This window comes from Parasediminibacterium sp. HNIBRBA5674 (assembly GCF_056745525.1).
Genome location: NZ_JBQWIE010000001.1, coordinates 115,343 through 230,685, shown reverse-complemented (window position 1 = coordinate 230,685; position 115,343 = coordinate 115,343). Strand labels below are relative to the sequence as shown.

The 115,343-nt window shown below is 35.8% G+C and carries 92 protein-coding genes and 1 riboswitch (2 of these 93 running past the window's edge); of the genes, 24 read left to right on the top strand and 68 right to left on the bottom strand.

Going from position 1 to position 115,343, the window contains the following annotated elements; all coding sequences use genetic code 11:
* From ACT9TX_RS00905 to ACT9TX_RS00870, 8 genes are all read right to left on the bottom strand, one after another.
* A protein-coding gene (locus tag ACT9TX_RS00905) for a hypothetical protein (RefSeq protein WP_481336211.1) crosses the window boundary here: on the bottom strand, positions 1 to 443 show its 5' portion. Its footprint begins 259 nt before the window's first position; the window shows 443 of its 702 coding nt (coding positions 1-443); the start codon lies at positions 441 to 443; its stop codon lies off the left edge, out of view.
* A 637-nt stretch (positions 444 to 1,080) separates the two neighbouring features.
* A complete protein-coding gene (locus ACT9TX_RS00900; RefSeq protein WP_481336210.1) occupies positions 1,081 to 2,241 on the bottom strand; it encodes a glycosyltransferase in 1,161 nt (386 codons plus the stop codon).
* 32 nt (positions 2,242 to 2,273) lie between these two features.
* Positions 2,274 to 2,855 carry a DedA family protein gene (locus ACT9TX_RS00895; protein WP_481336209.1) on the bottom strand — a complete coding sequence of 194 codons (582 nt, stop codon included), beginning with the start codon at positions 2,853 to 2,855 and terminating at the stop codon, positions 2,274 to 2,276.
* 113 nt (positions 2,856 to 2,968) lie between these two features.
* The gene (locus tag ACT9TX_RS00890; RefSeq protein WP_481336208.1) at positions 2,969 to 4,201 is read right to left on the bottom strand and encodes a hypothetical protein; all 1,233 of its coding nucleotides are present in this window, start codon (positions 4,199 to 4,201) and stop codon (positions 2,969 to 2,971) included.
* Positions 4,202 to 4,403: 202 nt separating this feature from the next.
* The gene (locus ACT9TX_RS00885; RefSeq protein ID WP_481336206.1) at positions 4,404 to 6,329 is read right to left on the bottom strand and encodes a TonB-dependent receptor plug domain-containing protein; all 1,926 of its coding nucleotides are present in this window, start codon (positions 6,327 to 6,329) and stop codon (positions 4,404 to 4,406) included.
* Between the two features lie 117 nt (positions 6,330 to 6,446).
* Positions 6,447 to 6,654: riboswitch (cobalamin riboswitch) on the bottom strand.
* Positions 6,655 to 6,943: 289 nt separating this feature from the next.
* Positions 6,944 to 7,402, bottom strand: a complete 459-nt coding sequence (locus ACT9TX_RS00880) for a DUF983 domain-containing protein (protein WP_481336205.1) — start codon at positions 7,400 to 7,402, stop codon at positions 6,944 to 6,946.
* Between the two features lie 74 nt (positions 7,403 to 7,476).
* The gene (locus tag ACT9TX_RS00875; RefSeq protein WP_481336203.1) at positions 7,477 to 8,754 is read right to left on the bottom strand and encodes a UDP-N-acetylmuramoyl-tripeptide--D-alanyl-D-alanine ligase; all 1,278 of its coding nucleotides are present in this window, start codon (positions 8,752 to 8,754) and stop codon (positions 7,477 to 7,479) included.
* 129 nt (positions 8,755 to 8,883) lie between these two features.
* Positions 8,884 to 10,437, bottom strand: coding sequence for an SUMF1/EgtB/PvdO family nonheme iron enzyme (locus ACT9TX_RS00870; RefSeq protein ID WP_481336201.1), 1,554 nt, complete (start codon positions 10,435 to 10,437; stop codon positions 8,884 to 8,886).
* A 176-nt stretch (positions 10,438 to 10,613) separates the two neighbouring features.
* Between ACT9TX_RS00870 and porU the strand changes: the two genes are divergently transcribed.
* The 4 genes from porU (at position 10,614) to ACT9TX_RS00850 (ending at position 16,829) form a co-directional block, all read left to right on the top strand.
* On the top strand, positions 10,614 to 14,042 hold the full coding sequence (porU, locus tag ACT9TX_RS00865) for a type IX secretion system sortase PorU (RefSeq protein WP_481336200.1): 3,429 nt from the start codon (positions 10,614 to 10,616) through the stop codon (positions 14,040 to 14,042).
* A gap of 107 nt (positions 14,043 to 14,149) precedes the next feature.
* A complete protein-coding gene (gene porV / locus ACT9TX_RS00860; RefSeq protein WP_481336198.1) occupies positions 14,150 to 15,313 on the top strand; it encodes a type IX secretion system outer membrane channel protein PorV in 1,164 nt (387 codons plus the stop codon).
* Between the two features lie 87 nt (positions 15,314 to 15,400).
* Positions 15,401 to 15,874, top strand: coding sequence for a 2-C-methyl-D-erythritol 2,4-cyclodiphosphate synthase (ispF, locus tag ACT9TX_RS00855; RefSeq protein ID WP_481336197.1), 474 nt, complete (start codon positions 15,401 to 15,403; stop codon positions 15,872 to 15,874).
* A 229-nt stretch (positions 15,875 to 16,103) separates the two neighbouring features.
* Positions 16,104 to 16,829: a sugar transferase gene (locus ACT9TX_RS00850; RefSeq protein ID WP_481336195.1), complete on the top strand. Its 726-nt coding sequence runs from the start codon at positions 16,104 to 16,106 to the stop codon at positions 16,827 to 16,829.
* Here the strand turns inward: ACT9TX_RS00850 and ACT9TX_RS00845 are convergent.
* Positions 16,826 to 17,236 (bottom strand): hypothetical protein, encoded by a 411-nt coding sequence (locus ACT9TX_RS00845; protein ID WP_481336193.1) that lies wholly within the window; start codon positions 17,234 to 17,236, stop codon positions 16,826 to 16,828. The two genes, ACT9TX_RS00850 and ACT9TX_RS00845, sit on opposite strands and share 4 nt — an antisense overlap.
* The gene (locus ACT9TX_RS00840; protein ID WP_481336192.1) at positions 17,223 to 17,804 is read right to left on the bottom strand and encodes an archaeosortase/exosortase family protein; all 582 of its coding nucleotides are present in this window, start codon (positions 17,802 to 17,804) and stop codon (positions 17,223 to 17,225) included. Before ACT9TX_RS00840 ends, ACT9TX_RS00845 begins: the two co-directional genes overlap by 14 nt.
* Positions 17,805 to 17,862: 58 nt before the next feature.
* Here ACT9TX_RS00840 and dut point away from each other — a divergent pair, with 58 nt between their 5' ends.
* The 3 genes from dut to ACT9TX_RS00825 all read left to right on the top strand — a co-directional run bounded on the left by dut (position 17,863) and on the right by ACT9TX_RS00825 (position 20,565).
* Positions 17,863 to 18,303 (top strand): dUTP diphosphatase, encoded by a 441-nt coding sequence (gene dut, locus ACT9TX_RS00835; RefSeq protein WP_481336190.1) that lies wholly within the window; start codon positions 17,863 to 17,865, stop codon positions 18,301 to 18,303.
* Positions 18,304 to 18,312: 9 nt separating this feature from the next.
* The gene (gene lolB1, locus ACT9TX_RS00830) at positions 18,313 to 19,131 is read left to right on the top strand and encodes a lipoprotein insertase outer membrane protein LolB1 (protein WP_481336188.1); all 819 of its coding nucleotides are present in this window, start codon (positions 18,313 to 18,315) and stop codon (positions 19,129 to 19,131) included.
* Between the two features lie 63 nt (positions 19,132 to 19,194).
* Positions 19,195 to 20,565: a murein hydrolase activator EnvC family protein gene (locus ACT9TX_RS00825; protein ID WP_481336186.1), complete on the top strand. Its 1,371-nt coding sequence runs from the start codon at positions 19,195 to 19,197 to the stop codon at positions 20,563 to 20,565.
* Positions 20,566 to 20,638: 73 nt separating this feature from the next.
* Here the strand turns inward: ACT9TX_RS00825 and ACT9TX_RS00820 are convergent, their stop codons facing one another.
* A complete protein-coding gene (locus tag ACT9TX_RS00820; protein WP_481336185.1) occupies positions 20,639 to 21,538 on the bottom strand; it encodes a nucleotidyltransferase family protein in 900 nt (299 codons plus the stop codon).
* A gap of 162 nt (positions 21,539 to 21,700) precedes the next feature.
* Here ACT9TX_RS00820 and ACT9TX_RS00815 point away from each other — a divergent pair, with 162 nt between their 5' ends.
* On the top strand, positions 21,701 to 22,597 hold the full coding sequence (locus tag ACT9TX_RS00815) for a 1-aminocyclopropane-1-carboxylate deaminase/D-cysteine desulfhydrase (protein ID WP_481336183.1): 897 nt from the start codon (positions 21,701 to 21,703) through the stop codon (positions 22,595 to 22,597).
* Positions 22,598 to 22,622: 25 nt separating this feature from the next.
* The gene (locus ACT9TX_RS00810) at positions 22,623 to 23,447 is read left to right on the top strand and encodes a hypothetical protein (RefSeq protein WP_481336181.1); all 825 of its coding nucleotides are present in this window, start codon (positions 22,623 to 22,625) and stop codon (positions 23,445 to 23,447) included.
* Positions 23,448 to 23,518: 71 nt separating this feature from the next.
* On the opposite strand, the gene ACT9TX_RS00805 is transcribed toward ACT9TX_RS00810, so the two are convergent.
* Positions 23,519 to 24,724: a class I SAM-dependent rRNA methyltransferase gene (locus ACT9TX_RS00805; protein ID WP_481336179.1), complete on the bottom strand. Its 1,206-nt coding sequence runs from the start codon at positions 24,722 to 24,724 to the stop codon at positions 23,519 to 23,521.
* A gap of 520 nt (positions 24,725 to 25,244) precedes the next feature.
* On the opposite strand from ACT9TX_RS00805, the gene yidC reads away from it, so the two are divergent.
* On the top strand, positions 25,245 to 27,101 hold the full coding sequence (yidC, locus tag ACT9TX_RS00800) for a membrane protein insertase YidC (protein WP_481336177.1): 1,857 nt from the start codon (positions 25,245 to 25,247) through the stop codon (positions 27,099 to 27,101).
* A gap of 124 nt (positions 27,102 to 27,225) precedes the next feature.
* Positions 27,226 to 29,436: a B12-binding domain-containing radical SAM protein gene (locus tag ACT9TX_RS00795; protein WP_481336176.1), complete on the top strand. Its 2,211-nt coding sequence runs from the start codon at positions 27,226 to 27,228 to the stop codon at positions 29,434 to 29,436.
* Positions 29,437 to 29,502: 66 nt separating this feature from the next.
* On the opposite strand, the gene chrA is transcribed toward ACT9TX_RS00795, so the two are convergent.
* Positions 29,503 to 30,771 carry a chromate efflux transporter gene (chrA, locus tag ACT9TX_RS00790; RefSeq protein ID WP_481336174.1) on the bottom strand — a complete coding sequence of 423 codons (1,269 nt, stop codon included), beginning with the start codon at positions 30,769 to 30,771 and terminating at the stop codon, positions 29,503 to 29,505.
* Between the two features lie 180 nt (positions 30,772 to 30,951).
* On the opposite strand from chrA, the gene radA reads away from it, so the two are divergent.
* Complete coding sequence (gene radA / locus ACT9TX_RS00785; protein WP_481336173.1) at positions 30,952 to 32,322, top strand: DNA repair protein RadA; 1,371 nt, start codon at positions 30,952 to 30,954, stop codon at positions 32,320 to 32,322.
* 260 nt (positions 32,323 to 32,582) lie between these two features.
* A complete protein-coding gene (locus ACT9TX_RS00780; protein WP_481336172.1) occupies positions 32,583 to 33,272 on the top strand; it encodes a hypothetical protein in 690 nt (229 codons plus the stop codon).
* A gap of 199 nt (positions 33,273 to 33,471) precedes the next feature.
* Here the strand turns inward: ACT9TX_RS00780 and accC are convergent, their stop codons facing one another.
* The 4 genes from accC to efp all read right to left on the bottom strand — a co-directional run bounded on the left by accC (position 33,472) and on the right by efp (position 36,624).
* The gene (gene accC, locus ACT9TX_RS00775; protein WP_481336171.1) at positions 33,472 to 34,812 is read right to left on the bottom strand and encodes an acetyl-CoA carboxylase biotin carboxylase subunit; all 1,341 of its coding nucleotides are present in this window, start codon (positions 34,810 to 34,812) and stop codon (positions 33,472 to 33,474) included.
* 111 nt (positions 34,813 to 34,923) lie between these two features.
* Complete coding sequence (locus ACT9TX_RS00770) at positions 34,924 to 35,262, bottom strand: four helix bundle protein (RefSeq protein ID WP_481336169.1); 339 nt, start codon at positions 35,260 to 35,262, stop codon at positions 34,924 to 34,926.
* A 72-nt stretch (positions 35,263 to 35,334) separates the two neighbouring features.
* Positions 35,335 to 35,817: an acetyl-CoA carboxylase biotin carboxyl carrier protein gene (accB, locus tag ACT9TX_RS00765; RefSeq protein WP_481336167.1), complete on the bottom strand. Its 483-nt coding sequence runs from the start codon at positions 35,815 to 35,817 to the stop codon at positions 35,335 to 35,337.
* 240 nt (positions 35,818 to 36,057) lie between these two features.
* Positions 36,058 to 36,624 (bottom strand): elongation factor P, encoded by a 567-nt coding sequence (efp, locus tag ACT9TX_RS00760; RefSeq protein ID WP_481336166.1) that lies wholly within the window; start codon positions 36,622 to 36,624, stop codon positions 36,058 to 36,060.
* Between the two features lie 192 nt (positions 36,625 to 36,816).
* Between efp and ACT9TX_RS00755 the strand changes: the two genes are divergently transcribed.
* The gene (locus ACT9TX_RS00755; RefSeq protein WP_481336164.1) at positions 36,817 to 37,170 is read left to right on the top strand and encodes a hypothetical protein; all 354 of its coding nucleotides are present in this window, start codon (positions 36,817 to 36,819) and stop codon (positions 37,168 to 37,170) included.
* 4 nt (positions 37,171 to 37,174) lie between these two features.
* On the opposite strand, the gene ACT9TX_RS00750 is transcribed toward ACT9TX_RS00755, so the two are convergent.
* From ACT9TX_RS00750 to ACT9TX_RS00685, 14 genes are all read right to left on the bottom strand, one after another.
* Positions 37,175 to 37,813, bottom strand: a complete 639-nt coding sequence (locus tag ACT9TX_RS00750) for a hypothetical protein (protein ID WP_481336163.1) — start codon at positions 37,811 to 37,813, stop codon at positions 37,175 to 37,177.
* A 74-nt stretch (positions 37,814 to 37,887) separates the two neighbouring features.
* Positions 37,888 to 38,301: a hypothetical protein gene (locus tag ACT9TX_RS00745; protein ID WP_481336161.1), complete on the bottom strand. Its 414-nt coding sequence runs from the start codon at positions 38,299 to 38,301 to the stop codon at positions 37,888 to 37,890.
* Positions 38,302 to 38,348: 47 nt separating this feature from the next.
* Entirely contained in the window at positions 38,349 to 39,407 is a 1,059-nt protein-coding gene (locus tag ACT9TX_RS00740) for an NAD(P)/FAD-dependent oxidoreductase (protein WP_481336160.1), read from the bottom strand.
* Between the two features lie 529 nt (positions 39,408 to 39,936).
* Positions 39,937 to 46,329 carry an alpha-2-macroglobulin family protein gene (locus ACT9TX_RS00735; protein ID WP_481336158.1) on the bottom strand — a complete coding sequence of 2,131 codons (6,393 nt, stop codon included), beginning with the start codon at positions 46,327 to 46,329 and terminating at the stop codon, positions 39,937 to 39,939.
* A gap of 353 nt (positions 46,330 to 46,682) precedes the next feature.
* Positions 46,683 to 47,819, bottom strand: a complete 1,137-nt coding sequence (gene porN / locus ACT9TX_RS00730) for a type IX secretion system ring subunit PorN/GldN (protein ID WP_481336156.1) — start codon at positions 47,817 to 47,819, stop codon at positions 46,683 to 46,685.
* Positions 47,820 to 47,830: 11 nt separating this feature from the next.
* Complete coding sequence (gene porM, locus ACT9TX_RS00725; protein WP_481336154.1) at positions 47,831 to 49,375, bottom strand: type IX secretion system motor protein PorM/GldM; 1,545 nt, start codon at positions 49,373 to 49,375, stop codon at positions 47,831 to 47,833.
* Positions 49,376 to 49,428: 53 nt separating this feature from the next.
* Positions 49,429 to 50,178, bottom strand: a complete 750-nt coding sequence (porL, locus tag ACT9TX_RS00720) for a type IX secretion system motor protein PorL/GldL (RefSeq protein ID WP_481336152.1) — start codon at positions 50,176 to 50,178, stop codon at positions 49,429 to 49,431.
* 136 nt (positions 50,179 to 50,314) lie between these two features.
* Positions 50,315 to 51,610: a T9SS ring complex lipoprotein PorK/GldK gene (gene porK / locus ACT9TX_RS00715; protein WP_481336150.1), complete on the bottom strand. Its 1,296-nt coding sequence runs from the start codon at positions 51,608 to 51,610 to the stop codon at positions 50,315 to 50,317.
* 218 nt (positions 51,611 to 51,828) lie between these two features.
* A complete protein-coding gene (locus ACT9TX_RS00710) occupies positions 51,829 to 53,877 on the bottom strand; it encodes a thioredoxin domain-containing protein (RefSeq protein ID WP_481336148.1) in 2,049 nt (682 codons plus the stop codon).
* Between the two features lie 254 nt (positions 53,878 to 54,131).
* Complete coding sequence (gene rpsP, locus ACT9TX_RS00705; RefSeq protein WP_481336146.1) at positions 54,132 to 54,581, bottom strand: 30S ribosomal protein S16; 450 nt, start codon at positions 54,579 to 54,581, stop codon at positions 54,132 to 54,134.
* A 285-nt stretch (positions 54,582 to 54,866) separates the two neighbouring features.
* Positions 54,867 to 56,498: an amidohydrolase gene (locus ACT9TX_RS00700; RefSeq protein ID WP_481336144.1), complete on the bottom strand. Its 1,632-nt coding sequence runs from the start codon at positions 56,496 to 56,498 to the stop codon at positions 54,867 to 54,869.
* A gap of 76 nt (positions 56,499 to 56,574) precedes the next feature.
* Positions 56,575 to 57,495: a helix-turn-helix domain-containing protein gene (locus tag ACT9TX_RS00695; protein WP_481336142.1), complete on the bottom strand. Its 921-nt coding sequence runs from the start codon at positions 57,493 to 57,495 to the stop codon at positions 56,575 to 56,577.
* A gap of 121 nt (positions 57,496 to 57,616) precedes the next feature.
* Positions 57,617 to 59,059 (bottom strand): amidohydrolase, encoded by a 1,443-nt coding sequence (locus tag ACT9TX_RS00690; RefSeq protein WP_481336141.1) that lies wholly within the window; start codon positions 59,057 to 59,059, stop codon positions 57,617 to 57,619.
* A 23-nt stretch (positions 59,060 to 59,082) separates the two neighbouring features.
* Positions 59,083 to 59,556, bottom strand: a complete 474-nt coding sequence (locus ACT9TX_RS00685; protein ID WP_481336139.1) for a YcxB family protein — start codon at positions 59,554 to 59,556, stop codon at positions 59,083 to 59,085.
* A gap of 170 nt (positions 59,557 to 59,726) precedes the next feature.
* Between ACT9TX_RS00685 and ACT9TX_RS00680 the strand changes: the two genes are divergently transcribed.
* Positions 59,727 to 60,764 (top strand): hypothetical protein, encoded by a 1,038-nt coding sequence (locus tag ACT9TX_RS00680; RefSeq protein WP_481336137.1) that lies wholly within the window; start codon positions 59,727 to 59,729, stop codon positions 60,762 to 60,764.
* Here the strand turns inward: ACT9TX_RS00680 and ACT9TX_RS00675 are convergent.
* Positions 60,761 to 61,498, bottom strand: coding sequence for a helix-turn-helix transcriptional regulator (locus ACT9TX_RS00675; protein WP_481336136.1), 738 nt, complete (start codon positions 61,496 to 61,498; stop codon positions 60,761 to 60,763). The two genes, ACT9TX_RS00680 and ACT9TX_RS00675, sit on opposite strands and share 4 nt — an antisense overlap.
* 431 nt (positions 61,499 to 61,929) lie before the next feature.
* Positions 61,930 to 65,283 carry a vitamin B12-dependent ribonucleotide reductase gene (locus ACT9TX_RS00670; RefSeq protein WP_481336135.1) on the bottom strand — a complete coding sequence of 1,118 codons (3,354 nt, stop codon included), beginning with the start codon at positions 65,281 to 65,283 and terminating at the stop codon, positions 61,930 to 61,932.
* 400 nt (positions 65,284 to 65,683) lie between these two features.
* On the opposite strand from ACT9TX_RS00670, the gene ACT9TX_RS00665 reads away from it, so the two are divergent.
* Positions 65,684 to 66,439 carry a phosphoglycerol geranylgeranyltransferase gene (locus ACT9TX_RS00665; RefSeq protein ID WP_481336134.1) on the top strand — a complete coding sequence of 252 codons (756 nt, stop codon included), beginning with the start codon at positions 65,684 to 65,686 and terminating at the stop codon, positions 66,437 to 66,439.
* Positions 66,440 to 66,511: 72 nt separating this feature from the next.
* Here the strand turns inward: ACT9TX_RS00665 and ACT9TX_RS00660 are convergent, their stop codons facing one another.
* From ACT9TX_RS00660 to ACT9TX_RS00595, 14 genes are all read right to left on the bottom strand, one after another.
* Positions 66,512 to 67,096, bottom strand: a complete 585-nt coding sequence (locus tag ACT9TX_RS00660) for a DUF420 domain-containing protein (RefSeq protein WP_481336132.1) — start codon at positions 67,094 to 67,096, stop codon at positions 66,512 to 66,514.
* Between the two features lie 49 nt (positions 67,097 to 67,145).
* Entirely contained in the window at positions 67,146 to 67,958 is an 813-nt protein-coding gene (locus tag ACT9TX_RS00655) for an SCO family protein (protein WP_481336130.1), read from the bottom strand.
* A 115-nt stretch (positions 67,959 to 68,073) separates the two neighbouring features.
* Positions 68,074 to 68,505 (bottom strand): cytochrome C oxidase subunit IV family protein, encoded by a 432-nt coding sequence (locus ACT9TX_RS00650; protein ID WP_481336129.1) that lies wholly within the window; start codon positions 68,503 to 68,505, stop codon positions 68,074 to 68,076.
* 43 nt (positions 68,506 to 68,548) lie between these two features.
* Positions 68,549 to 69,223 (bottom strand): cytochrome c oxidase subunit 3, encoded by a 675-nt coding sequence (locus tag ACT9TX_RS00645; protein ID WP_481336127.1) that lies wholly within the window; start codon positions 69,221 to 69,223, stop codon positions 68,549 to 68,551.
* 77 nt (positions 69,224 to 69,300) lie between these two features.
* Complete coding sequence (locus tag ACT9TX_RS00640) at positions 69,301 to 69,879, bottom strand: cytochrome c oxidase subunit 3 (protein ID WP_481336125.1); 579 nt, start codon at positions 69,877 to 69,879, stop codon at positions 69,301 to 69,303.
* 107 nt (positions 69,880 to 69,986) lie between these two features.
* Positions 69,987 to 70,898: a heme o synthase gene (gene cyoE / locus ACT9TX_RS00635; RefSeq protein ID WP_481336123.1), complete on the bottom strand. Its 912-nt coding sequence runs from the start codon at positions 70,896 to 70,898 to the stop codon at positions 69,987 to 69,989.
* Between the two features lie 152 nt (positions 70,899 to 71,050).
* A complete protein-coding gene (locus tag ACT9TX_RS00630) occupies positions 71,051 to 72,862 on the bottom strand; it encodes a cytochrome c oxidase subunit I (RefSeq protein ID WP_481336122.1) in 1,812 nt (603 codons plus the stop codon).
* 31 nt (positions 72,863 to 72,893) lie between these two features.
* Entirely contained in the window at positions 72,894 to 73,973 is a 1,080-nt protein-coding gene (locus ACT9TX_RS00625) for a cytochrome c oxidase subunit II (RefSeq protein WP_481336120.1), read from the bottom strand.
* Positions 73,974 to 74,045: 72 nt separating this feature from the next.
* Positions 74,046 to 75,272: a quinol:cytochrome C oxidoreductase gene (locus ACT9TX_RS00620; RefSeq protein ID WP_481336119.1), complete on the bottom strand. Its 1,227-nt coding sequence runs from the start codon at positions 75,270 to 75,272 to the stop codon at positions 74,046 to 74,048.
* A gap of 51 nt (positions 75,273 to 75,323) precedes the next feature.
* Positions 75,324 to 75,956 (bottom strand): c-type cytochrome, encoded by a 633-nt coding sequence (locus ACT9TX_RS00615; protein WP_481336117.1) that lies wholly within the window; start codon positions 75,954 to 75,956, stop codon positions 75,324 to 75,326.
* Between the two features lie 9 nt (positions 75,957 to 75,965).
* Positions 75,966 to 76,556, bottom strand: coding sequence for a DUF3341 domain-containing protein (locus tag ACT9TX_RS00610; RefSeq protein WP_481336116.1), 591 nt, complete (start codon positions 76,554 to 76,556; stop codon positions 75,966 to 75,968).
* Between the two features lie 105 nt (positions 76,557 to 76,661).
* Positions 76,662 to 78,101, bottom strand: coding sequence for an NrfD/PsrC family molybdoenzyme membrane anchor subunit (gene nrfD / locus ACT9TX_RS00605; RefSeq protein ID WP_481336115.1), 1,440 nt, complete (start codon positions 78,099 to 78,101; stop codon positions 76,662 to 76,664).
* Positions 78,102 to 78,238: 137 nt separating this feature from the next.
* Positions 78,239 to 81,403, bottom strand: coding sequence for a TAT-variant-translocated molybdopterin oxidoreductase (locus ACT9TX_RS00600; protein ID WP_481336113.1), 3,165 nt, complete (start codon positions 81,401 to 81,403; stop codon positions 78,239 to 78,241).
* Between the two features lie 125 nt (positions 81,404 to 81,528).
* Positions 81,529 to 82,785 carry a c-type cytochrome gene (locus ACT9TX_RS00595; protein ID WP_481336112.1) on the bottom strand — a complete coding sequence of 419 codons (1,257 nt, stop codon included), beginning with the start codon at positions 82,783 to 82,785 and terminating at the stop codon, positions 81,529 to 81,531.
* 241 nt (positions 82,786 to 83,026) lie between these two features.
* Here ACT9TX_RS00595 and purN point away from each other — a divergent pair, with 241 nt between their 5' ends.
* Positions 83,027 to 83,884, top strand: a complete 858-nt coding sequence (gene purN / locus ACT9TX_RS00590) for a phosphoribosylglycinamide formyltransferase (RefSeq protein WP_481336110.1) — start codon at positions 83,027 to 83,029, stop codon at positions 83,882 to 83,884.
* 264 nt (positions 83,885 to 84,148) lie between these two features.
* Here the strand turns inward: purN and ACT9TX_RS00585 are convergent, their stop codons facing one another.
* From ACT9TX_RS00585 to ACT9TX_RS00540, 10 genes are all read right to left on the bottom strand, one after another.
* Positions 84,149 to 85,336, bottom strand: a complete 1,188-nt coding sequence (locus ACT9TX_RS00585; RefSeq protein WP_481336109.1) for a lycopene cyclase family protein — start codon at positions 85,334 to 85,336, stop codon at positions 84,149 to 84,151.
* A 179-nt stretch (positions 85,337 to 85,515) separates the two neighbouring features.
* Positions 85,516 to 85,992, bottom strand: coding sequence for a sterol desaturase family protein (locus ACT9TX_RS00580; protein WP_481336107.1), 477 nt, complete (start codon positions 85,990 to 85,992; stop codon positions 85,516 to 85,518).
* Positions 85,992 to 86,681 carry a carotenoid biosynthesis protein gene (locus ACT9TX_RS00575; RefSeq protein WP_481336105.1) on the bottom strand — a complete coding sequence of 230 codons (690 nt, stop codon included), beginning with the start codon at positions 86,679 to 86,681 and terminating at the stop codon, positions 85,992 to 85,994. Before ACT9TX_RS00575 ends, ACT9TX_RS00580 begins: the two co-directional genes overlap by 1 nt.
* 52 nt (positions 86,682 to 86,733) lie before the next feature.
* Complete coding sequence (gene crtD, locus ACT9TX_RS00570; protein ID WP_481336104.1) at positions 86,734 to 88,230, bottom strand: 1-hydroxycarotenoid 3,4-desaturase CrtD; 1,497 nt, start codon at positions 88,228 to 88,230, stop codon at positions 86,734 to 86,736.
* Positions 88,231 to 88,287: 57 nt separating this feature from the next.
* Entirely contained in the window at positions 88,288 to 88,809 is a 522-nt protein-coding gene (idi, locus tag ACT9TX_RS00565; protein ID WP_481336103.1) for an isopentenyl-diphosphate Delta-isomerase, read from the bottom strand.
* An 85-nt stretch (positions 88,810 to 88,894) separates the two neighbouring features.
* Positions 88,895 to 89,737, bottom strand: coding sequence for a phytoene/squalene synthase family protein (locus ACT9TX_RS00560; protein WP_481336102.1), 843 nt, complete (start codon positions 89,735 to 89,737; stop codon positions 88,895 to 88,897).
* 147 nt (positions 89,738 to 89,884) lie between these two features.
* Positions 89,885 to 91,426, bottom strand: coding sequence for a phytoene desaturase family protein (locus tag ACT9TX_RS00555; protein WP_481336101.1), 1,542 nt, complete (start codon positions 91,424 to 91,426; stop codon positions 89,885 to 89,887).
* Positions 91,427 to 91,457: 31 nt separating this feature from the next.
* Positions 91,458 to 91,958, bottom strand: a complete 501-nt coding sequence (locus tag ACT9TX_RS00550) for an RNA polymerase sigma factor (RefSeq protein ID WP_481336100.1) — start codon at positions 91,956 to 91,958, stop codon at positions 91,458 to 91,460.
* 107 nt (positions 91,959 to 92,065) lie between these two features.
* Entirely contained in the window at positions 92,066 to 92,971 is a 906-nt protein-coding gene (gene meaB, locus ACT9TX_RS00545) for a methylmalonyl Co-A mutase-associated GTPase MeaB (protein WP_481336099.1), read from the bottom strand.
* A gap of 19 nt (positions 92,972 to 92,990) precedes the next feature.
* Positions 92,991 to 93,962: a class I SAM-dependent methyltransferase gene (locus ACT9TX_RS00540; RefSeq protein WP_481336097.1), complete on the bottom strand. Its 972-nt coding sequence runs from the start codon at positions 93,960 to 93,962 to the stop codon at positions 92,991 to 92,993.
* A gap of 121 nt (positions 93,963 to 94,083) precedes the next feature.
* Between ACT9TX_RS00540 and ACT9TX_RS00535 the strand changes: the two genes are divergently transcribed.
* Positions 94,084 to 95,073, top strand: coding sequence for a glycosyltransferase family 2 protein (locus tag ACT9TX_RS00535; protein WP_481336096.1), 990 nt, complete (start codon positions 94,084 to 94,086; stop codon positions 95,071 to 95,073).
* A gap of 2 nt (positions 95,074 to 95,075) precedes the next feature.
* Here ACT9TX_RS00535 and ACT9TX_RS00530 read toward each other — a convergent pair whose 3' ends face one another.
* Positions 95,076 to 95,912, bottom strand: coding sequence for a hypothetical protein (locus ACT9TX_RS00530; RefSeq protein WP_481336094.1), 837 nt, complete (start codon positions 95,910 to 95,912; stop codon positions 95,076 to 95,078).
* 25 nt (positions 95,913 to 95,937) lie between these two features.
* Positions 95,938 to 96,813: a glycosyltransferase family protein gene (locus ACT9TX_RS00525; RefSeq protein ID WP_481336092.1), complete on the bottom strand. Its 876-nt coding sequence runs from the start codon at positions 96,811 to 96,813 to the stop codon at positions 95,938 to 95,940.
* Between the two features lie 482 nt (positions 96,814 to 97,295).
* Here ACT9TX_RS00525 and ACT9TX_RS00520 point away from each other — a divergent pair, with 482 nt between their 5' ends.
* Both ACT9TX_RS00520 and ACT9TX_RS00515 read left to right on the top strand, forming a co-directional pair.
* Positions 97,296 to 99,119: an ABC transporter ATP-binding protein gene (locus ACT9TX_RS00520; protein WP_481336091.1), complete on the top strand. Its 1,824-nt coding sequence runs from the start codon at positions 97,296 to 97,298 to the stop codon at positions 99,117 to 99,119.
* Complete coding sequence (locus ACT9TX_RS00515) at positions 99,119 to 99,754, top strand: LON peptidase substrate-binding domain-containing protein (RefSeq protein WP_481336090.1); 636 nt, start codon at positions 99,119 to 99,121, stop codon at positions 99,752 to 99,754. The genes ACT9TX_RS00520 and ACT9TX_RS00515 overlap by 1 nt, the downstream gene beginning before the upstream one ends.
* Before the next feature lie 73 nt (positions 99,755 to 99,827).
* Here ACT9TX_RS00515 and ACT9TX_RS00510 read toward each other — a convergent pair whose 3' ends face one another.
* Together ACT9TX_RS00510 and ACT9TX_RS00505 are read right to left on the bottom strand one after the other, a co-directional pair.
* Entirely contained in the window at positions 99,828 to 100,256 is a 429-nt protein-coding gene (locus tag ACT9TX_RS00510; protein ID WP_481336089.1) for a Fur family transcriptional regulator, read from the bottom strand.
* A gap of 7 nt (positions 100,257 to 100,263) precedes the next feature.
* Positions 100,264 to 100,920: an SCO family protein gene (locus ACT9TX_RS00505; protein ID WP_481336087.1), complete on the bottom strand. Its 657-nt coding sequence runs from the start codon at positions 100,918 to 100,920 to the stop codon at positions 100,264 to 100,266.
* A gap of 111 nt (positions 100,921 to 101,031) precedes the next feature.
* On the opposite strand from ACT9TX_RS00505, the gene ACT9TX_RS00500 reads away from it, so the two are divergent.
* Together ACT9TX_RS00500 and ACT9TX_RS00495 are read left to right on the top strand one after the other, a co-directional pair.
* Entirely contained in the window at positions 101,032 to 101,424 is a 393-nt protein-coding gene (locus ACT9TX_RS00500; protein WP_481336086.1) for a MerC domain-containing protein, read from the top strand.
* Positions 101,425 to 101,579: 155 nt separating this feature from the next.
* Complete coding sequence (locus ACT9TX_RS00495; protein ID WP_481336085.1) at positions 101,580 to 102,047, top strand: GNAT family N-acetyltransferase; 468 nt, start codon at positions 101,580 to 101,582, stop codon at positions 102,045 to 102,047.
* Positions 102,048 to 102,590: 543 nt separating this feature from the next.
* Here the strand turns inward: ACT9TX_RS00495 and ACT9TX_RS00490 are convergent.
* The 7 genes from ACT9TX_RS00490 to ACT9TX_RS00460 all read right to left on the bottom strand — a co-directional run bounded on the left by ACT9TX_RS00490 (position 102,591) and on the right by ACT9TX_RS00460 (position 113,896).
* A complete protein-coding gene (locus tag ACT9TX_RS00490; RefSeq protein ID WP_481336084.1) occupies positions 102,591 to 103,808 on the bottom strand; it encodes an FtsX-like permease family protein in 1,218 nt (405 codons plus the stop codon).
* Between the two features lie 175 nt (positions 103,809 to 103,983).
* Positions 103,984 to 104,412, bottom strand: coding sequence for a ribosome-binding factor A (locus ACT9TX_RS00485; RefSeq protein WP_481336082.1), 429 nt, complete (start codon positions 104,410 to 104,412; stop codon positions 103,984 to 103,986).
* A gap of 413 nt (positions 104,413 to 104,825) precedes the next feature.
* Complete coding sequence (locus ACT9TX_RS00480; protein ID WP_481336081.1) at positions 104,826 to 106,211, bottom strand: MFS transporter; 1,386 nt, start codon at positions 106,209 to 106,211, stop codon at positions 104,826 to 104,828.
* A 30-nt stretch (positions 106,212 to 106,241) separates the two neighbouring features.
* On the bottom strand, positions 106,242 to 107,696 hold the full coding sequence (locus ACT9TX_RS00475; protein ID WP_481336079.1) for an SGNH/GDSL hydrolase family protein: 1,455 nt from the start codon (positions 107,694 to 107,696) through the stop codon (positions 106,242 to 106,244).
* The gene (locus ACT9TX_RS00470; protein WP_481336078.1) at positions 107,697 to 109,973 is read right to left on the bottom strand and encodes an FAD-dependent oxidoreductase; all 2,277 of its coding nucleotides are present in this window, start codon (positions 109,971 to 109,973) and stop codon (positions 107,697 to 107,699) included.
* 299 nt (positions 109,974 to 110,272) lie between these two features.
* Positions 110,273 to 112,270, bottom strand: coding sequence for a glycoside hydrolase family 2 protein (locus tag ACT9TX_RS00465; RefSeq protein ID WP_481336076.1), 1,998 nt, complete (start codon positions 112,268 to 112,270; stop codon positions 110,273 to 110,275).
* Between the two features lie 231 nt (positions 112,271 to 112,501).
* The gene (locus ACT9TX_RS00460) at positions 112,502 to 113,896 is read right to left on the bottom strand and encodes an alpha-L-fucosidase (protein ID WP_481336074.1); all 1,395 of its coding nucleotides are present in this window, start codon (positions 113,894 to 113,896) and stop codon (positions 112,502 to 112,504) included.
* A 23-nt stretch (positions 113,897 to 113,919) separates the two neighbouring features.
* On the opposite strand from ACT9TX_RS00460, the gene ACT9TX_RS00455 reads away from it, so the two are divergent.
* Positions 113,920 to 114,042, top strand: a complete 123-nt coding sequence (locus ACT9TX_RS00455) for a hypothetical protein (protein ID WP_481336073.1) — start codon at positions 113,920 to 113,922, stop codon at positions 114,040 to 114,042.
* A gap of 348 nt (positions 114,043 to 114,390) precedes the next feature.
* A protein-coding gene (locus ACT9TX_RS00450; RefSeq protein WP_481336071.1) for a sialate O-acetylesterase crosses the window boundary here: on the top strand, positions 114,391 to 115,343 show its 5' portion. Its footprint extends 541 nt past the window's final position; only the first 953 of its 1,494 coding nucleotides appear in the window; it begins with the start codon at positions 114,391 to 114,393; the stop codon falls past the right edge of the window.

Below are 115,343 nucleotides of genomic sequence, written 5' to 3'. Positions count from 1 at the left end.
AATACCACATCAATGGTGGGTTTTACGGTATTCATATCTACCTCAGCCGCTTCTGCACCAAATACGCCTAAGTCTTTTAAAATGGTTTCGGTAGCCTTAGGGTTGCTTTTTATACCACGCACTTGCAATATCAATCTACCAAAAATATCGCCTATTACAGGCCTGGTAAAAGTGGGTAATGCTGGCAGGGCAGGTAAGCTAGCAGCAATGGTTTCGCTACCATCACATAACTGGTTTTTGTAAGCCGTTACAGATTGCGAATACTTCTTAAAATTTTCTACACTGTTTACGGCTGCTTCGTAGTTGGCAGCATCTGCTTTGGCTTGGGTTACTACAGCGACAGGTATGCCCAACTCGGCTGCGTGTTTTTCTAGGTTAGCTGCATAATTTTTAAGAAATACCAATTTACTCAAATCGTCGGGTGGCAAATAATACCGTTTCATGTTTTTTAGATTTTAGATGACTAAAATAAAAAATATTATTTTATGTACTTTAGCAATGCTTATTAAAAAATTGTTAATTGATGCTACGCCAATTTGTAGCTTTTTGTAACCATCTACTAAGCCTGTTTTGGGTAATACAAGCACTCAAAAAGCTTTTTTAGCCAGTAATAATGCCCAAATAATGGGTATTTGCTATGCTAAAAGCTGTTTTTTGCCCCGAGTAGTGATTAATTGTGCCCTAGCAATCATTGCTTGGCTTGAGGCAATGGTTAAATATTCCTAGCAAGGGTTGCTCGGGTTGAAGCAGTGATTGCTCGGTGTGGTGGAATCGTTAAATGTATCCAAGCAATGATTAATTGTGTCCTAGCATTGATTGCTCGGCTTGGTGCAATGGTTAATTATTCCTAGCAATGGTTGCTCGGGCTGAAGCAGGCGTTGCTAGGCTTGAAGTAATGGTTAAATATTTTCTGCTAATGATTGCTGGTGCAGGGGCAGTCATTGCTTGGCTAGCCCCGTCAGGTTTTTAAAGCTGACGGGGCTTCGCTTTAGGTTTATTATTCAGTAGACAGCTAGGCTTGGGAAATAGCACCCAAAAATCATTTACGGCATAAAAAACATAGAAACGTTTCACCATTTACTACACAGCCTGCGCCAAATACAACTGCTCAAATGCGTTTAGCGTTGCATTAATATCATGCTTCTGAATGAGTTCTAAACTTCTATTGCGCATTTGCAAGTAAGCATCTTGGTTAGTACAAATGTTTGCTATGGCATTTACAATGGCAGGTATATCTCCCTCGTTGTACAAATAGCCATTGCCATCTATTAATTCTACCAAAGCACCTGCATTTACAGCAATAATAGGCAAGCCCGATGCCATGGCTTGTAGTGTTACTAGACTTAGTAATTCGGCTATGCTTGCAATAATAAAGCAGCGACTTAACTTGTATATAAACGGTAAATCTTCATCTGGCACAAAACCTGTGAAAATAACATGCTGTGCAATACCAAGCCTTACCGCCATTTGTTCTAGTTCGGCTTTTTTAGTGCCTTTGCCTACTACTACAAATGTGACATCAACCGTTTTAATAGCTACAGCAACCGCTTCTAAAATTTCGTCTATGCGTTTTTCAGGGTCAAGTCTGCCCACGTAAAGCAATACGGGTTTATCTGCGGGAATATCGTATTTCTCTAAAATGGGTTTTATATCACCATCGGGGTTAAACAAGCTTAAATCTATACCGCTAGAAATAGCAAGGGTTTTTACCTCAGGTTTAAGATGTGGTCGCATAATGCTTACGCCAGTTTCGGTAGGTGTGGTTACTAGTGGTACTTGGTTATACGCTTTAGAAAATTCACTCCACAACCATTTCTCTGTACGCTTTTTCAATGTATCACTTTTTACAAGCACCGATACATTTTCGGGCATAAAATGGTTAGTAGCAACTATAGGAACGCCTAAACTTTTATTCACTTCAATCACCGCTTTACTAATGGCAAAATGGTCTTGCAAGTGAATCACATCAGGCTTAAAATCTTCTATAATTTTTTTAATTCGAGCTTTCATTAATACAGGAAATGGCACACGAATTAATGGGTACAATACGGTAGATACTGATGGTAGGCCATACACATCTAGCTCATCTATCTTTTGCAAAGTAGGTGCTGTACTTGGCGAGGGGGCTATCACCGCTATTTGATGCCCTTTGTTTTGCAACATAGGCCCTACACGACAAACAAAATAATACACACCATTAATGTGAGGATAATACGTATCTGATACAAATAAAATTCTCATAGCTTATTTTTTAGAGAAATACCACCACCACTTTAAGGCATAGTAGCAGCATTTTTTTTAAGTTTAGATTTTGCAAACAGGAATAATATAATGGCCAATACACTTAAAATAATAATAGTGGCAGCAACATTGAGATAGCGACTGATTTGTAAATAAGCACTACCAAATAAAAAGCCGATAGTGAGATAAAAGATGTATTGTAAGGCTGATGTAGCAAGGCATACCACAATAAATTTCTTATACGGAATTCTTGCATTACCTGCTAAATAAATACCAGCCACACCTACACCTAAAGCAATTTTAGATAGAGATATGGTTTTAATAGGATTGGTATCGAAATAAGTTCTTACAACAGCAATTTTCTCTGGTTTAATGCCAAGTTTAATGGCAATAGTTTTTATAAATTTTGGCACTCCAAATCTGCCCAATAAATAACATAACGAATCGCCAGTAATATCTCCAGCTACAATAATGGGGTAAACAAATAAAATATTGAGTATTTGATTAGAACATAGCAATCCTGCTATTACGGCCACAATAGGCCCTTCTACTATTGCTAGCGGATATAGAATGAGGTATTTGTAATGCGACAGTAGATCTAAAATATTTTCCAAGCTAAAAAAAGTAATTGTATATCTCTAACTAGTTCTCAAGAAAAACAAACTGGTAGGCAGTGAAATAAACACATTGATATTACCTTACTGTTAACTTACGGTAAAGTACAGCCCTAAAATACTTCACCTAGATTACCAACATACCCTTTAGAACCACCAATACCTACACCATAATCGAAGGCGATATTAGTTTTAGAAAACTTGTTAAACTTTACGCGTAAGCCAATACCAAAACCAGGTATAAGCTTCTCAAATTGGTGACTTTCCATTTCTGAAACGGTAGTAGTATTGGCAAAAACAACCCCACCAAACAACCCATTTTTAGATAAACTAAAACGCCATTCTGCCTCTAGAGCTAGCATATTTTTACCAATAAAGCGCCCTTGTTGATAACCCCTACTCGTATTATTATAGCTATCTAGGCCAGCACCTGTAAGGTCTAAATAAGGTGGCTTGCCATCTAATGTAAATACACCAAAGCCCCACAGGGCAAGTAAACTATGCCATGGCATTTTAAGGTAGCGTCTTGCATCTAACGTAAGCGTTGTGTAATGGCTATTTGCGCCCAGCCAAGTAGCATTTTGTAGCAACTGTATACTTGCAAAACTGTTACCTGCTTCTGGGCTAATAGGATTTTTTCTATTATCGTACAATATGGTTGCTGTAATACCAGACGATGTAGATGTATTGGCAAAGCCATATTTCTGATAATCTGATACTGCACCAACTGCCAATCCTTTTTCTGTAATGTTCCAATGATAATCTAACTGATAACCAAGACCAGCATATAAGTTGGGGGCAGCTTGCCGTAATACTGTTTCGTAAAAACGAAAGTGTTTATAGTCAATAATATACTTGTTAGATAATTGCGTATAACCACCATACCCAAAAGCATCTTGCGGAAAGTCTAAATAGCGCCAATCGCCAATAATTACCCATTTGTTTGCGGCAAGCCAAATGGTAGATTGCAACGGTAGTAATAATTGCTTTTTGCTGGTATATTTTATGGCGCCTAAAAATGTAGACGTATTTGTTGGTAAACTTATGCTGGTATTAAAAGCAGCATTTGCATCTATGCCTAATACAAAGCTAGTTGCTTCTGCAAATTCTATTATTGGCGCTGGCGAAATATACAGTTTGTTGCTTTGCTTAGTGCTTGTATCGGTTCTATTAGTTGGATGCTTATGCAGTACATGGTTTACAATATCTATCAAATCTTTTTGAGGTACTGTAGAGGGTAACGTTGACTGTTTGAGACTATCTTGTGATGATGCTGTAATACAGGTGAATAGCGTGTAAATGATTAAAAGAATGATTGGGCTATGTAACGCTTTTTTTAAAAACATCGGGTTAGGTGTTTATATAAACTGCGTTAATGTATTATTAACAGCATTTACAACACTACTGCCTTTGTGTTACCTAATTATTATGCTTTCAATAGTATGCAAGTTTTAAACTTAAAAATGAATGAGAAGTATATTAAAGAAAAGGGTTTATGAGTATTGTTAGTACTCATAAACCCTTCGTTATTTTTTTTAATTAAAATAGTTACCAGTTTACTGTAACACCTACGTTAAACAATGCAGGTAAGGCATTGTAACCACGTACATCAAAAAACTGCTTGTTGGTAACATTCTGTGCATCGGCAAATACCTTTACAAGCTTATTTATTTCATATGATGCTGTTGCTGCCATTATAAAATAACCATCCAAGCCTACATCAGCTTTTGCGTAGCCACCAACATCTTTTCGGTCGCTTACATATTTACCCATAAGGCTTACATACAGCTTGGTTAAAGGTTGTACACCTACTGTTAAGTTGGCTACATGCTTTGGTCTACGTAGTAAATAATCATAAGTAACAGTGTCTTTATTGGTCACACGGTTTTGTGATGTTTCTTCACCTATTAGCAATGTGTAATTACCAGTAATAGTCAATTTTTCAACTGGCTTTACGGTTAGTTCGTACTCTAAACCATTTACTTGCTGCTTAATGTAATTAAAGTACTTAAACGTAATGTAGTTGTAGTCTATACCATTATCTATTTTACGATTAAAGTACACCAAACGTGTGTTTACATGTTTATTTTGGTATTGTACACCTGCCTCATAGTTGATAGATTCTTCAGGTAATAATTTAGCATTAATACTTAACTGATACAACCCTGGCGCTTTAAACCCAGTAGCCACACTACCAAAAACTCGCCAATGATCATTAAAGTTATAAGCTGGGTTAAAAGTGTACGTGTAGTTAAAATTATAGCGGCTATGCGTGTTCAATCTACCACCAAGTTCTACCGATAAATGCTTTTTAGCATCAATAAAACTTAACGATGCATACATACTTGTTTGGCTTACTGAAGTATCTCTAAAATTACTGTTGTAAGGACCAAATGATGATACACTTTTGTACTCATTGTTATAGCTACCATATCTATAATCTGCACCACTAAGTAAGTTAAAACCTGCACCTAGTTTTACATTGGTATACAACTCAGCAAATTGACTAGCGGCGTTATAATCGTTTAACGTAAACAAAGGTGCACCAGCCGTGTAGTTATCGTCGTACAAGCGTTTCAGCTTAGTATATTGATAATTACCTACAAGCGTTACCACATCATTTTTAAAGTTAAAACCTGCACCACTAATCGCACTTTTGTTATTAATAAAGTAGGCAGATTTATCAGCAAATACACCAGCATCAATATCAGATTTGTATTGGCTAAACATGGTAAATGCCTTAAAGCTTAGCTGCTTATTCGCTTGAAATTGGACTGTTGCATTAGCCACATTACCATCATAACCATCTTTATCAAAATTACCAGTACCAGTAGCATCATTAGCACTGCTAATACCGCTTGTTGTTAACTTGGCATAGCGAGCTGTATAGGTAAATTTATCTAGTTTACCATACACTTGCACATTGGCTTTGTAAGTATTAAAGCTACCAGCAGTTAATGTTGCTTTACCTTCAAAAGGCTTGGTAATATTGCTTTTCACAGTAATGATGTTTACCACACCAGCCACCGCATCGCTACCGTACAAGGTACTCTGTGCACCTTTACAAATTTCTATACGCTCTACATCGTTTATAGAAAACAAGTTCAAGTCATAGTCATTCGTAATAGTACTTGGTTCATTTACAGGTATACCATCTATGAGTATCAAGGTTCTACCAGCACTCGCACCACGCATGTACAAGGTTTGTACGCTACCAGTGTTGTTAAAAGCGCCATTAATTACTACGCCAGCTTGTTCGTTTAGCACTTGCGCTACCGATTTACCAGTGTTTTTTTCAATTTGTGCTTTGGTAATTACAGTTACTACTTTACCTGTAGTATTTTGTTTTTGCGCCACTTTGTTGGCGGTTACAATTACATCGTCTAGCTGTTTGGTAGCCAGCGTGTCTTGCTGTGCAAGCAATACCGTTGCACTTAGCAATGTTGTTGAAAGGAGCGTTAATTTTTTGCTCATTGTCTTTTAATTTTTAAAAGTGTAACAATGAGCTTTCAGGACAATAAAAAAACGGAGAAACATAAACGGCCATCTGCAGCTAGCCTTTTACATTCCATGCTTTTCACCCGAAAGCCGTGAATGATTTTGTAAAAGGCAGGTCTTCTGACTCAGCATTTCAACTTCACCTTCCCGTTATTAACAGTGGTTTTAATAGAAGTTGCCTCTTTCTAAGCCCCTCCTTTGGATGGGTTTGGGGAGGCTGCTTTACAGCTACGGGGATAGTTTTGGATTTTCACCAAATTCCCTTTTAATCTTTCAGTAAAATTTTTATGTAATCAGCAGTAGTATTACTATTTAGCTTTAGTTGTGTCACTCACTTGTACGGTTTGTACTTTTTGCAACTTTTATCAAAGCGTAGTAATTATTACCGGTCTCATTCTTTTACTTTCAAGAACCAAATACACTGCAAATGTGTAGGCTACTTACCTAATATACAAATAAGGTTTTCAACAAAGTGCTTTACTTTTTTAGAACGCTATATTTATCAGGCTCAAGTCTTTTATGCGAAAGCTGTTTATACCCAATAAAAAAGCCCCAAATCGGGGCTAATATTTTCAAATTATCTCATTTCATTACCAGTTATTCATATGTTCTTTTACCACACGTTCAGCATCTTTTGGCTTAGAGTTTTGCCAGTTAGCATCGTATTTTACAAACCAACTTAGCCACATACTTCTAGATAAGCGCATCAGCAAAGGCTGCATGGCTAGCATAATAAAAGAATTAATACCAAGCCACCAAAACAACCTATTATCATCAATAGAAACACCAATAAATACCCACCAAGCGATAAAGCTAGCAACAGAAAACGCAACAGTCAATGCATAACTTACATAAGCAGTACCGTAGTAAAAGCCCACTTCTATCTCGGTCAATTGCCCACAAGTAGGGCAATGCTCGTTCATCTTAGTATTGTTCTTAAAGTCATACGCGTTTTTTGTAGTAAACAAGTAGCCTTCTCTACAACGTGGACACTTGTTTTGTAAAACGCTTAAAATGTAGTTGGGGGTATTTTTCAGTTGGTCTGCCATGGTGCTTATATTGGGCGCAAGGTAGCTACATTTAGGTTTTGTATTTGTAACATTAGTTGCTTAACTACTGTTACTTATTGCAAAATCTTTTCCATGGCCATACTTCTAGAGCCTTTAATTAATAGATAAACATCCTTAAAGCCTTGCTCAATAAACCAAATTTTCGCCTCAGAAGAATTATTAAAGAATGTAAAAGGATGCTCAATTTTACTAAAATCACCACCAACCAATACTACATTCGCCCATTTGTGTTGCTTAATAAGTTCAATAATAGCGGTATGTTCTGTAATGCTTTCTTCACCTAATTCCATCATACCACCAAGCATTAATACTTTGTTTGTTGATGGAAATTTTGCAAAGTTTTCTATTGCAGCCTTCATGCTAGTTGGGTTAGCGTTATAAGCATCTAGTATTATATGGTTACCATCTTTTTCTATCATCTGTGAGCGACTATTACTTGGTGCATAATTTTCTATTGCAGCTATAATCTTTTCGTCTGGCACGTTAAAATATTTACCAATAGCAACCGCACATAGCACATTTGGCAAATTATAATCACCTACAAGCTGAGTACTTATTGTAGCTTGCAAACCTTTAGTTACTGCAACTTTCAAGTAAGGTTCGCTTTGCAATGTAGTACCTATAATATCACCGTTACTAGTGCTGTAAGTATAACATTTGGCAATGCCTTTACTCATATCAAGCAAGTAATCGTAATCGTTAAATACAAACGCAAGACCATCATTTTCACGTATAAAATCGTACAGTTCACCTTTGCCCTTTCTTACACCTTCTACACCACCAAAGCCTTCAAGGTGTGCTTTACCACAATTGGTTATAAGACCATAGTTAGGCAAGGTATAAGTGCAATAGCCGGCTATTTCTTTTTGGTGATTTGCGCCCATTTCTATCACAGCCATTTCTGCATCTTTACCAATGCTTAATATAGTTAATGGCACACCAATATGATTGTTTAAGTTGCCTTGTGTAGTGTAGGTTTTATAATGCGTTGCTAACACTGTACTTACCAACTCTTTAGTAGTGGTTTTACCATTACTACCAGTAATAGCTATAAACGGTATGGTAAACTGTTGCCTATGGTATTTAGCCAAAGCCTGTAACGTAGTTAGTACATCTTCTACTAGTATTAATCTATCATTGGCATTATCTCCTACCTTTTCATTTATTACTGCATAAGCTGCACCAAGTTCTAAAGCTTTTTCTGCAAATAAGTTACCATTGAAATTAGGCCCTTTTAATGCGAAAAAAATGTCACCATCTTTAAGTTTTCTAGTGTCTGTTTGTATTGATGGATGCTGAAGATATACCTGATATAATTGTTCGATTGTCATACATAAAAATTAATAGTACAAAGTAAAGAATTGCAGCAATTACATGGATATAAAAAAACCACTCAAACTAAATTGAGTGGCTTTCTTTTTTCTCGAATAAATCGAGATTACGCTCTATATACCTAAACCTTATCTTCTTGGTTTTCTTTCTGGAAAGCTATTACCAGTTTTAATTTTAGCTTTTGTGCCTTCTGGTGCACCTGCATGGCTCATAGCACAACGAAAACCAATAGTGCTACTACTCTGATCTTCTTCTAAGAAACGTCTTGTACCAGGACTCAACCAATATGGTCTATCATTCCAGCTACCACCTTTAATTACTCTCGATTTATCGGAAATTAAAGTAGTAATACCATAACCGTAATTTACACCACTCAAACTATCACCATCTAAATAGTTTAGAGCGTAAGCTTTTTGGTAGTTTCTACGGTTCTGCAACACAGAATCACTTTCCAATTTCATTTTTATTCTACCTAAACTGTCTCTCATGTTGCCTTCACCACCGCTCTTATCTACAGTTTTAAATACGTTACCACGAAATGGGTTAAAATCATCACCTTCTAGGCTAGTTAATGGTCTAAATACATCTGCCACCCACTCACTTACGTTGCCACTCATATTATAGATACCAAATGCATTAGGCAAAAAAGTATTTACATCACCTGGAATTGCTGCGTTATCATTTAAGCCACCTGCAACACCCATATTATCGCCGCTACCACGTTTAAAGTTAGCTAAAAAAGCACCTTGATAGCCACCTGCTTTTGTAGAACGCAGATTATCGAAACCATCGTTTTTCCAAGAATAGATTTGCTTGTTAGCTACCACTTCTTCGCCACGTGTTTTAGCGCTTGCTTTCTTTTGTGGATTTTCCATTACATAGCCATAAGCTGCGTATTCCCATTCTGCCTCTGTAGGTAATCGATATTCACCAAATAAAATACCATCTTCAAAGCGTACAGTAGTTCTTGGCCTTCCCTGTGCATCTCTTAGTGGATTGCTTTTAGATGTGGCAGTTTTACCAGGCTGAGCTTGGTACTCACCCATTAAATAGGCTTTTGTATTAAAGTTTTCTTGACCACCACCATTCTCTTCTGTTTTGATAGAATTCACATTTAAGTAACCTTTGTTTATCAGTTCTAATTGATTTACACGGTCAGTTCTCCAAGTACAATAGTCATTAGCTTGCTTCCAGCTTACACCAACTACAGGGTAGTAATTGTATGATGGGTGGCGGAAATAATATTCAACGTAAGGCTCGTTGTAAGCTAATTCGCTACGCCAAACCAATGTATCTGGTAATGCACCTTCAAGCACTTTTTTATATTGCTCATCGCTAAAGGTATTTTCTAACCAATACAAATATTCACGGTAGTGAACGTTTGCAACCTCTGTCCTGTCAATAAAAAAAGAGTTAACAGTTACACGTTTAGGCGTATTATTAAATTCTGCCATCACATCTTCTTGCGTAGCGCCCATTGTAAATGTACCGCCTTGTACAAATACAAGACCCGGTGCAGTTTTTACATCTTTTGGTTTAGGTACCGAGAAGCTACCTTGCTTTTTGTCATTATAATTCCAACCAGTAGCTGTTGATTTTTCTTGCTTTGGTTTGCATGATGCAAAAGCACCTACAGTTGCTGCCAATAAAACACAACTTCTTACTCCTGTTAGCATATTCATGAGTGATAATTTAGATTCTGTCAATAAAAAATTTGGGGTAGAATTAATGTTCTATGCGAATATAGGAGATTTTAGATAAAATGTAAATTTACGACCTTTCATATAATTGTTATCAAATCCCTAATTTTAGGGTTGTTAGTTTCTTTTCGTGATAAAAGAACATCATTTTTGGCAAAATGCGCACTCTAATCTTATTTTTTTTCATTTTTAACATTTTTTCTGCTGTAAAAACGGCTGCGCAACGCACATATTCTACAAATTCAGTATTACAAACGGGCAATTTTTTAAAAATTGGCGTCACACAGGCAGGCATTTACAAAGTAGATGTTACTTTTTTAACAAACAACGGATTGTCTGGTACTAATATTTCTTCGACCGCCATAAGACTATTTGGTAACGGTGGGCAAATGCTAAGTGAGCAAAATAACGGCTATTACAATGATGACTTAATTGAGAATGCCATTGAGGTAGTTGATGGTGGTGATGGTACGTTTAATAACAACGATTATTTTCTCTTTTACGCACCTGGGCCAAATAGGTGGCTAGCTGATACCACCAATAAAACATTTACTTACCAAAAAAATATTTACAGCGATACGGCTTTTTATTTCATCACTATCGTTGGTAACGGTAAGCGCATTAATACCAATAATTTTTCAGGCACAGCCACACAAACCGTCAGCATTTACAACGACCATTACCATTACGAAAACGACCTAGTAAATTTTTTAAACAGCGGCAAAGAATGGTATGGTGAAGAATTTAGCAATATCAGTGCTAATAATTTGTCTAGAAGTTTTACCGTTGATTTAAATGGCCTGTTACAATCAGAACCAGTTAATATCAAAACTAGTTTTGCTGGCAGAAGTGTGAATAGCAGTAGCACCTTAACCTTAAAAGCTAATGGTAACAGCCTTTCAACCATAACCATACCAGCAAATTCAGGTAATTTTTTAGATGTATTTGCTGCAAATGTTTCTTCGCAAAATAGTTTTTTATCGGCTACGCCAAATATCAATCTCAATGTCAGTTTTACCCCTGCCAATGCATCGGCACAAGCTTGGCTCAATTGGATTGAAGTGCATAGCAGAAGAGGCATCATTATTCTATCAACAGGGCAATTGCTCTTTAGAGATTGGCAAAGTGTAGGCACAGGTAATGTGGCTAATTTTATCATCAGTAATGCAACAAATAACACTAGCGTTTGGGATGTTTCTAACATTTACCAACCACAAAAAATGGCTACAGTTTATGCCAATAATCAAGCAACATTTACGAATAGTAGTAATACTTTAAGAGAGTATGTAGCATTTAACAATAGTAGTCTTTTTACACCAGTAGCTATTGGTAAAATTGATAATCAAAATCTACATAGTAGCAGCCCTGTTGACTATTTAATTGTTACACATCCTACACTTATTAATGAAGCAAAAAGGCTAGCACTTTTTCATACACAGCAGCATGGCTACAAAGTGATGGTAGCAAGTACTGCACAAATTTTTAACGAGTTTGCAAGCGGTGCAAGTGACCCAACAGCCATTCGTGATTTTGTAAAAATGTATTACGATAAAGCCGGTGGTGATTCTACCAAACGACCGAAGTATTTACTACTATTTGGCAGCGCTTCATTTGACTATAAAAATAGAATAGCCAATAATAACAACTTAGTACCTTGTTACGAAAATAATAATGCCATTGACCCGCTTTCTACTTACACATCAGATGACTTTTTTGGCCTGCTTGATGATGCAGATGACATTACAAACACAAACCCTGTAAGCCTTCTAGATATTGGTATTGGCAGAATACCAGCAAGCACTATTGGCGAAGCCAAAATAATGGTCGACAAAATCATCAATTATCATAGCAAGCAGTCGCTGGGTGCATGGCGCAATGCTACCACATTTGTAGCTGATGATAAAGACAATAACACGCACATAAATGATGCTGAATTAATTTCTGCAAATGCAAGCACAGTAGATGCAAACATCAATAAAAACAAAATTTACCTAGATGCTTTTAATGTAGTAAGCAGTAGCAGTGGCGCTAGATATCCTGATGTAAACACTGTCATTATCAATCAACTTTTCAATGGTACATTATTGTTTAATTATACTGGCCATGGTGGTTACCAACGCTTAGCAGATGAAGCCATATTTGACCAAGATGTTTTAAGTAAAATATCTAACGCGAACAAGTTGCCTTTATTCATCACGGCAACCTGCGATTTTGCCCCTTATGATGACCCTACAAAAACATCTATTGGCGGCCAATTATTAACCCAAACAAACAATGGCGCTATTGCTTTAATGACCACAACAAGAATTGTATTTGCCTTTAGTAACAGAATTATCAATAATAATTACTTAACTATTGCGCTGCAGCCAGATGCAACTGGTAAATATTTAACATTGGGTGAAGCCATAAAAAGAGCTAAAAACTATACCTACCAAACATTTGCAGATATTACAAACAATAGAAAATTCACGCTGCTTGGCGACCCTGCGATGCGTTTGGCTTTTCCTGAAAATAAGTTGCAAATTACAACTATTAATAACCAACCAATTTCTAGCACCGATACATTAAAAGCCCTCAATAAATATACATTTGGTGGCTTGGTTACCGATGCAAGTGGTAATGCTTTAAGCAATTTTAATGGTACCGTAAATGCTATCATATTTGATAAGCCACAAACCATCACTACAAAAGGTAACGATGCGGCTAGCCCGGTTACTAGTTTTAGCCAACAGACCAACTTTTTATACAAAGGCAAGGCAACTGTTAGTAATGGTAATTTTAGTTTTTCATGCATCATACCTAAAGACATTAATTATCAGGTAGGGCAAGGCAAAATAAGCTTGTATGCAGATGATGGTAATGATAAAGATGCAGCAGGCTATAACGCTAATTTTTACATTGGCGGTAGCAGCAATACTACTTTTAGCGATAAAGATGGCCCTAATATAAAAGCCTACTTAAACGACGATAAATTTGTAAATGGTGGCTTGACAAACGAAACGCCAATTTTAATACTTAAACTAAAAGATTCTTCTGGCATTAATACTGTAGGCACAGGCATTGGCCATGATATAACAGCTGTTTTAGATGGTGATGAAAAAAATATTATCAAGCTAAATGACTACTACGAAGCTGCTTTGAATAATTTTCAAGAAGGCCAAATTAGGTATCAACTTGCTACGTTGAGCGAAGGCTTACACACTTTAAAAGTTAAAGCATGGGACGTTTTTAATAACTCCAGCGAAATAATGATAGAATTTACTGTGGCTAAAAAACAACAATTACAGATTAGTCACGTTTATAATTATCCAAATCCTTTTACCAGTAAAACCACTTTTTGGTTTGAGCATAACCAACCGGGTGAGAATTTGAATGTTTTAATTAACATTTTTAGTGTTACAGGTAAATTGGTGTATCAAATAAAAAGAACCATAAATACAGCAGGAAATAGAAGTGCAGAAATAGAATGGGATGGAAAAGATAATTTTAGCAGCGAAAAAATTGGTAGAGGTGTCTATATCTATCGTATTATTGTAACTTCAAACAGTGGAAAAGCTGAATCAACCCAAAAATTATATCTTCTTTAAACAGTTTAAATGGCGTAATTTCTACCTAATTTGATTACATTGTCAAGCAATACTGCTAGTATGTAATTATTTCTTTTATTTTCTATAATATAAAATTAATCAATTAGATGAAAACTTCATCATTATCAAAAATGCTACTTGTTTTAGTAGCATCGAGCGTAGCTATTATAGCCAAAGCTCAAACAAGCGATTTAAACGTTGTTACCTCTGCTGTGCCTTTTCTTCGCATTTCACCAGATGCTCGTGCAGGTGGTATGGGTGATGTGGGTATTGCAACCACACCTGATGCGAATTCAGCCTTTTGGAATTTGGCGAAAACACCATTTAACAAAGCAAAATCTGGTGTAAGTTTTACGTACACACCTTGGTTAAAAGACTTGGGGCTAAATGATGTGTATCTAGCAAGTGGTACAGGTTATTATAAACTTAGCGATGACGAAGCGCTATCTTCGACATTGAGATATTTTAGCCTTGGTAATATTGAGTTTACAGACTTTGCAGGTAACAGTTTAAACAGCTTTCGCCCAAGAGAACTAGGTATAGATGTTGGCTATTCTAGAAAGTTGAAAGAGAATTTGAGTTTAGGTGTTGCGCTGAGATACGTTAGTAGTAGCCTTGCAAATGGTACTTACAGTGGTGTTACTTATAAAACCGGTACTGCTGTATCTGGAGATATTTCTTTGTATCACGATGGTACTACGAAAGAAGGTGCTGGATTTAATTATGGTATCGTACTATCAAACCTTGGTTCAAAAATTGGCTATACAAACGATGCAAATAATAAAGATTACATACCTGCAAATTTAGGCATTGGTTTAGCGTACACAACTGTATTTGACGAAACCAATAAACTAACTTTTGCGCTTGATGCAAACAGATTATTGGTACCAACACCACCACTCGCTACAGGCAATACAAGTACTGACTCTGCATCGCTAGCCGGATACAGAAACAAAAGTGTTATTAGTAGTTATTTTTCATCTTTTGGTGATGCTGGCGGCTTTGGCAATGAGTTAAAAAAGTTTCAGGTATCGCTAGGAGCTGAATATGTTTATAATGATCAATTTGCGGTACGAGCAGGTTATTTTTACGAAAATGTAAGCCAAGGTAACCGTAAATATTTCACCTTTGGTGCAGGTTTAAAGTACAATGTAATTGGCATTAATTTCTCTTATTTAGTTCCTTCGGGTCAAGGTATTACACGTAACCCATTGTCAAATACATTACGTTTTGGTATCACATTCGATTTAGATGGTAATTCTGAGAACTAATTAGCAATAAAAATATTTCGCCATTAAACCAATTGGCTGTTCCATGCTCAAAAGCTGGTAACAGCCAATTTTATTAAAACCAACATTATGAGAATAGGATTTGGCGTAGACTTTCATCAACTAGTAGAAGGTAGAGATTTATGGATTGGCGGTGTTAAAATTCCTCATACAAAAGGTGCACTTGGCCACAGCGATGCAGATGTATTGCTACATGCTATATGTGATGCCATGTTAGGTGCAGCATGCTTGGGTGATATTGGTGTTCATTTTCCAGATACATCGTCTGAATTTAAAGACATTGACAGTAAAATTTTATTGAAAAAAAGCTACGATTTAATAACAGCAGAGGGTTATGCAATAGAAAATATTGATGCATCTCTTTGCTTGGAAGCTCCAAAAATAAAACCTTATGTAGCAGATATGCAGGCAACGATTGCCCAAATTCTGAATCTTACTATAAAAGATGTATCAATTAAAGCAACAACCACCGAGAAAATGGGGTTTGTAGGTAGAGAGGAAGGTCTAGTTGCTTATGCGAATATCTTGCTTAAAAATTTGTAAAATATGTAACAATGCAAGATATTTCATCTTTAAAATATACATTTGAGCCTTTAAAATAGATGATTAAGCACTTTAAGTATTTTTCCTATTAATAGTTTCTATGAATAAAAATCAATTTTTTGTATTAAATTTCAGTTAAACCATAAATTTCGACTATCTTAATTGATTTTTTTTCGTACATTTGAAAATATTGTTACTATTACTAGTAATTAATCTAAAATTAAAGTATATGCTAGCAAGAATTCTACCAAGTAAAATAGCTGAACGACAAATTATCAGAATTACGGGGGCTACGTTCGAAGCTCCTGTAGATGTAGATTTTCTGAGAGAGAGAGCGGACGAAATCAATAACAATTTTGCCAAACGAGTTTTTGATTTAGCTGTTACATCTATTGCTGTAGTAACAATTTTCAGCTGGTTGTTCCCTCTAATTGCATGCATTATAAAATTAACTTCTAAAGGTCCCGTTTTCTTCTTACAAGATAGGCACGGTGTAGGTAATGAAGTTTTTAAATGCATTAAGTTTCGCACAATGAAGCCTGATAGTGAGCATTTGGATGAAAATGGAAAGTTTAAGCAAGCTTCAATAAATGATAACCGTATTACAAAAATTGGTGCTTTTCTACGAAAAACCAGTTTAGATGAACTGCCACAGTTCATTAATGTGCTAAAGGGTGAAATGTCAATTGTAGGACCAAGACCTCATGCAGTTTTAATGAATGAAGAAGTAGAACAGCATATTGAAGAATATAACCTTAGACACCTAGTTAAACCAGGCATTACTGGCTTAGCGCAAGTTAATGGACATAGGGGTGAAACTAAAGAAATAGAGATGTTGCAAACAAGAGTTGACAACGATCTTAGATACATTGAAGTTTGGAATAACGCACTTGACTTCCACATTGTAGTTAAGACAGCGAAAAATATGATAGTTGGAGAAGAGAACGCTTTTTAAGCGTTCTTTTTTTTTGTCACCTTTGTATAAATTATCAATAGTAATACATAGATAATTGGGCTAAAAAGCATCTGCTTTACAGACATAAATCTTAACTGTCCCTTGTAACTATATCTGTATATAAAAGCCTCAACAAAGGTTGCTATCGACAAAAAAGCAATGCTTAAAATGTATGTAGCTTTCCAAATAGTTAACGGCCATTTTTGTTGTAGATTTCTCAAGCCATAATACCCTAAAAGACCAACACTTATCACTAGACCTACCTCAAAAGAATTTTTAAAATCTGTAGTGTTAGCTTTATAAGATGGTTTATCAAAATACATTTGATTAACTATTGCAGGAACAGCTATTATAAGCACTAATGCAATCCATTGAGGCTGCAATAGAAAAGGTTTATTCTGTTTCATTGTTCATACTCTTGTTTATATAAAGTGCCCAGCCTGCAAAAATGGCTATATACACCACCATTGTAAATAAGTAGTGATGGGCAAAATCGACGTACAAACTTCTATTCATATTAAGCATTGCCAATACAACGCAACGTGCAATATTCAATACATAAATACCAAGTATACCCAGACCACTAAACACTAGCATTCTTTTCCAGTTACTAGGTAGGCAAATGATAAACAATACATACAGGATGTATAGTTCTAGCGCATTGCATGGATCTAGCACAGAAATAATTCTTTTAGCATTTGCCCAAATGGTAATGCCATAGAAATCTGCCCCAGACTGTATCACAACTTCTGTACTTGTAAAATGTGTTTGCGGATAAATAAGCTGCAGCATTTGTTGCGTATTAGTAGCCGTTTGCTGCGTTAATGGTACATCGAAAAGACGATGCGGTTTTATGTACAAATGATAGGTAACTTTCCAAATAAGAAAGCAAAGCAAGGCTTTTAAAAGAAAACTTCTCACAGTACTCGGTATCTCTTGCCAATACTTCTTTAAATCGCTAATAGTTGATGCCATGCTATATTAATGTTGTTCAAATATAGTGTGTAATAGATTTCGAACTTACTTTTGCCCAATGCAACTAAAAGTACCTATTATCAATACCTCTAGCAATGACCTGCCAGCATATGCTACAACTGGTTCATCTGGCATGGATATAAGAGCATTTATTACAGCTCCTATACAACTTGCACCTTTAGAAAGAAACTTAGTAGCTACTGGCTTATTTTTAGAAATTCCTGAAGGCTATGAAGCGCAAATAAGGCCTAGAAGTGGCCTTGCTATAAAACAAGGTATTACTTGCTTGAATACACCTGGCACAATTGATGCTGACTATAGAGGCGAAATAAAAGTAATACTCATAAATCTATCTAACGAAATACAAATCATTAATAATGGAGATAGAATTGCTCAAATGGTATTTCAAAAAGTAGAACAGGTAGAACTAGTATTGGTTGAAAATATTAACGAAACGGTAAGAGGTGCTGGCGGTTTTGGTAGCACTGGAAAACAATAACTTCGCATCATGAAATATTTACTAGCAATAGCAACTATTGCCACACTTGCATTTGCTTGCAAACCTGTAAAAAAAGTACAGACTATAAATGCTGCAATTAGCAAAAAAGATACCGTACAAACAATTGTAATAAAAGAAGCTGAAAAAGTAGATTCATCTGCAATTGTAAAAGATATTATGGGTAAAGTAATAAAAAAGAAAATTGACTTTACCACGTTTAATGCAAAAATAAAAGTTGACTACGAAGGGCAAGAAACAAGCCAAAAAGTAACTTGTCACTTAAGCATGAAAAAAGATAGCGCAATATTTGCAACAATATCAGTACCGCCAATTGGTGTGGTAATGAAGGTTCTTGTAACAAAGGACAGTGTTTTTCTCATAAATACTAGAAAAAATACGATTCAGAAACGTTCGTTTACTTATTTACAAGAATCTACACAAATACCTTTTGACTTTTATACCCTACAAGATGTGTTAGTTGGTAATCCTATTTTTATAACTTCAAATATTGTTTCGTACAAAGCCACAGATAAACAGCTTTTAGTAAATATGGTGGGTAAAGTATTTAAACATCTAATCACATTGGATACTGATGATTTTAAGCCAACACATAGCAAGTTAGACGACATAGACCCTCTACAAAATAGAACCTGCGATATCACATTTAGTGAGTATGAGTTTAAAGATGGATTACATTTTGCCACTTATAGAAGCATTTCAGTTTCGCAAAAATCTAAATTGGATATTTACTTAGATTTTAAAGACTATAAGTTTAATGAACCGTTAAACTATATGTTTTCAGTACCTAAAAATTACAAGCGTCTATAATTTATTTGCATCTTTATCGTTATAGAAATTTACCCTTGTTTTACGCTTTAAATTTTTAGTTGAATGTTACAAAAACTGTTGTTGGTTTTGGGCTGTATTGTTTTCTCATTTAGTCAGCTGAGTGCGCAGTCACGTGATGAATTACAAAAGCAACAACAACAGATTCAGCGTGAAATTAATGACCTGAATAATGAGCTAGCATCTATAAAAGGCAATAAAAAAGCAGCTTTACGTGCCTATCAAGCAGTGCAGAACAAAATAAAAGCTCGTGAAAACCTCATTAATAATATTAGAAAAGATGTTAAAATACTAGAAGAAACGCTTTTCTTAAACGAAAGAGAGATTTATAGGCTTAACAAAGAGCTAGATACTTTAAAAATAAATTATGCTAAGAGTCTTGTTTTTGCTTACAAAAACCGTGGCAGCAATGAGTATCTAAACTTCTTGTTTTCGGCTGATAATTTTAACGATGCTATTAAACGTATGGCTTATTTAAAAAGCTATCGCCAAAATAGAGAAACACAAGCACAAACCATTACCAAAACGCAAGATTTATTAAAGCAGACCACCATTACACTTGCTAATAACAAAAAAGAAAAAGCGGGTGCATTACAAAGCGAAAGCAGCCAATTACAAGTATTAGAGGTAGATAAAAAAGAAAAAGACCAAGTTGTAACACAACTAAAAGACCAAGAAAAAGATATTACTGCGCAAATAGCCAAACGTCAAAAAGAAAACCAAAAATTGGCTGCCGCTGTAAAAGCTGCTATTAAAAGAGAAATTGATGAAGCTCTGCGCAAAGAAAAAGAGCGTCAAGCAAAATTAAAAGCGGCTACTCTAGAAGAACAAAAAAGAGAGAAGGAGCAAAAAGAACGAGAACGTCAAGAGATTTTAATAAAAAGCAATGCTAAAAATAATGCCAATAAACCCAAACCTGCTGATGTTACTACGGGTGTAACAGCCCCTAAACCTATTGAAAGAACTGAAAGTGTGTTTGAATCTACCAAGGAAGGTTTAACCATGAGTTTAAACTTTGAAAGCAATAGGGGTAAATTACCTTGGCCAATTGACGGTGGTAGTGTAACTGGTGAATTTGGTATTCATCAAATACCAGGCTCACCTCTTAAAGTAAATAATGAGGGAATAATTATTATCAGTAATGTTGGTGCATCAATAAAGTGTGTTGCAGATGGAGAAGTGATTTCAGTTCAAGATGTTGAAGAGTATCAAGCAGTGTTGGTAAAACATGGTAAATACTTTACCTTATACAATAGACTTGGCTCGGTAAATGTAAGTAGAGGACAAAATGTAAAAGCTGGAACACTTTTAGGAAAAGTTAGTGCGAACTTTCAAAACGAAGGCGAATTTGAATTTCAAGTTATTACAGAGAAACAGCAATATCAAGATCCGAGAAACTGGTTAAAAAGAAAGTAGTAGTGATAGTTTATAAACAAAAGGGTTTCAATTATTGAAACCCTTTCTGTTTTATGATAAGTACACTAAATCATTAACCCCAAAGGCTAGTAGGATATTCACCAGCATTAACCAATGCATGTACACTTGCTTTTACACCTTCTGCATCTTCTTTGTAAGTAACGCCAAACCATTTAGCATCTGTACCAATGACTTCAATTTTACCTCTGCCGCTTTTTATAAATTCATCGGCTATTTTAGGTATGTAAAACTCAGATTTTGGCACTGCAATTTGTGTATCAAGAAATACTTCAAACAACTCCTCTGATAAGGCCACAAAGCTTTTACCAAAACAAAAAAAGTTCATACTCACTTTTGTATCTGGCGATAAAGTTTTAGTACCACCTTCAATATCTGCTACTATTTCGGCATCTTTTTTATAGATGGATGTTGTTTCATCAATACCTACCAAATTACCATCAGCATCTATTTCACATACACCTCTACTTACGCTACCGTTATCGCTTAACGTATTTACTAAGCTATAACCAATTACTGCATAAAAGTCATCTGCGCATTTGGTGTTTAAAAACGCTGCGGCTTTTACAAAACCATCTTTGCCATAAAAATCATCTGCATTAATTACTGCAAAAGGACCGTCAATAACTTCTTTACAGCAAAGCAATGCATGACCAGTGCCCCAGGGCTTAGTTCTATCAGCAGGTATTGTTCTACCACCAATATTGCTATCTAGTTTTTGGTACACATACACTGTTTCTATTTTGCCTGCTAGTTTTGGTTCAAAAGTGGCTTTAAAAGCGTCTGCAAAATCTTCTCTGATAATAAAAATCACCTTGCCAAAGCCTGCTGCAATAGCATCGTATATTGAATAATCCATAATGGTTTCACCACTTGGACCAAAAGCTTCTACTTGTTTCATGCCGCCATATCTACTTGCCATGCCGGCAGCTAAAATCACTAAAGTTGGTTTCATGTGTATACTTTTATTTTTAATTAATTAGTAAACTTTATCTTCTTTGCGAGTACAAATTAGCTTGCAAAGGCTTCTTGGTATTTAATAAAATCAATTTAATATTTGCGAATTTAATGGTTATAACAGTAGATGCCAATATAACTTCATTAATTTTATATCACCATGCAGCCTATTTTTTACGATAACGTTTACGTACAGCCCATTTTACATACATCTACCCAAAACAATATAATACTTGATGTACTTAGATTAGACAGATTGCATGATGTAGTAAGCGGTAACAAATGGTTTAAACTGCAACTGCAAATACAAGCTTGTAAGCAAACTAATAAAACCACTATTGCCACTTTTGGTGGTGCTTACTCTAACCATATTGTAGCTTCAGCTTATGCTTGTAAACTAGAAGGTTTAAACAGTGTAGGCATTATAAGAGGTGATGAACCAAAACAACTCAATCATACATTAAAGCAGGCACAAAGCTTAGGTATGCAATTACAGTTTGTAAGTAGAACAAATTATAGCAATAAAGACGTACTTAAACAAAGTTTACATCAGGATAATTGGTATTGGGTAAATGAAGGTGGCTATGCAACGCTTGGCGCTGAAGGTGTAACAGATATATACCAATGGATTGACGAGAGCTACACGCACATTGCTTGCGCCACAGGCACTGGCACTATGATGGCAGGTTTGATAAAAGGTGCAGCACCACACCAACACATAATAGGTATTACAGCACTAAAAGGGCATGATAGTTTGCAGCAAGAAATTACCAATTTGCTCACCACAAAAGAAGCTGAAAAACCTTTTACAATTTTTAATGAGTATCATTTTGGTGGCTATGCCAAACATCCAAAAGCTTTACTAGATTGGATGAATCATTTGTATAAAACTTACGATTTACCCACAGATATTGTGTACACTTCTAAAATGCTATATGGCATTTTTAGCTTGATAGAAAGTGGCTATTTTGCCGAAGGCAGTAAAATAATGGCCATACACAGTGGTGGCTTGCAGGGCAATTTATCGCTGCCAAAAGGTAGTTTAGTATTTGATTAATGGCTGCAAACTTTATATTTGACCAATGAAATTGTTTACCCCTCTATTTCTAATTGGTTTGTGGTGCTGCACGGCAGCAAGTGCACAGGATACTTTACCTAAGTTTAGTGTAAGAGATATTGGCAGAGAGAAGATATTAATTAGCTGGACCAATCCTTTTTCTAATTGTATACAACTAGCTGTACAGCGCTCTTTTGATAGTACCAAGTACTTTACAACTATCTATTCAGCCGTATCGCCAGAACTGCAACAAAATGGTTTTACAGATGCTAAAATGCCTGCTGGTGTAAAAGTGTACTACCGCATATTTTATGTACTAGAAGGTGGTGCTTATTTCTTCTCTGTTTCTAAACCAATCGGTACCAGTAATAAGCCCGGTGCAGCAACAGAGCCTGTAAAAGATATACCTAAAGTAAAAGACAATAAACGCTACATAAAAATTTACAACAGAGATAAACCTAGCGATGTAATTGAGCTAGACATAAACCAGTACAAAAAGTACAAGGACTCTATAGTAAACAAAACCAAAGACACTATTTTTAATGTAAGTGAAGATGCTATTATGCTTAAGCCTTACATACCTAAACCTGCTTGGAAGCCTTCGGTGTACATTTATACCAATGCAAAAGGTAGTGTAGATATGCATTTCCCACAGGTGAAGCTACACAAGTATAAAGTTGTGTTTTACGAAGAAGATGGTACAGAACTATACACTGTAAAGCAAGTAAAAGAGGCTGACCTTACCATAGACCATGGTAACTTTCCTTATGCTGGCTGGTACCACTTTGAAATTTATGAAGACGATAAACTAAAAGAGAAGAATAAGTTTCAACTACAAAAGTTGTTTTAAACGTTGCTCGCAGATAGCGCCGATTTACGCTGATCGTAATCTATTATTAAACGCTATCTGCGAGCACTAACTTATTTATTTGTTACCTCTACTATTAAGAACTTTAAGTAGTTGGTATTTTCCATACCCCAAATAATAGGATGGTCACTTGCTTGTGCTTTAAAGGTTACTTGACGAATACGCTTTTTAGCATCTTTTGCAGCAGACTCGATGGTATGTAAAAACAAATCTGGATTTACCAAATTGGTACAACTACTTGTAACTAAAAAGCCACCATCTTTTATTAGCTTCATGCCACGCAGGTTAATTTCTTTATAGCCTGTTACAGCTTTGTCTATACTTTCTCTGCTTTTGGTAAATGCTGGTGGGTCTAGCATTACTACATCGTACAGCTTCTCTTCTTTATCCCATTGTTTTAGGGCGTCAAAGGCATTCATGGCTTCAAACTTACAAATATTGTCAAGGCCATTTAAAGCTGCATTTCTATTGGCTTGCGCTACCGCTTGCTCGCTAATATCTATACCCAATACACTTTTAGCACCATAGTGTGCCGCATGAATTTCAAACGTACCAGTATAGGTAAATGCACCCAATACATCCGCACCTTTTACAACATTTTTAATGGCTCTGCGATTGTCTTGCTGATCTAAAAAATACCCTGTTTTTTGGCCATTTTCTATATCTACATGAAACTGTAAACCATTCTCGTTAATGGTGATATTGGTATCGAATGGTGAAGATAAAAAGCCCTTTTGTTGTTGCAAACCTTCTAGTTCTCGTACAGGTACATCGTTACGCTCATAAATACCTTTTGGGTTAAATATGGTTTGCAAAGCCGCTACAATAGCAGGTTTCCATTGTTCTATACCGTAAGATAAGGTTTGGATAACGAAGTAATCGTTGAACTTATCAATAATTAAAGCAGGTAAATAATCAGCTTCGCCAAATATTAAGCGGCAGTTTTCAGTATAGCCTATTTTTTGGCGGTACTGCCAAGCTTTTAGTATACGGTTGTAAAAAAACTGGTCGTTAATATCCTCACGGTCACGCTTGCGACTAAGTATACGCACTGCTATTTGCGATTGCTGATTAATATAGCCTCTGCCTGCATATTTGTTATCGAAAAAATGTACATCTACAATAGTACCTGGTGCAACAGGTGTTTCTAACACTTTACCATCCTCACCCACTATTTTCTCTATCTCATTGCCATATACCCACGGGTGACCATTAGCTATGCGTGGCGCAATCTTGCGCTTTAAAAACACTTTTATCATTGGGCAAATATAGAACCGAAACCATGGATAATGCAGTACTTTGCTTTAAAGGAAACTTAGAGCACCAATGCACCTATTAATACCTTTTGCTCAATATACCATCATTTTTAAGCAAATGCAACGCTAAATACAACCACTTACCGCAATCTTTTTACGCTATTGTAACAATGCAAAGGCATATCATAGCCATAAATAATGGCATTTACTTGAAAAAATAGCGTTTCATAAGTTTTTAGCACCTCGTTCAAGGAGTTGAATAGCTTCCTACAATTCTACGGCGCTACACACAATCAATTTTATTTATACCACAGTAGTAAACCAAAACACATAAACCAATTTGCCACTTACTGCCATCGTTAGTACTTACCTAGCAAGCCGTAGTAAAAACAGTGGTGCTAAACCTGCCGTTATTGTACATTCTACCAACAATAAATCAACTTCCCCCCAATTCACCCCTCAAAATCCACCTACCCTACTATGCACGCAACCCTTACCTTTGCGGCTCATTTAAAAAAGTGACATGAACACGGATAAGAATACGGTAATTGGGATGGTGTTGTTGGTAGCACTATTCGCTGGCTTTTTTTACTTTACCAACAAACAGCAGCAAGCCGCTGAAGATTTTCAAAAACACATTAAAGACTCAACCGATAGAGTAAACGCAGCCAAAGTAAAACCTGTAGATACTGTAGCACTTAAACATCTTGATTCGGCTAATAAAGTTGCTGCGGCTGGCTCTTTTACCACAGCAGCTATAGGTACTGAGCAATTGGTAACTGTAGAAAACGAAGTGATTAAAGCCACATTTTCTAATAAAGGTGGTGCTGTAAAACAAGTAGAACTTAAAAACTATAAATCATCTTATAACGATAAACCAGTAGTACTTGGTGGCTCGGCTAAAGACAATATTAGCTACACTATTAATACTGGTAACAATGCTACTAGCCTAGTATCTAACCTATACTTTACTCCTTCGGCTGTGGTAAAAAATGCTGATGGTAGCCAAACCCTAAGCTTTACAATTGCTGGTGGTAATGGCCAAGCAGTAACGCATGTGTACACCATTAAGCCTAATAATTACTTAATAGACTGGAACGTTAATCTTACTCGTGCTGACCAATTGCTTACGAATGGCAACCTTAATATGACTTGGAACTGGCAAACGAAACAGGCAGAAAAAACAGCCTTGTACGAGCGCCAAATGAGCAATATTTGCTTTAGTGAGGGTGGCGATTTTGACTATATTTCTCAGAAAAAAGAACACAAGTTTGAAAAGCAAGGTCAGTGGATAGGTGTGGTACAACAGTTTTTTAATACCACCGTTATTGCTAAAAATGGCTTTAACAATGGTAATATTAACTGGAGCCGCAGTTTAGATACTGATACTACCAATACACTTGCTACGTTAGACAATACTAGCTTTAGCGTAACAGTGCCAGCAGCCGCTACAGCTACTGTGCCATTTGCCTTATACTTTGGCCCTAACGACTATAAAATTTTACAGTCTGCCGCGCCTAATATGGATAAGATTGTAAACCTTGGTAGAGATATGTATGCGTTTGTACGTCCTATCAACGTGTACATTATTAAAAACGTGTTTAACTTTTTTATCAGCTTTATCTCTAATTATGGCTGGGCTATTTTAATGCTTACCTTATTCATTCGCTTGTTTACTGCGCCATTAATGTACGGTAGCTATTTAAGCGGTGCAAAAATGAAGGCGCTTCGCCCTGAATTAGATGGCCTGAAGAAGAAATTTGGTGATGACCAACAAGGTTTTGCCATGGAGCAAATGAAATTGTTTAGAGAAGCTGGCGTAAATCCACTTGGTGGCTGTATACCTGCTTTGTTGCAAATTCCTATCTTCTTTGCGTTGTATAGTTTCTTTAACTCTAACATCTCACTACGTGGTCAAAGCTTCTTATGGAGTCACGATTTATCGGCTTATGATGTTATTGCTAAATTACCTTTTTCTATTCCTTTAGGTTTTGGCGATCACATTAGCTTGTTTACCATTACAGCGGTGCTTACAAGTTTCGCCATTTCGTTGTACAATATGGGTAACACACCTACACAGGATAATCCGGCCATGAAATACATGCCTTATATTTTTCCGTTCATGATGTTGTTCTTCTTCAACCGTTTGCCTTCGGCCTTAACTTGGTACTATACGGTATCTAACACTATTACCTTACTGTTACAGTTTGTAATTCAAACCTACATTATAGACCATAATAAAATCTTGGCTAAAATGCAAGATGCACGTAGCAAACCCAAAGTAAAAACCAAAAGCAAATGGCAAGAACGTTACGAGCAAGTAATGGAAAGCCAAAAGAAAGTACAAGAACTAAAAGATAAAACTCAAAAGAAAAAATAAACTTTAGAGGCTGTCATAAAAGGGCGGCCTCTTTTATTTTAAGCCTAGCATAAAACAAAGGCTAAACTACAGTACGTACAACCTTTTACTGTGTGGTATATCTTCGCAGCCTAAATAATGCAATTTGAGCGCTTCGGTTTTTCTTATTACGCCACCATTTACACAGTTAAATACGCCCTACCCTGCTACGGCCTATTTAAAAGGGTTTTTAAATACCAAAGATGTTAGCGCCTTTCAGGCTGATTTGGGTATTGAAGTTACCTTAGCGCTATTTAGTAAAAATGGGCTGCGCCAATTATTTGCAAGCATAACAATTACAGAAGAAACATCTGAAAATGCTAAACGCATTATCGCCTTGCAGGAAGATTATATCAGCACCATAGACGATGTTATTTTGTTTTTACAAGGTAAAAACCCCACACTATCTCACCTTATTTGCAAGCGTGACTTTTTACCCGAAGCAAGCAGATTTAAACAGCTTGACGATTTAAACTGGGCTTTCGGTAGCATGGGTCATCAAGATAGGGCGAAGCACCTAGCTACCATGTATCTGGAAGACCTCAGCGACCTAATTACCGAATGTGTAGACGGTCATTTTGGCTTTAGCCGTTATGCCGAAAGGCTTGGTAGAAGCGCCAATAGCTTTGATGAATTATACGAATCGCTACAACAACCATACACCTATATTGATAGTATCTTAATAGCTATTCTAGCTGAAAGAATGCAAATGGTTAACCCAAAAATGGTCTGTATATCTGTACCTTTTCCTGGTAACTTATATACTAGCTTACGTTGTGGGCAATGGATTAAACAGAATTATCCAAACGTAAAAGTGGCCATGGGTGGCGGCTTTGCCAATACAGAGTTACGCTCACTAAAAGACAAGCGTGTATTTGAGTTTTACGACTTCATCACGCTAGATGATGGTGAAGCACCAATAGAAAACTTAATTGCTTTTGTAGAAGGTAATGCAACCATTGACCAATTAAAACGCACTTTTACTTTTGTTAATGGCGAAGTAACTTATCTAAATAACAAAGCTGTTAAAGATTACAAACAAGGTGAAGTAGGCACACCAGATTACAGCGATTTTTGGTTAGACAAATATATATCGGCCATAGAAGTGGTAAACCCAATGCATAGCTTATGGAGCGATGGCAGATGGAATAAGTTAACAATGGCACATGGTTGTTATTGGGGCAAATGTACTTTCTGCGATATTAGCCTTGACTATATAAAACTCTACGAGCCAGTATCAGCAAGCCTTTTGTGCGATAGAATGGAAGAAATAACCGCACAAACAGGGCAAAATGGTTTTCACTTTGTAGATGAAGCGGCACCACCTGCACTCATGCGTGCCTTAGCACTTGAAATTATTAAACGTAAGCTTACCGTAAGTTGGTGGACCAATGTACGCTTTGAAAAAAGCTTTACAAGAGACCTTTGTTTACTACTAAAAGCCTCTGGCTGCATTGCAGTGTCTGGTGGTTTAGAAGTAGCAAGCGATAGACTTTTAGCCCTGATACAAAAAGGTATTACAGTAGCACAAGTAGCTAAGGTAAATCGCAATTTTACTGAAGCAGGTATTATGGTACATGCGTACTTAATGTATGGCTTTCCTACGCAAACAGCTCAAGAAACTATTGATAGTCTTGAGATGGTGAGACAGCTGTTTAAAGCAGGCATTTTACAATCAGCTTTTTGGCATCAATTTGCCATGACAGCGCACAGCCCTGTAGGCTTAAACCCTGAGAAATTTGGTGTAAAAAAAGCCAAAGAAGTAGCCATCACATTTGCCGATAACGATGTAGAACACATAGATGAAATAGGTACAAAACACGACAAGTTTAGCTACGGCTTAAAGAAGTCATTACTCAACTACATGCATGGGCTTTGTTTTGATGAACCGCTATCTACTTGGTTTGATGCTGAAGAGATGGGCTTTAAAGTACCCAAAACAAAAGTAGCTACAGACTTTATTGTAAACGCTTTATTGGAAGAAGAAACTAGCACGCACAAGCCTACGAGTAAAGTAGTATTTATAGGTACACAGCCACAGCTAGAAATAGTAACTAAAACTAAAAAAGGCAATAGCTGGCAAGTAGCATCGCTTACATTTTATACCAAAAAAGAAACTGTAAACATACGGGTAGATGAGGCACAAGGTGTGTGGCTAGCGCAAATATTGCAAGACCTATCTGTACAAAATCCCAAGCCTTATACACTGCAAGATGTAGCCAATAGTTACGAAGCAGCGGGCCTTAAAGATTTTGAATTATTTTGGGATAATAAACCCATTAATACACTACATAAAGTGGGATTATTGCGATTGTAAAGACTCAATCTTCCCCTTGCTTTACTAATGAAACGGTAAAATGATTGCGACAATAGTTATTGCAACCTACATAAAGCTATAAGCAAGGCCTAGCAATAAACAACCCAATACAATAAATGGTGCACGCATTTTGGTAAATTGCAACAACGAAAATGTTGTAATCACTACGGCAACATCTAGCCAACCAATTAATTGATTGTTCCAAACTTCTTTAAGCAAAGTAGCTTTTATTAAAAACAAAGTAGCACCAAGCATAATGCCTACTACGGCTGCATTTATACCCTCAAGTGAGCGATAAATAACCGCATATTTTTTAAGATTGTGCCAAACGGGAAAGAAGAATAATACCAACAAAGCACTTGGCAAAAAGATACCAATACCACCTAAAAAACAACCTAGCGCTTGTGAGAAAAATGTATTATCGCCACGTAGTACCATACCGCCTGTAAATGCACCAATAGAAAACACAGGACCAGGAATAGCACGTACAATACCTGAACCAGTTAAAAATTCATGCTGTTCCATTTTTAATACATCTCGCTTGCTAGCTAAAATATGTTCAGTATTTGGACGCACTACATATTGCTCGTACATTAATGGCATTAATACATCACCACCACCAAATACTAAGCTGCCAAAACGATAATGACTTTCAAATACGTTGAATGCTTTGTGGTTAGGCCAATTATTTTTTGTAGAGGTTTCACTGAAATAAGCAGCTACACCAAATAGTGCTAAAAATATCAACAAGTTGCCCCACTTAATTTCCTTTGGTGGTACTTCTCTTTGTGGTATACGCTTATCGCTAAAATTAGTGGCAATACCAGCCGCTACTAGCAATGCAGGAAATACCCACGGTGTTTTAAAATATAAAAAAGTAGCTACTGCAGCCACTACCATCACTACCCTTGTAATGGTATTGTTTACTGCAATTTTAAAAATTCTAAAAGCAGAAAAAGCAATGAAAGCAATAGCCATTGGCTGTATAAAATGGAATACTTTGGTGTTGATGGATTGGTCGCTAAAATAATCTAGCAAAAATGATAATGCACCCATGAGTAAACAGGCAGGCGTTATCCAAATTATTAAGGTTAAAATGGCTAAAGGAATACCACCACGTTTGTAGCCAATTAAAGTTAAGGTTTGTGTTGAAGAAGCGCCAGGCAGCATATTGCAAAAGCTTACAAAATCTACCAACTCATTTTCAGTAATGTCTTTACGTTGCTGTACAAATGTTTTTAGCATCATCCCATAATGCCCATTAGGCCCACCAAAGGCCGTGAGGCTGTGCCATAGCACTGCTTTTAAAAATTGGGTATGACGTATTAGATGCATTGTTTTGAATGTAACAAACCTAACTTTTTTTAAGGGTATTTTAATCTCACAAACATAGGCATAATTTAAAACACAGGGCAAAGAAGCAATGAAGGCTTTTTGCATTTTAATACAAACGTTCGTACATATCAATCATCTAAATCATTACCATCATTTTCATCAGTGGTATATCTTTACCACATGAGCAAAATAAAAAGCGCTTTTTTCTGTAGCAATTGTGGTTACGAAAGCATGAAGTGGATAGGCAAATGCCCTAGTTGTAGCCAATGGAACACTTTTGTAGAAGAAGTGCTAGATAAAGGCAATGCAAAAGAGCAGAACTGGAAAGAATTTAAGGGTGAAAAAAGAGCTACTAAAGCTGTGGCTTTGCAAGATGTAACGGTTACAGAAGAAAGACGCATTGTAACAAAAGATGGTGAACTAAACCGTGTGCTTGGCGGTGGTGTAGTGCCTGGTAGTATTATATTGGTAGGTGGCGAACCTGGCATTGGTAAAAGCACGTTGTTTTTACAACATGGCTTAATGATGAATGAGATTGTGGTGCTGTACATTAGTGGTGAAGAAAGCGAGTCGCAAATAAAAATGCGTGCAGATAGGTTGAAAATTAAAAACGATAATTTCTATTTACTAACTGAAACTAGCGTACAGTCTATCTTTCAAGAGATAAAAAAACTACAGCCACAGTTGGTAATTGTAGATTCTATACAAACCATTCAATCCAATCTCATTGATTCTTCTGCTGGTAGTGTGAGCCAAATACGTGAGTGTGCAGCAGAGTTTCAGCGCTTTGCAAAAGAAACCAATACGCCTGTGTTTTTAATAGGCCATATTACCAAAGATGGCAGTATTGCTGGGCCTAAAATTCTTGAGCACATGGTAGATACGGTGCTGCAATTTGAAGGTGACAGACACTATGCTTACCGCATTTTACGCACCCTTAAAAACCGCTTTGGTAGCACATCAGAACTAGGTATTTACGAAATGACAGGTGATGGTATGCGAGAGGTAAGCAATCCATCTGAAATACTAATTACACAACGTGAAGAGCAACTTAGTGGTAGTGCTATTGCCGCTTCGCTTGAAGGTATGCGACCATTGCTAATAGAAGTGCAAGCCTTAGTAACACAATCTGTTTATGGCACACCACAGCGAACTGTTAGTGGTTTTGATTTAAGGCGCTTGCAACTATTATTAGCGGTACTTGAAAAACGTGGTGGCTTTTTGTTTGGCACTAAAGATGTATTTGTAAATATTGCTGGTGGCTTAAAAGTAGAAGACCCATCTATAGACCTTGCCGTTATTTGTGCCTTGCTTAGTAGTTATGAAGATGTGCCTCTACCGCCTCATGTATGCTTTGCTGGCGAGGTAGGTTTAAATGGCGAGATACGTGCTGTAAACCGCATAGAACAGCGCATTGCAGAAGCAGAAAAACTAGGCTTTGAGAAAATAATTGTAAGTAAATACAACAAAAAAAGCTTTGACCCTAAGGCATACAAAATACAAGTGGTGCCAGCAGGGCAAGTGCATGAGGTGTATCAATTATTGTTTTAGGCACATCTACTCACAAGTGGCAATTGTTTTACCTAGCTTTAGATATACGTACTCACAACTGTGAGTAACTATCCCTAAACTTAGATATAGCTATTCACTCGTGCTACTACCAATAACTAATTTTAGATACGTGCACTCACAAGTGCGAGTTACTATACCTAAGCCTAGTTATATTTATTACAAATAGGCAATTGACTAAAAAAAGTTGTAGAGTAATTGAATACGATGCATTATCTTAGTATTTTAAAAAACTATATACTATGGTAGCAGCATTTATCAACAACCCCTTTACGGGTTTACGTGTAGGTCACGGTAAATTTTTTAAGTACGCAAGTACACATTTGGCAGCTCTACAATCTGCCAATAACACTAGTGCTATTGCGCCTCTGGCAAATTCGTTGGCTTTATTAATAGCACCCTACAAACAATGGTTAAGCTCGCAAGACCAAAGTACCATAGATAGAACTGGCGATACCGATGAACTAGATATAATACTAGATGCATTTGAAGATTTTGTTACTGATGAATTGTTTAAAGATGTGTCGTATCATTTTGCAAAAGAACCTGCTATTATTCACGAGGCGTACCCTAATGGTAAAAGTGAATACAATAAAATTACCCGAATTAATGCCCCTGTATTGCTACAACGTATAGCTGACTTTTGTGCAAAATACAAAACCAGATTAGATGCAGGGCGAGATACAACAAGCAAGCAATTTTTAGATAATTACAATACACAGCGAGATACGCAACTTGATAGTAAAACAACCGTATTGCATGGTAGTGATACTGGTACAGCATTGCGTGAAGCTATTGCTGATTATATGTTTGATGTGTTGTTGAATTTATTGCTGATACACAAAACAGATAGAGAAGCTGTTTTAAACTATTACGATGAAAGTATAGTAAGTAGAAGTACTAAGAAAGCTGCGCCACCAATAGCCAAATAATAAACTGGAATATTACTTGTGAAAAGCTACCCAAAGGGTGGCTTTTTTAATTACACTAACACATAGCTGCACAATGGTAAGAACGTACAAGTGTGCGACGCAACAAATGCTATATAGTACTACTAGTGCTGGTTACATAAAAAAATCCCAGCACTGTAAATAGTACTGGGATGATTATCGTAGTAAGTAAGTAAAAGGTTTACTTCATGGTAAAACCTTCTAAGAACTTGGTGGTGAAATTGCCTGAACGGAAATCTTCGTTTTGCATTAATTGCAAGTGAAAAGGGATGGTAGTTTTTACACCTTCAATTACGTACTCGCTTAGTGCACGATACATTTTGTCGATGGCTTCTTCACGTGTTTGTGCCACGGTGATTAATTTACCAATCATACTATCGTAAAATGGAGGGATGGTGTAGCCTGCATATACATGGCTATCTACCCTTACACCATGACCACCTGGTGTGTTTAGGTTGGTAATTTTTCCTGGTGATGGACGAAAATCGTTGTATGGATCTTCGGCATTAATACGACACTCGATAGCATGTAATTGTGGCTCGTAATTAGCACCAGAAATTTTTTCGCCCATGGCGATTTTAATCTGCTCTTTTATTAAATCGAAATTGACAACTTCTTCTGTTACGCAATGCTCTACCTGAATACGGGTATTCATTTCCATAAAGTAGAAATTACGATGTTTATCTACCAAGAACTCAATGGTACCAACACTTTCGTAGTTAATAGCGCTAGCAGCTTTAATAGCAGCTTCACCCATTGCTTTACGCAATTCTGGTGTCATAAACGGTGAAGGACTTTCTTCCACCAATTTTTGGTGACGACGTTGAATAGAGCAATCTCTTTCGCTAAGATGACACACAGTACCGTATTGGTCACCCGCTACTTGAATTTCTATATGGCGAGGTTCTTCTACGAATTTCTCCATATAAATACCGTCGTTTTTAAACGATGCAGCAGCTTCAATTTTAGCAGTTGTATAGGCTTTTTCTAGCTCCTCTTCTTTCCATACCACACGCATACCTTTACCACCACCACCGGCAGTAGCTTTTAAAATAACAGGATAGCCAACTACATTTTTAGCCAAGTCTTTCGCTTGTTCTACACTTTCTAGCAAACCACCACTACCTGGTACAACAGGTACACCTGCTTTAATCATGGTTTCTTTGGCCGTGATTTTATCGCCCATGGCGTTAATCATTTCTGGTGTAGGACCAATGAATTTAATACCATGATCGGCACAGATTTGAGAGAATTTACTGTTCTCAGCCAAGAAACCATAACCTGGGTGAATGGCATCGGCATTGGTAATTTCTGCCGCCGCCATAATGTGTGGGATATTTAAATAAGACTCGCTACTTGCTGGCTTACCAATACAAACAGCTTCATCGGCAAAACGTACGTGCAGGCTGTCTTTATCTGCAGTGCTGTACACTGCAACAGTTTTAATGCCCATTTCTCTACAAGTTCTGATAACACGAAGGGCAATCTCGCCACGATTGGCTATTAATATTTTTTTGAACATTGGGATAATTTGATAATGTGATAATTTGATGATGTGATAATTAAATCATAAGAAACATCAAAAAATGAAAAAACTTAGTAAATAACTAATGGGTGATTTCTTTTTAGCACTCTATAAAATAGCACTTAACACTTTAGCCACTTCCTCTAATTTTAGAATGAGATGCTGACAATTAGGATAATTTTGAGAATAGTCACATAGCAACAACCAATATTGCGCTTCTTCAGCTTCCTTAGCTGCAATTTTCATTTTATGTATAAAATCAGGTTTGCTTTCGGCATTTTGAGCTTCCATTGCATTTGCTCCAATTGAAGTTCCTGATTTTAATAGTTGATTACTAATTACAAACTTTTTGTTTTGCTCCAATACTTCCGTGTATTCAATAATCAATAAAGAAAAATCAAAAGATAAATTCAAGATTGGGTTATTATCAATTAACTCTTTCTTCATATAGTGACACTTTGGTAATAGAGAACTTTTTAGACAAGCATTATCAAATTATCCAATTATCAAATCATCACATTAATTAGGTTCAACCAAGAATAGCGGCTGATCGTATTCTACTGGGCTATTATCTTCTACAAGTATTTTAACAACTGTACCGCTAATTTCAGCTTCAATCTCGTTAAATAACTTCATGGCTTCGATGATACAGATGGTTTTACCTGGTGTAATTTCTGTACCAACTTCTGCGAAGTTTGGTTTGTCTGGTGATGGTCTGCGATAGAAAGTACCAATCATTGGACTTTTAATCGTTACAAGGTTATCAGCCTTTGGTGCTGCTGGTGCAGGCTCAGCGGCTGGCTGAGGGGCGGCTGCGGCAACTGGTGCTGGTGCAGCGGCTGGTGCAACATTATACACTTGTTGCGGTGCAGCTGCAACGGTTACTACTGGCTCTTCTTTTTGTTTTATGGTTACTTTACCATCTTTGTCTTCTATGCTAATTTCGCCAATATTACTCTTGTTGATGATCTTGATAAGATCGTGAATTTGTTTTAAATCCATAAGAAGCTTTTTTGTTAAAGAAAAATCGTTTTCGTAGATAATTTTAGTGTTCTAATTCAAAATCTGTATGGGGCGGCAAAATAGCCATAATTTGACAGAATGAACCATTTTTTTGTAAAAACGGCTCATTTTGAGCATTTTTTAATGCAAAAAAGCTTGTTTTACGTAAAAATAGCACTGTCTTAAAAAAGCAAATGGAGCAATTGTAGTTGCTCCATTTGCTAATAATATTTAATAAAATTATGCTTTTACTCTTTCTACATAATCACCAGTTTTGGTGTTAATGCGAATTAATTCACCTTCTTCTACAAATAAAGGTACGTTTACAATAGCACCAGTATCTATAGTAGCAGGCTTGGTCGCACGTGTAGCAGTATCACCACGTAAACCTGGCTCACAATAAGTAATCAATACAACAATTTTTTCTGGTAACTCAGCACCAATTGGTTGTTCTGTTTCTGTGTTTATGAATACTGATACCTCAGCACCATCTTTTAAAAATTGTGGTGAATCAATCATTTCTTCAGCTAATACAATTTGCTCGAAGGTTTCATTGTTCATTAAATTATAACCACTCTCGTCTTTATACAAAAACTGATAAGCTTTCTTTTCTACACGAATAGGATACACCGTTTCACCGCTATTCCAAGTTTTTTCAATACTGCGTTTGTTATCAACGCCTTTTAATTTAGCCCAAACTTTAGCAGCTGCACGAGCCGTTTTGTTTTCGCCAAATTCTACTACACTGTATAAGCTGCCATCTAATTTTAAAATCATGCCGCGGCTTATGTCTGAAGTTGATGCCATTTTGTATTTAATTTAGGTTGGCAAAAGTAGGGATTGCGTAGAGAAAAAAATCATTCTGCTTTTTTTAACGCACAGGCAGCAGCCAAAATAAATATTGCATCTTCTGTAACAAAAAAGTGTTTACCTCGTTAATTATGGTATCCACCGAAAAAAATTGGGTTATATTTAAGAAATAATACTACTTTTGCATAAGTGAAACAAAATAGACACATAAAAAAACTAATTGTTGCTGCCACACTTGCTTTAAGTGTTCAGGTAGCATTAGCATCTATTACTTTCTCTGGTATTGCAGACGAAAAAAATAAAGGCAGTAAATATTCTCTTAAAAATTTAAGCCTTTTATCTCACCGCACGTTATCACTTTCTTCTATTAAATTAAATCTGCAGTTTAAAGGTAGCGATGTACTTACGCAAAAAACAACCCCTACTGGCTTAGAAGTAAATTCTTTGCTTTATTACAATAGTGGTAATACAACTTACATTATGCCTTATAAGTTTAAGGTAAAAGTGCCTAAGTTTAAAACACCTACTGCGCCTGTTAATTAATTTTTTACTTATTAAGTATTCTGTAACCGCTTGAAGGCACATCAAATTTTGATGCTGGTACTGGGCTAAGGTTAAATTTTGTAGCTGTATAATTTATTTTCTTACCATCTGCTGCTGCTACCTGATAAGCAAGCACTAAACCAGGAATATCTTTAAACTCATAATCTACCTCTTTTACCGAAGGTGATAAAGTTGGTGTAAAATACACCGTATAAACTTTACCGTTTTTAAGTTGTAACTGCGCCTTCTTGCAATCGTAGCCCAATATTTTTTTAGTGTCTTTGGTAATGGTGGTAACCATACTATCAAATTCTTGCTTTTCTTGCAACCACTGTGTACTATCTAGCTTTGTAATAAACTTATTAGTTCCCAGTTCTCTTAAAACTATGGCGCTGCCTTTGGCTTTATCGTAAAAAATAGATTGTGTAAAAGCAGCACTAGCCAAGTCGATTCGAGAATTGTTGCCTTTAATAAAAATAGTTTTAGTGGCGGCTTTTAAATTGTCGGTTAAAGACTTGTCAGTTGAAGTAGAATCAACAGAAATAGAATACACAATGGTACATTCAGCTATTACACGTTGCTGCTGAGCAATCGCCTTTACATTTACCAACAATGCTATTATAACAACAAACATTAAACGCATACTAGTACTTATTGCCACAAGATTAACGAATAAAATTCAAGCTATTTGTATTACCGCCGATACATAACAAAACCTTATGACTGTTGTGCAACTTGCTTATGCCTTGGTGCATACCATAAATAATAATAGCCTAAAACTAGCAAGCCTAAAGCAAATGGTATAATGGCTAAATGTTTGTAGGTATAGCTATCAAATAATGGTTTGGCATCAATACCTGCAAATTCGCTCAGCATCCAATACGAGTTAGCAGAAATCCAAATAGTAATAGCAAGGTTATGACATAGTTCTGCAACAATATGTCTGGTGCGCCAAGCAATTACTATAGATATCAACAAGGTTGGTACAATCATCACAATACCCAAAGGCTTCCATACCATACACCAAGCCACATCTTTAAACAACCAAAATACAATGTGCAAATTTTCCATTTGCCTAAATCGCTTTGGTATGTGGTACATATCTTCTTGCTGCGAAGCTATTTCACTCATGTTGCATTCAGTTTTGGTTACAAAAATGAAAGATAACAAACTGATAATTATCTACTCAAGATTTTTGTAAAACGCTTCACGTCTGCTAGTGGATTGATAGGTGTTTGATGCACCAAGGCATCAGCAAATTGCTTAGCAAAGTAGGGTGATAACGAACAACCTTTTGTACCCATACCATTAAACACACCAATATTTGTATGCACAGGATGCATGCCTACAAACGGCCTGCGCTCTAAGTTGGCCGGCCTTTCAGATGCTATATGATCTACGATTTTATAGGGCAACTTTAACCAATGCTGTAATTGCATTTCTACTTTATTTCTAAAATCTACCGAAGGTTCAAGATCTTTAAAATCCCACTCGTAGGTAGAACCAATCCACCACAAATTATCTCGCCAAGGCACCAAAGTAATACCTTGTTTGTAGATATTGGTTCGTGGCAAATCTGGTATTTCTGCTATGATAGCTTGCCCTTTGTTTTTAGCATAAGGCAATAAAGAGAAGTAAGGATTATCTGAGCCTGCAGCACCATCGGCAAAAATGATAGATTTAGCAGTGTAACCGTTAAAGGTTACAAGTTCTGTGTTCTGTGTTTTAAGTTCATTGATGTTGAATGTAGCTTCAAGTAAAGCATTTTGTGCTTTCAAATAGTTACGCCACGTTTCAATCATAGTTCTTAAATCTACCAAGTAACATGGGTTAATTTCACCAATACCAAATGTTACATTAAAGTACTGCTGATATGCTGCTTCGTTTGTAGGCACTCGTAAATAATCGCTTTCTATTGGCAATCGTTCTTTAAAAGCCAGCATCATTTGTGGTGTGGGGTGAAAGTCTAGAATGTTTGTTTGTTCTATTAAATTAACCCCAAGTTGCTTACCCAAGGTAGTATACGCATCTAATGCAAATGGTAATAAGGTTTCAATCATCCAAGTGCGTACAATACGCCTACCAGTAACCGGATTAATCACGCCGCTAGCTACTTTAGAGGCCGTAAAAGGCTTTGCTTCATCTATTACCAATACCGTTTTGCGAGCCTGCAATAGTTGCCAACTTAAAAAAGTACCTGCAACACCTTGGCCAACAATTATATAGTCGTACGTCATTGTAAAATTTTCACACAAAGAAACAAAGGATACAAAGAACACGAAGTAATAATTACGTAATACCTTGTACAACTTACCACATAGGCACAATAGGTACATAGACTTTAAAAGAATATGAAATCATACATAAGATTGGCACTAACTAAACATCTTGGTTAATATTAAATTGGTACAACAAAAGCATCAAAGTAGTAATGCTGCTGGTAAACAAAATAACTACACTCTAAGCATCAGTTAGTATTTCATTTTTCATGGGTTTTGAAAACTACGCACCAAAAACTATCCTTGACAGTAAGCCACCGTTCAGCGGGAAACAAAAAAATATCTCTGACAGTTAGCAACCGTTCAGCAGGAAACAAAAAAATATCTCTGACAGTAAGTCACCGTTCAGCGGGAAACAAAAAACTATCTCTGACAGCAAGCCGCTGTTCAGCGGCAAACAAAAAACTATCTTTGACAGTAAGCCGCTGTTCAGTAGCAACCAAAAAACTATCTATGACAGTAAATACTTTTTTAAAAACTAGGAAAATTATAGTTCAGGCTTCACCTGTACTTTCATGGCATTACTGTGGCTGGTAAATTCTGGTGCATACATACATTGCAGATTAGCAATACCAATGCTAAATGTACCTACATGCGTAATAAACACAGGATATTCAAACACATAAGTGCCTTTGCGAATGCTACTAAAAAAGAAATTAGTGCTTGCATCTTTGGTAGCTTCATAATAGCCTAAACCATCTTGGTATTTGTATTCGCTCAATACATTTATTGGTTCCATGGTGGCTGCACGTGTATCTTTTAAGTGTACATAATCCATGTCTCTATCGGTTTTAAGTACCAATTGTACCACTACTTTATCACCTACTTTTAATTCGTCGTTGTCGTTTACAGGGGTTAATATTTTGCCTGCGGCGCTATTTTTTTCTACAAATAATTTTTTGGTAATTGACAAAGGCGATGCCGATGCAGTGATTTTATCAAAGTCTTCAAAGTATTGCCAATACAAGCTGCCATAAGAAATGCCCCCAGCAGCCCCCTTTTGTTCCCCCAAAGGAGGAAGATTAGCCCCTTCTAACTTCCCCGAAGGGGAAGAACTAGAAACGACTTGAGAGGTAGTGATTGTTACATTGCCCATCTGTTGCACCACTTTACTGCCTTCAATGGTAGATTTTATATAGCCTGTACCTGCTTGTGATGCGTTTATTTTTACAGGTATATTGCCTAATTGAATACGTACCTGTTTATCATTCACCAACGCACTGTTGTTGTTTAATAAGGCATAGCAAGCATCGGCTGTAGCAACGGTAGTTTGCCAATGATTGGTTTGTTTATTTAATAACAACCAGTTTTTTGCCCCTTGAATAGTAGCTGATAAACCTACAAAATTTTCTTGCTTGGCTACTTCTTCTAGCAATTGTAGCATCATGCTTTGGTGCTCAATAGGTGAGGCGTACCAAAAACAAGTGCTTCTATCTTTCCAATACACGCTAGCTTTAGCAGTATCTTCTACTGCATTTTGTGTAATGGCTGGCAGTATGTTCACATTTACAAAACGCCTCTCGTTGTTGCGATACAAAGCCAAACCAATCATGGCCGTGTTATAAGTGTTCTGAACATTCCAAAACTGCTTCGCTTGATTGTAATAATAGCTGTAGGCTTCTTTAGGTGCAATGTCATTGGTAAAAAAGCTGCGTATGTATAAATACTGAATTTGCGTTGTGGTGATTTGTTGTTTTTGCAAATTGACTTTACTGCGTTGTAAGGTTTCGTAATCGTTTTTTATCTCATTATCTAAATACACCAAAGCCTTACTAATCATGGTTTCTAGCTTCGCCGTATTGGTAATAGTAATGGCATCTATTTTTTTCAATTTGCCAATACCAGCCAAAATATAGTTGGTGATATATCTATCTTCTCTACCACCTTTAAACCAAGTAAAACCACCACTAGGTAATTGTAGTTGTTTCAGTTTATCAATAGCCTCTGTACCGCTGTTACTCATCTTTACAACATCAAACAACAAGGCAATATTTTTTTGTTGCTGCGTTTCATTTTCTGCTTGCAATACCCAAGGCGTTTCTTGCAAAAGCACTTGCTTTAAAGCCTCCCCTAAATCCCCTCCAAGGTTGGGGACTTTTGACGTTCCCTTTAATAAACCAATATTGTTGGTACTATCCTTTAACCATGTTTCAAATACCGATTTTATACGTGGATGTTTGGCAATAATATTAGCTGCCAAAGCATTGGCAAAATACCTATTGAAGGTTTGTTCGGCACATTCGTACGGATATTCTATTAAGTAAGGCAAAGCCTGCACAGCCGTCCACACAGGGTTGGCTGTGTACTCAACTGTTAACGATTGATTGGTGAGTGTTTCGCTTTGGTTATTTACTAATTTATCTAACACAAAATGCTGTGTCGTATCACCTTTTATCAGCATTGGCAAGCTTTCAGTTACTAGCATTCGGTTGCTTAAAACAGGCAATGTATTTTCTTCGCCATCGGCCCCCGCCCAGCCTCCCCCAGTAGGGGTGGTGTGTCCCTCAGCAATCACTCGCCAAGTGAGTGGTTTATTGAACGTAAACGGTATTTGAATAGGAAACTTTACAGCGCTACTTTGCCCTGCACCCACTGTAAAATATTGTGTAGGAAACATGTTTTGAAACCAACCATCAACCGATACATTGGTACTTGCATCTACAAGCTCTAACCTCACCTGACCAGTTAATTCTTTATCGCTTAAGTTAGCTAGTTTGGCTATAAATTCAAGGTTATCACCTTCACGTACAAAGCGTGGTGCATTGGCTTGTACCATCAATGTTTTTTGTGTGGTAACTGTAGTTGTATTATTGCCAAAAGCAAGGTCTTTGGTATGGGCAAATGTTTGCCATTTCCATTGCGTTAAAGCTTCAGGCATGGTAAAGCTAAAACTGTAATTACCACTTGTATCTGCATATAGCTGCGGGAAAAAGAAAGCTGTTTCGTTAAAGTTTTTGCGAGGTTTTGCAGCTTGTTGTTCTTTTTGCTTTTTTAAACTAGCTTTTGTAGTAATTACTACCACACCATTTTTTGCCCTATCACCGTATAAGGCCCTTTCAGCATTATTGTTTAATACCTCAATACTTTCTATATCATTTGGGTTAATTACAACTGTTGCAGCACCAACTGGTACACCATCTATAACGTACAAAGGTTGATTAGCGGATGAAATATCATTATTTCCACGAATAGATACAACAGTTGCAGAGCCAAGTTTAGTCATTCTGTGAGATACGCTATTTAAAATTGTATTTTTAAAATTAGCCCTTTGCGGTACATTAATACCAGCTACAGTACCTTGTAAAACTTCACCAAATACTTGCATTTTCTTAATAAAATCGGCTTTAAAAAGTTTATCATAGATGGGTATAACTGTTTGGTTGTCGTCATTATAAAAATAATTTTCACTAGAACTAGAAATAATAAATCCTTGACCGCCTCCAAATTCAATATGAGGGTAGTTACCTATTCTAATATTAGGCTGCCCCCATTCATGTTTTTTAAATTGGTCTAAGCTAGCATCGTACATACTTGTAAGTAATTCAGCCGCTACTTTTTCACCTTTGCTACCAGTAATATTTACCGTCCATGTTTCTTTACTACCTGGCTCAGTTTTCTTTCTAAAAGTGGTATAATTTACATTCAGCGTTTTATTGCTAAATGGCACAATAATGTTGTATTGATTAGTATAAACACGATTGTTAATTACAAATGCTTCACTAATGGCAACATTGCCTCTATCAGTTTCATCGGCCTTGTAGGTGATATTGTGTAGCCCTTTTTTGTAACTGTTGAAACTGTAAGTGGCTCTTTCTTTACCAGCTAATTTTGGTCTAGTGATTTTACTAATAACAAATGTTTTTTCGGCCATGCTACCACTTAAAAAAACAGCAGTTTCAGTTGGCTGTGCATAGTTATTAAGCGTATAGTTAAAGGTGTATTGAGGATAAGGTGTGGCAGTTCTATTAAATAATTGCACATAGCGTACATCCTTTATAGTATTGCCATCTTTATCTGTTGTAGTAGCTTCTATTTTGTAAAAACCAGCGGTTAATTTGGCATTTGGAATTTGAAATTTATTTGTTGTTGCTGTTGTAATATTTCCCTCAAGAACAAGACTATTTACTGGCCATAATTTCTCATTCAGTTCATCATCATAATCATCATTAGGAAAGCTTTGTAGGTAGCTATTTTTATCCATTACAAACATATCTGCTCGCTGCCACAAACGCTTACGTATTAAACGTTGTGGTGTTTGTATTGAGCAAATTTTTACACTCACATTAGCAGGTTCATTTTCACCATTCATATTTTTACTGCTAATGGTTATTTGTTTAAGGCTATCAGCTTCTGCCAATTTTGGTAATGCAATAGTTAGTTGTAAACGTTTGTACCCAACAGATACTTGCTTATTGGCACTTCTAGTTTCGCCATTAATATCAGTCACATCAGCAGAAACCGTAAAATCAAAAATGGGCTCAGTGTTAGCCTCTACTTTTTCATCTGGCAAAGCTTTAAATGTAATGGTGAATTTACCTTCAACATTGGTTACAATATCACCATTAGTAATCTGCGTGTTACCGCTGTAAGGTCTGCTACCATTACGCCAAAGCCAATCGTACACAAATCTTGCATTGCGCTGTACATTAAATTTTACGCTAGCACCATCTACCACATTGCCTGCATAGGCTTTGGCGAAGCCAGTAATAGTGATAGAATCATTCACACGATACGTGCCTTTTATGGATTCAAATTCTACATAAAATTTTGGTCGCTTGTATTCTTCTACTGAGAAGCTTGTATTACTATTATCAAAGTCATCGGCTTCAATTCTAAATCTACCAGTTAGTACATTTTGCGGTAGTATAAACTTACCAGCAAATGAACCATAAGCATTGGTTTTTAGATACAGCGAATCGATGTTTTTATTATTGGCATCTTGCAAATACAATAACACAGAATCTTTATTAGCTAGTACTTTAGGCTGCTTAGTTTTAAAATCTTTAGTAATGGCAATGCCTTTAAAATATACCGTTTGCCCGGGGCGATAAATACTTCTATCAGTAAAAAAATACACTTTGGCTTTATCGTGTTCGTAGTCTGCAATCTCATCTTTATCGTAATCATCATCATCATCGCTACTACTTCTTGATCGATAAATATATTCGCTAGATGAAAGTTTTAAGTAATCACTTTTGGTCGCAAATGCAAACTCGTAATTGCCATAGTTATCATCTTTTGGTACAAAACTGAAATACCCATTCTTATTAGTGATTTTAGCGGCTACAGTTGTGGTTTCAGTTTTCTTACTGGCATTGTTCCATTCGCTTTTAGTAATGATCACTTTTACGTTTGCTAATGGCGCACCATTATCTCTATGCAGTACAAAATAATCGTTACCGTTTTTAATATAGCTGATGTTAGACACATGCAGCAACTGCTTGCTCATTTTATGTAACGTATCTATAAAACCTGCCCCACTACTTGTAAGTAGCACATAGTCACCTGCTGGCAAGGCATCTATTTTAATTTCTACACTATGCTGTTGGTAATCGCTTGTAGCAGGTAATGGCTGCGCAAATGTTATAAGAAAAGGCATTGCTGCTAGCTCATCATAATCTTGATGCTGCCAGTTACCAATTATTTCAGATTTGCTAGGCACCTTGATAACACGTACAAATAGTGTATCAATATTTTTAAAACTTACCAAAGTTCTAAAGGGCTTGTTGGGTACATTTACCTCTTCTACCTGTGTAGTGATTGATTTCTTTAAAATTTCTTGTTGTAGATTTTTTAAGTTGTTAACGCCTTCATCATCCTGTTGGTATTTTGCCAAACCTTCTTTGATAATTTGCATGGCTTTTACTTTGCCAAAACGTTGTGTAGTATCACCAAAGGGTTGGTAATTATTGGCTGCTTGTGCAAAATGATTAGCCAATAAATAGTAGGCTTGCGCTGTTCTTTCAGAAGGGATTGCTGTAACGCTTGTCAACGCTTTTACATAGGCTTTTTCTTTATCACCGATTAAGTTTTGATTTACCCATTCTATTCTTTCTAAATCCACATCTACTAAAGCGTTTTTATCTACATCCTTACTATGAAACTGCAATAACTGCTGAAATAGTTGTAGGCTTTTCAATAAGTGAGAAGCACTATCTTTTGAGGTAAATGTGGTTGTTATAAATGTGCTAGCCTTACTTAAAGCAAGTATATCTTTCAGCTCAAAAGCGTAGGTAGGTTTGGTTAAATAATAATCACCAGTTTTAAAATAATCTAGTGCTTCGTGTGCTAATAAATCATACAATGTAGGCCTAAGCAGCCTAGCATTTCCTTTAGAAATAAGTACATCGTAAGCAGCAATTGATACGCCTTGTAGCAATGGCGCATTGACGATACTTTTAGAAAAATTATCACTAATAGCTGCACCAAAATCATCAGCATTCCATGTTTCTATATCTAGTTTATTTACGGCTGTTGTTTTGCTTCTATTGTACACTTGCCATCTATTAGTATTGTAGTATTGTAAATATCTATTTGCTAATAGGCTGTATAGAATGCTTTTGGCAATTTCATTGTTGCTAGTCGCTATTTCTGATTCTAATAGATGTATGGCATTATTTAGCTTATTATTAAATACAGCGTCTTCTAAGCTAATGCGATAAATTAAGCACTTAATTAGCTCTATATCGTCTTGGTTAGCTTTAGCGATAACGTACAACTTATTTACCTTTTCTAAAGCTGTTTTTGGTTGATTTTTAGCTAAAATCAAAGTATCTATCTCTATCCATTCTTTTGTAAAATTTAAAGAGGCTTGCTGCGCAAATGAAGTTTCAGAAATAATAATAGCCAATAAAAAGCCAAGTAGAATACGTAATTGCATGAATAACCAATTTTGGGGTAAAATAAACTGTTTACACCAAAGAAGATGCGAGCTAACAAAGAATTACATATTATTTACAAAGAAAAGAGGAAGTAGGAAAGTCTATAAAACAAAAAAGGGCCAGGATAAAAATCCAGCCCCGTTTTAAAATCCAATATCCTATGAAAAACCGATGCGAATATCGGGTTTATTTAACGATAAAAAAATATTCTAGTGATTATTTTTCAATTATTTTTCGTTACCCATTATTTCTATAAAATTTTCAGCAAAGGGTTACGCTAAGTATTAGTGAAAATTAAAATGGTGATGCTATTTAGCATCACCATTTTAATTAAATATTATTTTATAAACATTTAATAAGCCCACAAATCTTGCTCGTAATTAAATATTTTTTCTTTAATAGCTTCACCTTCAAGAAGCATGAACAATTTATTTTTGCCGTGTTTATCAGCTAATGTTTGATTATATGGATTGTCCATAGTAGATTTTATAATGTAACTACTGTAAAATCTTTGTTCAAACAAATCCTCCCAAGTCATTCTATTACCAAAATTCTTAGGGTTATACACTTCAAATTTTGCCAGTGTTGCTCTTATATCTGGGTAGTAAATCCAAAAATAAGTAATTGGTGGGCCTTCTAACACTTTACCATTAGGCAAAATTTGTGGCCCCATTGGTGCTACACCTAAAATTCGTGTAACTAATTTTGAAGCTTCTTTATCAAATAACACTTCTTCCTTTAACTGAAAACGATATACTGAATCGATAGGAAATTCTCTCGTACGAACTTCACGTCTAATTACCGTTTGACCATCCAAATCAAGCACTTCACTAGTATCTGTACCACCAGAAAAACGTTCTTTGAATTTTTCTTTTGTGAATGGTGTTGTAAAGCGCTCATCTTCAAAAGCAACTATACCACCATCAGCTACAGCTTTAAATAATATAGCAAAAAACAATTGACTACCATTATCAGTTTCCATTGTATTCTTAAATGGTAGATTCATTTTTTCACGTGCATCAATTACTCGCCAAATTCTTTGTTTAAAAATAGCGTCATCTTCACGAATATAATCGTAAGGTAGTGGTGCTCTATCTTTAATTAAATTGGCTTCTACTGCGTTATCGTTTCGCAAAGACACTTTATTTGAATCTGTTAAAGGATTACCAGATCCGGAAGATTTAACGATTTCTAGTGGTACATTTTTTCTTACAGAAGGGCGCTTTGTTGTATCTGCTTTAATGCCTTTTGCAGCACTATTATTCTCAAAAGGATTGGCACTTGCACCACTATTGTTTGATTCAAACGGATTTGTATTTGTAGCCGGTTTAGTATTACTAGATGCAGGCGTTGGATTACCAAACGGATTAGCATTTCCAGCTGGCTTTTTTGAAGCAGGCTTTTTGGTCTTTTGCGCAAAAGCACCAGTGTTTGTCAATGCAATTAACGCAACTGATAAACAAAATCCTTTGACAAATAAATTTCGCATAAAACAATTTTTTAATTAGAAAGATTGAATACAGCCGAACTAGCTAATTTTCTATTCCCATCAGGCCCATTAACATATATATCTGTAATAGCAACAGTAGAACCAGCCTTACACTTTTCAATAATTGATTTGGCCTCAGAACTAAAATAAGCACCTTTATTTTGAGTAAAACCAGCACCATTTTCAAAACCTTTACCTTGGGCAACTAGCAAAAATCCACTTACCTCATATTTGATACCTTCGAACACAAAGTCTTTTAAATCTGCTCTTACACCCACGTTAGCTTTAAAAGCATTTACAGGTATTGTACCACCACCACTATTACCTACCATTGGCATTGGGTCTGGAATTCGTTTTACTTTAAAATCAAATGGTGTAGACTTACCATCTACAGATACTGTGATAGTTGCTTTACCAGGTGTTTCTACGTTAGCTTCAAATTTACCGCCACCTTTATTATTTAAAGAACCATTATCGATTGTGGCATTTATTTTTTCTGCACCTGCGCTACCGCCAGAAACGGATATAGGATTTGGCACACCAATGTATAAGACCTTAACCGCATCTGCACTTACTGTAACGCCTGTAGGTGAGCCCACAGTATATTTAATTTCTTTATCTAAAGTTCCAATGGTTCCATCTGGCTTTTTAAAAGAGATAGTCACTTTTTTGCTGTAAGTCCCTGGCCCGCCAACTGTAGTTTTGTATTCTGCAACACCTTCTGCGTTTAAAGGTATTGACGAACCATCGATTGTAACGTTAGGTTTTGCAGCATTACTAAAAGCGCCAACACCACCTGTAATTCTTAACTCTTGCCCTGGCATTAAATATTCTGAACTTTGACTAGCAATGGCCTGAAAAGCATCGTATCGAATTTGTACTTCACCAACTTTTTTGTGGCAGAATTCTACAATTTGTGCTTCACTATTTTTAACGTCATTTTGGAATTTACTCAAAATGGTAATGGCAGCAATAGTTGGGGTCATGTGGAAATATGAAAAAGCCCAATCATTTTTTCCAACTTTATTATCAGATGATTGTGGAATTCTTAAATCTAATGGTAACGTACTCCCAAATTCTTTACCGATTTCAGAATCAATACCTAAGATTTTAGTTTTAAACTCTTCTAGTTTCTGTCTTAATTCTTCGCCTTTGGCTTTACCTGGTTCTACAAAAAGTCTAGTGGCAGCATCTAAATTATCTTCATTATATTTTTCTTTTCCATCAATCATTTCTAATTTAGACTCTTGCTTTAATTTCAATGCTAAGCCATTTAGATAAGTAATGACCTCATCAGCATAGGCTTTTGCTTGCTCAGCTTTTGGCAACCACTTTGCAGCTAATTCCTTTTTTTCTACTTGATTTAATTCTTGTTTGAATGAATTGAAAATAGTTTGATTTTTCTCATCAATCGCTTTATTCGAATTTATTAAACTCTCATTAACCGTTTTAAAAGCATTCAAGATTTCTGATGATACGTTTAGCGCTAACAATGCTGTTAGTACTAAGTACATCACATTAATCATCTTCTGCCTCGGTTCTTTAGGTAAAGACATAATTTTTAATTACTTTAAATTCACAAATTAGGTTAAATTCTCAAATACAACAATTATCTGCCTTGCATTGCAGTAAGCATATTGCCGTATACTTGATTTAACTTACTTAAATTAGTTGCTAAAGCAGCAATTTGCTCTTTAGCTCTTACAGCGTCTTCAGCACTTGTTTGCATTGCAGAAGATGCTTGTGCCAATTTACCATAAAATTGGTTAAGCGCTTTTAAGTGATTGTTACTTTCTTGTAATTCTAATTCGTAAATGGTATTAATAGAAGCTAAGTTTTTAGTTAACACTTGTACTTGACCATGAAATTGTTTTGCTGATTCAGACGCACCACTGAACGCATTTAAAGAATCAGTAGCTTTTGTAACGGCAATAGAAACATTACCAAATGCTGCTGCTGCATCTTTTGATTTTGCTGCAAAATCGGTAGTAGATTTAACAACATCACCTATTTCACCCATTTTATCTACTGTGCTACCTAATTTTTGAAAACCCGTACTTAATTTACCCAAATTAGCTGGTGTAATATCTGCCTCCGCTAACATTTTTTCCATACTTTTTAATGCTGGATTACCACCTGCAACTTCTACAACTGCTGGTGCATGAGCGTCTTCTGGTGGTGGTAAAAATGCATATACCAAGAATATACCTGCCTCAGTAATAAGGCCAATTGGCAATAAATATTCAGAACCTGGATAGTGCATAATTTTAAATAACGCACCAACAATTACAATTGCTGCACCAATACAAACTACAAAATTCAATAATTTATTTTGACCTTTGCTTAATCCTGCTGACATGATTTCTATTTTTTATTTTTAAAATTTGGTTATTGGTATTGCCTTTCCATAAATATGATATTTATGGATTCACGATTATAAGTTTAAGTAAATGTTGGTTAGAAATAATTTAAATACGCTGGCTAATTGATACTATTTATTTTCTCATTCTTGGTGCCAAATCTATCACACATCTAAATCCAATGTAAGATTTTGCAGAGTCTTGATACTCGAAAGCACGTGTACTAGTTTGTAAAAAGTAACCTACATCTTTCCAGCTACCACCACGAATTACCTTACGCTTCATTCTTGGAGGATCAGAATCTTTGGCATCCCATCTTACATCTGGACTCATTTCAGACATAAAGTTGTATGAACTTTCGTTGAAATAAGAGTTTGTCCACTCTGCTACATTGCCTGCCATATTATACAAACCGTAGTCATTTGGCCAATAAGCATCGGCGCGAACAGTATAGAAACCACCATCTTCTGCATAGTTACCACGACCAGGTTTGAAGTTTGCAAGCAAGCAGCCTTTTTTATTTCTTAAATAGTAGTTACCCCAAGGAAACATAGAGTTTGTTCTACCACCTCTAGCTGCGTATTCCCATTCAGCCTCGCTTGGCAAGCGATAATCACTTTCAACCGCCATTTTCTTTCTTTCAAGAAAATCATTTTGAATATGCGTTCTCCAATGGCAGAAGGCAATTGCTTGTTTCCAAGTTATGCCAATAACAGGATAATTTCCAAAAGAAGGGTGTGCAAAATATCTCTTAGTCATTGGTTCATTATATGAGTATGAGAAATCCCTCATCCAAACCAATGTATCAGGATAGATTTTGGTATCTTTTCTTGTGATAAAGTTTTTACGAGCAATACCAGCATTTTCTCTTTTAGCAGCTTCTGCTAATTCAAAAGTTTCAGAATGGTATATTAACTTATCTGGGTCAATATCAGCCTTACCATTTAATCTGTTATCAGGTGCTAATATCAATTTATTACCTAGTTTTTCTAAATTAGAGGCATCGTACTTAATGTTTCTTGCCTTTACCCAATCGATAGCTATAGATGAATCACCATTGCTACCATTTGTGGGTTTATAGAAACCCAATTCTTTTGCAGCAAGAGAATCTCTTACCCAAATTACAAACTGACGATATTTATTATTGGTAATTTCAGTTGCATCCATCCAAAAACCAGGAATAGAAACCTGACGGTTTCTTGCAGTAAACGTGTAGTTAATATCCTCGTCACTTGGCCCCATGTGAAATGTACCAGGCGGTACATACACCATACCAAACGGCGGATTCATACTTTGCTTAGCAGACGGTGCTACACCTCTTACTTGGCCATCATCAGGACCACCTTTTGATTTGCTCTTTGACTTAGAACAACTTGCAGACACAAGCAGCAAAACAGCAACTGATAAAAGATTGTTTCGGTTTATCATCATAAAAAACTATTAACAGGTAATAACAAATATATAGGTAAAAACCGTTCGAAAATTCAGTTTACGTTTTGTTCTCAATATTTTTACACTACAAAGTAGAAATCAGTCAGTACGCTTGTTTTAAAGGTTATTTACCAGTTATGTTTTTTATGGTAACTCTAAAAAATACTCTTTAGGACTGCCAAAATAGTAAATATTTCAATAGCGCACTTATTTCTATGTTATAATTTTGGTAAAAAGTTGATAAAATTATTGACCGGCTCTTTACATGTATAATTTTCGCATACATAAAACATTGTTTCTTTTACAAATTCTTTCCCCTCTAGCAATGGAAAGCCATTCTCGAAAAAAATAGCAGTTTGCATAATTTTATTCGGCAAAAAAACTTCTAACAGAGGCTTTACATAAATTCTAGCATCTGAGCCTGTAACCACAATTTCCTTAATGCCATTTGTTTGCATTTGTACCAAACTTGCCCACACACCAAACGAAGTTGGATATCTAATTATTGCAGTTCCTAAGTTCTGTGTAATATCTATTGCATGTTCACGCCAGTTTGATTGATTAAAAAGAGTACCTATATACAATAAATTACCAGCCATTACTGCATTACCAGATGGCACTGCACCATCATACACTTCTTTCTTTCTTACAATTACATCCTGTTGGTGCTGGTGTGTATAATAAAAAAAGCCTGTATCAACTTCTGCAAAATTTTCAACTACATATTCAGTCAAATCTCTCGCATTTATTAAATACATTGTTTCACCAGTTACTTCTTGCAAGTGAATACATGCTTGAATGAAGTAAGCATAATCATCCAAAAAAGCAGGAATTTTAGCTTGGCTATTTTTATACGTATGATACAATGACCCATCACCTGCTTCAAAAGCTTTAACAAGAAAATGATAATTATTTAGTGCCAACTCTTTATAGCGGTCTACACCAGTTGCTGCATAAGCTTTGCACAAAGCAGTAATCGTTAAAGCATTCCAGCCAAGTAATATTTTGTCATCTAGTTGTGGGCGAATTCTAGTACTGCGCTGCACAAATAGTATAGCATTACAACGTTCAATTATTGCCCTTAGGTCTTGAGCTTCTATCGCTTTGCGCTCTGCAAAATCTTGTAACGGCTCTTGTACCCATAAAATATTTGAATGTTCCCAATTTCCTTCTTCTACAACATTATAATATTCACAATACAAGGCGCTATCATTACCCAATAATGCGTCCACTTCATCTTTAGACCACGTATAAAACTTACCTTCAACACCTTCACTGTCTGCATCTAATGCACTATAAAAACCGCCGCTAGCATCAAGCATTTCTCTTTCAATAAATCCTATAGTTTGTTCAATTACTTCAGCGTAGAGCTTATTATGTGTTATTTGATAAGCTTCAGATAAAACACCAATTAAAAGCGCATTATCGTATAACATTTTCTCAAAGTGCGGCGCAAGCCATTTTACATCAGTACTGTATCTAGCAAAGCCGCCACCAAGCTGATCGTAAATACCACCATAAATCATTTTATTTAAGCTTAGCAAAGCTTGTTGCAAAGCAGATTCGTCTTTTGTAAAGTGATAATGCCTTAGCAAATATTGTATAGAAAATGTTTGAGGAAATTTTGGTGCATTGCCAAAACCACCCCATTCTGTATCTGCTTGCTTCAAAATATTATCAGCAATTAAAGCCAAGTTTTCTTGTGTAAAAATGGATGGCTTTTGTGCTTCGCCAACTTTACTTATACCAAAAGCATTAGCATTAAGTAAATGGTTCATTAAGTTATCAGCTTGCGCTTCAATTTCATGCTTTTTTTCTTGATAAGACTGATGAATAGCATGCAAAGTTTCTTTCCAACTCATTCTATTGTAAGCCCTAACTGGAGGAAAATAAGTGCCACCGTAAAACGGCTTGCAATCTGGTGTTAAAAATACATTCAATGGCCAGCCACCACTACCTGTCATAGCTTGAACAGCATCCATATAAATATGGTCTAAATCTGGTCGCTCCTCTCTATCTATTTTAATATTTACGAAGTGCTCATTCATAATTTGCGCCGTGCCTTCATCTTCAAAACTTTCTCTTTCCATCACATGGCACCAATGACAAGCTGCATAGCCAATACTCACCAGAATCGGCTTATTTTCTTCCTTAGCTTTTTGCAAAGCAGCTTCACCCCAAGGCATCCAGTTAACAGGATTATGGGCATGTTGCAATAAGTATGGGCTCGTTTCGTGTATCAGCTGATTGGTATGTTGGTGCGCCATTATGCAGTTGTGTTATATATTACGTTGGTTGCAAAGATGCAACGTAACACTTTAACAAGATACCTTGGTATTTGTTATTGTGTATTGTAGCAAAATAATTTATTGTTAACATCATGCAAAAGCGAGAAACTAACTTGTACAACGTATTGTTTAACTTACAAGTTGCTTCGGTAATTTTAATAAAAAGTAGCTTGGGTATAAAAGTAAAAAGGTTCCAACCGGATAGATTGGAACCTTTTAGATGGCGAAAGATTTTATGCTTCTTCACTAGCCTGAGGTACTTCAGTAGCAACTGGAGCAGCTTCTACTTTACGTACTACAGGAACGTTTCTGCGGTCTTTTTGCGATTTTTTGTGAGCATCGCTACGACGCAAAATGTTGGCCTCGTGTTCGTCGTGCCAAGCTTGGAATTTAATCATCGCTTGTGCATCATCAAACAAACCAAGTTTTACACCACGAAGTAAGTGCTTCAAGAACAATACGCCTTTGAAAGACAAGATACGACGAACAGTATCAGTAGGTTGAGCACCTTTGTGCAACCATTCTAATGCTTTTTGACGATCTAATTGAATTGTAGCAGGTACTGTAAGTGGATTGTAAGTACCAATTTTTTGGATGAATTTACCATCTCTCGGTGCACGACCATCAGCAACTACTATAAAGTAGAATGGGCGTTTTTTGCTACCGTGTCTTTGTAGTCTCATTTTTACTGCCATGTTAAATAGAAATTTAGTGGCGTTAACAAATATTGTTTATTCGATTATAAAATCGAGCAGCGAAAATAAATACGAAATCTTTATCTACCAAGTTTAAAAACTGCTTTTTTGTTAAATATCAGCTAATGACATAACAATAAAAACCTGTAATCTATGCTGCCATTGCATTACAGTTAAACAATAATGCTTTTTGCAACAAAATAATAACATACAAACAGTTCATTAAAGTCGTTTACAAACAAGAAAAATGAGCTGTCTTGTATCAATAAGCTATCATTTACCAAATACTTTTTTACCACCTACAACAGTAAGTAATGGCTTAATAGCCAAAATATTAGTCGCATTAGCTTTCATAATATCGTTATCAAGCATTATAAAATCTGCCTTTTTACCTACTTCTAAACTACCAATTTCTTGCTCAAGAAAGCCTGCTTTTGCAGCCCAAATAGTCATACCTTTTAAAGTTTCTTCTTTTGTTAATCCATCACTCATTTGAAAACCACTTGCAGGAAACTGTTTAGCATCTTGTCTAAATACTGCTGCTAAAAATGTTTTAAAAGGACTAATATCTTCTACAGGAAAATCGGTACCTAAAGGCAGCCAACCATTTTGCTGTAACAATTGCTTGTAAGCATAAGCACCTTTAATGCGTTCATTGCCCAAGCGCTCAGTGGCCCAATACATGTCGCTTGTAGCGTGTGTTGGTTGTACAGATGGCACCACACTTGCACTACCAAACAAATTAAAATCAGCCTCATTAACCACTTGGGCATGTTCAATGCGCCAGCGCTTATCGTTTTTACCTTTTAGGTATTTGTTGTAAATGGTTAAAATTTCTCTGTTGGCACTATCGCCAATGGCATGTGTACACATTTGAAACTTAGTATTCACAAGCAAAGCCGCTACACTATCATAATGCCCTTTTGTATTTAGTAAAAAGCCCGTCCAGCTAGGTTTATCGCTATAAGGATGCAGCAAGCAAGCACCACGGCTACCCAAAGCACCATCCGCATAAACCTTAAAGCCATTTACAAATAATTTATCTGTTTTGTAAGGCCCTTTTTGTAAATAATGATTGTAATTATCTGTGGCATCGCTTAGCATAACAAACAAGCGCATATTCAATTTGCTTTCCTTTTGCAAAGCATCAATTTTCTCTACATCATCGTACATCAAACCACAATCTGTAACCGTTGTAAGCCCTTGTGCAAAGCAATTGTCTTGCGCTGCTAGCAACCATTTCTCATAATCTGCTTTAGTTGGTTTTGGTAAAATATTTTCTATCAAAGAAGTGGCATTATCTATCAAGATACCAGATAATTTACCATTCTTAATTTCAATTTCGCCACCTGTTAATGTAGCACCAGCATTCACGCCAGCCATATCTAATGCTTTTTGATTGGCTATTGCAGCATGACCATCTACACGGGTTAAAAACACAGGTTTATTTGGAAACAGTTGATTCAACTTATCGTTGGTTGGATATTGCTTAGCAGGAAATTTATTTTGATCCCAACCTCTACCTTTTATCCAAGGTTCATCAGGATGTTTTGCTGCAAATTCTTGCACACGACTTACTACTTCATCCCAAGTATTGCAACCAAATAAATTTACTTGAAACAAGCTCTGCCCATAACCTAAAAAGTGTGCATGCGCATCTATAAATCCAGGGTACACCGGCTTGCCTTGTGCGTTGATGGTTTCTTTTGCACCAAAGCGATTAAGGATGTCATCATTCTTGCCAGTAGCTATAATTTTCCCATCTTTTACCGCCATTGCTTCTGTAATAGTAAAGGCACTATCTACAGTATAAATAACTGCATTATGAACAATGGTATCTACTTCTGTCTTCGACTGACAAGCTACAAAAACCATCAATAGGCTATAAACAAAAAACTTTCTCATGCATTAAAATTGCAGAGAAAGTTTTAATTATTGGCAAAATAGTAAGCCGCTTATGATGAATGGCTGACTAAAATGATTATTTCAATAAATCACAAGGCTTTAAACCCGTGTGTTTTTTAAATGCAGCAGAGAAATGCGAGATAGATGAATAGCCCAAAAGCGCTGATACATCAGTAACGCTAAGTGATTTTTCGTACAACAAATATTTTGCGTGTTCCATCCGCTGTTGTTGGTAAAAATCGAAAATAGTGGTACCAAATATTTCTTTAAAGCCTTTTTTTACGTAACACTCATTCATGGCTACTTTACGACTCAATTCTTTAATGGTAATTGGGTCACCAATATGTTGCAACAAAATTTCTCTTGCCTTGTAAATGCCTTCACGACTGCGTTCGTCTTCTAGAAACTTACAGCTAAAGCCTTCTTCTTTTTCATCTACTAAACAATCCAAACTATACAACAATAGTTCGTGTACCTTGGCATTAATGAAGATGTTTTCTAAAGCACCAGTGTAGCTATGATTAAGTAGCGCATCAAGTGTATTACGCTTTTTGCTGCACAAAGGAAATGTTTTGGTAAATGCATTAGGATGCTTAAAAGCCAACACTTCATCTTTACGATTACTCACTTTTACATTGTGTGTAAACTGGTATAGAAATGCTGAGGAAAAATGAAATGTAAACACATCTACAGTTGTCTGCTCACCTTTACAATTAGTAGGTTGGTCTTTACAAAAAGAGCAACTTTTCTCGTAGCAATATTTATTGCCGGTGGTGCAATAACGAAGCTCTAAATAATTATTATCTGGCTTGTCTGCATCGTAATGATACACCATCATACCAGTATCTTCAGCTACCCAAGGGTGCTGTGCATAATAGCGATTGATGTTATAGCTAATAGATCCAGGAATATGTTGTTCTTTATGGTACAACAAATCCATACTAGGCTCAATACCACCTCTATGAGCCAATTTTAATATATCGTGTACTTGAGGCATAGGCGATGTTTGTATATGCAAATATAGAGTACTTACAGTTTAATAGATGTACTAACACATATTTTTGATAAATGTTCAGCCCATTTTATTACAAAATGACTAAACAATGACAAACAGCTAATTAATCTCGATAGTTCAATGCAGGTTTTCTATCGCCTAAAAGTGCTTTGTATTGATAGTTACCCAATTGTTGCTTAAATTCTTGCGTGGCTTTATCTATCAACTGCTGATTGGTGTATAAATCAATAGCTGTTAGTGCCATTGTTTTGGCTGCTACCATCATACCTTTTATACCAATATCTGTACCGCCACAAGCCACTGCTTGCCAGCTATGCGCAGGTACACCAGGTACCCAAGTTGCAGCACTCATACCTACAGTAGGTACTACATAACTTACGTCACCTACATCGGTACTACCGCCACCAGCATCAGGGCTTAGGCTTAATGGTTTTATTGTTGTGGCTACGCTTAAATCTGGTGCAGGAAATGTAAACGAAGCTTGTATTTTTTTGGCAAAAGCTATTTCCTCTGTTGTATAATTTACCCCACCTACTTTTTCCAAATCTTTCTGCATCACTTCACCCAATGTTTTATTTAAAAGTAGGTCATGTGTACCGCCAATAATTTCATAGTCAACCGAAGTGCCTGTACCTAGTGCTGCGCCTTTGGCTGCATTTACCACACGTTCAAAAATATCCTTTACTTGGTCACGTTTAGGATGACGCACATAGTAGTAAACTTCTGCAAAATCTGGTACAACATTAGGTGCTTTACCACCACTTGTAATTACATAATGAATGCGAGTTTCTTGAGGGATATGTTCACGCATCATGTTTACCATGTAATCCATACTTTCTACGCCATCTAATGCGCTTCTACCTCTTTCTGGTGCAGCAGCAGCATGTGCAGATAAACCGTGAAAACGAAACTTAGCAGATGAATTTGCCAAAGCACTTGTCATTGTCACTTCGTTATCATTACCAGGATGCCAATGAATAACCACATCTACATTATTAAACAAGCCTGCACGAACCATATACACTTTGCCACTACCACCTTCTTCAGCAGGACAACCGTACAATTTAATAGTACCTTTTAACTTGCCTTCGACCATTAACTTTTTTAGTTCAATAGCAGCAGCCACGCTTGCTGTACCAAATAAATGATGACCACAACCATGACCTGCATTTTGCCCTTCAATTGCTGATTTTTCAGGTGTTGCATTTTGCGCTAACCCTGGTAAAGCATCAAACTCTGCAAGTATACCAATGACTGGCTTACCGCTACCGTAAGTAGCTACAAATGCTGTAGGAATATCAGCCACGCCTGCTTCAACAGTAAAGCCATTATCGCTTAATGTTTTTTGGTGTAAAGCCGAGCTTTTTACTTCTTTATAACCAACCTCTGCATAGTTCCAAATTTGAAGCGCCACTTTCTTGTAATCATCGTACTTACCTTGAAGATCTTTAATAGCTTGATCTTTTAAAACCTCTGTATTTTTTGTTTGTGCATTGGTAACACCAAACACTAATAAAGCAGCGAAAAACAAGATAATTTTTTGCATAAAAAAGCAGTTATAATGGTAAACTATTTATCTATTTTAGCTTTTAACAAAGCCCTTAATTCGTGTCTAAAATCATCACTCATATTATCTTTTGGCACTAGAAAAAAAGACTTCGCATCAAAATATAAATGAAAGAAATGAGGACTCTCGAAGAACATAATTATTTTACTCCAAGACCAATCTACATAACCTACATCGCTGCTTAGCTTTATTTGATGTTCGGAGAAATAAATAGTAAAACTTTCTTTAAAAGTAGTTGCTTTATTGTAAATGCTATAAGGCAAGAGATACCATACACTTAGCATCATAATTAACCAAACAATTGTGCCAAGCAAAAAAGGCTCGGGCCTAACTTTATGAAAATAAAAAAGTGCAGCTGCAACCACAGCAAATACGTTTACCACAATCATCATCCACTTAATTTCTGGCCTGGCAATAAAGTGGTAGCGTAATGCTTGAAGTGTTTTCTTTTTATCGTATGAAAATGATACCTGCATGATGTAATGAATATAGACTTGTAAATGTAAAGGGTAAATATTTGCCTACCTAAATCTGCGATAATAACATGAGATATGATTTAAAACTCGCTTAAAGATTTAGAAAGAAATAGATAAGCGAATATTTATAAAAACAAATGCGTTAATTGCCTTTCCAAAACCTACTATCTATGAGTGTAATTACAGCTAAAAAAGTATGGGCACAAATTAAATACGACCTAATCGGTAAAGATTCTTACCGTGGTGTGTCGCTTACTTATAGTTGGCTTGCCAACCAGTTTGGGCATTTCTCATTGGCCTTTGTTACCACATTTGCTTTGTACCATATTTTTCTACATTTTACTTGTATTGCAAAGCCTGCATTTTGGGCTGGTATTGGCATAGCTGCAGCTTGGTTTATTTTCGAATGCTTTAATTTTTTAGGGCCGTTATTATTCAAAAAAACTAAACATACTACCAAGAATATAAAAGGTGGTTACACCTTTCAGCCCGATTGGAAGAACATAGCTTATGATACTGCAATAGACGTTGTATTTTTTAGTATTGGTGCTTTAACTATGAGCTTAAGTTTAGCGAGTAATAACACAGTATTATACACGTTACTTGCGTTAATAGTAATTGTAAGTTACCCAGTAAGAGATTGGTATTTAACCAAAATGTATCAGCAAGCTGCTGGCTATCCTTTTCAGTTTAGATTAAGCCAATGGAACAACACGATTAACGATGAACAAAAGCAGATAATTATTGAATTTTTAAAAACAAATGACACTGGCAAACATCTACTAGTTTTTGGTGCAAACAATACTGGTAAAACTAGCCTGAGCGTTGCCATTGCTAATGAACGTTCTATTAAACATCATAGCTGTAGCTACACTACCGCTATGAAATTAATAAGCCTTTTTTATGAAGCCAATATTGATGTAGATGCACCTAAAAGTTTAGACCTCTTTGCTTGGCGCAGTGCATCGCTATTAATTGTTGATGATGTAAACCCAGGCGTAGATAGTACACTTATTCATCCATCTACATTTTTAGGATTTTTAAATAACCCAACTTTTGGCAGTGCCAATGTTGCTTCCATGCAAAATAGTAATGTGGTTTGGGTGCTTGGCAATGGTAATTGTGACGATGATATAAGCAGTAATTGGGTAGCTATGCTTACACAAATTGGCGTATCGCAAAGTAATATCACCTGTATTTACCTTTAAGGCAAAATATAGTTCTCGTAAGCAAAGCTTACCAAGTGCGGCATACTTTTAACATCAAAACGCTTGTACAATGGAATGATGCGTTTTTCTACTGCTGATTGTGAAAGATTCAACATTCCTGCTACTTCTTTAAGCGAGTACCCTTTTGCAATTAGTGCGAGTGCATCTTTTTCTTTGTTAGAGATGGCATTTTTGTAAAACAAATTCTTGTTTAGTTCTTCTTCAAACTCGTTTTTCTCAGGGCCAAAAGCTGCATAACGCATTACTTTACCAAAACGAATATTCTGGTTTACTTGAAAGCGCCCAATGATAGACACCACAGAATCATTCTCACATTCATGTACACCTACCCTTGCTACAATAGGCACTTCGGTACCATTTTTATGTATTTTCTTTTGCTCAATTAAAAAACTATACTTCTCTAATTCTGGTCTTTTTTTATGAATAAACATTAGGGCTTTATCGTTCAGTTCATTTACAAATGGTGCGTAGTCTGGTGCTGTCATCACCACTATTTTAAGCATAGAAATATCACTATCCTTAACGCCTAGCACTTCTTGCCAGCCATCAGCATAAATCATTTTACCTTCCTTAAAAGAATAAATATAAACGGCTTCAAGCGGAAATCTTGGTATTGTTTGCTTTAAAAACAAGGCTTCGTTAGTAGTTAAATCTGCAGGTATATCCGTAATAAATGATTTTGAATAATTGCCAAAGTTTGTTTGCTCACTCATACTATTTAAAATCAATTTTAATATAAGATGCTTTAATCATTTTTTTTCACACCACAAACTGCGAATATTCGCAGTTGTTTGGTCTTTGCAAGTGCATTACTTTTACAAAGTTAAAAAAAGGAACAAGTTGGCTAGTAGCACATAAAACACTAATAATCAACAAGTAGCGCCGTCTTAAAATCCAGTTGTTGAAATTATGTTCATTTAGTTTAGTAACCAAATAGACTATAATAATATCTGTTATTGTACCGTAAAATGTTTAACATTTTAACATACTAGCAGCAAATCTATATCATCACAGCTTGTTTTCCATAGGGGGTTAAACAGCGTACCCAGAATTTTCATTCTGGGTTTTTTATTTGCAAAAAATAACAAAGCCCCGATAAACGAGGCTTTGAAAATATAAGGCGACAATTTATTTACTTTACAAACTAGCTACAGCCCATGCTATTACCGCAGTTTAAGCATTTGTAACAAGTACCACTACGTACAGTAATGTGTCCACAAGTGTTACAGCTTGGCGCATCGCTTTGCATACTTTTAGCAGCAGCATTTACCGCATCCATACCATAATCATTTTTGCTAGTAGCTACAACAGGTTGTAAATATTTTTGTGGTTGTATAGCTGTTGATGCGGCTACACGCACACTACTTAATTCTGGCTGGCCAATAAATGTTACATCATCATCTTCACCAAGATTTTCAACTTCTGGTTTGTTAAGTACATGCACCAAATCTGTTCTGTCTAAATAATCAAACGCTAAAGCACGGAAAACAAAATCTACCAATGATGTAGTTGTTTTGATGTTTGGATGATCTACCATGCCTGCTGGCTCGAACTTAGTAAACACAAACTTCTCTACAAACTCTTCTAATGGCACACCATATTGCAAGCCAACAGACACAGAGATTGCAAAGCAGTTCATTAAGCTACGTAAAGTTGATCCTTCTTTTGCTAGGTCAATAAAAATTTCGCCCAAAGTACCATCATTGTATTCACCTGTACGCAAGAACAATACTTGACCATTAATTTTAGCTTTTTGGGTATAGCCACGGCGTTTTGCTGGCAATGATTTTCTCTCAACTATTCTTGATAATTGACGTTTCAACTTAGTATCTGTTGAAGCCGTCATGCGCTTATTTACTTCTTCTAATAATTCATCAACAGTAAGCTGTGTAAGGTCTACAATGTTCGATACATTACTTGTTACTGGCTGCTGAACTGTTACCTCTATCTCTTCTTCTTTAGCTTCTTCTGTCTTCTTCTTTTTATCAGATTTATTGCTTAATGGTTGTGATAATTTGGAGCCATCACGGTATAATGCATTGGCTTTAAGACCTAGTTCCCAACTCATTTTATAGCAGTCAGCAATTTCTTCAACAGTTGCTTCGTGTGGCAAATTGATGGTTTTAGAAATAGCGCCACTTAAAAATGGTTGGCAAGCCCCCATCATTCTAATATGACCATGTGCATGAATGTAACGTTCACCTTTTTTACCACATTTATTGGCACAGTCAAATACTGCCAAATGCTCGTGCTTCAAATATGGCGCACCTTCTACAGTCATAGCGCCACATACATAATCGTTAGCCGCATCAATTTCATCATCGCTAAATCCAAGTGCTTCTAGCATGTTAAAGCTAAAGTCACCATATTGTTCTTCAGTAAACCCTAAGCGTTGCAAGCAAGCATCACCTAAAGCATATCTGTTGAAAATAAAGCCAATTTCAAACGCGGATTTAGCGGCTGCGTTTAGCTTGTTTATTTCTTCTTGTAAAAAGCCTTTGGCTAACAATGTTTGTGTATTGATAAAAGGTGCACCATCAAAACTTGCAGCACCTACTGCATATTTCTCAATTGCATCTATTTCTTTTTGGCTGTAGCCCAATGTTTTCAAGGCATTTGGTACTGCACCATTAATTATTTTAAAGTACCCACCACCACTTAATTTTTTAAATTTCACCAAAGCAAAATCTGGTTCTACACCTGTGGTATCGCAATCCATTACTAAGCCAATTGTACCTGTTGGTGCTATTACAGTAGTTTGTGCATTTCTATAACCATATCGCTCACCTAGTTGTACTGCTTCATCCCATGCTTTAGTTGCTGCTTTCAGTAAAAAGTCTGGGCAATATTTAGCATTAATACCTTGTGGCTTTATTTCCAATCCCTCGTACGCTTCACTAGCATCATAAGCTGCTGCACGATGGTTACGCATTACACGCAGCATGTCTGCTTTATTTTCTTCGTACTTAGCAAATGTGCCTAAGAAGGCAGCCATTTCTGCTGATGTTTTATAGGCAACACCAGTCATTACAGCAGTTACAGCACCTGCTATACCTCTTGCTTCTTCACTATCGTATGGTATACCGCTAATCATTAACACGGTGCCAAGATTGGCAAAACCTAGACCAAGCGTTCTATAGTCGTAGCTTAATTGTGCTACTTCTTTACTAGGAAACTGTGCCATTAAAACAGATATTTCTAGCACAACCGTCCACAAACGACTAATGTATTCAATGCCTTCAACATCAAGCTTGTTGGTACTTTCATCAAAGAATTTGCGTAAGTTGATTGATGCTAAGTTGCAAGCTGTATTATCTAAAAACATGTATTCGCTACATGGGTTAGAAGCATTAATTCTACCACCTTTAGGGCAAGTATGCCACTCGTTAATAGTAGTATCGTATTGTGTACCAGGATCGGCGCAAGCCCAAGCAGCATAAGCAATTTGATTCCACACTTCTCTTGCTGGAATTCTCTTCATCACTCTGCCATCGGTTCTTGCTTTTAATTCCCATTCACCATCTTCTTCAAGCATTTTAAAAAATTCGTTGGGTATACGAATTGAGTTATTAGAGTTTTGTCCTGCCACTGTGGTGTAAGCTTCTCCTTCATAACTATTATCATAACCAGCTGCTACCAATGCAGCTACTTTCTTTTCTTCACCAACTTTCCAGTTGATAAATTCCATTATCTCTGGATGGTCTAAATCTAAGCATACCATTTTAGCAGCACGCCTTGTAGTACCGCCACTTTTAATTGCACCAGCGGCTCTATCACCAATTTTTAAGAAGCTCATTAAGCCGCTAGAAGTACCGCCACCACTCAGTTTTTCATTTGCGCCACGTATTTGAGAGTAGTTTGTACCTACACCACTACCATATTTGAAAATTCGGGCTTCACGTACAAATAAATCCATTATACCACCATCATTTACCAAATCATCATTCACACTTAAAATAAAGCAAGCATGTGGTTGAGGACGTTCGTAAGCGTTTGAAGATTTTTTTAATTCACCATCATTAGGGTCTACAAAGTAGTGCCCTTGCGGCTTACCAGTAATACCATAACTTTCATGTAGGCCTGTGTTAAACCATTGTGGGCTATTAGGCACACATGATTGATTTAAGATACTGTATGCTAACTCATCGTAAAATACTTGTGCATCTTTTGCTGTAGCAAAATAACCATAACGTTCGCCCCAAACTCGCCAGCAGTTAGCCATACGATGCGCTACTTGTTTTACAGAAGTTTCTCTACCAACACTACCATCAGTTTGTGGCACACCAGCTTTGCGAAAATATTTTTGAGCAAGAATATCTGTAGCTATTTGGCTCCATTGTTTTGGTACCTCTACATTATTCATTTCAAATACCTTTTCACCAGTTGGATTTTTAATGACGCTGTCTCTGTAATCGTACTCAAACATGTCATAAGGACTTACATTTTCCTTTGTGAAACGACGGCTAAATTGCAAGCCTTTGTTGGTAGTTTTTGCCATAACAAGCGATGATTATTTACTGATTTGAAAGTGGATTAAATGATGGTTAAAGAATTGTTAACCACCTCTACGAAAATATCTCTATGAAATTGAAATACAATTGAACAAATGTCAACAGATGTGGATAATACTTTCATCTTAATCTTCTAGCCGACTCTTAATAAAGTCTAAATAATTGAGGTATAATAAATCACAATACATATACCATAGTATAATAGTAACTAGTGAGATTTCTAAGTTAAATAAAGAACATGAGTAAATTATTTGCCCTAAAAGCTCTATATTGCACATAAAGTGAGAAACTATTTTGTCATTATCTGGATATAACAAATAAATAATCAAAAACTACTGCTATAATTGCATTAATTTTTGCATTTTGCAGTTAACCTATCATTACTGAATGAAGCAAGCTTTATACCATCAATTTGTAGAAAAGAAACGAGCTGGGAAAAAATCGTTTTCGGTGTTAATTGACCCGGATAAAGTCGAGGTGTCTACTATTGACCAATTGGTGAGTATTGCCCTAGAAGCATCAGTTGATTACTTTTTTGTTGGTGGTAGTTTAGTTATTTCTAACCATTTAGATGACTGTATTAAGCAAATAAAAGCCAACTGCGATATCCCTGTTATTTTGTTTCCAGGTTCGCCTTCACAAGTAAGCAGGTATGCTGATGCGTTACTGTATTTATCGTTGATTTCTGGTAGAAATCCCGAACTGCTAATTGGGCAACATGTTATTTCTGCGCCTTTTGTAAAAAAGAGTGGTTTAGAAATAATGCCTACAGGCTATATGGTTATTGATGGCGGTGCGCCCACAACAGTATCGTACATTTCCAATGCAAGCCCTATACCAGCAGATAAAAATGAAATAGCTATGTGTACTGCAATGGCTGGCGAAATGCTAGGCATGAAGCTAATATACATGGATGCAGGCAGCGGTGCACAGCGACCTATTACTGAAAAGATGATTCAGTTTGTATCACAACATATTGAAGCACCACTAATAGTTGGCGGCGGTATTACAACACCAGAAAAAGCTTACTTAAACTGTAAGGCTGGTGCTGATGTAATTGTGGTAGGTAATGCTATTGAAAAAGATATTTCGCTGATAAAAGAAATGAGCGCTGCTATTAAAAGTGTAAAGCAAGCCGTTTAAAATATTCTATCTATCAAAAAATAAAAACGCCAACTTCATTAAGGTTGGCGTTTTTATTTTAGCGAATTAGTATTAGCTATAGTAAGGGCTTATTATTAAATAAACAATAGGGCCAGTTACAGCCACATAAAACCACAATGGCCAAGTAATACGTGCTAGCTTCTTATGAACCGAAAATTCGGCTATTAAAGCACGATATGCTGTAAAAAGTATAAAGGGCAATATAATTGCTGCTAAGAAAATATGTGTAGCTAAAATAAGGTAATATACTATTCTTATACTACCTACTGCAAGTTTCTCTTCATCACTTACAATGCCATCATGGTTGCTATCGCCAAATTTTGCTTCGCCAGCTAATAAATGATGCGCTATGTAAGACACTAGAAATAGAATAGACATTACCAAAGCTGCCATCATAAATTTTTTATGCAGTAAATAACTGCCTTTTTTTACTGCAACTAATGCCAATACAAGTAGCACAGCAATTATACCATTTACCATTGCATTTATAGTAGCAAAAATGTGTACATTAAATCCCAAGTCTACTTCAAGTTTAAACTTACCTAATAACACAACAACTGCAAATACTACAATTGAGAAAATACCAATTAACCAAAAGGCTTGCTTATCATTCTTATTTAGAGAGGCTGCTAACATGGTGAAACTTTATTTAAAGCTGTAACAATTTTTTATACTAAGAGTTTATCTATCCGTTTATTTTCCTGCGATTAGACATAAATAACACAAAAACTACCACCAATACTAAAATGATTAACCATAACCATTTTAAGTTGATTATTGCAGTAAAAACCTCACTTTTTTTGGTCTTGCCTTTTTCAAGCATTAGTAAACCAATATCTCTCGCAAGCTTGGTCATTGAAGCTGAATCTAAACCATTATAATAACCTCTAACTACATAATCTTTATCAAGCACAACAAAGCGATTCGTATGTACAAAATCTGAATCAACAGGCTCACCGCTAAACTTATCTACCTTCAACTCTGCAAAAGCAAAATTAGCTATACTATCATGATTACCCGTAAGCATCCACCAATTGTCGTGGTTAACGTTAAAGCGGTCTGCATAGTCTTTTAAAACACTTACACTATCTCTTTCAGCATCTATTGTAAAAGATACAAACTGCACAATAGAAGTGTCTATTTTCTTTCTTGTATCGCCCCCTAAAATAAAACTGTGTTGCAGCTTAGCCATATTTCTGGTAAGCTTAGGACAAATACTTCTACAATGGGTAAAAAAGAAATCCGCAACAATTATTTTACCCGGCTTATCATACAAACTTACCGTATCACCAAGCTGATTTACCAAGGTAATATTGGCTGTTTTATGCCATATACTATCAGAAAATTGCTTGCCATTTTGTACACGTTCTATTACAGTATCAAGCAAATATTTACGAGGCATATCTACAGCACTTTCGCTTGTACCTTTTAAAATTAAATAGCTACAAACTGGTAGTAATATTGCAATGCACAAAGCCAACAATGCTTTCTTGTTCATAATCTACATTTAAGTGTCGCAAAGTAATAACCATTATCAATGGCTACCATAAAAAAACCATCGCCACAAGCGATGGTTCGAAATATGTGAATGAATACATCAAAACTTTAGAAAATTATTCAACAGCCTTGTGGGTTTCAGCACCATGTGCGCCATGGCCTTCTTCCTTTTTCTCAACTTTTATAGTAGTTTGTTCTTTCTTATAAGGATCGTAAGTATTACGCAAGTTTTTATAAGAATTACCTTCATACAAGAAGGCCGTAATGAACCAAATAAATAATGCTAAAGGCACTACTATGGTCATAATCATATTTCTTAACTCATGCTTTAAGTGCATAAAATAAGCTACAATGTAAAATGCTTTTACCATCATTAAAATAACAATTGTACCCTTTAAAGCCAATGTTGTTTTTGGGTCAGTTATTTTCATCATGTAGAAGCCAATTGCTAATTCTACCAAAGTAAGTACTGTTAAAATACCTGTTACTTTCCAAATCTCTTTTACTGCGCCATCATTGCTGTGTTCTGCATGTCCTGCCTGTGCCATAGCTATATTATAATAAGTTAATTAAAATAGTTTGTTGTTGAAATTAAATTAAGTAAAAACAGGTAAATACAAATACCCATACTAAATCTACAAAGTGCCAATACAAACCAGCTTTTTCAATCATTAAATAATGACCACGTTTTTCAAATTGGTCGGTTAATGTCATAATTAACATCACAATATTAATTACCACACCACTTAATACGTGAAAACCATGAAAGCCAGTGATAGTAAAGAAGTAGTTAGTAAAGTTGGTAGAAGATTGTGTACCATCAGCATTTAAAAAAGGATTTAGACCCCACCATGCACCTTCGTGGTGTAAGTGCGTCCATTCCCATGCTTGGCAACCTAAGAATGCAGCACCACCAATAATGGTTAAAATTAGGTTTGTTACCACACCTTTTTTATCCATATTATGACCAGCATGTACAGCCAATACCATCGTTACGGAACTAATGATCAAAATAAATGTCATTAAACTCACAAACATTAGCGGCAAGCCTGAACCTAAGCCTGGAAAAGATTGAAATACTTCATTTGGATTTGGCCAACCGTTTGATGAAAAACGAATAGTACCGTAAGAGATAAGGAAAGCTCCAAAAGTGAAGGCATCACTCATCAAAAAATACCACATCATCAATTTGCCATACTCTACATTAAAAGGGCTTTTTCCACCATTCCACAATTTAGTGGGTAACGCTGCAGTTGTTGTACTCATGAGATTGTTCTAAGATTCGGTTACAAAAATATTAGCTGTTGTTGAATAAACGTGAATAAACTTCAACTTTTTCTTAATTATCTCAACCAATTGAAAAAGATGAACAGATAAATCCATAAAATATCTACAAAATGCCAGTAAGTGCTAATTACTTCAATAGGCACACTACTGTAGCTTTTGAATTTGCTATTAAAAGCTCTTAAAAAAGTTACCAATATTGCAATTACACCACCCAACACGTGTAGCATGTGTAAAGACGTAATTACTAATAGAAACGAAGATGCCGCATTACTATTTGGTCCAGTAAGATGAATATTCCTAGCCTCAAGACTAAAAAATCCAGCCGTTTGCAACACCATAAACAATACACCAAGTGCTGCTGTAATTGTTATCAGCAACCTATAACGACTCATTTCACGTGCCTTAAAGCTCTTCAACGCTAAATGAATAGTAATACTACTTGCAATAATTACAATAGTGCTATACCAAAATACACCTGGTAGAGAAAATTCTAACCAGTTTGCCTGATTTTTTTTAACAATATAAGCACTCGTCAAACCAGCAAACATCATTACAATGCTGCCCATAGCTACCCACAAAGTAAATTTGTGTGGGTGTATTCTCTTAATTTCATTTGAACTCGCTGTTGCCATCATCACTATATTTTTTTGTTATCAACTGTTGTTTTCCAATGTTACTTCGTTGCGTCGCACACTTCAACGTTCATCTCACTTATCATCAACAGACACAAGTAAAATTTAGTTTACAAAATTTTATCTGCCAGCAAAGCCAATAACACAATTGGCAAATAAATATAACTGCTAAACATCACTCGTCTTGCCGCTTTTACATCCATTTCTTTATACAATCTTACACTTTGTACTACCATGAAGAGGTTACAAGCAAGCACAATCCACAAGCTTATGTTACCAGTCATGCCAAATACTTTAGGCAATATACCTACAGGAATCATCAGTACACTATACATAATAGCCTGTACTGCTGTAAACTTAGTTGGTCCTTTATCAGCAGGTAGTAATTTGAACCCAGCTTTACTATAATCCTGATGCGCTACCCATGCAATTGCCCAAAAGTGAGGAAACTGCCACAAAAACTGAATACCAAACAAAATCAATCCGCCCGTCCACGCTATTGGCTGATTATAAAATCCAGCAACCCAACCTATTAAGCAAGGCAAAGCACCAGGAAAAGCACCTACCAATACAGCTACTGAATTAATCTTTTTTAAAGGCGTATAAATAAACGCGTACAAAAACAAACTAAAAGCTGATAGTAACGCTGACGACAGATTAAAGAAATACCACATCATCACTACACCTAAACCGCCTGCAATTACTGCAAATGCGTAAGCCTCTCTTTGCGACATTCTTCCACTGGCCACAGGTCTTGTACCCGTTCTTTTCATCATGGCATCAGTATCCTTTTCTACAGCTTGGTTAATAGCATTAGCACTACCTGTAACTAACATACCTGCAATAAATATTACAGTAATCATCCACCAGTCGTAACCATTTTTTGGTGCTAGTAAAAAACATACAACACATGAAAACACCACAGTGAAACTGAGTGTGAACTTTATGAGTAAAAAATAGTCCTTTACTTTAGATACTAAAGTAAAGGATGTAGACGATTTAAGCTGTGCGGGATTATCCATTATAAACGCTGTTGAAAGACCTGCAAAAGTAGCTTAGTTATAGTTACAAATGAGGTTAATCAATTCTAAACCACTCTTAAAAGTAATGCCCTGAGAATGTCAGGGCATTACGGTAATCAACTTATGCAAATGCTCTAGTGAGCTTCTAATAATTAATGGTGACTTTCATCAGCACCAACTGGCACTGTTTGAGGAATGAACTCTTTACCATCTTTACCATAGTCATAAGCCCAACGGTGAACTTCAGGAATTTCACCAGGCCAGTTACCATGACCAGGATTAATAGGAGCAGTCCATTCAAGACTATTAGAACCCCAAGGATTTTGGTTAGTAACTTTTCTACCCTTAAATATTGAGTAGAAGAAGTTCAATAGAAATAGCAACTGTGCAGAAAAAACTATCATTGCTACGGTACTAATGAATCTATTCAACTCGGCAAATTGTTTGAAACTTTCCCAAATACTGTAATCATAATATCTACGTGGCATACCAGCTAAGCCTTCATAATGCATAGGCCAGAAAATTAAATAGGCACCAGCAATAGTTATCCAAAAATGAATATAACCAAGTGTATTATTCAAAAAACGACCGTACATTTTAGGATACCAATGATAAACACCTGCAAACATACCAAACATACTTGCAACACCCATTACAATGTGAAAGTGCGCAATGACAAAATAAGTATCATGCAAATGAATATCCAATGCTGAATTACCTAACCAGATGCCAGTTAACCCACCAGAGATAAATAAGCTTACAAAACCAATGGCGAACATCATACCGGGGGTAAAACGAATATTACCTCGCCACAAGGTAGTTAACCAGTTAAAAACTTTTATAGCAGATGGCACGGCAATTAACAGGGTTAACAATACAAAAATTGAACCTAAGAATGGATTTAAACCTGTAACAAACATGTGGTGCGCCCATACTAAGAAAGCTAGTATAGCAATTGCGAATAATGAACCTATCATTGCCATGTAACCAAAAATTGGCTTACGAGAATTAACGGATAAAATTTCAGAAACCATGCCCATTGCAGGTAATAAAATAATATAAACTTCTGGGTGGCCAAGGAACCAAAATAAATGTTGATATAGAATAGCGCTACCGCCCTCATTAGGTAAAGCACCAACACCATTTACATAGATATCGCTTAGGTAAAAACTTGTACCAAAATTTCTATCAAATATTAATAGAATAAAACCAGAGAATAAAACAGGGAAAGATAATACACCTAGAACGGCTGTAAAAAACAATGCCCAAATGGTTAAAGGCAATCTTGTCATACTCATACCTTTAGTACGCATATTTAAGATTGTAGCAATATAATTTAGACCTCCTAATAAAGAAGAAACTACAAATAAGGCCATACTAACTAACCATAAATCCATACCAGTTTTAGAACCTGGTGATGCAGAACCAAGTGCTGATAAAGGCGGATAAGCTGTCCAACCACCACTAAAGGGACCAGTTTCTACAAACAGTGAAGATAACATCACAATACTGGCAGCAAAGAAAAACCAGTAGCTTAACATATTCATAAATGGCGAAGCCATATCTCTTGCACCAATTTGCAATGGAATTAAGAAATTTGCGAAAGTACCGCTGAGACCAGCAGTTAATACAAAAAACACCAAGACAGTACCATGTGTTGTGACTAAAGCATAATAAGCTTCTGGCGTAATTCTACCACCTTTAGCCCATTTTCCCAATAAGTCTTCGAGTATAGGAAATGTACTGTCTGGATAACCCAATTGTAAACGAAACAATACACTCATTAAACCACCCAATACGGCCCAAACCATACCTGTGATTAAGAATTGTTTAGCAATCATTTTATGATCCATGCTAAACACGTACTTTGAAATAAAAGTTTCTTGGTGGTGATGATGTTCACTGTGCGTCTCATGACCTACAGCTACCGCAGAATGTGAATGTAAAATCGCTTCAGTACTCATATAACTATCTTTAGAAATCGAAATTATTTGATTAAATTTTTGCTACAGCCTTTTGTGCAATAGGCAGTGGTGCTTTTGTAATTTCAGGTTTAACACTGTCAGCTAAAGGCTTTGCTGCACTTGGCTCTTTATCAGGGAAAGCCGTATAATACTGAGGTTTTTGTTTCGCTAACCAAGCATCATATTCAGCCTGTGTAACAACTTCTATAATACCTCTCATAGAATAGTGACCGTTACCACACATTTGATCACAACTGATTTCGTATACGAAATTTGGATTGCCGGAAATTTCCTTCATTTCTTTAGTTGTGTACTTAGGTGTGAACCACATAGTAGTAGGAATACCCGGTACCGCATCCATTTTCATACGAAACTGAGTTAAACCCACATCATGGATAACATCTCTACTACCAATTACTAGTTTTACAGGTTTTCCCTTAACAACATACAAGGCTTGTGTGCTTACGATGTCGTCTTGAGCTAATTTATCATCCCAAACTAAACCTAATTCATTGGTTGATGCGTCAATATTTTTATAGTATTTTTTACCAAGTTGACCATCTTTACCTGGATAACGGAAAACCCAACCAAATTGCTTACCAGTAACCTCAACTACTTGCGCTTCTTTTGGTGCTTCACCAGTGAATGAAAACCAGTTACGCAAGCCAATAACCACCAACACTGTTAGTACAATGGCAGGGACAACAGTCCACAAAAGCTCTAAGTTAGTGTTGTGAGGGAAATAGTATACTTTTCTATTTTCGTTCTCTTGGTATTTATAAGCAAACCAAAATAATAGAATTTGTGTAGCAATAAATACAGAACCAGTAACATAAATAGTAAGCCAAAGCATACTATCTACCTTCTCACCTTGCACACTAGCTGCATCGTAAGCGAATAGTGTTTTATGAAAAAACAAATGGTTACAATACCAAACACCAATTAAACCAAGAACTAAGAAAGCGACCATTAAAAAGCCATTTATCTTATTGTTCTGTTTACGGCTTGTTTCCTCGCCCTTCAATAAAGATACATATTCACTAGCTTTTGCTATTTGAAAAATAACAACAAAAACTAAAACTATAACGGCGATGGTTAAATAAAGTGTCATAACGCTACCAATATTTTCTATAACTATTAAAACAATTTCAATTGAATAAAGTTGCTGTGCAACAAGATAAATTTATGTATGGTGTACAATACTTTCTTTCAAGAAAGGATGGTATTTAGCAACTAGTGGTTTGCTAGCCAATGCGTTTGCAGTAAAGCGAATCATTAGGCCTACAAATAGTGCTAATACACCAAAGTCTAACCAACTTAAAGCAGCATGTTCTTTACGTAAGCTACCCATTACCATTTGATAAAAATCTATCCAATGACCAAAGATGATCAAAACTGCCATAAACGTAACCAATGTGTAATTTCTCTTAGCAGATTTCTTCATCAAGATTAACACAGGGCATAAGAAATTTATGATAAGATTTAAAAAGAAAATTGGCTTGTAAGCACCTTGTACTCTATGTTTGAAATAAATGGTTTCTTCAGGTTGGTTAGAATACCAAATTAACATATACTGAGAAAACCATAAATAAGTCCAAAAGATAGAAAATGCGAACATGAATTTACCCATATCATGTAAATGCTCTTGGCTTACATATTCCATGTAACCCTTGTTTTTCATATAGATAATCCAAAGGGCTATTAAACTTAAACCACTTACCCAAGAACTCGCAAACGTGTACCAACTATACATAGTACTGTACCAATGTGCATCAATACTCATCATCCATAACCAAGGAATAGTAGAACCAACAGTTAATGCAAACCATACTATAAATAAAGCAGCTCTAACTGTATTTCTCCAGATATATGAAGCACCAGAGGCGGCATCAAATTCTTCTTTATCAGCTTCATTACTTATTTGTCGCATTCTCCAGCCCAAAACACTCCATAGAACAATAGTTAAAATTGTCCAAATAGTAAAAAATTTAATATTCAAAAAACCAGCTTTACCTTTTAGAATTTCATCTTTAGCTACTGCATCAGTATCTAACCAATGGTAAATATGATGATTACCTGATAACCCTACATACAGCAATACTACTAATGTGATACTACCAAAAATTGGCACTAATGTAGAAATTGCCTCAGGAATACGACGGAAAGCTTGATACCAACCGCCCATTGCCAGTGTACATACACAAATAAAGAACATAGCTGCATTACAAACCAACGTCCAAAAGATGGTATTGTACATAATTGTACCTATAAACTCTACTTGCTCTTCTTCTGTGCCTCTGCCTTTGGTAATAAAACCGATTATCAATGCCAACAAACCAATACCTATTAAGGCCAAAGACCATGTTTTTAGTTTAGAAGGAATTTCAAATTGTTCTTTTATAGATGCCATTGTTTATTTTTTGAATGTCCGCCGAATAAATTCGATAACTATTTAATGAAATTACTTTGCAGCTGTTGCTTCTGCTGCGGGTGCTGTACTAGACTTTGCTGCTGCTTGCATACCCTTAATATATTTAATCACCATCCAGCGTTGTGTTCTACTTAATTGAGAAGCATAGCTACCCATTAAGTTTTTACCATACGCAACTGAATAAAACATTTGTCCTTCTGGCATTGCTTCATATTTAGCATCACCAACCAATGTAGCTGGTTTTGCAGGATAAGGACCCTCGCCACCTTTATATAAAGGGCCGTTACCATCTAATTTAGGCCCATGGCAAATACCACAATTAATTAAGTACAAACGTTCAGCCTCAACTAATTGTTTCTTATCCAAACTATCAATTGGATTTTTAACTGCTTTTGAGGCGAAGTAATTAGTTGTATCGCCAGCAAAATCTTTAGCAATATGGAAAGGCATTTCCTCGCCACGTGCTACTGTACCTTCAACTGGTCTGTTATTATAATTAATGTTCTTCTCAGCTAAATTACTGTGATCAGCATATGTTTCGTAAGCACGGCTGTAGGCCATATCTGGCATATAAATACTACCTGGCTTACGTTTTACATCGCTACAGCTTACAATTACTGCACCTGCACATAAAAAAGCTATAATAGATAATTTCTTCATCATTTGTTATAATTAAGCTGCAACTGTTTGTGCTGTTTCAAAAGGCATTTCATCTTGGTCATATCTTCCAAGCCACCAACCATCTTCAGCTATTTGTAAATCTGTTTCTAATGCGCCTGCATTTGTTAAAAATGCTTTTAAATCGTCAGTGTTTGTTTTATCAGTACATTCTATAACCATTACAAACAAATCATCTGTAGATCTTGCATGAAAATGGTGCTTTTTAACGCCTGGTGCCAATTGACACAAATAGCAAAAAGTTAAAACCATACCAACCGCTGCAAACAATACCGTTAACTCAAACATAATTGGTATCCAAGCTGGCAATGCAAAATGTGGCTTACCACCAATATTTAAAGGCCAATCCTTAGTAAAAATCCAGCTAATACAGCTAATTGCTGTAGTAGTACCAGTAACACCGTAAATAAAACCAGCTGTATGTAAGCTTGTTTCTCTCATTCCTAATGCATGATCTAAACCATGAACAGGAAATGGTGTGTAAACATCTTGTATTTTATAACCAGCAGTACGTACTTTTTTTACCGCAGGAAATAAAACATCTTCGTTATCAAAACAACCAATTACAAATTTCTTCTTTGCCATACCCCTTTGTCCCCTAAAGGGGAAATTTAAAAGTGATTAATTATATAACACTACTTCTATTTCAACATATTAACCTTTCCAAAACTCCCCTTTAGGGATTGGGGGTTAGTGTGCATACTCATGTACAAACTCATCTAATTTCTGCGTTTCAACCTCTTCCATATCAGCCTTATAATTATTACCTGTTGTTTTCAACACATATTTAATTTCAGCAACTGCAATTACAGGGAAGTATTTAGCAAATAAGAAGAAGCATGTAAAGAACAAACCAAACGTACCTAGGTAAAAGCCAATTTCCCAAATTGAAGGGCTATAATAAACGCTCCAAGATGATGGTAAATAATCACGATACAATGATGTAACGATAATTACAAAACGTTCAAACCACATACCTACGTTTACAATAATACTCATGAAGAAAGTAACAAATAAGTTTCTTCTCATTTTCTTAAACCAGAAAATCTGTGGGCTTAATACGTTACAAGCCATCATGCCCCAGTAACTCCAGCCATAAGGGCTGAACAAATTGGCACGGCTATACCAGAAAGTATATCCTTCATATTTACTTTGGCTATACCAACCCATAAACAACTCAGTTAAGTAAGCAACACCCACAATTGAACCAGTGGTTACAATTACTTTGTTCATTGCTTCAATGTGACCGAGTGTAATATAGTCTTGTAAACCAAACACTTTACGTACAATAATCATTAACGATTGTACCATTGCGAAACCTGAGAATACCGCACCTGCTACGAAATAAGGCGGGAAGATTGTAGTATGCCAACCAGGAATTACTGAAGTAGCAAAGTCAAAAGATACAATTGTGTGTACTGATAATACCAACGGTGTAGATAAACCTGCTAATACAAGGTGCAAACTTTCAATACGTTGCCAATGTTTGGTAGAACCAGTCCAACCAAAAGCTGCCAAGCCATATAAATGTTTACGTAATTTAGTTTTTGCTCTATCTCGTACGGTAGCAAAATCTGGAATTAAACCACTATACCAGAATAATAATGATACCGTGAAATAAGTAGAAATCGCAAATACGTCCCACAACAATGGTGAGTTAAAATTCACCCATAACGGCCCACGACTATTAGGATAAGGTAATACAAAGAATGCCATCCACACACGACCCATGTGAAAAATTGGAAACTGACCAGCACACATTACAGCGAAAATTGTCATCGCTTCTGCTGCACGGTTTACACCAGTTCTCCAACCTTGTCTAAATAATAATAAAATCGCAGAAATCAACGTACCAGCATGACCAATACCAACCCACCAAACGAAGTTGGTAATATCCCAACCCCAACCGATGGTTTTATTCAAATTCCACTGACCAATACCATAAGTTACCTCTCTGTACACACTGTACACACCAAACATAAGCAATGCAACAGCTATGTAAAAACCTACATACCAAAGCTTTGTCGGCTTGCCTTCAATAGGGGCTAAAATATCTTCAGTTACCTGATGGTAATTTTTGTCGCCCGTTACTAACGGTTCCCTTAATTGTGATTCGTACTTTAAATGCATCTGTCTCTTGTTATTATTAACCCTCGATTTTTAATCTTAGGAATATTTATGTAACCAGCTTTTTACTACTATTAAACTTCGTTGCGTCGCACACTGCATCTTTTAGATGCTGTATTGTACTTGCTCGCCATTTTTATTTATCCTTCGTGACCAGCATGTTCAGCTTTAGCGCCTTCTTTCTTTTCCTCACCACCATGATGCTCACCTTCTTCTTCAATGTTTCTTACTTTAGCCATGTAAGTTACATTTGGTAATACGTGTAATTGCTCAAGCGATAAGAATAAACGTTTTGAATTATCAGTTCTTACAGCCGTAATTTCACTTTTGGTGCTATTAGCGTTACCAAATACAATAGCGTTTGTAGGACAAGCTTGTTGACAAGCAACTTTTAAGTCTCTATCTTCTAATGGACGACTATCTTTTTTAGCAGTTAATTTACCTGCTTGTAAGCGTTGTACACAGAAAGAACATTTTTCAATTACACCTCTTGCACGTACTGTAACATCTGGGTTTAACACCATTCTTGTTAAGTCGTCATTCATATCCAACACCACCTCATTCAAGCCACCTTCTGCTACTAATGGTTTTTGATTGTCACCAAAACTATCAGAACCAGTATAATCTAACCAGTTAAAACGGCGAACTTTATAAGGACAGTTATTAGCGCAATATCTTGTACCAATACATCTGTTATAAGTCATTTGGTTTAAACCTTCACTACTATGGTTAGTTGCAGCAACTGGACAAACGTTCTCACAAGGTGCATTGTCACAATGTTGGCACATCAACGGTTGGAAAACCACATTTGGATTTTCAGGATCGCCAGTATAGTATCTATCAATACGTAACCAATGCATTTCATGTGCTTTAGCTACTTGTATTTTACCTACAACAGGAATATTATTTTCTGCATTACAAGCTACAACGCAAGCACCACAACCGTTACAAGTGTTTAAATCAACACTCATGCCCCATTTAATACCTGGTCTATCAAAAGTTGGGTAAATAGTACCTTCTTTTTCAAAGTTAGCAATACCACCGTAAGGTTTTAATTCTTTATCACGCTCTTCTATAATTTCGTTTGGATTGTGTTTAAACTCAGCCAAAGTCAATTCTTTCATCACCTCTGTACGATTACCCTGTGGTGTATCGTAAATATTGTGCGTTTGTGTAATAGCTACTTTATATAAATCACCAGTATCTTTTAAAGTTACATCAGCCACAGAATATGATACAGTACCATTAGCTAGATTAGCAAAAGGAAATGCATTTGCACCCATACCTTTTCCACCTTCATCAGCCAATACACCTTTACCTAATTTCTCAGTACGACCGTAACCAACTGCAATACCTACAGTATTAGGGTGTGTACCAGGAATAATTAATGTTGGTAAAGATACTTTTGCACCATTAGGAGCAGTAATTTCTACTACATGTTTTGGTGGTTGTACCTCATAAGCATCAGCTTGACCGCCAATAGATAAATCAATTTTTAAAAGAGTCTTAGCCAAGGCAGGAGAAATAACCAAATAGTTATCCCAAGTAGCTTTAGATACCGGATCTGGCAATTCTTGCAACCAAGGGTTTGCAGTACCTTGACCTTCACCAATTGCCACTTTTTGATATAAAACCAATTCGGTTTTATCGCTTTTCTTGTAGCTAGAAACGGCAGTACTAGCACCAGCAACAGCAGCTGCATTAAAGCTAGCAGTTGTAATTACAGCAGCAGCAGGATTAATTACGCCGTCTTGTAATACTTTATCCCAACCAGTTTCACCACCTACTTTAGCACTCCAATAAGATTTTAAGAAAGCTAAATAATCAGTAGTTGCGCCACTCCATTTTAACAAGCTATCTTGCCATTGGCGTGTTTTGAACAATGGATAAATAGTAGGTTGTACAAAAGAGTAGTAACCACTTTTAATTTCTGCATCACCCCAACTTTCAAGATAGTTGTGATCAGGAATTACATATTTACAAAGTTGTGTTGTTTCATCAGCTTTTGTGTTGAAAGAAACAGTCACTTTTACTTTTTTCAATGCCTCAACAAACTCTTTGCTATTAAACCAAGAGTAAGCAGGATTAGCACCATAAATAACTAAAGTACCTACAGCACCAGCTTTCATGTCTGCTACTAATTTTACCATATCAGCGTCAATACCTTGACGTGTATTGTATGTAGCGCTCCAATCTATTGTTGTACCATTTGATTGTAAAGCTTCATTAATAGCATTTACTAAAATTTGAACATTTACATCGTTGCTACCAGCAACAACCAATGATGCACCTTTAGTAGCTACTAAAGCTTTAGCAACTTTTTCTATACCTTTCTTTAATTTTTCGTCTAAACCACTAACAGCCTGGCCATTAACAGAAGCCAATAAAGCAGCTACTACAGCACCTGTTTCAGATGGACGATGCAAAATTCTTTCATCAGCATTACTACCAGTTAAGCTTGCAACAGTTTCAAAATGAAAATGCTTGCTCATTTCTGGTTTCTTCTCATCTATTCTTTTACCTACCGCATATTGTTTTGCAAATTCAACTGGGCTCAACCAAGTGCCTAAAAAATCAGCACCAATACTTACAATTGTTTTTGCTTTATCAAATCTGTATGAGGGAATTGTTTTTTTACCGTAAGTAGCTTCATTAGCTTGTAAAATGCCACTGTATGAAACAGCATCGAAAGTTACATGCTTGCTGCCAGGATATTTTTCTAAGAATTGTGCAATCACTTCTTTTGAAGAAGGGGAAACGACTGTAGAAGTTAACACAACCACATTACCTGCGCTAGCTAAATCAGCAGCAACAGCTTTATCTATATCTTCTAACTTAACTTCTTTACCGTCTATTGAAGGAAAGCGTAAACGAGCGGTATCATATAAATCTAATACAGATGCTTGCACTCTAGCAGAAGTGCCACCATTAGTAATAGGGCTTAAATCATTACCTTCTATTTTTATAGGACGACCATCACGTACTTTAGCAATAACGCTTACAGCATCACCATCTTGTACATAAGTAGTAGCATAATAATTGGCAATACCTGGTATAATATCTTCTGGTTTATTAGCAAAAGGAATTGCCTTTTTTACTGGCATTTCACAACTTGCAGCAACAGCCGCAGCAGCAGTACTGAAACCCAAATATTTTAAGAAATCTCTACGTGGCGTTTTGCCTTCAAGAAAACCATTATCAGCGGCTTCCATAGGTAAATCTTCACGAAACTCATCTTTTACTGATTGCTTGTAAGCATCAGAATTATTCAATTCCCCAAAACTTTGCCAATGCTTTTTACTCATAATCTTATAATGTGATAATTAGCTAATATGCTAATGTAAAACCCTTACAACCTGTTACATTAATCAGGTATTATTGTTATTGAAACTAGCAGTTAACTTATTGATTAATTGCTAATTGGCTTTTATTAGTAGTGACACTTTTGACACTCAGTACCACCAATTTTCTCAACTGTGATACCTTTTGTGCTATCAATTTTACCACTCTTTAAATCAGCATGGTATTTTTCATAAATGCTATAGAAACCATTGTCTTTAAATTGAACTTTAGTTTCACGGTGACAGTTAATACACCAGCCCATGCTTAGGTCATTTTGTTGTTTAACCTCACCCATTTTTTGAATTTCGCCATGGCAAGTTTGACAAGCAACTTTACCAGCGTTTACGTGCTGAGCGTGGTTAAAGTAAACGTGGTCAGGTAAATTGTGAATTCTCACCCACTCTATTGGTTTTGCTTTTGAAGCATCCCAAGCTTTACCTTCTTCAAAACCAGCGTATTTATATAGTTTTTTTATCTCTGCTGTACCATTTATTTCTACACCATCTTCATTTACAATCTTCTCTCCTTTATACTCGTTTATGGCCATGTGACAGTTCATACACACATTTACAGAGGGTATAGTAGCTTGTTTACCTTGATAAACACCAATATGACAGTACTGACAGTTAATTTGATTAATACCAGCATGAACCTTGTGTGAATAATAAATAGGTTGTTCTGGCTGATAATTTTTACTTCTACCTAAGTTAATAGCACCAGTTGTAGTGTAATAACCACCTACTATAAATAAGATAACAATTATTACTGCGATATAAGCTTTATTTTTCCAGAAAGCAACTGGTTCAGCAGCAGGAACACCTTCTTTATCGTCAGATAATTTTTTAAGATTGCTATTTACTTGTAATAATATTAGTGCAACAACGGCTAATACCAAAGTAAGTATACCGAATAATAATGAGTTGTCACTTGATTCGCCAGCTGGATCAGCAACGGTTGTTCCACCACCACCTTTAGCCCCTTCGGCAGGTACACTTTTAATGTAACCTAATATCGCATCAATTTCCTTATCGGTAATATTAGGAAACAAGTTCATTGCAGATTTGCCATACTCATTATACAAATCATTTGCATATTTGTCGCCAGTTTTTAAGAATGCTTGGTTGTTTTTAATCCAAGCATGCAATTTAGCTTTGTCAGGCCATCTATCTTCTACACCAGCTAAAGCAGGGCCAGTTAATCTTTTATTAACCGCATGGCAAGACGCACAATTGGCTGAAAACAAAGCTTTACCATCTTGAGCAGATGCAATATTCAAAAACGAAAAAGCCATTAAAACAGTCAGCGTAAGAAAAAATGTTTTGGCTATACTTCTAAGACGTATCATATTCACGTTCTAATTGTTCTTAGGTGAGGAGAAATATCCTTTTGCGGTGGCAAAAATATGACAGTAACATGAGAAATGCACATCTCACAAAAATTTTTTTTATCCTTTGCTAGCAAGGGTTTCAGCCGATTGTTGAAAGTTTGCTATTTGAATTGTCATAAAATTGTAAACGAAACTGTTAAAGACACTACTGTTAAAAAGACACTAAAAATTACTCAAAAAATAGTTGCACATTTGACATATGTTTAAAAAATGGAAAGAAAAATGGAAAGTTAGCTGGCTGCAATTCACGCTAATCATTTGTACGTTTGCCTGTGGTGGTAGCTTGTGCGGCTTTGCTGGTAGAAAATTACTCGGTTTTACATCGCTAGAGAAAGGTGTACTCTATTTTATTATATACATTATTACAATATCTATTCTTTGGCCATTTTGTGTGCTGGTAATTAGTATTCCTTTAGGACAATTTTCTTTTTTTAGAAATTATTTAAAAAGAATGGGCGCTAGAATGACTGGAAAAGCCAATACGACCAAGCAAATCGCCATTTTTGCTTCTGGTGCTGGTAGCAATGCTGCAAAAATTATTGAGCATTTGCAAAATAATCAACATATACAAGTAGCATTAATTGTATGCAATAAACCAGAAGCAGGTGTTTTAAACATTGCCAAAGCGAATAAAATCGACACTTTACTAATAGAAAAAGAGCCTTTTTTTAGAGGTGATGCTTATGTAAATGTTTTAAAAATAAAACATATTGACTTTATTGTGCTTGCTGGCTTTTTATGGAAAGTTCCTACTTCGCTCATTCAAGCATACCCTAATAAAATTATTAATATTCACCCTGCGTTATTGCCTAAATATGGTGGCAAAGGCATGTATGGCCATTTTGTACACGAGGCGGTTGTTGCCAATGGCGAAACAGAAAGTGGTATTACCATACATTATGTAAATGAAAACTTTGATGAGGGGAAACACATTTTTCAAGCTAGTTGTTCTGTAAGTAAAGATGATACACCTGATACGGTAGCAGCGAAAATTCACCAACTAGAACACCAACATTTTCCTAGAGTGGTAGAAGAAGTGGTTTTAACTGCTGATTAATGATGATTTACATGATTGGTTATGATTGCAAAGAACTTGAGTAGCATAGTGTGCTTTTTGTTTCACCAATTTTATAAACGAAGGATCCGCACAAGCCGTTTAGAATAAAATTTGGCCAGCGAGGTGACCGCACAAGACATGTTATAAATAAACATGGCCTTTGAGGTAACCGCACAAGGCTTGCAGAAAAAAATATGACTTGTGAGGCATCCACAAAAGCCCTGTAGAAAACAATATAGCATGTGAGGCAACCGCACACACTTTTTATCTAGCAAATAATTCTACTAAAGCGGCTTTTAGAAATACACTAGTAGGTACACTATTCATTATTTGCAAATCTTCTAGCAAGTTGCTGTAATTATCTAAAAAGCGAAAAATAGTTTTTGGGCTATTTTTTTGAAATATGTCTGCGAAAATGGTATCGCCATTTAATTTTTTATGATGTAATACATTTAGTAGAACACTATCGTAAAGCTTAAACTTCTTTTCTGAAAAGGTGGTTTTAGTAAATGGATGTTGATGTTTTACCAATGAAGCTACAATTTCTGCTGTGCGCTTTTGTATAAATTGAAACGCATAACCACTACTGCCTTTTGCTTGCCCACCAGCTACACCTATATTAATAATACGACCTTCATACTTTGGAAAATCAATATTGGTCATTGGTATAATGCCAAATTCTTCATGTTCTATGGTGTAATTGGTAATGCCAAGTTTGTTTTGGATATATTCTTTTAAAGCATTTTCATAATCTGCTTGTTGCAACAATTGTTCGGTAAACAACGTGTACTCAACCAATGCTTGTGTGGCATTTGTAGGCAACACATACATAAAAGTAGTGCCATGTTGCTGGCTTACCGTAAAATCCATAAACGTAGCGAGGCTAGGATTAAAAACAGGCTGTTGCGTATTAATAACCCATCCTTTAAAATGCTGCAACAAATAATATTTGCCTTTAGGTACTTCGGGTTGCTTAAAAATGATGCTGTTAAATACATAGTCAGCAGTAAAAGTTTCATTTTCTAGGTTTACTTCTACGCTTTTATTGTGGTTTACAATGCTTTTTACAGTATCATACTTAAAAGTTACGTTAGGAAATTGCTGCGCAAATTGGATAACATGGTTGTAAAAATCCAAACCATGTATCATTTTATAAGTATAAGGCGCAATAGAAATTGTACTAGAAAATTGCTGCGAGAGAAATTCAATGTCGTGCCAGCGATGATGCACAATGGGTTCAAACAAACCTGCTTCTGTTTCCCAAAAACACCAAGTTCTATCGTTTTTGTTTTTAGGTGCTTGATCAATCACTAAAATTTGTTTGTCACAAAGCGAAGGTTCGTTCAATAATCGCATTAATAAACTTAAACCAGCACAACCTGCACCTGTGATGATATAATCGAAACCCCTAGCCCCTAAAGGGGATTTATTATTTGGTTTTGAATTATGCAATTGATAAGTATTTGTGGGTGCTGAATAGCGATAAGAACGCAGAAGTCCCGATTCAAAGGTAATATCGGGATGCCGAAAAACGGCAAGTGACACAACAGAAGCTCAATAGTAGCACTTCAGTTGGTTCCAAAAAAGACATACAATTAGTGTAATTGGTGTAATTGCCTTTTAATTCGTGGTTACACAATACTATTCTTCAATGCTTCGTCACGCTTTACTTTATCCCAATATTTTTTGGCAACTATTAGCATACCAAAACTTTCTCCATCTTCTTTATTAATATGCTTATGGTGCATTTTGTGTGCCCAACGAATGGCTTTAATATAGCGACTATTGGTACGTGTAAACAGCTTGAAACGCTGATGAATAATGATTTCGTGAAACAAAAAATAGGCGAAACCATACATGGCTATACCTGCACCAATGCTTACTGAAACATAATTTTGGTTCATGCTGCCTAGCATTATACACAACCAACTTGGTATAGCGAAAATTAGAAAGAAGGCATCATTTTTCTCGAAAAAGCCATGCGTCTTTTGGTGATGATCTTCATGCAAAAACCATAAAAAACCATGCATTACATACTTATGTGTAAGCCAAGTTATGCCTTCCATTAAACAAAAAACGCCAAGTGTAATTAGTATGTATAACAGCATTATAAAAATATTTGTAAAGCAATAAAAAACAATGACTGTATTATAAACAAATGTACAGCGAAATGGTTGTTTTTATTGAAGTTAAGCTTTCTAAAAAGTACAAGTAGAAAAGCACTGATAAAAAACCAACAGAGGTAATTGTAAAATGGTATGTAAGCAGTATGCCATTGCCAAAATTTAAGTTCTATAGCTACTGGTTCCATTATAAAATCGAAAAACGTAGCAAGTAAAGCGCCATCAATAATAAAACTAGCGGCTTTAAAACCTGGTCGCATTTGTTCGCCTTCGGGCAAATATTTAGCCTCGAGCCAAACGTTTATTTTTCGCATCATAATACCAGCAGAATACACCACTACAAACCAATTGAGCCCTATTAAAAAAGGTACACCCAATAATTTTGGCCCCATTACGCTACCATAGTGATAATGACCAAATAGCTTTCCTGTATTTACACCAATCATTTCGGTGAACATACCTACCACGAAAGCAAGCAACATAAACAAATAAAACCGCCTGCTTCTATAATGCTGGGTATAAATTAGCAGCCCAAACATTAGCAATAGATTAAGTGGGGTGTTTTGTATAAACCAATCAGCGTAGGGAGTAAATAAAATACCAATAAAGCCACTTACATGAAAGAGAATGGCTATAAATATGGCAATCTTATATCGAGTCAAATATCGTTTCAAGGGGGTATTTTGAATGGGCGAAAATAAGCAACTACGTGTAGTGCTTACACTTTTAATGCGCTTTTTTCTTCTTCATATCATCAGCCACAATATCGCTCATAATTTTAGCACTTTGCAAGCAAAGCGGTATGCCACCACCAGGGTGCACACTACCACCTACAAAATACAAACCTTTAATAGCATTGGTAAAATTTGGATGACGTAAAAATGCTGCAAACTTGCTATTGCTACTAGTGCCGTATAATGAACCCATGTAAGAAGCCGTTTTACTTTCAATAGTAATTGGGTTTAGCACTTCTTCTACCTCTATTGGTGAAGCGATGTCCTTACCAAGTGCAGTAGATAATTTAGCAATAATAATTTCTCTGTAGCGCTGTGTGAATGCATCCCAATTTTGCCCCACGTTGGCTGGCACATTTACCATTACAAACCAGTTTTCTTTACCATCAGGCGCTTGTAAGCCTGGCTCGCATTTGCTAGTAATATTGATGTAAATAGTAGGGTCATTATAAAGATTTTTAGACTTAAACAAACTATCAAACTCGGCCTTGTAATCTTTGGTAAAAAAGATATTGTGCAACTCTAATTCTGGAAAATTAGCATTAATGCCCCAATAAAAAATCAGTGCACTACTACTACGTTCTTGCTTTAAAATTTTATTGGCCTTGCGATAGTCTTTCAGCAAATTATTGTAGGTAAAATATGCATCCATATTGCTTACTACAATTTCTGCGTAATGGTTATCATTATTAGCAACAACACCTCTTACTTTATCCTCATGATGAATAATACTTGTAACAGGTGTATTAAAATGAAACACCACATTTTTCTTCAATGCTAGTTGGTACAAAGCATTGGTAATACTTATCATGCCACCTTTTGGGTAAAAAGTACCTTCATTATGTTCAAGATGTGGTATTAAACTCAACATACCTGGCGCCTTATAAGGGCTACTACCATTGTAAGTAGCATATCGATTAAACAACTGTACAGTATGCGTTTTAGTAAACGAAGCCTCATTTATACTGTCCAAGGTTTTAAACAAGTATTTAGGCTTTGCAGTAGCTAACGCTTTACGTATTGGCGCCTTAAACAAGGTTTTACGCTTGTGTAGTGAATGGTTTAAAAAAATACTGCCAATATTTTGGTACACTTTTTCTGACTGTTGCAGATAGCTAGTCAGCTTTTTTCCATCCTCACCAAGCTTGTTTTCTAATTCATCGGCAAATGCTTCTGTGTTAGTGTATGCATTCACCACAATACCATCACTGTAAAAATATTTACAAGAAACAGGTAACGATTGGTAAGTAAAGTAATCAGCAATTGGCTCTTCGGCTAGCTCAAATAATGCTTCGATATTTTGTGGTTGTGTAAATAAACTAGGACCAGCATCAAACCTATAACCATTGGTTTCAAAATGCGATAGCTTACCACCAGGGTAACTATTTTTCTCGTACACTTCTACTGCAAAACCTTGCACTGCAAGCCTGATGGCACTTGCTAAACCTGCAACACCTGCACCTATAATAATGGCTTTTTTGTGAGACATGTACCTAATCTATTTTTAGTAATTGGCAGTAAAAATACTAATGCAATGCCTAATTATTTAGCTTTTGTTTTCGGCTAGCCAGCTCACCACTTTAGGAAAAGCAATATGAAACCATTCTGTAAAAAAATCGGGGTTAGTTTTTAAAGCCGTTTCTATTAAAGGCAATGCACGATAAGCATAACTTTCTACTTCATCAAAATTTGGCTGTACCAAACCATCGTAAGTACCTATAAAAACATGGTCAAATTCATGCTCTGTAAGGCCATTACTAAATTCTGCTTTGTAAGTAAAGTCGAATGCTTTAGTAAGTTCAGTATCAAAACCCATTTCTTCCTGCAACCTACGGTGTGCTGCAGCTAGGGTATCTTCATTTGGTCTAGGATGGCTGCAACAAGTATTTGTCCAAAGCCCACCGCTATGATATTTGCGTAGCGCTCTTTGTTGTAGTAATAATTCGCCTTTTTTGTTAAATACAAACACACTAAAAGCTCTGTGTAGTAGCGCTTTTTCATGCGCTTCCATTTTTTCCATTAAGCCAATTTCTACATCCAATTCATTTACAAGTACAACTGTTTCCATGGCTTAAAAATAATACGAATAAGTGATTCACAGAGGCAAACATGCCTCCATCCATCAATCTTAAGCTAGCTTTAATCTTTTTAATCTAAAGAATGTTTAATTGGCTTCTAATACCAGCTTTTGCAAGTATAAAAGCTTTGCTGTAATCAGGAATACGAATACGTTCTTCCATAATTCGCTGAGGCTGTATTTGTTTAATTTTCTTAAACAACGAGAGGTAATATTTATACGCTACATACACACCAAATTTTGCTTGCATAGGCAATTGCAATATGGCAGCATAGGCATCGTCAAAGTCTTTTTGAATATCTGCTTCTATTAATACTTTATCTTCAGCAGTAAAGTTTCTAAAATCACAGCCAGGAAAATACACTCTATCCAACCCTTCAAAATCAGCTTTTAAATCTCTTAAAAAATTCACTTTTTGAAACGCAGCGCCCAAACTTCTTGCACCAGGTTTCAAGCGTTCGTACTCAGTTTTATTGCCGTTGCAAAACACATACAAACACATCAATCCTACCACTTCTGCACTACCATAAATATATTCTTCGTAGCCTGCTTTATCGTACTTGCGTTTGTCCAAATCCATTTCCATACTATACAAAAAAGCATCAATCAATTTTGTATCAATATTGTAAGCATTAACTGTAAGCTGAAAGCTGTGTAAAATTGGGTTTAAACTAATGCCTCTTTCAATAGCTTCGTAAGTAGCAGCCTTAAATTCTGCAAGCAAATTAGCCTTGTCATAACCATGAAAAGTATCTACAATTTCATCGGCAAAGCGCACAAAACCATAAATATTAAAAATAGGTTGTCGTAGGTCTTTATGCAACAGTTTTATGGCAGAAGAAAAACTAGTACTGTATTGTACCGTAGTATTTCTACTGCATTCTTGGCTTACGCTATGAAAAAGTTGCATGTTGGTCATGGCCCTTGATATGTTTATTTGTTTGTCGGCTTTTGTTGTTGTCTCAGCTTCTGTTGCGTCGCACACTGGAACTTTTGTTCTTTATCAACTTTTATCAAAGCGTAATTCCACGTAAGAAATCTGCTTTAATCCGTTTAATCTGTGTTTCTATTTTCCAAATTCTTTCACCACTTCTTTCGCCACCACTTCACCACTTATTAAACTTGGCGGCACACCTGGCCCTGGCACAGTCAATTGACCTGTATAAAACAGGTTTTTAACCTTTTTACTTTTACAACTTGGCTTTAAAATAGCTGTTTGTAAAAGTGTGTTTGCCAATCCGTAAGCGTTGCCTTTAAATGCGTTGTAATCTTCTATAAAATTACTTTGTGCGTACGATTTTTTGTAAACAACAAACGGTTTAATAGATTGTTGTAATTTTTGCTCCATTCTTTCAACAACCATATCAAAATATTTCTCTCTTAAAGCCTCATCGTCACCTGTTAAGCCTGTAGCTACCGGTATTAATATAAACAAATTTTCACAGCCTTCAGGTGCAGAACTTGGGTCTGTAACCGATACTGCACTTACGTAAAACAGCGGATTGCTAGGCCATTGCTTGGTAGTATAAATTTCTGCACCATGTACATCAAAAGACGTATCAAAAAACAAAGTATGGTGCTCAATATTGTCTATCTTTTTACTTAAGCCAACGTAATATAGCAAGCAACTTGGTGCCATTACTCTTTTGTTCCAGTAATCATCGCTATAACTTCTACAAGATTTAGGCAATAATTTGCTTTCTACATGGTGATAATCAGCACCAGCAATTACTACATCAGATTTATAGACGTTAGTCATTTGTCGTGAATCGGCAGTATCTAGCGATTCTAGATTCTCGATTCTCGACTTGCTTTGCTCAATTGTTTTCACCCCAACAGCTATCCCATTTTCAACCACTATTTCTTCCACATTTTGGTTAAACTGAAAATCAACACCAAGTTCTTTGGCAAGGTTGTACATGGCTTGCACTATTTGGTACATCCCTTTTTCAGGATACCAAGTACCGCCTTTAATGTCTGCATAGTTCATTAGGCTGTACAATGCAGGTGTTTTTTCGGGCAAAGCCCCAAGAAATAAAACAGGAAATTCTAGTAATTCGCGTAGTTGTGAATGTTTAAAGTGCTTAGCTACGTGGTCTTTCATTGAGTTAAACACATCTAGCTTAAACACACCTGTCATCAAATCCCAATCAATAAATTCAGATAATTTTCTACCGGGTTTGTGTACAAGTTTATTGATGCCAACCTCATACTTGTATTCGGCCTCAGCTAAAAATTTATCCAGTGCCTCACCACTACCTTGCTCTATACTATTAAACAATGCTTTCAATGCATTGTAGTCGGCTGGCACATCCATTTTACCATCTTGCCAGTACACACTGTAGGAAGGGTCTAATCTTTTAAGTTGGTAATAATCACGAACTTTTTTCCCAAATTGAGCGAAGAATCTTTCAAAAACATCAGGCATCCAATACCAACTTGGCCCCATATCAAACGTAAAACCCTGTGCCTGGTACTGCCTAGCCCTACCACCAGGAATACCGTGTTTTTCTAGTACCGTTACTTTATAACCTGCTTTTGCCATAAAACTGGCAGCAGATAGCCCAGCAAAACCTGCCCCAATTATTATTACCGATTTCTGTTGCATGAAGTGGGAAAATTAGGGAATTTTGATGAGACTAATGACGGTCTAGTTGATTTTTTAATAATTTTCTAGCGAAGTGAATCCTGCTTTTAATAGTACCTAACGGTTCACCAAGCATGTCGGCTATTTCGTGGTATTTAAAACCATCAAAATATAATAAAAATGGATTTTTAAAAATTTCAGGCAAGCCATGTATTGCTGCTTGTACCTCTTTAATGTTAATGGTTGCCACAGCATCGTTTGCTACGGCACCTTGGTAATTGCTTATTAAAAACTCATTAGGTGTGGTATCAAAAATGGTATTTTGTTTAGCCTTTCTGCGGTAATTATTAATAAAAATATTGCGCATAATGGTGTACAACCAAGCTTTAATATTGGTACCTGTATTGTACTTTTCTCTATTGGCCAAAGCACGATACAGGGTTTCTTGAAACAAGTCTTTCGCTTGTTCATTATCACGTGTAAGTGTAATGGCAAATGGCTTCAAAAACTCCGTGTTATTAGCTAACATTTGGTTGAATTCTACTGCTGTCATAAAAACTTGTTTAAGATTGTGTTACGCAAAGTTAAACAGATTTTGTTTAAGCAGCCAAATAAAATGTTTAAACATTGCTAATAAAAAGTGAAACAAAATAAATTGCCTTAGAATTTCAGATTCTGAACAAATTGAAAAAGATTAAAGTTTTTGTTTTGACTCTCGACCTTTATAGCGTTTAACAAAACTTGTTTGTCAATATCTTTCATACGTGATTGTTCAATTAACTTGTATGCCTTTTCTGTCAATAACCAATATTTCTTATCAGAAGTAGTCAACTCTTGCAAATGTTGATGAATATTACTTACAAGCTCGTTTACACCTTGTTTTTGCGAAGCGGTGGTTTTTATTATAGGTGCTTGCCAAGTGGTATTGTTGTATGTAGGTGCTAATAACTGACGTAAATTTTTTACAAATCTATCCGCATCAGGTCGATCGCTTTTGTTTACTACAAATATGTCGGCTATTTCCATTAACCCTGCCTTCATGGTTTGTATTTCATCGCCACTTTCTGGCACCACTACAACCACAGTTGTATCAGCTAATCCTGCAATTTCAATTTCACTTTGCCCCACACCTACTGTTTCTACAATAATATAATCGAAACCAGCCGCTTGCATAACGCTCATAATCTCAATAATTTGTGGGTGTAAACCACCCAAAGAGCCACGAGTAGCCAAAGATCTAATAAACACATTGGGGTGATTGTACCAATTGCTCATTCTTATTCTGTCGCCAAGTAACGCACCTAGGTTAAACGGTGATGAAGGGTCAACACACAATACACCAACTCGTTTATTATCAGCAACAAAAGCATCAATTAACGCATCTGTTAATGTACTTTTACCTGCACCTGGTGCGCCTGTAATACCAATAACTGATGTACCGCCTGTATTAGGTAGCTGCGCTAAAAAATCATTGTAACCAGTTGCCTTATTTTCTACCAAAGAAATACAACGAGCTAATGCTTTAAAATTGTGTTGTTCTAATTGTAGTAAAAGCTGGTAAAACATAGTCTAAATATTAAAAAAACTATTTTTTTTGCAGAATAATAGTTGCTTGACCGCCTTTTCCTTGGCTATTTAGCGTTTTGGCTATTTCCCTATATTTTTTAACATCTTCTTTCGTGAAAAAAGATTTCTTTTTATTTGTAAAATAAGAATCGTTAGCTGTTAAGTTTACACCCTTAATATATTGTTCGCTACCTAAAAATTGAAATTCAGTACCATCGTGATATATTTCACTGATATCAAATTGTGTTTGACTAACGAGTATTTCAATACTCTTATGCGAATGAATGTATAAGTGGCGAGGTGCATCTAGATGTACCCAATTGGTATTATATTTTTCCCAATAATAAGATTCAGCAATAGGTATTTGTATTACCAAATATCCATTTTTATTCAATATAGTATATATTTTTTTTAAAACGCTCAATGGATTTGACATATGCTCAAAAGCATGTATCATAAAAACAATGTCGAAACTACCAACTATCTCGAACAAGGTTTTCTTATAAATTTTTATACTTTTTTCATCAGTACTTTTTTCTACAAAAGGATCAACACCTGTGAGGTTTTTAAAGCCAATTTTATTAAAATTATATAATAATGTACCGCCACCACACCCTATATCTAAAATATAGTCATTGTAGCTTGCATTAGTTTTTTTAAGCCATTTATAATAGTCAGGGATGATATAGTTAATGCACAATAGCCATCCAATTATTCTATTTTTATTATTGATGATATAATCAGCCTTCAATTGACCCAGAAATTGTGAAATAGTTTTTTTTAAATTATTTGTACTAAAATTTTTTTTGAATGAATAATAACTTGATGTAGGATAGTACTTGCCTAAATCGGCTGGAACTTCAATTATCTGTATGCAACGACAACTAGCACATTCAACATAATCAAATTTGTCTTTAAAGCCAAACATCTTTTCTTCAGCACTAAAAATTTTATTACCGTTTGCATTTCCGCAAATTTTACATTGTTGCATTAAATTAATTATTAATTATTAATTATTTATAAAAAACAAATTTAAGTATTTACAAGAAGTATTTTAGCAGCATGTTTCGGCAAAAGGCATTTTTAATATTACTTTGTTTAAAGTTAGAGAAATGATAACAGGCATATCTGTGGTAATACCCAATTTTAATGGTGCTAACCTCTTTAAAAGCACACTCAGTTCAGTATTCGAGGCTTTAGAAAATACAAGATTGCCTTATGAAATTATTGTGGCAGACGACTTTTCTACAGACAATTCTGTTGAATTTTTACAAGAAAATTATCCAAAAATTATTATAATAAAAGCACTGAAGAATTCTGGTTTCTCGGCCACTGCCAATATGGGCATATTAGCTACTAAATATGATAAAGTATTACTTTTAAACAGTGATGTGAAATTAACACCCAATTATTTTGAGGGACAGTTAATTTATTTTAATAATCCTAAAGTTTTTGGTGTTATGGGCCGAATAGTTGGATGGAACGACGACGTAATACAGGATGGCGCCAAATATCCATCATTTCACGGTGTAAAGATTAAAACAACTGGCAACTATTTGTTGCAAGAAGAATCTAAGATGAATGGTGGCATTTATAGCATGTATTTATCTGGCGCAAATATGCTTTTTGACAAAGATATTTTTTTAAAGATTGGTAGATTTAATACTATTTTTTCACCCTTTTACACAGAAGATTTTGAGTTGAGTTTAAGAGCTTGGCGGCTAGGCTTTTTATGTATATATCATCATAATAGTATTTGCCGTCATCAAATATCTGTAACTATAAAAAAAAATCATAAAAAAAAATCAGTTAACATTATTTACGATAGGAATAAAATGTTTTTGCATGCCATACATTTACAGGGCATTAAAAAATATCTATGGTATTTACAATTAATGCCCGAAGCGCTCATTAGAATTGTTACTTTCCGTTGGCATTATTTGGCATCGTTGTACCAATTCCTAATTTCACAAAAAAAAATAAAAATATCAATAATTAATTTTAAAAATGTATCTAAAAAAATTGGTACAGAAAAAAATGTGAAAGAAATTGCAGATTTTATCAATAAAAGCTTAACCGATGTTAATATTATAAGATTCTGAGTTTACTTTACATTCTCTATTTGTTTGTTGTATTCTCGACCTTTTAACAGCAACCTTTTTATTTGTTTTAAACGTTGTACAGCTTTTACAAAAAAGAAAACAAATGGTAGATTGTAAAACTTATTTTTTATTACAGAATTACTAAGAAAAAATTTAGTACAAGGCGTTTGAATATATCTACTTCTAAATTTCAAGCCATAAGCTAAAATAAATGGTGACACATTTTTTTTAAGCTCCACTAAATTACCAAGGCTTAAATGATTAACCATGAAAGGAATTACATACGAAGTGTATCCTAAAAAATCAGCCGTAATAGTTAAATCTGTAGCGTATAAATGAAATCCTGAAATATTCGCAGATATTGAAATAGAATTTCGGCAGTTTAGAACCAAAAAGTTTTCATCTAGAGAGTTTGCTTGTGCTGGCAAATTATTACTTTTTACAATTTTACCATTATTGGTTATATGGATCATATCGTTGTGATACCCCATTGCACCAGCATTGCCACATATAGCCCATTTGCTATCTAACTGAGTAAGTTGGTGTAAGCAGTTTATTAATTGCTGTTTACTATCAATACACCTAACATCTTGATGAACAATTATTAAATATTCTGCTTCGTTTTGCTGTATAAAGCTGGCAATGGCTTGGTATGCATCACAGGTATTTTCTTTTACATTATCGGTAGCTAAATATGCACAATCATCTGGCAAAAAACCACATGCTGCAAAACTGTTTTTCATTAACTCATACTCTTCCCAATTAGTAACAAGCGTACAAATTAAAAATTGATACTTGTACTTTTTGATAGAAAGGTCAAGCGTTTTATGGGCTATCATTTAAAAATGGTTGAGTTGAGTGTATTTAACGTAATAATTTATAATTTTTAAAGTCAAAGAACCGTTTACCAGTTATTTTTTCAAGGATGTAAAGAAGTCTATATTTAATTGAAAATCTTTTTTTAGATAAATCAGGATTCATCGTCCAATTTTGTTTTTTTATTCTCTCTTGAAATACGTTTGGATGAGTGCCAGTAAACTTTTTAAGTGAATCAAATTCATTCTCAAAATCATAATAATCTGGTTCTTTTAATAAATCGACAATTTCATCGTCAACATGCCACAACTTACTTACGTTTTTAATTTTCTGTTTCATCTGCTCGGGGCTTTTTACAAAACCATAGTGATAAACATAAGCGTCTAAGGCTTTAACATATAATTTTTTATTTCCAATTCTAAATCCTTGCGCATCCTTGTAAGCAGATATTCGAGTATCATTTTTAATAATTCTCACTTCATTTAAATACCACTGTCTACTATCACCTACATAATTGTAACTACCATAAAAATGCAAATACTTAAAGAGTAAACCTTGTACTTTTTTATCATACTGATAATCTTCACATGCTTTTAAAATAGTAGAATGATATTTCTCATGCACAGCCTCATCACCTTGTATATAAAATGCCCAAGTACTTTCCTTATTTATTAATTTCAAAGCTTTATTGGTTTCAACTGCCAAAACAGTACCGCCATTGCGCAAATTTTTATCCCAAACAGAGTGATGAATTTTAATTTTAGGGCTATTGATAGATTGAATCAATGCCTCGGTGGCATCATCACAATCACCTATTAATACCACCATTTCGTCTACCACAGGCAATATAGAAGTAATAGCTTCAACAATAGGATAATTATTTAATACTGCATTTTTAATTATAGTGAATCCAGAGATATACATAGTGAATTTTTAACAGAATTTAAAGTAATAGCATTAAATCAAAAAAATAAAAGTCTTTAAAAGAAATGAGTGCGGTATACAACTAGCAAAATTAAGCAAAGTGATACTATTTTAAGTTTCGAAGTTTTAAGCATCTTGAATTTATAAGTATTGAGCTAAAAAGCCGCTTTAGTCATAATTTTGATTTTCATTTTCTTTAGTTGATGAAAGTTCTACTTGTAAATAATTCAAAAATGCCTACAAAAAAATATGAGGTACAGAGCGTGTAATTTAGGGTTTAGGAAAATCAAACAAGGCGATTTCATTGTGAAACATTTGTTCATAACGGATAAGCTTAGGAAAACTATTTTAAATTAAATTCAGACCAAAAAGATTGTTTTTTACATTTTAAATAGACCAATATTTTGCCAATAAAAAGGTTTAAAATGCAACCATAACAATAGAATAGTTTTACTTTTTTATTAATATTAATTATTAAATACATGAAAAAATACAGCAGATTAATAAAATATTTTGTTCCTTATAAAAAAAATATCATTTTTTATATATTATCGGTATTGCTTTCGGTAATATTTGGTTTAGTATCCATAACCATGCTTTTACCATTTATGGAACTGATATTTAAACAAGATAAGCTGGTTTCCAATAATCCAATTTCGAGTTTTCAGTCTTTAAGTGCAGTAGAATATTTAAAGTTTTATATTAGTAAAATTATAACAAAAGAAGGTAGACAATATGCGCTAGGTGCAGTTTGTATACTTATAGCAAGCTCGGTTTTGCTCAAAAATTTATTTTTATACATTAGTATATATATGATGAACCCAATAAGAAATGGAGTAATGGTACAAGTAAGAAATGACCTGTACAAAAAGGTACTTACACTACCAATTGGCTATTTTACAGAACAAAAAAAAGGTGATTTAATAAGTAGAATGACGAATGACACTTGGGAGCTAGAAGCAACTGTAAGTAGCGTTTTAGATGGTTTAATAAAAGATCCTGCCACTGTAATTGTATATCTTTGCTATCTGGTATATCTTAGTCCTCAATTGTCACTCATATTATTGATATTGCTTCCTATTGCTGGCATAGTAATTGGCAAAATAAGTAAAACCTTAAAAAAGCAAAGTAATGCTGCCGCCGAAAAATCGTCTGAGGGTTTAAGCGTATTAGAAGAAACAATTTCTGGCATGCGAATAATAAAAGCTTTTAATGCAGAGATTATAGTAGACAAGAAATTTACTAGCATTAATAATGATTTATTTAAAATAAAAAATAAAATGAACCTGAGGCGAGAACTAGCAAGCCCCCTGAGTGAAATAATGGGTGTTTTGGTACTTTGCGTGATACTTTGGTTTGGTGGAAAGCTAGTACTTAGCAATTCAGAATCTAGCCTTACGGCTGCTTCATTTATTATATATATAGCCGCTTTTACACAAATAATTAATCCTGCAAAAAGCCTAAGTAACACATTTTATAACATTCAAAAAGGTACGGCTTCTCTAAAACGAATTGAAGATATTTTACTAACTATAAATACAGTAGAAGATAATGAGAATGGTATTATTTTAAACCATTTTTCAAAATCTATTGAGTTTAAGTCTGTAAATTTTGCTTACAACGACGTTACAATACTTAATAACATACAAATTAATATAGAAAAGGGTAAAACAATTGCATTAGTAGGTAGTAGTGGCTCTGGTAAAAGTACATTAGCAGACCTTATCCCAAGATTTCATGATGCATTATCTGGTACGATACTAATAGATGGAAAAGAGATTAAAAATTATACTTTAAAAAGCATTAGAAATCAAATAAGTATTGTAACACAAGAGGCCATTTTGTTTAATGACACAATAGCGAATAATATATTATTAGGTAATCCCCTTGCTACTCACGAAGAAGTAATACAAGCTGCAAAAATTGCTAACGCTTATAACTTTATTATGAGTAAAGAAAAAGGGTTTGATACTAATATTGGTGATAGAGGGAATAAATTAAGTGGTGGCGAAAAACAACGAATAACAATAGCTCGTGCAATATTAAAAAATCCACCAATTCTCATTTTAGACGAAGCGACCTCTGCACTAGATACCGAAAGTGAACGCTTGGTACAAGATGCTATTAATAATTTAATGCATAACCGCACAAGTATTGTTATTGCTCATAGGCTAAGCACTATACGTCATGCAGATGAAATTATTGTGTTGCAAAAAGGCAATATTGCAGAACGTGGTAACCACGAAACTTTAATTGCTAAAGGTGGTATTTACAAAAGATTAATTGATATGCAAGAAATAAAATAGTGACCAATTTCATCCCCATATTTCCATTAGGTATTGTTGTATATCCAGGCGAACAATTGAACCTGCACATTTTTGAGCCTCGCTACAAACAATTAATTACCGATTGCTTTGCCGAGGCAAAACCATTTGGCATACCTACCGTGTTAGACAATGGCATCAACGAGCTTGGTACGCTTTTAGAAATTACAGAAATAGTAGAAGTACACGCTGATGGCAAAATGGATATTCGCACCAAAGGAACTCGTATTTTTAAAATATTAGAAACCATCAAAAGCTTACCAGATAAGCTGTACAGCGGCGCAATAGTTACCTACCCTACTAATGATGAACGATTGAAAAGTGCCATGATGGCGAACATTGTTGCAGATATAAGACAACTACATAAGCTGCTTAAAGTGCAAAAAGATTTTAAAAAACCTGATGATTTATTGATGAGTTACGATGTTGCACACCATGCAGGATTATCAGTAAAAGAAGAATATGAATTGCTTGGTTTATGGCGAGAAGACCAACGTTTAGAATATTTAAAACGCCATTTGGCGAAAGTATTACCAATGGTTGCTGGTATAGAAAACCTAAAAGACAAAATAAAACTCAACGGGCATTTTAGAGAACTGAAAGGATTTAATCTCTAAGCACGAATTAAAAATCAATTTCACGAATTACACGAATGGAAATAATCGCAACAATTATTTTTCAAACACCCCTTTAGGGGTTGGGGGCTTTGCAATTCTTACACACACCACTCACCACAACATCGGTTTGTTTTTGGGTAAAGCCTTCTGGTAAGTTTACTGATGGTATGGTTACATGGTCTAGGCAATACGTAGTATCACAGCTATCGCAAATAAAATGCACGTGGTTATCGTGATGGTGACCAGCGCTACAATCATCTTTACACAAAGCATACAACACACTATTATCAGCTGTAGGTATGGCGTGTATAATGCCTTTGTCTACAAAGGTTTGCAAGGTTCTGTAAATGGTTACTCTATCAAACTGTGCAGATGATTTCTTCTCAATATCAGCATGTGCCAAAGCGCCTTTACTCAGCTTAAAAAGTTCTAAAATACTTTTTCTACTGTCTGTAATGCTTAAGTTATTTGCCTTTAAAATATCTGCAACCGTAGTAGCCATAGTTCAATTATGGATTGTTGTTAAAAATACCATTTACAAAATTACCTTTCCCCGCTTTTTCTTTTAGCAAGGCAGCAATATCTTCTTTCAATTTTTCTATTTCGTTAGGTTTTAAACCATCATACACTTGCCCACGCACCTGACCATTTTTATCTACCAAAGCAAAAAACTGTGTATGAATAAATTGGTCTTGAATTCTATCAAGCGAATTTTTAGGATCATCTAGCAAGTAACTACTACGAGCCTGCAAGTACAAACTATCTTTTCTACCAGTTAAAAAAGTCCATTTTTTCGTATCTACTTTCATACTATCGGCATACCATTTCATACGTGGAACGCTGTCAGTTTCTGGGTCGCAACTATGCGATACAATTAAAAAGTCAGGCTCATTTTTAAACTGCTGGTAAATGCCTTTCATATTGGTATTCATCTTTGGGCAAATACCTTTGCATGATGTAAAAAAATACTCTACCACACACACTTTACCTAACATATCTCGCTCAGTAAAGTCTAAATTATCTTGATTTTTAAAACTAAAAGGCTTTACATAGCTAATGATGTTCAATTTTGTTTTCCACGCATCGGTGCCTTTAAACAGAAAAAACCAAAAGCCTAGTACTAATACCACAAAAAATCCTAGATAAATCAATACCTTCTTACTCATTGCTATTTTTTTACGTTGCAAACTTACTAATGTGTTTTGGCAATTGCCTTAGCATTTTTAAATAGAAACAAATAATTTGCAACTTTGTTGCACATTACTACTTTTGCAGTAATGAATTTTAAAATTAATTGGGACGCACTTGGTATTTCTGCATCTATTGCCTGCGCTATTCACTGTGCGTTGCTGCCGCTTGTGTTCACTAGTTTGCCGCTGTTTGGTGTAGATATAATTGAAAATATTGCTTTTGAATACGGTATGATTATTCTTGCCTTGGTGGTAGGTATTTACTCGCTTTACCATGGCTACAAAAAACACCACCACAATATTTTGCCCATCACTTTGTTTGTTGCAGGCATTGGTTTTTTATTTGCCAAGCAAGCCTGGCACGACTTACAATTTTATTTCCTAGCCCCAGCACTTATTTTAGTGGTGATAGCGCATTACATCAATTATCGTTTTTGCAGGGCACACAATCACGCCCACAAAGAAGACTGCGACCATTAGTTTTTTTCTTTGGTAACCAGCTTTAGTACTACTATATAACATCGTTGCGTCGCACACTGCAACGCCTTTCTCGCCGTTAAACTTTTATCTAAGCGTAGTTATTCTTGTACCCAATACCTTAATCCTTTGTTTCTTTGCAGCAAATACAATACTGTATGTTATCTATCAAAATCATTACACAGCAAGGCCCTGAATTATCTACTGCCATACAATTGTTTAAAGACTATGCTTTAGAACTCAATGCAGACTTATGCTTTCAAAGCTTTGATGCAGAACTTGCAGATCCTTTAAAAAAATATGGCGCACCCAAAGGCGCATTATTTTTAGCTTATTACAATAACGAAGTGGCAGGCTGCATAGCGCTACAACCCTTGCCAGATGGTAGTTGCGAGATGAAACGTTTATATGTAAAACCAGATTTTAGAAAGCATAAAATTGGTGATGCTTTGGTGCAACAATTATTGGCTACCGCCAAAACATTGGGCTATAAAAAAATGAAACTTGATACGTTAGAACGCTTACAAGCAGCTATCTATTTGTACAAAAAATATGGCTTTGTAATTACTAACGCCTACTATCAAAATCCATTACCAGAAGTGGTGTATATGGAAAAAGAATTGTAGAAAAAGTCGCTAGCTTTTTAAAAACCGACACCTTTAGTAAACTCAAGCCTAGCAACAGCTGTTAATGCATGTTTAATCATTGCTCTTACATTTTTAATCATTATTTCATCCCGAGCAACCATTGCTAGAAATATTTAACCATTGCCCCAAGCCGAGCAATCACTGCTAATACACAATTACTCATTGCTCGAACATTTTTAACCATTGCCCCACTGCTAGCAATTACTGCTACAGCCCTAGCAACCATTGCTCGGAATATTTAACCATTGCCTCAAGCCAAGCAATGATTGCTAGGACACAATTAATCATTGCTAGGGGCAAAAACTAGCTTCTACCATTGTAAATAATGATTATTTAGGTACAATTAAAGGCTAAAAAGGGCTTTTGAAAGCTGTTCTACAGTAAAGTGGGCTTTTTTGATAGTTAATACAAGCAATGAGATGGCGAAGAGATAATTGACAATTGTTCAGTAGTCATTTTTCACACACAGATAAAGATAATAAACGCAACCAGAAGCCCTGAATGGTGAGGTCTAGTGCATTACTAGCTTCGCAACGAAACACCTTGTTCACTTGCTTTACGTGCAGGTAAATATGCAGCCAATACAGCAATTACAAATACTGTAGCAATTACTACTACATAATCAGATGCTAATAATTGCACAGGGTAATAATCTATTAAAAAGCTACCACCTTGTAATGGCACTAAATGAAATTGAATTTGTAATAAACAAATAAGCGTAGCCAAAACCACACCAACGGCTGTACCTACAATGGCTAGCAGAATGCCCTCACTTAAAAAGATGTTACGCACCACTATATCTGATGCACCCATGGCTTTGAGTACTGCAATATCTTTTTGTTTTTCTAATACTAGCATGGTTAAAGCACCAATAATATTAAAAGCCGCAATAGCTAGTATTAAACAGGTTACACCATAAATTACCCATTTTTCTACCTGCATAGCACTATACAAACTTTGGTTTTGCTGATAACGCGTTGCTACCACAACATCCTTTCCTAGCAAGGCTTTTAGCTTATCTATTACTTTATCAGCATTGGCTTTTGGTGCTAATTTTATTTCTACTGCGCTGTAATCATTTGCACCCATATACAGCATATACTTTAAGAAGGGCAAGTTGGTAAATACATACTTATCGTCAAACTCTTGCTGCACAGCGTAGCTACCAGCTGCATACAAACTATAAGCGTTAAAGCCTTCTTCTGAGTTAAACTTGGTGGCTTGTTTGTTGGGTAAGTTTAGTACCAAAGGTGTTAAACTGCTTTCAACATTAGCATTAATAGCGTAAGCAACACCTGCGCCTAATACCAAGCGTGGTGCGGCTGTAGTACCAGTGTTAAACTTGCCATTAATAATATGCTGGCTAATGTTATTAACAGATGTATTCGCTTCATCAATGCCTTTTACAATCACAATACTTTGGTTATCGCCATTCATTAGCAACGCTTTTTCTTGCACTACTAAACTGGTAGCCGCAACACCTTCTGTCGCTTTAATACTGGCTATTTGCGCAGGTGAAAGATGAATAATTTTACCGCTAGCTGCACTTATGTTTACATCAGCATAAAAATCTGTGTAAAGCCCTTTTACCAATTCTTCAAAGCCATTGAACACACTAAACACCACAATTAGTGAAGCAGTAACTACCGCAATAGCAGTAACACTAATCCATGCAATAATATTGATGGCATTAGTTGTTTTTTTAGATTTAAAATACCGCCATGCAAATAGAAGATTCAAACGATTTGGGATTTATGACCCGATAGCTATCGGGTTGTGATTTGAGATGTATGATTCTTACTGCTAGATTTTGTAATCTAAAATTTCATAGACTATTTTGCCCGCAGATAGCACAAATAATCGGAGATAATAGGTTCGCTTCGCTCACTTTTCACGTTTGACGATTCACAATTGACTATTCACCTTTCGCTTCTCTCGCCTTTTTTTCTTCTTCAATTTTCTTAAATAATTCTTCCATTTTAAACACATGTTCAAGTGTATCGTCAAGGAAATAGTGAATAACAGGCATTCTACGTACTTGACTTTTAATTTTCTCGCCTAATAATTTTTTTATTTCCCAAGCCCTTTCTTCAACATGCTTCATAGCAAGTGTAGGATTCTCAACTTGAAATAAACTCAAGTAAATTCTAGCCTCTAATAAATCTGGCGTAACCTTTACATCGGCTATAGAAACCATACCACCTTCAAACATATTTAGACCTAGTTTCATGAATATATCGTTCAATTCTGCTTGAAATACCGATGCAACTTGCTTTTGACGCTTTCCTTCCTTCATTTCTTTAACTGTTTTATTGGTTGCAAAATTAGTTACTTTACCCCTCATATTTTATTAAGCTCGAAAATGAAAAGTTTTAGTCGAATACTATTTTACCTAAAATCACAAAAAAGCAATATTGCTCTATATTTTTTTTCAACTTGGTACAAGGTGCCATTAACACATGATGCAAAACAGAACAAACATTTTAATAGCACACTGATTAAGTACTATTCGCCACGCAGATGACATAATAGTTTTAAGAAAAGGTGAACTTGCTGAACGTGGCACACACGATAGTTTAATAACCAATGGTGGTATTTATCAACGCTTGTTAGAGATGCAATAGTTGAGGTAGGATTTTATTACTTTACTGACCTTTTTAAAATAGAAATCCCACTATAAAAAATAGTGGGATTTTTTGTGTAACTATAATTAAACCAAAGAAGGCGTCGTTAACTGTTATCACGTATTTAATGAAACTACTTAGCTGCTTGCAATTTTGTAATACCGCCAAACTTCAGTAGCAGCCAGCCCAAAGGATGTAAGAAGGCAATGATGAAAAACCAAAGTGTGTAGCCTTTTCCTTGAACCATATCTAAAATTGGCGACAAGATGAAGTGTAAACCCTGATCTAAAAATCCTGATGCTTTTGTTGATGGACCTGCAATCATTGCAGCTACAATCATATTCATGATAATGCCGCCTAGTGTGCTTCCTGCTGCTACAATGCTGAATACTGTTCCTAATGAATGACTTGGTACTATATCAACAATAATTGAGCTTATGTTTATTAGCCATGCTAATGATACCAACACAACAGCAGCTGAAATGGCCATAGAAATATCTATGTTAGCAACCCTGCTAATGATAGGTGATAATGGCATGATACAAGCACAAGCGAACATCACATACATTCTACTTGAAACTGGCAATTTGCCTTGTTTTATTAAGCGACCAGAATACCAACCACCGAATAAACTACCTACACCAGCGGCAGCATAAATAACCCAAGTTATTTTTAAATCATTTTGCGATAAATGACGCTCAGAAGCCAAGTATTTAGGAAACCAAAATTGAAAAAAATACCAAACCGGATCGGTTAATAATCTAGCCAATAGTAATAACCAAGTGCCTTTGTATGTCAATACTTGCTTCCATGACCATCTTTCGCTTACAATAGTTTCTTTGGCTTCATTTTCATCTTTATCTTCTATAAAAGCTAATTCTTCTTTGGTGATTAATTTACTTTTTTGTGGCGTTCTATAAATTAAAAGCCAAGGAACAATCCACAATAAACCCACTAAGCCAGTTAATATAAATGCCAAGCGCCAACCTGTACCTTGACCTAGCCAACTCGCAATGGCAGGAAAGTTTTGTGCGTATGCATAAGTACCTAAAGGAATAACAATGTAGGGCGCAATAGTGGCGCCAATAGTTGCCCCCATGGTGTACAAGCCAATTGCAAAAGCTCGTTGCTTAGCAGGGAACCATTCTGATACTGCTTTTGATGCCGCAGGCCAAACACCTGCTTCGCCTAAACCTAGCATAAAACGGTAAGTACCTAAAGACGTTACGCCTCTTGCAGCTGCTGTAAGCATATTAGAAATAGACCACCAAACAACAAATAATAATGTGCCAGACCTTGTGCCTATTTTATCTACAATACGCCCAGAAATAATGTACGCAATGGTATAAGCTATCAGAAAAATATTGACAATATTGGCATAGTCAGTATCATCCATCCCTAAATCCTTTTGAATAGTAGGTGCTAATGCCGACAAGGTTTGCCTATCGATGTAGTTTAATACTGCTGCAGTAAAAAGTAGTGCAACAATCCACCAACGCAAGCCATTTATTTTTCTCATCGTTTTCTATTTTGTCAGTTAATTCTATAATTACCTAATAATATCACCTCTTAGTAAAATTCTACCTAAGTAAACATCTGTTTTAGCATACCTCTCAGGATGTTCTGCTATATCAGATTTTTTACTGCCCAATATTTTTACTTTATCAGACTTTAAAGGCGAAATACTGATGGTTACTGTATGTTCGCCGTTTTCGATTTCAACAAAACTATATTGACCTCGATAACGGTTGTTGCAAAAATTATTGAACCTATCTAATGTCTCAATGCCTGTTGTAGCAACTTTAAATCGTCTTAAACCATTACTTGAAACTTCTTCGAATTTCACAGGCTTACCATCGATAGCAATGGCTATTTGACCAACTTCTGGCCCACCAATATCAAATATGCCAAACATTGTTCCTCTAAACTTAAATGTGAAACTGCTACCAGGTTTTTCAGCTATCATTACATAAGGAAACCATGCATTAAACTGCTTAAGTGAGGCATTTATTTTGGTATCTGTTTTCTTCCAATTACTATCAAATGTAGCTACTTCATAAGGCGAGAACATTTTTGCGTCTTCCCAATTATCCAACAATAAAGGCTTAGGAAGAACATGTTTGTTTTCTGAAGCAAAATGTTTCATTTTTTGAATACCTCTAGCAACTGCAGCAGCATATAAATTGCCCCCTGCTAATATTGGATGCAACCCATCTTCAGAAAATACAATTTTGCCATCGGTATTATTTCCATCCTTTTTCCAAATCAATTTTCCATCTTTCTCAAGTTGTGCTGCTTCCATTGCTAAATGAATAGATGGAATGTTATAATACTCGGCTATCCCTTCAAGACCTTTTACACCACCAGGCATATTACCTTCAATATACGTTTTGGTGTGGCCACTTGCTGCTGCGTACAACAAACAAATATCTGTTTCAGGATTGTCTTTTATAATTTGCCTAATGATTCCTTCCATGCCAGATTGGTACGCACCGTTTACGGCAAACTCGATAAAAATCAAATCTGGTTTATGTTGTAGTAGTTGCTCTTGTATGCGACATGCGCCAAGGTCTGTACCAGTGCCAGACACACCTGCATTCATCCATTTGAAAGTTATATCTGGATATTGTAACTGAATGTATTTAGATGCTTGCATTCTATAACAAACATTGCCCTGTGTAATACTGCCACCGATATAGCCAACTGTTACTGGTTTTGATGCATTAATTTTTTTAAAAAAATTAGGTAATCCGCCCCGCACCATGCATTCTTTTTCATGATAAAAACTACCAGTTTCTATTGTTGTAACGGCTTCAACATTTGGGTTATAAAACAACGATGAAGCGCCTGCTTGAGATGCTTCAATTTTTACAAGTTCAGCGGGTGTTTGTGCTGTAGTGCATTGCACTAATAATAACACTATTAAAAAGTGACCAATTTTTTTTAACATCGTTGATGATTTACCTCTTAACATACGCTGTATTTGATGTACCTTACTTTTCATTTAATAACATCTTACAGAGAAAATAGCTGCAGGCACTTCTTTAGAAGGATGTGCAACTTCAATTGTTAATTGATTAGTACTAATAGGCTGTTCAAACTTAATACTGTTAAAAGTTTGATAGTTATCAGTCTTCTCAAAAACAACGTTTCCTTTGTCATCTTTTACTGTATAATTTCTTACACAAAAAGGCATTACATTTTCAGGATGCCCCATCAATACAGATTCCATTGGATGGTCGTAATCTGTGTCGAATAAAATGTCGATTTGACTAATTCTTTTTGCTTCAGGCCAAGCAATATTTAAATGAGGTTTTGCATCATTCCAATCAGCCACCCAGGCATTTGGTTTCGATACAGGTCTATCAATACCATTGCTTACGTTAGTAGCTTTAAATGCATCTATACCATTCAAGTATTTAAATGCAACATTCTGTCCTTCTAGTCTACGTTTTGGGCACCAAAACTCAAAATCTTCTACACCAATGTCTTCTGGTGGTGTTTGCTTACCATAATTGGAAACAGCTTTGTTAATTGAGTTGAAAACAGACAATACGCCTGTAACTCTCTTATCAGTATAATGTAATTGTAGCTTTGAATTTTTAATAAAGGTTACAAAGCCGTAAGCCTCATTTTCCATCTCAGCATCAAAGCTTACATAAATAGTATTGCTTCCTGCATTAACAGATAATACTTTACTATCAACAACCACATCTGGTGTGTGATTACTTGGCTTACTACTAATGCGTAATTCTATTTCTAGCAATGTTGCTTCTTCTGCATCTACATAAAAAACAAAGCTTTCAACCTTACCTTTTTTCAATGGAACCATTTGTGCAACAGATGCTTCTAATGGCTTTACAATAGCACTTTCTGACAACTCAGTTAATACTAATTCACTTGATGCTGTTATAGTTGCTTGTTGAACTAAATCATTCGTGTCATGCAATACTACTTCTGGTATGTGATGACCCGTTTTTAATAGTTCTAATTGCAATTGCTTAATTAAATTATTACTGTACAATGCAGCAGGTTGCAATTTATTATCTAAACATAATTTAGCAGCCACACCTACAGCCTGTGCAGCATGCGCTGCTGTAGCCATTACTCTTGTAGAGCCAAAAGCTACGTGTGTAGCACTAATAACACGGCCTGCTAAAAACAAGTTCTTAATGTTTCTGCTATACAATGCACGATAAGGAATTTGATACACACCTTTACTATGCCATTGATTACAACCTGGCTTTTCACTAAACACACCATCAGCAGGATGTAAGTCAATGCTCCAGCCACCAAAAGCCACAGCATCATCATGTAAACGTTGTTCAATTACATCCTGTTGCTTAATGATATAGTCACCTTCAAAACGGCGACTTTCACGCTTACCTGGTATTGTACCTACCCATTCTAGTGTTAGGTTTTCAGCCTCAGGAAATTTACCTGAGTTCTTAATATAGTTCCAAGCGCCATAAGCAACTTTCCAAAGTTCCCACTTAATTTTTTCTGTATCGTGTACAGTATCTAAACGTCCACCATACTCAAGCCACCAAAGTTTACAACCATATTCTTTGGTATTAAAGTTCTTAAAACGAGGTATTGTTGTTATATCTTGTAAAGCATAAGAAGGGGCTACAAATTTTACAGGCTTGCCTACATCTTTGCTATAGAAATAAAGGCTATGGCCTAATAATTCACCATACTCTTTTGATGGTGCAAATAACTCGCCAAACTCATCCTTACTTTCTGCACCCATTCTAAAAGCCGCACCAGATAAGAATCCTACAATACCATCACCTGAAGCATCGCAAAATAATGGCGCTTGTACAATGTACTCAACCGAGTTTTGACTGCAAAAGCAACGCACTGCACTAATCTCATCGGTAGACGATTTCTCTACATAATACACTGCTGTGTTTAACAGCAATGTAATATTCGGTTCTGCTATTACTTTATCTAACAACACAGTATCAAAAATCAAAGGATTACCCTCAGGATTTCTGTACGTATTCTCAACCATTATTTCATCAACCACACCACCTTCTCTTGCCCAGCGGTTATTATTACCCATGTGCGATGTAGCACCAAGCATCCACAATCTTACCTCGCTACTTGCATTGCCACCAAGCACAGGCCTGTCTTGTATTAGCACTACTTTAAGGCCTTGCCTTGCAGCCGTAATAGCAGCACAAGCACCAGCAACACCACCACCAATAATGGCAAGTTCTGTAGTTAATTCTCTCAATGTTAAATACCTTAGTTCACCGCCTTCGTTGTATATCATAACCTATGTTTTTATGTGCCGCTTTGCGGCACAACTATTTATTATTTTGTTACCAACTGTAGTTTTTCAATCAAGCTTCGTTGCGTCGCACACTGCAGCGCTTTATTCTTTACTCATCATTTATCTAAGCGTATACCAATGCTACTTTTAGTGCTACATCAATGCTCAATAGAATTACCAAGCGTACAAGTGAGTGACACAACCGAAGATGCTAGTAGTAATGCAGCTTGCTAACAAAAACTGTTACTCAATACACACATTATCAATCACAAGTTTTAGATGTTAGCAAGCTTTATCACTCACTTCTTCAACTGCTGTTTTAGTATTACAAAACCCCCTGGTTTTATCAATTCTACAAAAACATCATTTGCAACAGTTGTGTGTACCACTACCTCAGTAGATTCGCCTATTTGCAAGGTTTTAAGCGCTATTACTTTATCGCCTATCTGTATTTTATAGCCTTCTAAAATGTATGCTGGAAAATCTTTTCGTGCCGTTACTTTTAATGTTACTGATTGTGCATTAATAGCTATAACCTCAATGGTTGCTGGCACAAATTCTTCTTGCCATTTGTAGTACATACCACGTTTTTCTCTTTGTGGATTTACAACACCCCAACCTCTATAGCCATCAGCATCTGTTTCAGGATAGCGACTCAAATAATCATTAAAACTCCATACAGAAGCACCTACAACATAGTCGCATTTTCTAAAAGCATTCATAGCAGTAGTGAGGTAATTAATTCTATCCTGTTCAGGTTTATTAGGCGCTACACGAATACCAAACTCTGAAACATAAATGGGTTTATTAGGGTACACCTCATGTATATGTTCTATCGCTTTTAAATGTCCACCATAAATATTAGCACTTATAAAATCTACATCTTGAGACGCTTCATCTTCTGGCCTTACGACAAAATTTCTAAACACCATGTAACTTGCAAACGTGATAAGCCTAGTGGTATCAAGAGTTCTAGTATATGCTTTCATATCTTTTACCCAAGCTTTGCCTTCGGCTTTATGTGAGTAAAACTCGTTGCCTAAACTATACGCAATAACCGATGGATGGTTCCAATCTCGCTCTATCATTTCTTTTAATTGAGAGCGATACTTAGTACGCATTGCTTCATCTGCCATTTGCTTTGGTGTCATTTGCCAGTTACCAGCTTCGGTAATGATAAGCATACCATTTTTATCGGCCCATTCTAAAATATTCTCTGAAACTGCATGGTGTGCTATACGTGAAAATTCCATACCAGCTTGCTTCATCATGGTAAGGTCTTTTAGCAAAATACTATCTGGGTCTAGCGAGCCAAGATTTGGATAATCTGTAGGACGATTTCCACCACCCATTTTAACTGGCTTACCGTTTAACAGTATCTGTACATTTTTAACTTCAACCTTTCTTATACCAAACGATTGTCTCACAGTATCGTTAGCAATAGACACTTCTGCTTCATATAATTCTGGGGCATCAAAACTCCATAATTTTACTTCTTTAGCAGGTAAGCTTGCCTCAAGCTCTACAATACTTTCTTGGCCAATATTAACAGTCGATTTTATAGGCTTATAAACTGCTGATAGTTTTTTTCCATCTCTATACAATGTAGCATTTACGGCAGTTTCAGCAGCTATAGTGCTCAGATTTTTAACAAATGCCTTGATGTGAACTTTAGCATTTCCTTTCTGTAAATCTGGCTCAGCTTCTATCTTTATCTTACTCAAATAAATATCTGGTCTTACTATTAAATGTACTGGTTTAATAATGCCACCATAGTTCATCCAAGCATATAATTGTGAGGCATTAGGGCGATAGCTTGTATCAACAGTTTTGGCACCAGGAATAGTTGTAGTATCCCATTCATTGTTTACTTGTACAGTAAGTATATTCTTTTGTTTCAACTGTTCTGTTACATCTATTTCAAAAGGTGTGTAGCCGCCTTCGTGTGTGCCTACTTTTTTACCATTTAACCATATATTGGTTTTATAAAAAACAGCATCGAACTTAATAAACGCTCTGTAGCCTTTTTGTAATGTAGTAGCATCAAAGTTTTTAAAGTACCAAGCAGTACCTGTGTGTGAGAAGTATCTTTTATCAACAGTATAGCAATGTGGTACTGTAACCTTATCTAAAGTTTTATCAGGGAAGGATGTATTAGACCAACCAATGTTTTCCCCAACTTTCATTGGGTCTAAAGCAAATAGCCAAGTACCATTTAGAGAGGTGCTGTGTGTTTGCGCTACTACATAAAACGAACAGATGCTGATAAAATAAGCAGCAAGTAGGAATTTTTTCATATGGCTATCTTTAAAGCTAATCTTTACCTTTTAATTCTACCAAACAAGTAGCCTTGTTCAATTATTTATTACATGCAATATTGAGAGATGTTAAATAAAAATATGGGTATTTACAGTTCAAAATGCAGGCGTGAATGGTTCAATAAGACAATAGTATTGCATAAATTAGCAATTCCTATTCATGCAGTAATTATTGTAATCTGCATAGCTATTACTTAATGATTCGTAACATTATCTAACACCTCTACTTGACGCATTTGATACAGCTATATGACAAATAGAAGGGTTGCCATTAGATTGATTGATAGCTAACCTAATTTTTTCAGCAGTAATTGTACTTGGTAAACGAATTATTTTACAAGCACCAATAATATCACCTTTATAAAAAGTATCCCATTGCCCATTATTAAAGGATTGCAGCTCAAATTCCTTGATTCTAAAGACACGAATTTTAGAAAATTTATCACCCAAATCTTTTAGTTCTGCATTCTCAAAAACGCTGATTCGGTTGAATACTTCTGGCTTGCCAAATGTTATTTCTAGGTTGGCAACAGAGTCATTAGCTGTCCAAAAAGATTCTAAACTATAATCATTAGCATTGCTTGCAGGATGCAATGCAATTTCGCTGCTCGCTTTAATTTTTTGCTTAAACGTAGCATTAACAGGCCCTATGGGTAACGGTTTTTTACCGCCGCGAATATTTAGTTTATCTGCGAGTTCTAAAATTCTGTTTTTCTCATTAGTTCTAATGCTTCCAGTTAAATCAGGAGGCACATTAATTATCATGATATTATCGTTAGCAGTGCCCCAATAAAACAACTCCTCTAGTTCATCTAATGGCCTTGGTGCTAATACATTTTTCTTTTGAAACCAATTCCACCTATCGGATAAACAAATGGTATGTTCAAATGGTAGATAGTACATTTTACCATCACGTTCGTAGTATTTGGGATCATCCCATCTTGACAGGTTGGGGTCTTTTATCCGAAAGTCAATTGGAAAATATCTTATAGGATCACCTTCTGCATAATTTTCTGGCAGCTGCGTAAGATTAGGATTGGTAAGCTTACCAATAGAATGATTGACAGTAATCATGCAATTAGACTGTAGCTTTTTTACATCATCGTATATCTGTTGCAAATTCCAATCATAGCCTTTTTTATCCCAAGCACCATCAAACCATAGCTCACAAATAGCGCCATAATTGGTCATCAGTTCGGTTAACTGATTGGTCATGTATTTACTGTAACTAGCATTATTTTGATAACTTGGCTCATGCCTATCCCATAAAGAATAATATAAACCAAGCTTGATGCCGTATTTCTTACAGGCCTTAGCTACTTCACCTACTACATCTACTTTTACTGGTGACGCAGCCACATCGTAGTCGGTGAATTTACTATCCCAAAGGCAAAAACCATCATGATGTTTGGTTACAAGAATCACATATCTAAACCCTGCTTCCTTAGCTATTTTCACCCATTGGTCGCAATCTAAATTGCTAGGATTATAAGATGATGGGGGTAATTTTCCATTAGACCATTCTATTTCGTTAAAGGTGTTTATGCCAAAATGAATGAACATGCCATAGCCCTTTTTAATCTGGCTACGCTGTGCAGATGACATTTCTATTTTTACATTCTGAGCCCATGAGTAAAATGTTACTACTAAACACAACAGTAGCAGTTGAAATTTTAACTCGATTAATGGAAGCTTATTTATTCTCATATAGCAGATGGACTTTTACAAGATTAATAACACCTACACTTTAAGATATACAACAGTAACAGTGAGGTAGTTTTTCTGGTGCAAATAGTTAATATTTAACAACCAAGTAAAATTAGATAGATTTGAATATCGACTATTTGTAGCGTGATAACTTGGCATGCATACACCCTAAGTTTGAATTAATTGTACCCACTCTATCACAATATTAATACAGAATTTCGTGAGTAACTTTGTACAGTTATCAGAAGATTACGACGACTATATTTTGCCCATACACTTTCTCTAACCATCATTAATTAACAAAAACAGCTTCTACAAAAGCAATGCTTTACAATTATCATTTGCGAAGCGAAAAATATTTTCTAAAAGTCAAATAAAAAAACTCAAAAAACATGACTAAACAACGATTGTATATCCTATGCCTGCTTATCGCTATTACCAATCAAATATTCGCTCAAAACATTAATCCTGCAAGCATTTTTGGCAATAACATGGTGATACAACAAGGTATTAATGCGCCATTTTGGGGCACTGCAAAACCCAACGAAAAACTCAGTATTTATTTTGCAGATAAAATGCAAAAGACAAAGGCAGATAAAACAGGCAAATGGATGGTAAGACTACCAATTATGAAAGCCGGTGGGCCATTCAAAATGCTTATTTCCTCGGGCAAAGATTCTATTGTATATCCTTCTGTGTTTGTGGGTGAAGTTTGGCTTGCAGGTGGGCAATCAAACATGCAACTACTGATGACTGAAGTAAAAAATGCAGGCAAAGAAATTGCAGATGCCAACTATCCATCTATTCGCTTTTTTACCGTAGGTATGAACATAAGCAATAAGCCACTGAACGCAGTAAAAGGCGAATGGCAAATTTGCACACCAGAAAATGCTAGAAAATTTTCAGCGGTTGCTTATTTTTTTGCTAGAGAATTGCATCAGCAAAAACAAGTACCAGTTGGTATTATTGCATCATCATGGGGCGCTTCACCAGCAGAAGCTTGGACCTCTGGCGAAGCACTGCTTACCTATCCTGACTTTAAAGATTCTATTTTAAAATACCAGCAACTACAAGCAGATTGGGAATTATTATACACTAATTATATAGCCGAAAAAGAAGCATTAAAAACGCAACCTGCTAGCGGCAAAAAGCCACCCGTACTACCCTTAGAAAAAAACTATCCATCAGCATTGTACAATGCAATGATAGCACCATTAGTGCCCTATGGCATTAAAGGTATCATTTGGTATCAAGGAGAAAATAATGCTAGAAAAGCATTTCAATATCGCAGCCTATTTCCATTATTGATTAACGATTGGAGAAGCAAATGGAACAACAGCAATTT

Coding starts and splice junctions, on each gene's coding strand:
- ACT9TX_RS00900 (WP_481336210.1), bottom strand. CDS start 2,241: ATGAGAATTTTATTTGTATCAGATACGTATTATCCTCACATTAATGGT.
- ACT9TX_RS00890 (WP_481336208.1), bottom strand. CDS start 4,201: ATGTTTTTAAAAAAAGCGTTACATAGCCCAATCATTCTTTTAATCATT.
- ACT9TX_RS00885 (WP_481336206.1), bottom strand. CDS start 6,329: ATGAGCAAAAAATTAACGCTCCTTTCAACAACATTGCTAAGTGCAACG.
- ACT9TX_RS00880 (WP_481336205.1), bottom strand. CDS start 7,402: ATGGCAGACCAACTGAAAAATACCCCCAACTACATTTTAAGCGTTTTA.
- ACT9TX_RS00875 (WP_481336203.1), bottom strand. CDS start 8,754: ATGACAATCGAACAATTATATCAGGTATATCTTCAGCATCCATCAATA.
- ACT9TX_RS00870 (WP_481336201.1), bottom strand. CDS start 10,437: ATGAATATGCTAACAGGAGTAAGAAGTTGTGTTTTATTGGCAGCAACT.
- porU (WP_481336200.1), top strand. CDS start 10,614: ATGCGCACTCTAATCTTATTTTTTTTCATTTTTAACATTTTTTCTGCT.
- porV (WP_481336198.1), top strand. CDS start 14,150: ATGAAAACTTCATCATTATCAAAAATGCTACTTGTTTTAGTAGCATCG.
- ispF (WP_481336197.1), top strand. CDS start 15,401: ATGAGAATAGGATTTGGCGTAGACTTTCATCAACTAGTAGAAGGTAGA.
- ACT9TX_RS00850 (WP_481336195.1), top strand. CDS start 16,104: ATGCTAGCAAGAATTCTACCAAGTAAAATAGCTGAACGACAAATTATC.
- ACT9TX_RS00845 (WP_481336193.1), bottom strand. CDS start 17,236: ATGAAACAGAATAAACCTTTTCTATTGCAGCCTCAATGGATTGCATTA.
- ACT9TX_RS00840 (WP_481336192.1), bottom strand. CDS start 17,804: ATGGCATCAACTATTAGCGATTTAAAGAAGTATTGGCAAGAGATACCG.
- dut (WP_481336190.1), top strand. CDS start 17,863: ATGCAACTAAAAGTACCTATTATCAATACCTCTAGCAATGACCTGCCA.
- lolB1 (WP_481336188.1), top strand. CDS start 18,313: ATGAAATATTTACTAGCAATAGCAACTATTGCCACACTTGCATTTGCT.
- ACT9TX_RS00825 (WP_481336186.1), top strand. CDS start 19,195: ATGTTACAAAAACTGTTGTTGGTTTTGGGCTGTATTGTTTTCTCATTT.
- ACT9TX_RS00820 (WP_481336185.1), bottom strand. CDS start 21,538: ATGAAACCAACTTTAGTGATTTTAGCTGCCGGCATGGCAAGTAGATAT.
- ACT9TX_RS00815 (WP_481336183.1), top strand. CDS start 21,701: ATGCAGCCTATTTTTTACGATAACGTTTACGTACAGCCCATTTTACAT.
- ACT9TX_RS00810 (WP_481336181.1), top strand. CDS start 22,623: ATGAAATTGTTTACCCCTCTATTTCTAATTGGTTTGTGGTGCTGCACG.
- ACT9TX_RS00805 (WP_481336179.1), bottom strand. CDS start 24,724: ATGATAAAAGTGTTTTTAAAGCGCAAGATTGCGCCACGCATAGCTAAT.
- yidC (WP_481336177.1), top strand. CDS start 25,245: ATGAACACGGATAAGAATACGGTAATTGGGATGGTGTTGTTGGTAGCA.
- chrA (WP_481336174.1), bottom strand. CDS start 30,771: ATGCATCTAATACGTCATACCCAATTTTTAAAAGCAGTGCTATGGCAC.
- radA (WP_481336173.1), top strand. CDS start 30,952: ATGAGCAAAATAAAAAGCGCTTTTTTCTGTAGCAATTGTGGTTACGAA.
- ACT9TX_RS00780 (WP_481336172.1), top strand. CDS start 32,583: ATGGTAGCAGCATTTATCAACAACCCCTTTACGGGTTTACGTGTAGGT.
- accC (WP_481336171.1), bottom strand. CDS start 34,812: ATGTTCAAAAAAATATTAATAGCCAATCGTGGCGAGATTGCCCTTCGT.
- ACT9TX_RS00770 (WP_481336169.1), bottom strand. CDS start 35,262: ATGAAGAAAGAGTTAATTGATAATAACCCAATCTTGAATTTATCTTTT.
- accB (WP_481336167.1), bottom strand. CDS start 35,817: ATGGATTTAAAACAAATTCACGATCTTATCAAGATCATCAACAAGAGT.
- efp (WP_481336166.1), bottom strand. CDS start 36,624: ATGGCATCAACTTCAGACATAAGCCGCGGCATGATTTTAAAATTAGAT.
- ACT9TX_RS00750 (WP_481336163.1), bottom strand. CDS start 37,813: ATGCGTTTAATGTTTGTTGTTATAATAGCATTGTTGGTAAATGTAAAG.
- ACT9TX_RS00745 (WP_481336161.1), bottom strand. CDS start 38,301: ATGAGTGAAATAGCTTCGCAGCAAGAAGATATGTACCACATACCAAAG.
- ACT9TX_RS00740 (WP_481336160.1), bottom strand. CDS start 39,407: ATGACGTACGACTATATAATTGTTGGCCAAGGTGTTGCAGGTACTTTT.
- ACT9TX_RS00735 (WP_481336158.1), bottom strand. CDS start 46,329: ATGCAATTACGTATTCTACTTGGCTTTTTATTGGCTATTATTATTTCT.
- porN (WP_481336156.1), bottom strand. CDS start 47,819: ATGCGAAATTTATTTGTCAAAGGATTTTGTTTATCAGTTGCGTTAATT.
- porM (WP_481336154.1), bottom strand. CDS start 49,375: ATGTCTTTACCTAAAGAACCGAGGCAGAAGATGATTAATGTGATGTAC.
- porL (WP_481336152.1), bottom strand. CDS start 50,178: ATGTCAGCAGGATTAAGCAAAGGTCAAAATAAATTATTGAATTTTGTA.
- porK (WP_481336150.1), bottom strand. CDS start 51,610: ATGATGATAAACCGAAACAATCTTTTATCAGTTGCTGTTTTGCTGCTT.
- ACT9TX_RS00710 (WP_481336148.1), bottom strand. CDS start 53,877: ATGGCGCACCAACATACCAATCAGCTGATACACGAAACGAGCCCATAC.
- rpsP (WP_481336146.1), bottom strand. CDS start 54,581: ATGAGACTACAAAGACACGGTAGCAAAAAACGCCCATTCTACTTTATA.
- ACT9TX_RS00700 (WP_481336144.1), bottom strand. CDS start 56,498: ATGAGAAAGTTTTTTGTTTATAGCCTATTGATGGTTTTTGTAGCTTGT.
- ACT9TX_RS00695 (WP_481336142.1), bottom strand. CDS start 57,495: ATGCCTCAAGTACACGATATATTAAAATTGGCTCATAGAGGTGGTATT.
- ACT9TX_RS00690 (WP_481336141.1), bottom strand. CDS start 59,059: ATGCAAAAAATTATCTTGTTTTTCGCTGCTTTATTAGTGTTTGGTGTT.
- ACT9TX_RS00685 (WP_481336139.1), bottom strand. CDS start 59,556: ATGCAGGTATCATTTTCATACGATAAAAAGAAAACACTTCAAGCATTA.
- ACT9TX_RS00680 (WP_481336137.1), top strand. CDS start 59,727: ATGAGTGTAATTACAGCTAAAAAAGTATGGGCACAAATTAAATACGAC.
- ACT9TX_RS00675 (WP_481336136.1), bottom strand. CDS start 61,498: ATGAGTGAGCAAACAAACTTTGGCAATTATTCAAAATCATTTATTACG.
- ACT9TX_RS00670 (WP_481336135.1), bottom strand. CDS start 65,283: ATGGCAAAAACTACCAACAAAGGCTTGCAATTTAGCCGTCGTTTCACA.
- ACT9TX_RS00665 (WP_481336134.1), top strand. CDS start 65,684: ATGAAGCAAGCTTTATACCATCAATTTGTAGAAAAGAAACGAGCTGGG.
- ACT9TX_RS00660 (WP_481336132.1), bottom strand. CDS start 67,096: ATGTTAGCAGCCTCTCTAAATAAGAATGATAAGCAAGCCTTTTGGTTA.
- ACT9TX_RS00655 (WP_481336130.1), bottom strand. CDS start 67,958: ATGAACAAGAAAGCATTGTTGGCTTTGTGCATTGCAATATTACTACCA.
- ACT9TX_RS00650 (WP_481336129.1), bottom strand. CDS start 68,505: ATGGCACAGGCAGGACATGCAGAACACAGCAATGATGGCGCAGTAAAA.
- ACT9TX_RS00645 (WP_481336127.1), bottom strand. CDS start 69,223: ATGAGTACAACAACTGCAGCGTTACCCACTAAATTGTGGAATGGTGGA.
- ACT9TX_RS00640 (WP_481336125.1), bottom strand. CDS start 69,879: ATGATGGCAACAGCGAGTTCAAATGAAATTAAGAGAATACACCCACAC.
- cyoE (WP_481336123.1), bottom strand. CDS start 70,898: ATGGATAATCCCGCACAGCTTAAATCGTCTACATCCTTTACTTTAGTA.
- ACT9TX_RS00630 (WP_481336122.1), bottom strand. CDS start 72,862: ATGAGTACTGAAGCGATTTTACATTCACATTCTGCGGTAGCTGTAGGT.
- ACT9TX_RS00625 (WP_481336120.1), bottom strand. CDS start 73,973: ATGACACTTTATTTAACCATCGCCGTTATAGTTTTAGTTTTTGTTGTT.
- ACT9TX_RS00620 (WP_481336119.1), bottom strand. CDS start 75,272: ATGGCATCTATAAAAGAACAATTTGAAATTCCTTCTAAACTAAAAACA.
- ACT9TX_RS00615 (WP_481336117.1), bottom strand. CDS start 75,956: ATGATGAAGAAATTATCTATTATAGCTTTTTTATGTGCAGGTGCAGTA.
- ACT9TX_RS00610 (WP_481336116.1), bottom strand. CDS start 76,556: ATGGCAAAGAAGAAATTTGTAATTGGTTGTTTTGATAACGAAGATGTT.
- nrfD (WP_481336115.1), bottom strand. CDS start 78,101: ATGCATTTAAAGTACGAATCACAATTAAGGGAACCGTTAGTAACGGGC.
- ACT9TX_RS00600 (WP_481336113.1), bottom strand. CDS start 81,403: ATGAGTAAAAAGCATTGGCAAAGTTTTGGGGAATTGAATAATTCTGAT.
- ACT9TX_RS00595 (WP_481336112.1), bottom strand. CDS start 82,785: ATGATACGTCTTAGAAGTATAGCCAAAACATTTTTTCTTACGCTGACT.
- purN (WP_481336110.1), top strand. CDS start 83,027: ATGTTTAAAAAATGGAAAGAAAAATGGAAAGTTAGCTGGCTGCAATTC.
- ACT9TX_RS00580 (WP_481336107.1), bottom strand. CDS start 85,992: ATGCTGTTATACATACTAATTACACTTGGCGTTTTTTGTTTAATGGAA.
- crtD (WP_481336104.1), bottom strand. CDS start 88,230: ATGTCTCACAAAAAAGCCATTATTATAGGTGCAGGTGTTGCAGGTTTA.
- idi (WP_481336103.1), bottom strand. CDS start 88,809: ATGGAAACAGTTGTACTTGTAAATGAATTGGATGTAGAAATTGGCTTA.
- ACT9TX_RS00560 (WP_481336102.1), bottom strand. CDS start 89,737: ATGACCAACATGCAACTTTTTCATAGCGTAAGCCAAGAATGCAGTAGA.
- ACT9TX_RS00555 (WP_481336101.1), bottom strand. CDS start 91,426: ATGCAACAGAAATCGGTAATAATAATTGGGGCAGGTTTTGCTGGGCTA.
- ACT9TX_RS00550 (WP_481336100.1), bottom strand. CDS start 91,958: ATGACAGCAGTAGAATTCAACCAAATGTTAGCTAATAACACGGAGTTT.
- meaB (WP_481336099.1), bottom strand. CDS start 92,971: ATGTTTTACCAGCTTTTACTACAATTAGAACAACACAATTTTAAAGCA.
- ACT9TX_RS00540 (WP_481336097.1), bottom strand. CDS start 93,962: ATGCAACAATGTAAAATTTGCGGAAATGCAAACGGTAATAAAATTTTT.
- ACT9TX_RS00535 (WP_481336096.1), top strand. CDS start 94,084: ATGATAACAGGCATATCTGTGGTAATACCCAATTTTAATGGTGCTAAC.
- ACT9TX_RS00530 (WP_481336094.1), bottom strand. CDS start 95,912: ATGATAGCCCATAAAACGCTTGACCTTTCTATCAAAAAGTACAAGTAT.
- ACT9TX_RS00525 (WP_481336092.1), bottom strand. CDS start 96,813: ATGTATATCTCTGGATTCACTATAATTAAAAATGCAGTATTAAATAAT.
- ACT9TX_RS00520 (WP_481336091.1), top strand. CDS start 97,296: ATGAAAAAATACAGCAGATTAATAAAATATTTTGTTCCTTATAAAAAA.
- ACT9TX_RS00510 (WP_481336089.1), bottom strand. CDS start 100,256: ATGGCTACTACGGTTGCAGATATTTTAAAGGCAAATAACTTAAGCATT.
- ACT9TX_RS00505 (WP_481336087.1), bottom strand. CDS start 100,920: ATGAGTAAGAAGGTATTGATTTATCTAGGATTTTTTGTGGTATTAGTA.
- ACT9TX_RS00500 (WP_481336086.1), top strand. CDS start 101,032: ATGAATTTTAAAATTAATTGGGACGCACTTGGTATTTCTGCATCTATT.
- ACT9TX_RS00495 (WP_481336085.1), top strand. CDS start 101,580: ATGTTATCTATCAAAATCATTACACAGCAAGGCCCTGAATTATCTACT.
- ACT9TX_RS00485 (WP_481336082.1), bottom strand. CDS start 104,412: ATGAGGGGTAAAGTAACTAATTTTGCAACCAATAAAACAGTTAAAGAA.
- ACT9TX_RS00480 (WP_481336081.1), bottom strand. CDS start 106,211: ATGAGAAAAATAAATGGCTTGCGTTGGTGGATTGTTGCACTACTTTTT.
- ACT9TX_RS00475 (WP_481336079.1), bottom strand. CDS start 107,696: ATGAAAAGTAAGGTACATCAAATACAGCGTATGTTAAGAGGTAAATCA.
- ACT9TX_RS00470 (WP_481336078.1), bottom strand. CDS start 109,973: ATGATATACAACGAAGGCGGTGAACTAAGGTATTTAACATTGAGAGAA.
- ACT9TX_RS00465 (WP_481336076.1), bottom strand. CDS start 112,270: ATGAAAAAATTCCTACTTGCTGCTTATTTTATCAGCATCTGTTCGTTT.
- ACT9TX_RS00460 (WP_481336074.1), bottom strand. CDS start 113,896: ATGTCATCTGCACAGCGTAGCCAGATTAAAAAGGGCTATGGCATGTTC.
- ACT9TX_RS00455 (WP_481336073.1), top strand. CDS start 113,920: ATGAGTAAAATGTTACTACTAAACACAACAGTAGCAGTTGAAATTTTA.